At 65.1% G+C, this 86,367-nt stretch carries 72 protein-coding genes and 1 pseudogene (1 of these 73 running past the window's edge); 38 read left to right on the forward strand and 35 right to left on the reverse strand.

Annotated elements, in window-relative coordinates; all coding sequences use genetic code 11:
* Window positions 1-94 carry the 5' portion of a threonine synthase gene (locus E2I15_RS32015; RefSeq protein WP_137483867.1) on the reverse strand. Its footprint begins 1,037 nt before the window's first position, so only the first 94 of its 1,131 coding nucleotides appear in the window; its start codon is at window positions 92-94; its stop codon lies off the left edge, out of view.
* A gap of 38 nt (window positions 95-132) precedes the next feature.
* Window positions 133-2,178 (reverse strand): acetoacetate--CoA ligase, encoded by a 2,046-nt coding sequence (locus E2I15_RS32020; RefSeq protein ID WP_137483866.1) that lies wholly within the window; start codon window positions 2,176-2,178, stop codon window positions 133-135.
* Window positions 2,179-2,341: 163 nt separating this feature from the next.
* Between E2I15_RS32020 and E2I15_RS32025 the strand changes: the two genes are divergently transcribed.
* Window positions 2,342-3,343: a glycoside hydrolase family 3 N-terminal domain-containing protein gene (locus E2I15_RS32025; RefSeq protein ID WP_137483865.1), complete on the forward strand. Its 1,002-nt coding sequence runs from the start codon at window positions 2,342-2,344 to the stop codon at window positions 3,341-3,343.
* A gap of 96 nt (window positions 3,344-3,439) precedes the next feature.
* A complete protein-coding gene (locus tag E2I15_RS32030) occupies window positions 3,440-3,622 on the forward strand; it encodes a hypothetical protein (protein ID WP_137483864.1) in 183 nt (60 codons plus the stop codon).
* 97 nt (window positions 3,623-3,719) lie between these two features.
* Here E2I15_RS32030 and E2I15_RS32035 read toward each other — a convergent pair whose 3' ends face one another.
* Window positions 3,720-4,115 (reverse strand): hypothetical protein, encoded by a 396-nt coding sequence (locus E2I15_RS32035; RefSeq protein ID WP_240536760.1) that lies wholly within the window; start codon window positions 4,113-4,115, stop codon window positions 3,720-3,722.
* 606 nt (window positions 4,116-4,721) lie between these two features.
* On the opposite strand from E2I15_RS32035, the gene E2I15_RS32040 reads away from it, so the two are divergent.
* Complete coding sequence (locus E2I15_RS32040) at window positions 4,722-5,339, forward strand: helix-turn-helix domain-containing protein (protein WP_137483863.1); 618 nt, start codon at window positions 4,722-4,724, stop codon at window positions 5,337-5,339.
* An 86-nt stretch (window positions 5,340-5,425) separates the two neighbouring features.
* Here E2I15_RS32040 and E2I15_RS32045 read toward each other — a convergent pair whose 3' ends face one another.
* From E2I15_RS32045 to E2I15_RS32055, 3 genes are all read right to left on the reverse strand, one after another.
* Window positions 5,426-5,674 carry a hypothetical protein gene (locus E2I15_RS32045; RefSeq protein ID WP_137483862.1) on the reverse strand — a complete coding sequence of 83 codons (249 nt, stop codon included), beginning with the start codon at window positions 5,672-5,674 and terminating at the stop codon, window positions 5,426-5,428.
* A 155-nt stretch (window positions 5,675-5,829) separates the two neighbouring features.
* On the reverse strand, window positions 5,830-6,549 hold the full coding sequence (locus E2I15_RS32050) for a Crp/Fnr family transcriptional regulator (protein WP_137483861.1): 720 nt from the start codon (window positions 6,547-6,549) through the stop codon (window positions 5,830-5,832).
* 189 nt (window positions 6,550-6,738) lie between these two features.
* A complete protein-coding gene (locus E2I15_RS32055; RefSeq protein WP_246668464.1) occupies window positions 6,739-7,449 on the reverse strand; it encodes a Crp/Fnr family transcriptional regulator in 711 nt (236 codons plus the stop codon).
* 551 nt (window positions 7,450-8,000) lie between these two features.
* Here E2I15_RS32055 and E2I15_RS32060 point away from each other — a divergent pair.
* The 6 genes from E2I15_RS32060 to E2I15_RS32085 all read left to right on the forward strand — a co-directional run bounded on the left by E2I15_RS32060 (window position 8,001) and on the right by E2I15_RS32085 (window position 14,795).
* Window positions 8,001-9,524: a flagellin N-terminal helical domain-containing protein gene (locus tag E2I15_RS32060; RefSeq protein WP_137483860.1), complete on the forward strand. Its 1,524-nt coding sequence runs from the start codon at window positions 8,001-8,003 to the stop codon at window positions 9,522-9,524.
* 389 nt (window positions 9,525-9,913) lie between these two features.
* Complete coding sequence (locus E2I15_RS32065; RefSeq protein ID WP_137484181.1) at window positions 9,914-12,649, forward strand: hybrid sensor histidine kinase/response regulator; 2,736 nt, start codon at window positions 9,914-9,916, stop codon at window positions 12,647-12,649.
* An 11-nt stretch (window positions 12,650-12,660) separates the two neighbouring features.
* Window positions 12,661-13,146, forward strand: coding sequence for a chemotaxis protein CheW (locus E2I15_RS32070; RefSeq protein WP_155262680.1), 486 nt, complete (start codon window positions 12,661-12,663; stop codon window positions 13,144-13,146).
* A 43-nt stretch (window positions 13,147-13,189) separates the two neighbouring features.
* Window positions 13,190-13,579, forward strand: coding sequence for a response regulator (locus tag E2I15_RS32075; protein WP_137484161.1), 390 nt, complete (start codon window positions 13,190-13,192; stop codon window positions 13,577-13,579).
* A 37-nt stretch (window positions 13,580-13,616) separates the two neighbouring features.
* Window positions 13,617-14,474: a CheR family methyltransferase gene (locus tag E2I15_RS32080; protein ID WP_137484163.1), complete on the forward strand. Its 858-nt coding sequence runs from the start codon at window positions 13,617-13,619 to the stop codon at window positions 14,472-14,474.
* Window positions 14,475-14,477: 3 nt separating this feature from the next.
* Complete coding sequence (locus E2I15_RS32085; protein ID WP_028343631.1) at window positions 14,478-14,795, forward strand: hypothetical protein; 318 nt, start codon at window positions 14,478-14,480, stop codon at window positions 14,793-14,795.
* A 132-nt stretch (window positions 14,796-14,927) separates the two neighbouring features.
* On the opposite strand, the gene E2I15_RS32090 is transcribed toward E2I15_RS32085, so the two are convergent.
* A complete protein-coding gene (locus tag E2I15_RS32090) occupies window positions 14,928-15,236 on the reverse strand; it encodes a hypothetical protein (RefSeq protein ID WP_137484165.1) in 309 nt (102 codons plus the stop codon).
* 154 nt (window positions 15,237-15,390) lie between these two features.
* Between E2I15_RS32090 and E2I15_RS32095 the strand changes: the two genes are divergently transcribed.
* The 3 genes from E2I15_RS32095 to E2I15_RS32105 all read left to right on the forward strand — a co-directional run bounded on the left by E2I15_RS32095 (window position 15,391) and on the right by E2I15_RS32105 (window position 18,780).
* Entirely contained in the window at window positions 15,391-16,023 is a 633-nt protein-coding gene (locus tag E2I15_RS32095; protein WP_018269422.1) for a response regulator transcription factor, read from the forward strand.
* A gap of 196 nt (window positions 16,024-16,219) precedes the next feature.
* On the forward strand, window positions 16,220-17,959 hold the full coding sequence (araD, locus tag E2I15_RS32100) for an L-arabinonate dehydratase (RefSeq protein WP_137484168.1): 1,740 nt from the start codon (window positions 16,220-16,222) through the stop codon (window positions 17,957-17,959).
* Between the two features lie 101 nt (window positions 17,960-18,060).
* A complete protein-coding gene (locus E2I15_RS32105; protein WP_137484170.1) occupies window positions 18,061-18,780 on the forward strand; it encodes a ribonuclease activity regulator RraA in 720 nt (239 codons plus the stop codon).
* Window positions 18,781-19,047: 267 nt separating this feature from the next.
* On the opposite strand, the gene E2I15_RS32110 is transcribed toward E2I15_RS32105, so the two are convergent.
* From E2I15_RS32110 to E2I15_RS32145, 8 genes are all read right to left on the reverse strand, one after another.
* Entirely contained in the window at window positions 19,048-21,156 is a 2,109-nt protein-coding gene (locus E2I15_RS32110) for a S9 family peptidase (RefSeq protein WP_137484173.1), read from the reverse strand.
* A 98-nt stretch (window positions 21,157-21,254) separates the two neighbouring features.
* Entirely contained in the window at window positions 21,255-22,976 is a 1,722-nt protein-coding gene (locus tag E2I15_RS32115) for an ABC transporter permease (protein WP_155262681.1), read from the reverse strand.
* 81 nt (window positions 22,977-23,057) lie between these two features.
* Window positions 23,058-24,122 (reverse strand): extracellular solute-binding protein, encoded by a 1,065-nt coding sequence (locus tag E2I15_RS32120; RefSeq protein ID WP_137483729.1) that lies wholly within the window; start codon window positions 24,120-24,122, stop codon window positions 23,058-23,060.
* Between the two features lie 23 nt (window positions 24,123-24,145).
* Window positions 24,146-25,198 carry an ABC transporter ATP-binding protein gene (locus E2I15_RS32125; protein WP_246668452.1) on the reverse strand — a complete coding sequence of 351 codons (1,053 nt, stop codon included), beginning with the start codon at window positions 25,196-25,198 and terminating at the stop codon, window positions 24,146-24,148.
* A gap of 307 nt (window positions 25,199-25,505) precedes the next feature.
* Window positions 25,506-26,690, reverse strand: coding sequence for a pyridoxal-phosphate-dependent aminotransferase family protein (locus E2I15_RS32130; RefSeq protein ID WP_137483731.1), 1,185 nt, complete (start codon window positions 26,688-26,690; stop codon window positions 25,506-25,508).
* 252 nt (window positions 26,691-26,942) lie between these two features.
* Window positions 26,943-27,776 carry an LssY C-terminal domain-containing protein gene (locus tag E2I15_RS32135; protein ID WP_137483732.1) on the reverse strand — a complete coding sequence of 278 codons (834 nt, stop codon included), beginning with the start codon at window positions 27,774-27,776 and terminating at the stop codon, window positions 26,943-26,945.
* A 184-nt stretch (window positions 27,777-27,960) separates the two neighbouring features.
* Window positions 27,961-28,686, reverse strand: coding sequence for a thermonuclease family protein (locus tag E2I15_RS32140; RefSeq protein ID WP_137483733.1), 726 nt, complete (start codon window positions 28,684-28,686; stop codon window positions 27,961-27,963).
* Window positions 28,687-28,849: 163 nt separating this feature from the next.
* A complete protein-coding gene (locus tag E2I15_RS32145) occupies window positions 28,850-30,577 on the reverse strand; it encodes a hypothetical protein (protein WP_137483763.1) in 1,728 nt (575 codons plus the stop codon).
* 372 nt (window positions 30,578-30,949) lie between these two features.
* Between E2I15_RS32145 and E2I15_RS32150 the strand changes: the two genes are divergently transcribed.
* Window positions 30,950-31,801 (forward strand): caspase family protein, encoded by an 852-nt coding sequence (locus E2I15_RS32150; RefSeq protein WP_137483734.1) that lies wholly within the window; start codon window positions 30,950-30,952, stop codon window positions 31,799-31,801.
* A 295-nt stretch (window positions 31,802-32,096) separates the two neighbouring features.
* Here E2I15_RS32150 and E2I15_RS32155 read toward each other — a convergent pair whose 3' ends face one another.
* Window positions 32,097-32,975 (reverse strand): efflux RND transporter periplasmic adaptor subunit, encoded by an 879-nt coding sequence (locus E2I15_RS32155; protein ID WP_137483735.1) that lies wholly within the window; start codon window positions 32,973-32,975, stop codon window positions 32,097-32,099.
* 70 nt (window positions 32,976-33,045) lie between these two features.
* Window positions 33,046-33,942: an alpha/beta fold hydrolase gene (locus E2I15_RS32160; protein ID WP_170991825.1), complete on the reverse strand. Its 897-nt coding sequence runs from the start codon at window positions 33,940-33,942 to the stop codon at window positions 33,046-33,048.
* A 391-nt stretch (window positions 33,943-34,333) separates the two neighbouring features.
* On the opposite strand from E2I15_RS32160, the gene E2I15_RS32165 reads away from it, so the two are divergent.
* Complete coding sequence (locus E2I15_RS32165) at window positions 34,334-34,597, forward strand: DNA cytosine methyltransferase (protein WP_137483737.1); 264 nt, start codon at window positions 34,334-34,336, stop codon at window positions 34,595-34,597.
* Between the two features lie 66 nt (window positions 34,598-34,663).
* Window positions 34,664-35,437 (forward strand): hypothetical protein, encoded by a 774-nt coding sequence (locus E2I15_RS32170; protein ID WP_137483738.1) that lies wholly within the window; start codon window positions 34,664-34,666, stop codon window positions 35,435-35,437.
* Window positions 35,438-35,502: 65 nt separating this feature from the next.
* Here the strand turns inward: E2I15_RS32170 and E2I15_RS32175 are convergent, their stop codons facing one another.
* A complete protein-coding gene (locus tag E2I15_RS32175) occupies window positions 35,503-37,938 on the reverse strand; it encodes an adenylate/guanylate cyclase domain-containing protein (RefSeq protein ID WP_137483739.1) in 2,436 nt (811 codons plus the stop codon).
* Window positions 37,939-38,073: 135 nt separating this feature from the next.
* Window positions 38,074-40,131 (reverse strand): AsmA family protein, encoded by a 2,058-nt coding sequence (locus tag E2I15_RS32180; RefSeq protein WP_155262682.1) that lies wholly within the window; start codon window positions 40,129-40,131, stop codon window positions 38,074-38,076.
* Window positions 40,132-40,345: 214 nt separating this feature from the next.
* On the opposite strand from E2I15_RS32180, the gene E2I15_RS32185 reads away from it, so the two are divergent.
* Window positions 40,346-41,020 carry a Crp/Fnr family transcriptional regulator gene (locus tag E2I15_RS32185; RefSeq protein ID WP_137483741.1) on the forward strand — a complete coding sequence of 225 codons (675 nt, stop codon included), beginning with the start codon at window positions 40,346-40,348 and terminating at the stop codon, window positions 41,018-41,020.
* A gap of 349 nt (window positions 41,021-41,369) precedes the next feature.
* Here E2I15_RS32185 and E2I15_RS32190 read toward each other — a convergent pair whose 3' ends face one another.
* Window positions 41,370-42,230, reverse strand: coding sequence for an AraC family transcriptional regulator (locus E2I15_RS32190; protein ID WP_016845952.1), 861 nt, complete (start codon window positions 42,228-42,230; stop codon window positions 41,370-41,372).
* A 185-nt stretch (window positions 42,231-42,415) separates the two neighbouring features.
* On the opposite strand from E2I15_RS32190, the gene E2I15_RS32195 reads away from it, so the two are divergent.
* The 6 genes from E2I15_RS32195 to E2I15_RS32220 are packed head-to-tail and all read left to right on the forward strand — an operon-like array spanning window position 42,416 to window position 49,464.
* Window positions 42,416-43,993 carry an ABC transporter substrate-binding protein gene (locus tag E2I15_RS32195; protein WP_137483742.1) on the forward strand — a complete coding sequence of 526 codons (1,578 nt, stop codon included), beginning with the start codon at window positions 42,416-42,418 and terminating at the stop codon, window positions 43,991-43,993.
* Complete coding sequence (locus E2I15_RS32200; protein ID WP_137483743.1) at window positions 43,990-44,991, forward strand: ABC transporter permease; 1,002 nt, start codon at window positions 43,990-43,992, stop codon at window positions 44,989-44,991. Before E2I15_RS32195 ends, E2I15_RS32200 begins: the two co-directional genes overlap by 4 nt.
* Entirely contained in the window at window positions 44,991-45,824 is an 834-nt protein-coding gene (locus E2I15_RS32205) for an ABC transporter permease (RefSeq protein WP_137483744.1), read from the forward strand. The genes E2I15_RS32200 and E2I15_RS32205 overlap by 1 nt, the downstream gene beginning before the upstream one ends.
* Window positions 45,821-47,509: a dipeptide ABC transporter ATP-binding protein gene (locus tag E2I15_RS32210; RefSeq protein ID WP_137483745.1), complete on the forward strand. Its 1,689-nt coding sequence runs from the start codon at window positions 45,821-45,823 to the stop codon at window positions 47,507-47,509. The genes E2I15_RS32205 and E2I15_RS32210 overlap by 4 nt, the downstream gene beginning before the upstream one ends.
* The gene (locus E2I15_RS32215; protein WP_137483746.1) at window positions 47,506-48,810 is read left to right on the forward strand and encodes an ArgE/DapE family deacylase; all 1,305 of its coding nucleotides are present in this window, start codon (window positions 47,506-47,508) and stop codon (window positions 48,808-48,810) included. The genes E2I15_RS32210 and E2I15_RS32215 overlap by 4 nt, the downstream gene beginning before the upstream one ends.
* 18 nt (window positions 48,811-48,828) lie before the next feature.
* Complete coding sequence (locus tag E2I15_RS32220; RefSeq protein ID WP_137483747.1) at window positions 48,829-49,464, forward strand: pyridoxamine 5'-phosphate oxidase family protein; 636 nt, start codon at window positions 48,829-48,831, stop codon at window positions 49,462-49,464.
* A gap of 331 nt (window positions 49,465-49,795) precedes the next feature.
* Here the strand turns inward: E2I15_RS32220 and E2I15_RS32225 are convergent, their stop codons facing one another.
* The 4 genes from E2I15_RS32225 to E2I15_RS32240 all read right to left on the reverse strand — a co-directional run bounded on the left by E2I15_RS32225 (window position 49,796) and on the right by E2I15_RS32240 (window position 56,463).
* Window positions 49,796-52,948 (reverse strand): efflux RND transporter permease subunit, encoded by a 3,153-nt coding sequence (locus tag E2I15_RS32225; RefSeq protein WP_137483748.1) that lies wholly within the window; start codon window positions 52,946-52,948, stop codon window positions 49,796-49,798.
* Window positions 52,949-52,961: 13 nt separating this feature from the next.
* Window positions 52,962-53,879 carry an efflux RND transporter periplasmic adaptor subunit gene (locus E2I15_RS32230; protein ID WP_137483749.1) on the reverse strand — a complete coding sequence of 306 codons (918 nt, stop codon included), beginning with the start codon at window positions 53,877-53,879 and terminating at the stop codon, window positions 52,962-52,964.
* A gap of 232 nt (window positions 53,880-54,111) precedes the next feature.
* Window positions 54,112-54,762: an OmpA family protein gene (locus E2I15_RS32235; RefSeq protein WP_137483750.1), complete on the reverse strand. Its 651-nt coding sequence runs from the start codon at window positions 54,760-54,762 to the stop codon at window positions 54,112-54,114.
* A gap of 141 nt (window positions 54,763-54,903) precedes the next feature.
* On the reverse strand, window positions 54,904-56,463 hold the full coding sequence (locus E2I15_RS32240) for a caspase family protein (protein WP_137483751.1): 1,560 nt from the start codon (window positions 56,461-56,463) through the stop codon (window positions 54,904-54,906).
* 389 nt (window positions 56,464-56,852) lie between these two features.
* On the opposite strand from E2I15_RS32240, the gene E2I15_RS32245 reads away from it, so the two are divergent.
* Both E2I15_RS32245 and E2I15_RS32250 read left to right on the forward strand, forming a co-directional pair.
* Window positions 56,853-57,659: an N-acyl homoserine lactonase family protein gene (locus tag E2I15_RS32245; RefSeq protein ID WP_028343658.1), complete on the forward strand. Its 807-nt coding sequence runs from the start codon at window positions 56,853-56,855 to the stop codon at window positions 57,657-57,659.
* Window positions 57,660-57,683: 24 nt separating this feature from the next.
* Window positions 57,684-58,601, forward strand: a complete 918-nt coding sequence (locus tag E2I15_RS32250) for an NAD(P)-dependent oxidoreductase (RefSeq protein WP_276487526.1) — start codon at window positions 57,684-57,686, stop codon at window positions 58,599-58,601.
* A 183-nt stretch (window positions 58,602-58,784) separates the two neighbouring features.
* Here E2I15_RS32250 and E2I15_RS32255 read toward each other — a convergent pair whose 3' ends face one another.
* Window positions 58,785-59,234, reverse strand: coding sequence for a MarR family winged helix-turn-helix transcriptional regulator (locus E2I15_RS32255; RefSeq protein ID WP_246668453.1), 450 nt, complete (start codon window positions 59,232-59,234; stop codon window positions 58,785-58,787).
* 280 nt (window positions 59,235-59,514) lie between these two features.
* Between E2I15_RS32255 and E2I15_RS32260 the strand changes: the two genes are divergently transcribed.
* The 5 genes from E2I15_RS32260 (at window position 59,515) to fahA (ending at window position 65,092) form a co-directional block, all read left to right on the forward strand.
* Window positions 59,515-61,143 carry an FAD-dependent oxidoreductase gene (locus tag E2I15_RS32260; protein ID WP_137483753.1) on the forward strand — a complete coding sequence of 543 codons (1,629 nt, stop codon included), beginning with the start codon at window positions 59,515-59,517 and terminating at the stop codon, window positions 61,141-61,143.
* A gap of 9 nt (window positions 61,144-61,152) precedes the next feature.
* A complete protein-coding gene (locus E2I15_RS32265) occupies window positions 61,153-61,380 on the forward strand; it encodes a DUF2783 domain-containing protein (protein ID WP_050401747.1) in 228 nt (75 codons plus the stop codon).
* 28 nt (window positions 61,381-61,408) lie between these two features.
* Window positions 61,409-62,362: an MBL fold metallo-hydrolase gene (locus tag E2I15_RS32270; RefSeq protein ID WP_137483754.1), complete on the forward strand. Its 954-nt coding sequence runs from the start codon at window positions 61,409-61,411 to the stop codon at window positions 62,360-62,362.
* A gap of 2 nt (window positions 62,363-62,364) precedes the next feature.
* On the forward strand, window positions 62,365-63,711 hold the full coding sequence (hmgA, locus tag E2I15_RS32275) for a homogentisate 1,2-dioxygenase (RefSeq protein WP_137483755.1): 1,347 nt from the start codon (window positions 62,365-62,367) through the stop codon (window positions 63,709-63,711).
* 109 nt (window positions 63,712-63,820) lie between these two features.
* Window positions 63,821-65,092: a fumarylacetoacetase gene (gene fahA / locus E2I15_RS32280; RefSeq protein ID WP_137483756.1), complete on the forward strand. Its 1,272-nt coding sequence runs from the start codon at window positions 63,821-63,823 to the stop codon at window positions 65,090-65,092.
* Between the two features lie 121 nt (window positions 65,093-65,213).
* On the opposite strand, the gene E2I15_RS32290 is transcribed toward fahA, so the two are convergent.
* Together E2I15_RS32290 and E2I15_RS32295 are read right to left on the reverse strand one after the other, a co-directional pair.
* Window positions 65,214-65,525, reverse strand: coding sequence for a DUF1272 domain-containing protein (locus E2I15_RS32290; protein ID WP_028335203.1), 312 nt, complete (start codon window positions 65,523-65,525; stop codon window positions 65,214-65,216).
* A gap of 81 nt (window positions 65,526-65,606) precedes the next feature.
* Window positions 65,607-66,083, reverse strand: a complete 477-nt coding sequence (locus E2I15_RS32295) for an Lrp/AsnC family transcriptional regulator (RefSeq protein WP_155262685.1) — start codon at window positions 66,081-66,083, stop codon at window positions 65,607-65,609.
* A 123-nt stretch (window positions 66,084-66,206) separates the two neighbouring features.
* Between E2I15_RS32295 and hppD the strand changes: the two genes are divergently transcribed.
* Window positions 66,207-67,325 (forward strand): 4-hydroxyphenylpyruvate dioxygenase, encoded by a 1,119-nt coding sequence (hppD, locus tag E2I15_RS32300; protein ID WP_137483758.1) that lies wholly within the window; start codon window positions 66,207-66,209, stop codon window positions 67,323-67,325.
* Window positions 67,326-67,435: 110 nt separating this feature from the next.
* Here the strand turns inward: hppD and E2I15_RS32310 are convergent, their stop codons facing one another.
* From E2I15_RS32310 to E2I15_RS32330, 5 genes are all read right to left on the reverse strand, one after another.
* Window positions 67,436-68,542 carry a CaiB/BaiF CoA transferase family protein gene (locus E2I15_RS32310; RefSeq protein ID WP_137483759.1) on the reverse strand — a complete coding sequence of 369 codons (1,107 nt, stop codon included), beginning with the start codon at window positions 68,540-68,542 and terminating at the stop codon, window positions 67,436-67,438.
* Window positions 68,543-68,867: 325 nt separating this feature from the next.
* Window positions 68,868-69,668, reverse strand: coding sequence for an FAD binding domain-containing protein (locus E2I15_RS32315; protein ID WP_137483760.1), 801 nt, complete (start codon window positions 69,666-69,668; stop codon window positions 68,868-68,870).
* 13 nt (window positions 69,669-69,681) lie between these two features.
* On the reverse strand, window positions 69,682-72,021 hold the full coding sequence (locus E2I15_RS32320) for a xanthine dehydrogenase family protein molybdopterin-binding subunit (protein WP_137483761.1): 2,340 nt from the start codon (window positions 72,019-72,021) through the stop codon (window positions 69,682-69,684).
* Between the two features lie 90 nt (window positions 72,022-72,111).
* Window positions 72,112-72,597, reverse strand: a complete 486-nt coding sequence (locus tag E2I15_RS32325) for a (2Fe-2S)-binding protein (RefSeq protein WP_024583646.1) — start codon at window positions 72,595-72,597, stop codon at window positions 72,112-72,114.
* Window positions 72,598-72,865: 268 nt separating this feature from the next.
* On the reverse strand, window positions 72,866-73,066 hold the full coding sequence (locus E2I15_RS32330; RefSeq protein ID WP_245288893.1) for a hypothetical protein: 201 nt from the start codon (window positions 73,064-73,066) through the stop codon (window positions 72,866-72,868).
* On the opposite strand from E2I15_RS32330, the gene E2I15_RS32335 reads away from it, so the two are divergent.
* The 4 genes from E2I15_RS32335 (at window position 73,050) to E2I15_RS32350 (ending at window position 77,524) form a co-directional block, all read left to right on the forward strand.
* A complete protein-coding gene (locus E2I15_RS32335; protein WP_170991826.1) occupies window positions 73,050-74,717 on the forward strand; it encodes a PQQ-dependent dehydrogenase, methanol/ethanol family in 1,668 nt (555 codons plus the stop codon). The two genes, E2I15_RS32330 and E2I15_RS32335, sit on opposite strands and share 17 nt — an antisense overlap.
* Before the next feature lie 27 nt (window positions 74,718-74,744).
* Window positions 74,745-75,947 carry a c-type cytochrome gene (locus E2I15_RS32340; protein WP_338134495.1) on the forward strand — a complete coding sequence of 401 codons (1,203 nt, stop codon included), beginning with the start codon at window positions 74,745-74,747 and terminating at the stop codon, window positions 75,945-75,947.
* A 36-nt stretch (window positions 75,948-75,983) separates the two neighbouring features.
* Entirely contained in the window at window positions 75,984-76,664 is a 681-nt protein-coding gene (locus E2I15_RS32345) for a response regulator (RefSeq protein ID WP_016843264.1), read from the forward strand.
* A gap of 119 nt (window positions 76,665-76,783) precedes the next feature.
* Window positions 76,784-77,524 carry a LuxR C-terminal-related transcriptional regulator gene (locus E2I15_RS32350; protein WP_069278684.1) on the forward strand — a complete coding sequence of 247 codons (741 nt, stop codon included), beginning with the start codon at window positions 76,784-76,786 and terminating at the stop codon, window positions 77,522-77,524.
* 103 nt (window positions 77,525-77,627) lie between these two features.
* Here the strand turns inward: E2I15_RS32350 and E2I15_RS32355 are convergent, their stop codons facing one another.
* Entirely contained in the window at window positions 77,628-79,001 is a 1,374-nt protein-coding gene (locus tag E2I15_RS32355) for an ATP-binding response regulator (RefSeq protein ID WP_137482566.1), read from the reverse strand.
* A complete protein-coding gene (locus E2I15_RS32360) occupies window positions 78,998-80,170 on the reverse strand; it encodes an FIST N-terminal domain-containing protein (RefSeq protein WP_137482565.1) in 1,173 nt (390 codons plus the stop codon). Before E2I15_RS32360 ends, E2I15_RS32355 begins: the two co-directional genes overlap by 4 nt.
* A gap of 463 nt (window positions 80,171-80,633) precedes the next feature.
* On the opposite strand from E2I15_RS32360, the gene E2I15_RS32365 reads away from it, so the two are divergent.
* Window positions 80,634-82,667 (forward strand): methyl-accepting chemotaxis protein, encoded by a 2,034-nt coding sequence (locus E2I15_RS32365; RefSeq protein WP_137482564.1) that lies wholly within the window; start codon window positions 80,634-80,636, stop codon window positions 82,665-82,667.
* A 252-nt stretch (window positions 82,668-82,919) separates the two neighbouring features.
* Here the strand turns inward: E2I15_RS32365 and E2I15_RS32370 are convergent, their stop codons facing one another.
* Window positions 82,920-83,288 carry a DUF3175 domain-containing protein gene (locus E2I15_RS32370; protein WP_137482563.1) on the reverse strand — a complete coding sequence of 123 codons (369 nt, stop codon included), beginning with the start codon at window positions 83,286-83,288 and terminating at the stop codon, window positions 82,920-82,922.
* A 184-nt stretch (window positions 83,289-83,472) separates the two neighbouring features.
* Here E2I15_RS32370 and E2I15_RS32375 point away from each other — a divergent pair, with 184 nt between their 5' ends.
* The 3 genes and pseudogenes from E2I15_RS32375 to E2I15_RS32385 form a co-directional block, all read left to right on the forward strand.
* Window positions 83,473-84,963 (forward strand): MFS transporter, encoded by a 1,491-nt coding sequence (locus tag E2I15_RS32375; protein WP_246668328.1) that lies wholly within the window; start codon window positions 83,473-83,475, stop codon window positions 84,961-84,963.
* Window positions 84,964-84,966: 3 nt separating this feature from the next.
* Complete coding sequence (otsB, locus tag E2I15_RS32380; protein WP_422109882.1) at window positions 84,967-85,800, forward strand: trehalose-phosphatase; 834 nt, start codon at window positions 84,967-84,969, stop codon at window positions 85,798-85,800.
* A 202-nt stretch (window positions 85,801-86,002) separates the two neighbouring features.
* A pseudogene (locus E2I15_RS32385) lies at window positions 86,003-86,367 on the forward strand (trehalose-6-phosphate synthase); the annotation flags it as partial.

Raw genomic sequence — 86,367 nt, forward strand, 5'->3', positions numbered from 1 at the left:
TCAGGAGCGGCTTGCCTTCGTCGGAGCACCAGCGCGGGATATCCAGTGGATAGAGCTTTCCGTTGAGCGGGTCGATGTAGCTGGGTGAAGACATGTCGTGAGATCCCAAACGCGAGGGGCATTCGGCGGCCGTTACGCCGCGCCGGCCTGCTTGCTCAGATAGCTCTTCGCAAAATCGAGATACCAGTCGAGGCAGCCGGGATTAGCCATCGCGTCGCGGTTGATGACCTTCTCGACGGGATGGCCGAGCAGCAGCTTCTTGACCGGCAGCTCCTGCTTCTTGCCGGACAGCGTGCGCGGAATCTCCGCTACGACGAAGATGTCGTTGGGCAGGAAGCGGCGCGACAGTCCCGCCTCGACCGCCTTGTTGATCTTGCCTTTCATCGCGGCATCGAGCGCAATGCCCTCGCGCAGCACCACGAACAGCGGCATGTAGCTGTCGCGGCCGAGATATTCGAGGTCGACGACCATCGAATCCAGCACCTCCGGCAGCGCCTCGATCGCGGAGTAGAGCTCGCTGGTGCCCATCCGCAAGCCATGGCGGTTGATGGTGGCGTCGCTGCGGCCATAGATCACGCAGGAGCCGTCGGGATTGATCTTGAGCCAGTCGCCATGCCGCCACACCGGGCCGCGGCCGGACCCGTCGAAATTGTCGGGATAGGTCTCGAAATAGCTGGAAAGGTAGCGCGCGTTGCCGGGATCGTTCCAGAAGCGCAGCGGCATCGAGGGCAGCGGCTCGGTGCAGACGAGCTCGCCGACCTCGTCGATCACCGCGCGGCCCTGCTCGTCGAACGCTTCGACCGCGCAGCCGAGCAGGCGGCACTGCATGATGCCCGGCGTCTGCGGCAATTCGCGATTGCCGCCGATGAAGGCGCCGGCGAAGTCGGTGCCGCCGGAAATATTGGCCCACCACATATCGGCCTGCGCGGCGTTGCCGTTCTGCTTCGCAAGCGCGGAGAAGCGCTCGTTGAACCAGGCCTGGGTGTCGGCGCTGAGCGGCGAGCCGGTCGAGCCGAGCGTGCGCAGGCCCGAGAGGTCGCCGACGGCGGCGAGATCGATCTCCGCCTTGGTGCAATTGGCAAAGAACGCCGCCCCTGCGCCGAAGAAGGTGGCCTTGGCGTCGGCGACGAAGCGCCAAAGCGTGGTCCAGTCCGGCTTGTCCTTGGTGCCGCCGGGACTGCCGTCGAAAATGCAGCAGGTCGTGCCGTTGAGCAGGCCGTTGGCCTGGCAATTCCACATGATCCAACCGGTCGAAGAGTACCAGTGAAAGCGTTCGCCGAACGAGTTTGGCTGATAGCTGCAGCCGATGTCGTTGTGTAGCGTCGAGAGCGGCAGCGCCACGACGATGATGCCGCCATGGCTGTGCAGGATCGGCTTCGGCAAGCCGGTGGTGCCCGAGGAATAGACGATCCAGAGCGGATGATCGAACGGCAGCCATTCCGGCTCGAAGGCGTCGATCTCCGCGCTCTGGCCCGCCAGGATCGATGACAATCGCGTCTCGGACGGCGCGGCGTCGCTGTGCAGGATGACATGCTCGACGGTCGGCAGCGCGCGCCGCAATTCCTCGATCACACCTTGCCGGTCGTGGCGCCGGCCGGCATAGGTCACGGCGTCGCAGGCGATCAGCACCTTCGGCTCGATCTGCTTGAAGCGATCGATCACCGCGGGCGCCGCCATGTCGGGCGCACAGACGCTCCAGACCGCGCCGAGGCTTGCGGTCGCGAGGAACGCGATGATCGTCTCGGGAATGTTCGGCAAGTAGGCGGCGACCCGGTCGCCGGCGCGCACGCCGTGAGCCCTCAAATGCAGCGCCAGCGCCGCCGATTTGCGCTGCAGCTCCGGCCAGCTCGTCTCGGAGAGCTTGCCGTCCTCGCCGCTGGAGATCAGGGCCGGCAGTCCCGCGGCATGCGCCGGCGCGACATGGCGAAAGACCTGGCGCGCGTAGTTCACCGAAGCGCCGGGAAACCACACCGCGCCCGGCATCTTGCGATCGGCCAGCACCGCCGAATGCGGCGTCGGCGAGCGCAGGTCGAAATAGTCCCACACGCTCTGCCAGAAGGCGTCGATTTCGGTGACCGACCAGCGCCGCATCGCTTCGAAATCCGCAAATTCAAGGCCGCGCGTCTGCTTCAGCCATTGGCGGTAAAGGGCCATTTGCGGGATGTAAGCTGCTGTCATGGGCGTTTCCGAAAGTCCTTGTGTCGTGGCAGGCGATCGAGGCCCGCCAGCGTGTCTTAACATAGTGATGCGAGCGCGGGGAACGCGGTCGAACTGTTGCCTGCGTCATATTCTTACCGCCGCCGCAGCGTGCTATTCCATGCGGCAACCGAATCGAGCGGCCATGTCCATCGGCGAACTTTTCATCCTCGGCTTCCACGGCAAGGTCATTCCGCCCTGGCTGAAGGAATTTGCCGCGCAATTCGGGCTCGGCGGGGTGATCCTGTTCGACTACTCCTGCCAGACCCGGCAATACGGCAACAACATCGCCTCGCCCGCGCAGGTGCAGTCGCTCTGCGCCGAGATCGCGGCGCTGCCGTCGCGGCCGCTGGTCTTCATCGACCAGGAGGGTGGGCTGGTGCGCCGGCTCAAGGAGACCTGCGGTTTTCAGCCACTGCCGAGCGCGAAGGAGTTCAATCTGCTCGCGCGTGCGGAAAAGCAGACGGTCCTCGCCGCAAGCTACGGCGAACTGCGCCGGCTCGGCATCCGCTACAATTTCGCGCCTGTCATCGATGTCGACTACAATTCCGACAATCCCAACATCGGCAGGATCAAGCGGTCCTATTCGCCCGATATCGGTGAGGTCGAGGCCAATGCCCGGCTGGTCGACGCTGCGGCACGGCAGGCGGGAGTAGGCCTCTGCCTGAAGCATTTTCCGGGCATCGGCGGTGCGAGCGTCGATTCGCACCTGGAGTTCATGGACATTTCCGATGCGCTGCGTCCCGAGCAGGAGGAGCTGTTCTACGCGCTGGCGCCGCGCACCTATGGCGATGCGGTGCTGGTCAGCCACGCCATTGTCCGGCAGTGGGACGCGCAGCATCCGATGACATTGTCATCGGCCGGGCTCGACCGGCTTCGCCGCCGCCTGCCCGAGACGCTGCTGATCACCGACGACATGCAGATGCAGGGGCTGCAGAGGGCGCTCAGCACAAGCGCGGCCAGCCTGCAGTCGATCGCCGCCGGCATGGACATGATCTGCATCGGCAACAATTTGTTCGATCAGGAGCAGGAGATGGCCGGCATCGCCGCGGCTGTCGCGGGTGCGGTGCAAGACGGGGCGCTGGATCGCGCCGCGGTTCAGCGATCCATTGCGCGGGTGCGAAAGCGCAAGGCGCTGCTCGCCTGACGGCATTGAACGAAATTCCGCGCCGAGCGACCACATGAGGTGGAACCAAATTTCATTGCCGCGATTTAACAATGACGCTCATCGGGGCTGACAACCATGAAGATGCTCAAGCGTCTCTTCCGATTGACCTGGCTACGCCGGGCCGCAAGCAAACCAGCCGATTTTCCGCCTGCCTCCATCGATCCTGACGAATTCAGCCGGCTGCTTTGCAGCGGGCGCGCCGAGGATTTGCGGACACTGGCAAAGAGATTGAGCCAGCGCTCGCGGGCCCACGCATAGGCGGTGGATCGGATTCAATCGCTAGCCCGGTCTTCGGTCAAAACCGGCAAGTCCGGCGCGCGGCCGTGACTCCCGGCATCGGTCTCGATGCGACCAGCTACTGCTTTGCTTTTTCATGATTGCCGATCCCGACCGCCTTGTAGTCATAGGTCGGGTAGAACTCGGTGTGGTAGGCGCCCCAGGCACTGTTCTCGATCACGCGGTTGACCTCGCGCAGCCGCGATGCCGGCAGCCGCAGCGTCACCACCTGGCCGATCCCCATCATCACGTACCAGCTGACGACCTCGACCCCCTCGGGCGGAAACGCCTTGTAGAAGCCCTGCCGCTCAAGTTGGGCATTGAGCTCACCGAGCGGGCGTGACTGATCATGCTTGAAGAAGATGGTGAGCATGACCGCGTTGTCGGGCGTCGGCGTTGCATCGCTGGTCGGCGGAGTCTGGGCCCGCGCGCCTGCGCCAAGCAGCAGTGCCGCGGCGAGCGCCGCAATCGTCATCCAGGATATCCAGGACCCGTTCCGCCCTCGCTTCATGGCCGCGCCCTTGCTGATCGAGAGGCGGCGATCATCGCGACGCCTGTCGGGTCTGTAAATTGACATTCGCCTGATCCGATCCCGGCCCAATGCGCACCCGATGCGGCTCGGTTGATGTGAACCGTCTCATAGGTGCGCGCGCCCGCATGCGGTATGCCGACCCTATCCCGATGCCGAGAGGGATGATCGATGACGACCCGACGAATGGCGTATTGGTGGTTCAGGTTCGTTCTTTCGGGGCGGTTCCTGCAGAAATTCCTTCGGCTCCGGCGCCCCTGAGGCGATGCCGGGCCGCGAATTCCGGCCCTTTTCAATCCGGAACCAGGGGGCCGGAAACGGCTGGCCTGTTGAAGGTCAACGCCAGGCCGAGAATCTCGCCGATGGCACCCGAGCCCACCCGTCCCGTAAGAATACTGTAATTCGACTCAAATATGCGAGATTCGTTGCCAAATCAGCGGTAATCTGCGCCTGCTTGGCAGGTCGGGGCCCGAGGTCACAGTTGCGTCACCCGTAGTTTTACGGAGTCCCGTGTTAACGCGGCCACAAGTTCACCATTGGTAAACCATACCTATGACGCAACATGACAATCGAGCCGAGGCGCGCCTTCCGGCATGGATGGGTGGAACCGCGACGCTCGAGCCGCAGCCGCCTGAGCCGCAGCCGCTCGAGACTCAGGGAACCGCAGCGCTGCGGCCGCAGGCCGACGCCGGTGCCGCGATTGTCCGGCAGTTCAATGGGCCGGTGACGGCGCTGTTGCTCTATATGAATGAGCTCAAACAGCACAGTCAGCAATTCGCGCACGCGCCCGGCAATGGCGTCTATCTGCGGCAGGTGATCGAGAACGCGCTCGAGCAGACCGAGCGCGTGTCCGCGATGCTGAAGCAGATTTCCGACCTCTATCCCAATGCCGTCCCGGCCGTCGATCTCAAGCCGCCGGGCGACGACAAGCCGGCAGGCTCCAGGTCGCCGGATGTCATGTTCGCGCCGGAAGCCGGCCGCAAGCCGTTGACCAAGCGCGAGCGGGAAGTGCTCAGCCTGATCAGCGACGGCTGTTCCAACAAGCAGGGCGCGCTGCGGATGAATATCAGCCCGCGCACGTTCGAGAGCCATCGCGCCGAGGCCATGCGCAAGCTCGGCGCGCGCAACACCGCCGATCTCGTCCGCAAGGCCTTGCTGCATTCCGCATAGAGCGTTTTCAAGCGGAGTGGTTCGCGTCAAGAAGACGCGCCAAAACTGCAATCCAGAACCCCGTTCGGTTCGTTAGAACCCGGTTCTCAGAAATCGTCTTCCGCGGCGAAGCACAGGCGCGGCGCGAGCCGCGCGGCCGGCGCGGCCGCCTTCGGCTCATCCGGAACGATCGTGACCACCCATGCCGCCGTCGCGCCAGACTTGCTTTCGACGATCGCGCGCACGCGTCCCGTGACGGTCGCGCCGGCCGACCGTATGGTCGCGGTCCGGCCGTTGAACTGAGCCATGCGGAAGCGCCGGGCTTCCTTCCGGTCGGTCGTCTGGTACGTGAACATCGGCTCCCCCGTGCGTCCACGCAACTGTGCGGATGCAGCGTTATCCGACGGTGAAAATCGCACGCCGTAGAAGTACGGCTTGCACGGCGGTCAGAGCGCTTTCGAGCGAAGCGGGTGCGGGGTCGCGCGAAGACAACGCGGCAAGATGACCAACTCTAGCGGCCGACTTCCTGACAATTCAGCAGTCTCGCATATTGCGCCTTGACCGCGGCGTAGCATTCGCACGCGGTCCTGATCAGCCCATCCGCGTTGGTGATCTCGATGTGCCCGCGGCTGTAGTGGATGAAATTGGCCTGTTGCAAGGTATGCGCGACCAGCGACACGCTGTTGCGGCGCGCACCGATCATCTGCGCCATCGCCTCCTGCGTCAGGACGATCTTGTTGCTGCCGGAGAGATCGCGCGTGTGCAGCAGGCATCGCGCCAGCCGTGACTCCACGGTGTGCACGGCGTTGCAGCCGGCGGTCTGCTGGATCTGGGCATAGACGGCGAGCCCATGCCGGATCAATCGCGCGCGAAGCGTCGGGCTCTGGCCGGCAGCTGCGCGCAACGGCTCGAGTTCCACGGTCGAGGCGATGCCGGGCACCAGCACTGTGGCGTTATTGAGGACGGGCCCTTCGACGAGCGGGGCGAACGCGCCATAAATGCTGTCGCGGCCGACCATCGCGACCTGCACGCGCTCGCCTCTTGCCAGCTTGACCACCAGCGAGATCACGCCCTTGTGCGGCATGTATGTCCGCTTGAGCATCTCGTCGGTCTCGACCAGGACCGAATCGGTCGCGAGGTCGACGGTCCGCAGATGCGGCCGAATCAATTCGAAATCGCTTGCCGAGAGCGACGCCAGGAATCCGTTGGGTGATCGAGGAACCGTTTCCAAAGCAACCTCCAGCCTACCGGCAAAGCTTGTCTCTGGGCCCAGGGCTGACGTGCGGCTGGACGTCGTTGCAACCTATTCTGGCACGCCAGGGTTCCAATGGAAACATGTCTTGGTTCCAATAGGAATAGACCTATCGCCGCACATTCGCGTTGTCCGGCCGGTCACAGTCGGGGCAGGGCGGTGCGCCGGTCAGTCTTCCGGCCCGATCAATCGTTCGGCGTGCGCCTTGACCGTCGTGTAGCATTCACACGCCGCCTTCCGCAGGCCGTCGATATCGGTGATCTCGATATGACCGCGGCTGTAACGCAGGATGCCGGCCTGCTGAAACCCATGTGCGACAATCGAAACCGCATTGCGCCGGACACCGATCATCTGCGCCAGCATCTCCTGGGTTAGCGGCAACGCCTCGCTGCCGCACAAATCGCGCGCGCGCAGCAGCCAACGCGACAGCCGTGCCTCCACCGGATGGGAAACATTGCAGGCGACGGATTGTTGCGTCTGCGCCATCAGCGCCTGCTCATAGAGCGCAACCAGGGTCCGGAAATCCGCGCTGCGATCTGCTGCCTCGCGGAAATCCTCCGCACGCACCATCGAGGCCGAGCCTGGCACCACAACAATTGCGTCGGCAAGCAGCGGCCGCTCGTGCAGGGCGGCAGACGCGCCCACGACGCCGTCACGACCAATGGTTGCAATTTCGACAGATTGCCCGTCGGACAGATTGATCATCATCGAGACCACGCCGCTATGCGGAAAATAAACCCGCTGCACCGGCGCGCCGGCATCGGCGAGCGCCGTTTCCCTGGTCAGGTCGACGGTTTCCAGAAGGGGATGAAGCTGCGCGTACTCCGTGGAGGGAAGTGCTTGCAACAGACGATTGGGCGGACGCGATACCGCGGACATTGGTGCTCCTGCCGAGGGCGGGAGCACTTACGGTCTCGCATCACCTACTCTTGGCGTGTGGAATGATTGCGAACATAGCTTGCCTGTCCAATTGCACAAGGGTTGTAGTGTTGAAACTATACCCTCTAGAGGGCAGACGACGTGGCCGTCGCCGGCACCGGTGATCGGCGTCGATTCGCGCGGCGCGAGACACGGGCGCGAATTTGTCTCTCATTTATTGATTTCCATTAACTCTGTTCCTCGCCGGACTTTGCATCGTGATGACTGGCAACGCCGGCTATCGACGCGAAGGGCCGGCCGCGCCGGGATGTCGCAAGTCCTGCACATGCGCACGAAATTCGCGGCCATGACGTCGGTCCGGCGCCGAACGTGCGCTGCCGCGGTCAACCGTCGCGCCGGCTGCCGGTCGAATCACAGGCAAGGCCGTTCTGGGTATTTGTACGGACCAGCCCTTTAACGAACGGGTAGCGCGGACGGACCAGTGTGGCGTGGGTCGCCGTGCGAAATTTACGGCGTCGCGTCAATCGTGTTCATCCAGAAGGGTATCCAGTATGTCCGGCATCGTTCTTTCGGCATCGGTCCGTCAAAACCTGCTTTCGCTGCAGTCGACCGCTGACCTGCTCGCCACCACGCAGAACCGCTTGTCCACCGGCAAGAAGGTCAACACTGCTCTCGACAATCCGACCAACTTCTTCACGGCGCAGTCGCTCGACAACCGCGCCAGTGACATCAACAACCTGCTGGACGGCATCGGCAACGGCGTGCAGGTGCTGCAGGCCGCCAACACCGGCATCACCTCGCTGCAGAAGCTCGTCGACAGCGCCAAGTCGGTCGCCAACCAGGCCCTGCAGGCTGCCGTCGGCTATTCCGCGAAGTCGTCGGTGACGACCGCCGCGATCCCCGGCGCGACCGCCGACAACCTGCTCGGCACCGCGACCCCGACCAATGCAACCCTCACCAGCACCGCGGCCTATACCGGCATCGACCTTACCGCGGCCGGCGCGAACCTGACGTTCCAGATCAACAGCCAGACTGTGACCTTGAACTCGGGCACGAACTACTCCGCCACCCAGGTTCGCGACGCCATCAACACGCAGGTCGGCGCCAGCGCCAAGGTCGCCGCCTCGATCGACGGCACCGGCAAGCTGGTCCTCACCAGCACCAACACCGCCGGCGCCGCGGACTCGCTCACCGTCGGTACGTTCAGCTCGGGCGACGCGACGCAGCTCGGTCTCCCGGCCGGTGCGACGGCGACCGCGAACGGCACGGCTGGCGCGAGTCCGCTGGACACCCTCACGCTGACCATCGGCGCGACCGGCAACGGCACTGCGACCAACATCACCTTCGGCACCGGCACGGGCAAGGTGAAGTCCCTCAACGACCTGAACGCCGCACTCGCGGCCAACAATCTGCAGGCCTCGCTCAGCGCGGCCGGTGCGCTCACCATCAGCACCACCAACGATGCCGCTTCGGCGACCATCGGCACGATCGGCGGCACGGCTGCCGGCGCCGGCAAGCTGTTCAACGGCCTCACGGGCAGCGCTCCGGTGCAGGACCCGACCGCGCTGGCGAACCGCGCCAACCTGGTCAACCAGTACAACAACATCCTGGACCAGATCACCACGACCGCCCAGGACGCGTCGTACAACGGCATCAACCTGCTCAATGGCGATCAGCTCAAGCTGACCTTCAACGAGACGGGCTCCTCGACGCTGAAGATCCAGGGCGTGACCTTCGACGCCACCGGCCTCAACCTCACCAAGCTGGTGGCCGGCACGGACTTCGTGGACAACGCTTCGGCCAACGCCACGCTGAAGACGCTGAACAACGCGAGCGGCCTGCTGCGCACCCAGGCTTCGACCCTCGGTTCGAACCTGTCGATCGTGCAGATCCGCCAGGACTTCTCGAAGAACCTGATCAACGTGCTGCAGACCGGCTCGTCCAACCTGACGCTGGCCGACACCAACGAGGAAGCGGCCAACAGCCAGGCGCTGTCGACCCGCCAGTCGATCGCGGTGTCCGCGCTGGCGCTGGCCAACCAGTCGCAGCAGAGCGTGCTGCAGCTGCTCCGCTAAGCGTAGCCGCGACAGACATCGACTATCGAGGCGGCGGAGGAAACTCCGCCGCCTTTTGCTTTGGCTGCGCTTAACCATCCCGCCGGGTTCAACCAATGGGCGATCGCGTTCGGATGCAGGCGGTCATCATGGCGCGAGCGTTTTGCGCGACTTAGCGGTCCTCAATTCCAATTAGTTCAAATTGCGATGACCGATGGAACGGCCTCTTTCCCGTCCGGGTGGTAAGGCCTGTCCTTGTGAGACCGGCCGTGATGTCGTGATGCGTCGTCGAACTGCTGAAGCGCTTCATCGTCCGTATTTGCACGGACGGCAAAATTAACGTCGCCGTGAAGCCGGCCAAGTTATCCATGCACGGCGAGCGTTCCGTAGCACCTTGAGGGGACCTATCCATGGACGATCTGTTGCGCGAGTTCCTGACGGAGAGCAGCGAGAGCCTGGATACGGTCGACAACCAGCTGGTGCAGTTCGAGCAGGATCCGAACAACGCGAAGATCCTGGATAACATTTTCCGCCTGGTGCACACCATCAAGGGCACCTGCGGCTTCCTCGGGCTGCCGCGGCTCGAGGCGCTGGCGCATGCCGGCGAGACCTTGATGGGCAAATTCCGCGACGGCATGCCGGTGAAGGCGGAAGCCGTGACGCTGATCCTGTCCTCGATCGACCGCATCAAGGAGATCCTTGCGGGGCTGGAGGCGACCGAGGCCGAGCCCGAGGGCAACGACCGCGACCTGATCGATCAGCTCGAGGCGATGGTCGAGCACGGCATGGCGGCGATGGCTGCTGGTGCGACCGTTGCTGAAGAAGATGTGCCGGTCGTTGAAGCTCCGTCCGTGCAAGCGGCGATGACCCAGGCGGCGACCGAAGGCACGCTGGTGGTGCAGACGCTGGAGCGTGCGCTGCGTCCGGGCGAGGTCTCGCTCGACGAGCTCGAGCGCGCCTTCCGCGAGACCGAGACCGAAGTCGCCGCGCCGGCGCCGGCCGCGAAGCCCGTCGCTGCGCCCGCCGCCGCTGAGCCCGCTGAGGCTGCGAAGAAGCCGGCCCGCAAGGCCGCGGGTGAGGACGTCCAGGAAGGCGACAAGATCGCCAACCAGTCGATCCGGGTCAATGTCGACACCCTCGAACACCTGATGACCATGGTCTCCGAGCTGGTGCTGACCCGCAACCAGCTGCTGGAGATCTCCCGCCGCAACGAGGACACCGAGTTCAAGGTGCCGTTGCAGCGGCTCTCCAACGTCACCGCCGAGCTGCAGGAAGGCGTCATGAAGACGCGCATGCAGCCGATCGGCAATGCCTGGCAGAAGCTGCCGCGCATCGTCCGCGACCTCTCCGGCGAACTCGGCAAGCAGATCGAGCTCGAGATGCACGGCGCCGACACCGAGCTCGACCGCCAGGTGCTCGACCTGATCAAGGATCCGCTGACGCACATGGTGCGCAACTCCGCCGATCATGGGCTGGAGACCACCGCCGAGCGGGTCGCGGCCGGCAAGCCGGAACAGGGCACCATTCGCCTCTCGGCCTATCACGAGGGCGGCCACATCATCATCTGCATCGCCGACAATGGCCGCGGGCTCAACACCGAGCGGATCAAGGCCAAGGCGCTCCAGAACGGTCTCGTCACCGAGGCCGAGCTCGAGAAGATGACCGAGGCCCAGATCCACAAGTTCATCTTCGCGCCGGGCTTCTCGACCGCCGCGCAGGTCACCTCGGTGTCCGGCCGCGGCGTCGGCATGGACGTGGTGCGCACCAATATCGACCAGATCGGCGGCACCATCGACATCAAGAGCGTGGCCGGCGAGGGCGCTTCCGTCACCATCAAGATCCCGCTGACCCTGGCGATCGTCTCCGCGCTGATCGTGGAAGCCGGCGGCGACCGCTTTGCGATTCCGCAATTGTCTGTGGTCGAGCTGGTGCGGGCCCGCGCCAACTCCGAGCACCGCATCGAGCGGATCAAGGACACCGCGGTCTTGCGGCTGCGCAACAAGCTGTTGCCGCTGATCCACCTCAAGAAGCTGCTCAAGATCGACGACGGCGCGACCTCCACGGATGCCGAGAACGGCTTCATCGTGGTCACGCAGGTGGGCAGCCAGACCTTCGGCATCGTGGTCGACGGCGTGTTCCACACCGAGGAGATCGTGGTCAAGCCGATGTCGACCAAGCTGCGGCACATCGACATGTTCTCCGGCAACACCATTCTGGGCGATGGCGCCGTGATCATGATCATCGACCCCAACGGGATTGCAAAAGCGCTCGGCGCGTCCGGCTCCTCGGCCCATGACCTTGCCGACGACAATGCCGCGGCGCATGCCGCAAGCGGCGAGCAGCTGACCTCGCTGCTGGTGTTCCGCGCCGGCTCCTCACAGCCCAAGGCGGTGCCGCTCGGCCTCGTCACCCGGCTGGAAGAGATCGCAACCGACAAGATCGAGCTCTCGAACGGCCGCTACATGGTGCAGTACCGCGAGCAGCTGATGCCGCTGGTGCAGATGGCCGGGGTCGAGGTGCAGAACCAGGGCTCGCAGCCGATCCTGGTGTTCGCCGACGACGGCCGCTCGATGGGGCTCGTGGTCGACGAGATCATCGACATCGTCGAGGAGCGGCTCAACATCGAGGTCGCGGGTTCGCAGGACGGCATCCTCGGCTCGGCGGTGATCAAGGGCCAGGCCACCGAGGTGATCGACGTCGGCCACTTCCTGCCGATGGCGTTCGCCGACTGGTTCTCGCGCAAGGAGATGCGCCCGTCGGCCTCGGCGCAGTCGGTGCTGCTGGTCGATGACTCGGCGTTCTTCCGCAACATGCTGGCGCCGGTGCTGAAGGCCGCCGGCTACAAGGTCCGGACCGCGGGCGGCGCGCAGGAAGGGCTCGCCGCGCTGCGTTCGGGGCAAAGCTTCGACGTCGTGCTGACCGACATCGAGATGCCCGAGATGAACGGCTTCGAGTTCGCCGAGAACATCCGCAGCGACCACAATCTGATCGGGCTGCCGATCATCGCGCTGTCGGCGATGGTGTCGCCGGCGGCGATCGAGCGCGGCCGGCAGGCCGGCTTCCACGACTATGTCGCCAAGTTTGACCGTCCCGGGCTGATCGCGGCGCTGAAAGAGCAGACCGCCGAGCTGCGCCGGGCCGCATAAGGAAAAGAGTGATGACCAGCAAGACCGAGACCAGCGAAGGCGCCATGGCCGAATACGTCACCGCCGTGATCGGCGGCCAGCTGTTCGGGCTGCCGATCTCGCGGGTGCAGGACGTGTTCATGCCGGAGCGGCTGACGCGGGTGCCGCTGGCCTCCAGCGAGATCGCCGGCGTGCTCAATCTGCGCGGCCGCATCGTCACCGTGGTCGACATGCGCGCCCGGCTCGGGCTGCCGAAGGCCGATGACGGCAAGCCTCCGATGGCGGTCGGCGTCGACCAGCGCGGCGAATCCTATGGCCTGTTGATCGACCAGATCGGCGAGGTGCTGCGGCTGCCCGACGACAGCCGCGAGGACAATCCGGTCAACCTCGATCCCCGCATGGCCAAGCTCGCCGGCGGCGTCCACCGCCTCGACGGCCAGCTCATGGTCGTCCTCGATGTCGATCGCGTGCTCGAACTGGTGCCCAAGACCGATCCAAGGACAGCTGCTGCAGCGTAACAGTCCACCGCGGAGACGGTGGATTCCACAAGGAGGCCAACACATGAAGACATGTCTCGTCGTCGACGATTCCGGCGTGGTGCGAAAGATCGCGCGCCGCATCCTCGAAGGAATGGAGTTCACCGTCATCGAGGCCGAGGACGGCGCGGTCGCGCTCGAAGCCTGCAAACGCGCGCTGCCGGAAGCCGTGCTGCTCGACTGGAACATGCCGGTCATGGACGGCTTCGAATTCCTCGTGCAGCTCCGCCGCATGCCCGGCGGCGATCAGCCCAAGGTCGTGTTCTGCACCACCGAGAACGGCATCGACCACATCTCGCGGGCGCTGCATGCCGGTGCCAACGAATACATCATGAAGCCGTTCGACAAGGACATCGTGATCGCGAAATTCCAGGAAGTGGGCCTGCTGGCGCTCGACGCGTCGGCCGAAGCCTGACACCCAGTTTCACCATTCAGTCCCTTGTGAGGCTCCCGTGACGCCCCCCGACTACGAGTATTTGCGTAAGCTCCTGAAGGACCAGTCCGGTCTCGATCTGTCCGCGGACAAGCAATATCTGATCGAGAGCCGCCTGCTGCCGCTGGCGCGCAAGAGCGGCCTGTCCAGCATCCCCGACTTGGTTGCCAAGATCAAGGCGGGCTCGTCCGCGCACACCGTCCAGGTGGTCGAGGCCATGACCACCAACGAGACGTTCTTCTTCCGCGACAAGGTGCCGTTCGAGCACTTCCGCGACACCATCATGCCGGAGGTGCTGAAGGCACGCGCCGCGCGCCGCAGCGTCCGGATCTGGTGCGCCGCCGGCTCCACCGGCCAGGAGCCCTATTCGCTGGCGATGTGCCTGAAGGAAATGGGCGCGGCGCTTGCCGGATGGCGCGTCGAGATCATCGCGACCGATCTGTCGCAGGAGGTGCTGGAGAAGTCGAAGGCCGGCATCTACAGCCAGTTCGAGGTGCAGCGCGGGCTGCCGATCCAGATGCTGGTCAAGTACTTCAAGCAGTCGGGTGAATTCTGGCAGGTCAATCCCGAGTTGCGCGCGATGGTGCAGCACCGCCAGCTCAATTTGCTGCACGATTTCTCCCAGCTCGGCACGTTCGACGTGATCTTCTGCCGCAACGTGCTGATCTATTTCGATCAGGACACCAAGATCAACATCTTCAACCGTCTCGCCCGGTTAATGGAGGCCGACGGCTTCCTGGTGCTGGGCGCCGCAGAAACCGTGGTCGGCCTGACCGACACGTTCAAGCCGCTTCCCGAGCGGCGTGGCCTGTACCGGCCGAGCGGGGTGCGGGGCGGGCTCGCCATGCCGAAGCCTGCCATGGCGGTCGGATATTGAGCGATGACCGAGGACGGCAAATCCATTGAGCGGGTCACCTTCAGCCGGGGCGTCGATGTCTGCATCATGGCCATCGACGGCACCTGGCGGCGCGACTGCCAGCTCAATGCCATCTCCGACACCGATGCGTCGCTGACCGTCGAAGGTTCCATTCAGGGGCTCAACCTGAAGGAGTTTTTCCTCCTGCTGTCCTCGACCGGACTTGCCTATCGCCGCTGCGAACTGGTCCGCGTCAACGGCACCGAAATGGACATCAGCTTCCTCAAGGGCAAGCCGAGCAAGCGGCGATCGTCCGCCGACGAAGAACGGGCCAGGGCCTGACGTCAAGACGGCCTGATCCGACCGGGCGCGCAAGGCCCGCGGCTAATTCGGACGATGCGTGGAACAGATCGCCGCCTGATGGGTTGGGCGTCGACAATCGAGGTGATTGGCCGAACCGTCGGTTGCGGTGGGTCAGTTCAGCAGGCGCGCCGGTGCCCAGGAATCGCGCAGCCGGTCGAGCGCCGCGCCGAGGCCGGCATCGCGGGCTTTCAAGGCGGTGGACGCTGTGAGGCAGCGCGGGGTAACGTCGTCGCGAACGACGATGCCGGTGTCGGCCTGACGCTCGGCCAGCACGGCCTCGCGCGTAATCGCCGCTTCGATCAGCCGCAGGCTCGTCTGAACATGGCCAATCAGCGCGACCAGGTCCGTCACGATCAGACCGTAGGGATCATTGCCCTCGTCCAAGCGCACTGCAATGCGGTCCGCCGCTGCATTTTCCATGCATGTTTCTCCACTGCCCCCCACTTTTAGGGAACGCGGTGCTACTTGTGCGTTAAGCGGACGTCCCGTACAAATACGGGTCCATTGATCGAGATGGTCTAGTTAGTTCTTGTGCGGTCAGGGCAGCACGCTTCACCACTGATGGACGATGCATATGGTTGAGAATGGCGCTCCGCGCGGGGAAATCTTTGTAGTCGACGACGATCCTGCCGTTCGCGAGACGCTTTCAGTGGTCCTGTCGACCGCTGGTTACAAGGTGATCTGCTTTGCGGACGGCGCGGCGTTGCTCGCGGTGGCGCGCAGCAGGACGCCGGCCTGCATCCTGCTCGACGTGCATATTCCCGGCAAATCCGGCCTCGATATCCTGAGAGAGCTGCATGGCGAGGATTATCCGGCGCCGATCTTCATGATCTCCGGTCAGGGCGACATCGCAATGGCGGTCAGCGCGATCAAGAACGGCGCGCTCGACTTCATCGAGAAGCCGTTCCGCGGCAATGAGATCGTGAGCCGTCTGAACGAGGCGATCGACGCCTACACCAGGCGCCAGGCCGAGACCTCGGCGTCGCGGATCGCCGCGCTCCACTTCCCGGGTCGCGAGCCGCTGACCCGCCGCGAGCGCGAGGTGCTCGAGCAGTTCACCGCGGGCGCCTCCAACAAGGAAGCCGGCCGCCACCTCGGCATCAGTCCGCGCACGATCGAGGATCACCGCGCCAACATCATGAAGAAGCTCGGCGCGCGCAACGCCGCCGATCTGGTCCGCATCGTGATGACGGCGCAGCAAAAATAAGCCAAGGCTGGTTGCCAAGCCCGGTTTACGTTCCGATTGCGCACATTGCGGAGCCCGTGCGGCGCACGTTCAGCGAACGGCACGTCTGCGCGGGGCGCGGGACGACATCTCTGAAAATCGAGTGTATGCCTGAGGCGGGCAAGCGTGCCGGGATTGCGCGCGTGCGAGCAATGTCGAGACATATGGCGCATCGAAGATGACGAAAAGGAACAAGACCCCGGATCAATTGCGCAGCGCGCGCTGGTTTGCGCCCGATGATCTGCGCGCCTTCGGCCACAGGTCGCGGGCGATGCAGATGGGTTACGCGCCGGAGGAGTGGCGCGACCGGCCGGTGATCGCGATCATCAACACCTGGTCGGATGCGCAGCCCTGCCACATGCATTTCAAGAGCCGGGTCGACGACGTCAAGCGCGGCGTGCTGATGGCCGGCGGCTTTCCGCTCGAGCTGCCGGCGCTGTCGCTGTCGGAATCGCTGTTGAAGCCGACCACAATGCTCTACCGCAACCTGCTGGCGATGGATGCCGAGGAGCTGCTGCGCGGTCATCCGGTCGACGGCGTGGTGCTGATGGGCGGCTGCGACAAGACCACGCCCGGCCTGCTGCTCGGGGCCACCAGCATGAACCTGCCGGCGATCTACCTGCCCGCCGGACCGATGCTGCGCGGCAACTGGAAGGGCCGCACGCTGGGCTCCGGCTCGGACGCCTGGAAATACTGGGACGAGCGCCGTGCCGGCAAGATCTCCGACAAGGACTGGGTCGACATGGAGGCCGGCATCGCCCGAAGCTATGGCACCTGCATGACCATGGGGACGGCCTCGACGATGACCGCGATCGCGGAAGCCATCGGCATGACGCTGCCGGGCGCCTCGTCGATCCCCGCGGCCGACGCCAACCACATCCGCATGAGCTCGGAGGCCGGCCGCCGCATCGTCGAGATGGTGTGGGAGGATCTCACGCCGCAGAAGATCCAGACCCGCAAGGCCTTCGAGAACGCGATCACGGTCGCGATGGCGATGGGCTGCTCGACCAACGCCATCATTCACCTCATCGCGCAGGCGCGCCGCGCCGGCCAGGACATAGGGCTCGACGACTTTGAAAAGGCGAGCCGCAAGGTGCCCGTGATCGCCAATGTGCGGCCGAGCGGCGACCTCTATCTGATGGAGGATTTCTTCTACGCCGGCGGGCTGCCCGGCCTGATGAACCGGATCAGGCAGCATTTGCATCTCGACTGCATCACCGTCACCGGCCAGACTCTCGGCGAGAACATCGCAGGCGCCGAAGTGCACAATGACGACGTCATCCGCACCGTCGACAACCCGATCTACAAGGAGGGCGCGCTCGCGGTGCTCAAGGGCAACCTCGCGCCCGACGGCTGCGTCATCAAGCCAAGCGCCTGCGATCCGCGTTTCCTCAAGCATACCGGACCCGCGCTGGTGTTCGACGACTATCCGTCGATGAAGAAGGCGGTCGATGATCCCGATCTCGACGTCACGGCCGATCACGTGCTGATCCTGCGCAATGCCGGTCCGCAGGGCGGGCCGGGCATGCCGGAATGGGGCATGCTGCCGATCCCGACCAAGCTGGTGAAGCAGGGCGTGCGCGACATGGTGCGGCTGTCGGACGCGCGGATGAGCGGCACCAGCTATGGCGCCTGCATCCTGCACGTCTCGCCGGAATCCTTTATCGGCGGCCCGCTGGCGCTGGTGCGGAACGGCGACCGCATCACGCTCGACGTCGCCGCGCGCACCATCAATCTCGATGTGTCGGAGGCCGAGCTGGCGACCCGCCGCGCCGAATGGAAGCAGCCCGAGCAGCGCTTCGAGCGCGGCTATGGCTGGATGTTCTCGAAGCACATCAAGCAGGCCAATGAGGGCTGCGACTTCGATTTCCTCGAGACTGGTTTTGGCAAGCCGGTCGGCGAGCCGTCGATATATTAGTTCATCACACCGTCGTTCCGGGGCGCGCAGCGAACCCGGGACCTCGAGATTCCGGGTTCACGCTTCGCGTACCCCGGAATGACAGCCGGGGACTAAGCATCATGTCAAAACTCAGCGACGCCACCCGCAACAAGCTGAAATCCGTCTCCACCGCGACGGTCGCGACCGCGCTGTTCAAGCGCGGCTTCCGCATCCAGATGATCCAGGATGTTCATCCGCTCGGTCCGGATCAGCCGACCATGGTCGGCGAGGCCTTCACGCTGCGCTACATGCCGGCGCGCGAGGACCTCAACAAGATCGAGGTGTTCCGCGATCGCGCGCATCCGCAGCGCAAGGCGATCGAGGATTGCCCCGTGGGCGCGGTGCTGGTGATGGACAGCCGCAAGGATGCGCGCGCGGCGTCGGCCGGCGCGATCCTGGTGACGCGGCTGATGAAGCGCGGCTGCGCCGGCGTTGTCACCGACGGCGGCTTCCGCGATTCGGCCGAGATTGCGCGGCTCGGCTTCCCGGCCTTCCACCATCGCCCGAGCGCGCCGACCAATCTGACGCTGCATCAGGCGATCGAGATCAACGTTCCGATCGGCTGCGGCGATGCGCCGGTGTTTCCCGGCGACGTCATCCTCGGCGACAGCGACGGCGTCATCGTGATCCCGGCGCATCTCGCCGACGAGATCGCCGACGAGACGTTCGAGATGACCGCGTTCGAGGATTTCGTCACCGAGCAGGTCCAGAACGGCCGCGGCATCTTCGGTCTCTATCCCGCGACCGACGAGCAGACGCTGAAGGATTTTGCAGCGTGGCGGAAGGCGAAGGGGCGGTAGTTGTCGCCGCGCTCTCCGCCGTCGTCCTGGCTTTTCGCCGGGACGACGATGGGAGGGAGTGCGGCGATCAACTGCACCCGTGGCCCGGATGGAGCGAAGCGCAATCCGGGGTTCCTGCTTACCTCGCCCCGCCTGCGGGGAGAGGTCGGGTCGCATCGCTGGATGCGATCCGGGTGAGGGGGAGTCTCCGCAAATTCATTGCATCGAGTTTGCGGAGGCGGCCCCTCACCCCAGCCCTCTCCCCGCAAGAGCGGGGCGAGGGAGAAGTTACGCCTCCGCCTTGTCCGCCATCCCGACCGCCCACAGCGCGAACGCATAGACGATCGCGACCTCGTCGAGGCGGTTGAAGCGGCCGGAGGCGCCGCCGTGGCCGGCGCCCATGTTGGTGCGCAGCAGCACCGGGCCGCCGCCGCGCATGGTAGCGCGCAGCCGCGCGATCCATTTCGCCGGCTCCCAATAGGTGACGCGCGGATCGGTGAGCCCGCCCATCGCCAGGATCGCTGGATAGTCCCTGGCGGCGACATTGTCGTAGGGCGAATAGGACAGGATGGTGCGGAAATCCTTCTCGCTCTCGATCGGATTGCCCCATTCCGGCCATTCCGGCGGCGTCAGCGGCAGCGTGTCGTCGAGCATGGTGTTGAGCACGTCGACGAACGGCACTTCGGCGACGATGCCGGCGAACAGCTCGCCGGCGCGGTTGGCGACCGCGCCCATCAGCATGCCGCCTGCCGAGCCGCCGTGGCCGACGATGCGTTCTTCACCGGTATATTTCGCCTCGATCAGCGCCCGCCCGGCGGCGGCGAAATCGTCGAACGTGTTGGTCTTCTTCTCGCGCTTGCCGTCGAGATACCAGCCCCAGCCTTTGTCGGCGCCGCCGCGGATATGCGCGATCGCATAGACAAAGCCACGGTCGACCAGCGACAGCCGGTTGGCGGCAAACGATGCCGGCATCGCCATGCCGTAGGAGCCGTAGCCATACAGCAGGAGCGGTGCCTTGCCGTCGCGAACGAAATCCTTGCGGTGCAGGATCGAGACCGGCACCTGCGCGCCGTCATGCGAGGTCGCCATGATCCGCGTGGTGACGTAATCGGCCGGGTTGTGGCCGGACGGAATCTCCTGCCGCTTGCGCAACACGCGTGTCCGCGTCGCCATGTCGTAGTCATAGACTTCCGACGGCGTCGTCATCGACGAATAGGCAAAACGCAAGTTGGTGGTGTCGAATTCGTAGCCGCCCATGGTGTCGAGCGAATAGGCCGCCTCGTCGAAGGCGATCGCGTGCTCCTCGCCGCTGTTGAGGTCGCGGATGACGATCGCCGGCAGCGCGTTGGCGCGCTCCAGCCGCACCATGTGGCCGGCATAGAGCTCGACGTCGAGCACATAGACGCCTTCGCGATACGGGATCAGGTCGCGCCAGTTGGCGCGTTCGGGCGCGGCCAGCGGCGCGGTGACGACCTTGAAGTCGATGGCGTCGTCGGCATTGGTCAGGATGAACAACTCGTCGCCGCGGTCGGCGATCGAATATTGCACGCCTTCCTCGCGTGCCGCGACGAGGCGCGGCGGCGCGTCGGGATTGGAAAGATCGATCAGCCGCTGTTCGGAGGTCTCATGGTCACCGCCCGCGATCACGCAGAAGCGGCCGCTCGCGCTCTCGTGCAGGTGGGTGAACCAGCCGGGATCCTGCTCCTCATAGATCAGGATGTCGTCGGCCTGTTGGGTGCCGAGCTTGTGCCGCCAGACCTGCATCGGGCGGTGATTGTCGTCGAGCTTGACGTAGAAGAAGCTCTTGGAATCCGCGGCCCAGACCACGCCGCCGTCGGTCTCCTCGACGAGGTCGTCGAGATCGTCGCCGGTTGCCCAGTCGCGCACCCGGATCGAGAAATATTCCGAGCCCTTGGTGTCGGCGCTCCAGGCGTGCAGCCGATGATCGTTGGAATGCCGGCTGCCGCCGAACTTGAAATAGTTGTGATCCTTCGCCAGCGCATCGCCGTCGAGCACGACATGGGCGTCGCCGCCGTCGCGCGGCGTACGACAATACAGTTCGTGCTGACCGCCCTCGCGAAACTTGCGGAAATAGGCGAACGGGCCGTCCGGCGACGGCACGCTGGAATCGTCCTCCTTGATCCGCCCGCGCATCTCCTTGACCAGCCGCTTCTGCAAGCCGTCGGTGTGGCCGAGCAGGCTGTCGGTGTAGCCGTTCTCGGCTTCGAGATAGCTCCGGATATCGGGATCGAGGATCGAGGGATCGCGCAGCACCTCCTGCCATTTCGGATCCTTGATCCACGCATAGTCGTCGGTCACCGTGATGCCGTGTGTGGTGAAGGAATGCGGCCGGCGCGGCGCGACCGGGGGCGATGTTGTGGTAGCGGGTTTGGTCACACGATCCTCATGGTGCGGGGTTCCGCTCTATATCGGGATGAATGTGGCGATTGCCAGATGGCGCACCTATTCGCGTGCCCGCACGCGATAGAGCGTCACTACCCGTTCCGTAGCCTCGCGCCCGCATTGCCGCCCGACATCGGGATCCGGTTCACCGCCAGCACCACGGCGAAGGTGATCACCAGCATCGCAATGCCGAGCACTGCGATCGCGGCGAGGTCGCCGCCTTCGTTGAGATCGTAGATCAGGACCGACAGCACCTTGGTCTGCGAGGTGAACAGCACGATCGCCGCCGACAGTTCCCGCATCACGCCGATGAAGATGAAGCACCAGGTCGCGATCACGCCGGTGCGCAGCAGCGGCGCGGTGATCTGGCGCAGCGCCTGCAACCGCGTCGCGCCGAGGATGCGGCTTGCCTCCTCGAGCTCGGGATGGATGGTCGAAAACGCCGCCTGCAATTGCTGATAGGCCGAGGGTAAATTGATGGTGAGGAACGCCAGCAGCAGGATCCACAGCGTGCCATAGAGCACGAAAGGCGGCCGCGTGTAGCTCAGGAACAGGCCGACGCCGAGCACGATGCCGGGGACGGCGACCGGCGCGGTGGCGAGGAAGCCGAGCACGCGGTGGCCCGCGATCACCTTCCGCGTCGTGACATAGGCGATGACGAGCGCGAGGATAGTGCCGATCGTCGCGGTCGCAGTACCGAGGATCACGGTGTTCTTGAGCGCGAGCTGGGTCGACGACAGCTCGGTGAACACGAAGACGATATTGTGCAGCGTTGCCGTCGACGGCGTCACCAGCGTGGTCGCGTTCGGCGAGAACGCGGCGTTGAGCAGCGCGAGGTAAGGCAGGAACACCGGGTTGAGCAGCACCAGGAGGCAGAAGCCGAGCGCGGCCCAGCGCCAGCCGCGCAATTCGACCCGGCGCGGCGCGCCATATTTGCCGCCGATCACCGAATAGCCGCGCCGCCCGAGCAGCGCCTTCTGGCCCTGCAGCAGCAGGATGGTCAGCACCAGCAGCGGCACCGCGGCGGCGGCCGCGAGCTCGAGCTTCGGCGGATACTGGAACAGGCTCCAGATCTTGGTCGTTATGGTGTGGAAGCCGGCCGGCAGCGCCAGGATCGCCGGTGAGCCGAACAGCGTCATCGCTTGCAGGAACGCGATCAGGGCGCCTGCGACCAGCGCGGGCAGGGCGAGCGGGATCGTCACCCGCCGCGCCGTGGTCCAGGCATTGCCGCCGAGAATCGCCGACGCATCTTCCAGCTCGCCCGGCATGGTGTCGAGCGCATTGGCCACCAGCACGAACACGAACGGGAACGTGTAGCAGGAGATCACGAAGATGATCCCGGTCATCGAATAGATGTTGAACAGCGCGTCGGCATCCTCGCCGGCGAACAGCCGGTAGAGCTGGTTGAGCAGCCCGGAATTCGGCGCCGCCAGCAGTTCCCAGGCGACCGCGCCGAGAAACGGCGGCGTCACGAACGAGGCCGTCACCAGTGCGCGAATGGTCTGCCGCCCCGGCATGTCGGTGCGCGACACCAGCCAGCTGATCGGCGCCGCGACGACGCAGCAGATCAGCGCCGACGTGGTCGCAATGATCGCGGTCGTCAGCAGCGGATCGAGGAAATCGGGGCTGCTGAACAGCGTGACGAAGTTCTGCAGCGTCGGATGCCGGCTCTTGTCCGTGAAGGCGAACACCGCGAGCCACGACAGCGGCAGCAGGATCAAGAGGATGAGCACCGCTGCGAAGAGCCACAGCACCGGGCGGGTCCAGTCGATGCGGGGGCGGGAGGCGGGGGAGGTCTCGATTGCTGCTGTCATTCTATCCCCAAATAGGCTGCATCTGCTCCCTCTCCCCGCAAGCGGGGCGAGGCAAGGAAGCGTGCGAGCGAACTCCATCGCTTACACCCGGAACAGCCGCGCATAGCGCGTCTTGATCTCTTCGGTCATCGCTTCCACTCCCGCCGGATCCTCCTTCATCAGCTTGATGTCGGAAAGCTTGCGCCGGCCGGCCTTCGGCTGCACCTGGGCGTGCAGCGAATATTGGCCGGTGAAGTCGACGAAGAATTGCTGGGTCTCGCGGGTGTGCAGCCAGGCCTGGAACAGCCTTGCGGCGTTCGGATGCGGCGCAGCGGCGAAGATGCCCGTGGGACCCGAGATCGTCGGCGTGCCTTCGGTCGGATAGACCGGCTCGACCGGTTGTCCGGCTTCCTTCAAGAGCACGATGCCATATTCATTGCCGTCGGCCATCACAGCCCGCTCGCCGAGCGAGAGCTTTTTCGGCGGATCGGTCGAGGACTGCACCTGCATCACGCGCTGTTTCGCAAGCTTCTCCAGATACGGCCAGCCGAGCTCGCGCACGATCTGGAACGTGGTGGTCATGATGGTGCCGCTATAGGCCGGATGGCCCTTCACCATCTTGCCCATCCACTTGGGATCGAGCAGGTCGGCAAAGCTCTTCGGCGCGTCTTCCGCCTTCACCAGGTTGGTGTTGTAGGCGATCGACGACAGCCACAGCCGCGTCGTCACGGCCATTCCGTCGGGGTCGCGGTAGTTGTCGGGAAAATGTTTCGCGACGTCTTCGGGCACGAACGGCATCAGCCAGCCGCTCTTCTTCCAGGGGATGAAATGCGAGGCATCGGCGCTGTTGACGACGTCGGCGGCATGGATGTTGGCATCGAATTCCTGCGCCACGCGCTGGAACAGCCGCTCCGAGCCGGAGCGCTCGATCTGCACGGTGATGCCGGGATAAGCGGCCTCGAACGCCTTGCCGAGCCTTTCGCCGACCGGCAGGTCCATCGACGAATAGAATACGAGCTTGCCTTCCTTCGTTGCGGCGGCGACGAGATCGGGCGTGATCGCGACCGGCTCGGGTGCGGCGGCGCGTGCCGGTGAAGCGAACACGGTGCCGACCGCAAGCGCCGCAGCGCCTTTCAGAGCATCGCGTCTGGAAATCGGCTTCCGCATCGCGTCGCTCCGTTTCTTGTTGCTTATCGGCTCAGTGCCCGGCAGCGCGCGGGCGGCAAGGTCAGCCAGACCTCGCTGCCCCTCTCGACCGCGGTTTCGGTCGGCGTGGTCACCCGCAGCGATGTGCCGTCCGCGGTCTCCACCATGTAGTCGCGGTTCATGCCGAGATAGACCTGCCGCGTCACGATGGCCTTGAGCGTGTTCTGCGCGGCGGCGGGCGGTTGTGTCGACAGCTGGATCTCATGCTGGCGGATCGCCACCGGCGCACTCTGGCCGGCCGTCAGCGCGGCGCCGACCACCTCGAGCGTTGCACCGGCGAACTCCACGTGGTTCGCATCGCGCGCGGTGCCCTTGATCACATTGGCGGCGCCGATAAAGCGCGCGACGAATTCGGAGTCCGGCCGCGCATAGATGTCCTCAGGGCTGCCGAGCTGGTCGATCTTGCCGGCATTCATCACCGCAATCAGGTCGGCTGTCGTCATTGCCTCGGACTGGTCGTGGGTGACGTAGACCGTGGTGTAGCGATATTCGTCGTGCAGGCGGCGGATCTCGAATCGCATCTCCTCGCGCAGATTGGCGTCGAGATTGGACAAGGGCTCGTCGAGCAGCAGCGTCTCGGGGCCGACGATCAGCGCGCGCGCCAGTGCGACGCGCTGCTGCTGGCCGCCGGAAAGTTCGCCCGGATAACGCTGTGCCAGTGGTTCCAGCTTGGTGGTCGCCAGGATCGCGGCGAGCTTCTTGGCGATGGTGTCGCGATCCATTTTGCGCAAGCGCAGGCCGTAGACGATGTTCTCGGCCACCGTCATGTGCGGCCACAGCGCGTAGCTCTGGAAGATCATCGACATGTTGCGCTGCTCGGGCGGCAGCGTGCGCGCCTTCGACGACACCACGCGGTCGCCGACGCGGATCTCGCCGTCGGATGGTTCGAGGAACCCGGCGATCAGCCGCAGCGTCGTGGTCTTGCCGCAGCCGGACGGTCCGAGCAGACAGACCAACTGGCCACGATCGATCGCGAGCGAAACATCATCAACCGCGACAAACGATCCAAACCGCTTGACCAGGCCGCGCAATTCCACCGATGCCAAGCGGTCCCTCCATTTTGTCGTGTCGCAGGGATCCGTGCCCGCTGTTGCCGGCAGTAAAGCGGAAAATGATGACGACGAAAAGTGTTCATGCCTTCGCAAAAAGTCGTGGCAGCTCTTCGTTGCGTTATCCCCGTCATCCTGAGGAGCGCGCCCTTGCGCGCGTCTCGAACGATGCACGGCCCGAATATCGCGGCGTGCTCCGATTCTCTCGCGGCGGGAGCGCGGCCGTCGATCCTTCGAGACGCCCGCCTTTGGCGGGCTCCTCAGGATGACAGGTCAAAGCCTCGGACCCCCTCAGCTACGCCTTCACGTTCTCGCCGAGCCATTGGATGGCGGCGTCGGCGCCGGCCTTGCCGTGCGGGATGTTCAGCGCTGTCAGCGCGACCTCGACGACGCCGAGGGTGCCGAGGATCATCGGGGCGTTGACGTGGCCCATATGCGCGATGCGGAAGGCCTGGCCCTGCAAATCGCCGATGCCGGTGCCGAGCACCACGCCGCATTTCTCCTTGGCGTAGCGCTGGATCGCGGCGGGATCGGCGCCCTTCACGGTCACCGTCGTCACCGTGTTGGAACGCTCGGCGGGCTCGGCGATGTTGAAGCCGAGCACCTGTCCTTCGCCCCAGACGGCGACCGCGCGGCGCACGGCTTCGCCGAGCAGCCGATGCCGCTCAAAGGCATTCTCCAGGCCTTCGGCGTGCAGCATGTTGATCGCCTCGCGCAGCGCGAACAGCAGATGCACCGGCGCGGTGCCGGCATATTTGCGGTAGTGCTCCGAGCCCTCGCGCTCGGTCCAGTCCCAATAGGGCGTGCGCAGATCGGCTTTCTTGTGGGCGTCCCAGGCGCGGTCATTGGCGGCGACGAAGCCGAGGCCGGGCGGCGTCATCAGGCCCTTCTGCGAGCCCGACATCGCGACGTCGACATACCATTTGTCCATCTCGAACGGCATGCAGCCGAGCGAGGCCACGGTGTCGACCATGTACAATGCAGGATGGCCGGCGGCCTTGATCGCCTTGCCGATCGCCTCGATGTCGTTATAGGCGCCGGACGCGGTGTCGACCTGCACCACCAGGATCGCCTTGATGGTGTGCTCCTTGTCGCGCCGCAGCCGCTCCTCGACCTCGGCCGGACGGATCGCGCGGCGCCAGTCGCCCTTCAGCACCTCGACCTCGGCGCCCATCGCGGCCGCGGCCTGGCCCCAACCGATCGCGAAGCGCCCGCTCTCCAGCACCAGCACCTTGTCGCCGCGCGACAGCACGTTGGAGAGCGTCGCCTCCCAGGCGCCGTGGCCGTTGGAGATGTAGATGTAGGACTTGCCCTGGGTGGCGAACAGCCTTGAGAGGTCGCGCAGCAGGCTGTCAGTCAGTTCGACCATCTCGTTGGAGTAGATGTCGAGCGCCGGGCGGTGCATTGCCTGCAGCACCTGATCGGGCATCGTGGTGGGCCCGGGGATGGCCAGAAATTCCCGGCCCGCGCGAACGGTCATCGTCCTGTTCCTTTTGGATAAAGCGCGCAAATCATGCGTGTGAGGGGTCAGGTGCGGAGACTATTCCATCGCGGCTTCGATTGCGAGCAGGACGAAGCAATCCAGCGTTTCCAAAACCGCGGGGCAGCATGATCCGGAAAAGTGCGAAGCGGTTTTCCCCCGCGACAAACGCATGGCGTTTGCGCGGAGATCATGCTCAACAATGAGCTCATGCGCGATGGTGACTCAACCCCGTCTCATCGCGATTTACCCCTATTTGCCGATCGCTTCGACGACCGCGCGCCAGACCTGGTCCTTGAACTCGGTCGCGGCGGGGCTCGGGAGTTGCTCGACGGTGCCCTGGTTCTTGCGGCAGGCCTCGACCAGCCGCAGCACCCAGATTTCGCCGTCGGTGTAATAGGGATCGCCGCCGCCATTGCGGCCGTTGAAGGTCGGGCCGATGCCGGTCACCTGATATTTCGCGGTGGCCATGCCGGCGGACTCGAGGTCCGTGGCGAGCAGCGCGCGTTCGGCGTCGAGGTCGGCCGCGATGTGATGGGTCACGGCGCCGGTGTAGTGGCTGATGCCGACGCTGCGGTCGAGCGTCGCAGCACCCAGCCACACCGGACGCTTCTCCTCGCCCTGATCGAGCACCCTCCAGAACCGGACATGGTTGCGGCGATCCGCGCTCGATCCCACCGGCCGCTCAAAGGCGAGATCCTCGCGGCGGTCGAGATAGAACAGGTTGCTCACCGGCGCATCCTTGTAGGGACGATCGAGCAGCACGCTGCCCACGATCTCGATCGAGGATTTCAGCGTCACCGGATCGGCCGGAAACCAGCCGGCCTCGTGCATCGCGCAGACCACGTCCCTCTTGTCGCCGATCAGCCCGACATTCATCGGATCGCCGGGAATGCCCTGCGCGGTGCGCGTCACCATCGGCAGATCGGCGAGGCCCTTCTGGTGCTCGTAATGCGTCCACAGCGCCGGCAGCAGCAGATAGGCCGCGATCAGGTAGATCGCCAGGACGACCAGCAACAGGATCTGCGCCTGCCGGAGGCGGCTGCGCCGGCGTGACTTCTGCTGATTGACCCCGGTATCGGTCATAGCGTTCCCTTCACCTCTCCCGCTTGCGGGGGAGGTCGGATCGCATCGAGGATGCGATCCGGGTGGGGGCTATCTCCGGAATATGATTCGTGGCGAGACCCCCACCCCAGCCCTTCCCCGCAAGCAAGCGGGAGAGGGAGCAGACCGCCGTCGCGGCTGCACGTCAATCTCATTCCATCAGGTGTCAGCGCCGCGTCTCGCGGCAGCCGGCGGCCTCGGCCTCCTCGACCGAGCAGAACCAGCGCGTGCCCTTGCTGATCTTCATCTCGATCTTGGCGTACCAGCGGCTGGTCCGCTGATGAAAGATGCATTCACCGGAGCGGTTGACGTTGCCCTTGATGGTGCAATCGGGCGAGGGCGCCACCGGGCCGGAGGCCGAGGCGAGCAGGATCGCGTTGGCGCCGTCCGGCGGCTTCACCGCGCCGAGCACGGTGGTCTTCTTGTTGCGCACCCGCCAGTCCCACGGCGCGATGAAGGCGCCCTGCCACATCCCGGCCTTTGCCTCACGCGCGGCCTTCTCGTCGGCTTCGTAGTCGTGCGAGATGCGGGTGTAGGCCAGCGCCCAGCCATTCGCGACCAGCCATTTCTGGATGTCCTCGCCGTCGACCTCGCAGCGTGCGATGGTGCGGCCGCGGCGATCGACCGAGCGGGCGTGGCAGGTCCAGCTCTTGTTGCCGGCATGCTTGATCAGCTCGTCGCGCGCGGCGACGCCGCAGGTCCAGCGCTCGCCCTTGGTGTTGAGGCAGAGCTGGTCGGTCGACGGCGCGTCGATGCCGCCGAGCCGGATGCGGACGCTGCCGATCATGAGCTGGTCGCCGTCGCGGATCTTCGGCACGCCGGTAATGTCGGCGGCGACAGCCAGCGTCGGCAGCGAGAGCAGCAGGCCCGCGGTGAGCAGCGTCTTGAACATCGGCGTTCCCGGCCAGGTTCTTATCGTTCAAAGGGCTTTTGGCGTGCAGTGGTCAGTGCCCAACGATTGTGCGGGCAATTGGGCAACCGTGCCAGTGCTGTTGCGTTTCCGCCAGTTTCAACTTCGCGTCATTCGCCGACGAATCAGCCATTCGGCTACGAAGCTACACCGCGGCCATTCGTCGCTTCGCCAGCGCCAGCGCCATCAGCACGAAGGCCGAGGTCACCTCCGGCCCGCCGACCAGGATGCGGGTCGGCGTCTTCATCTTATTCCACTCATAGGCCCGGTAGGGCCCCTTGCGGCCGCCCTCGCCGAGGCCCTGCACGATGCAGTGCAGCGGCGGCGTGAAGGTCGAGACCTCGGCGCCGAGATGCGCCAGCGCCATCAGCGCCAGCGCGGCGTCGAACGGGTTCATCTCGTGGGTGATCAGCTCGTGCGTGACATAGCCGAGCACGCGGGCGCGGATCAGCGCGAACACGTTGCCGGGATCGATGATGCGCTGCGCCGCCAGCGGCAGCGCGACGAAGGCGGCGTAGCAGCGGCCGAAATAGGCCGAATAGAGCTCGGGCAGATAGTAGATATGCGAGCGCGGATTTTTGAACGCGCCGCTTTCGACCAGATGTTTCTGGAAGGCGATGATGCGATGCACCGTCTCCAGCCGCTGCGGCGTCTCGATGATCTGCCAGCGGGCGAGGTTGCGGAACGAGACCTCGAGGATGTCGAGGTTCAGTGTCGGATCGAGGTCGTTGCCATAGGGCCGCTCGCCGGCGAGATTGTCGATCCAGGTGACGACGCCGCCCTCGTAATCAATGTTATCATTGAGCGGCACGGTGACGCGCGGCTCGTTGGCGCCTGATCGCACCTGGTAGCCGCGGTAGAAGTCGAGCAGCGGCTGCTGCAGGATCGGATCGTCGGAGCCGGCCTGGGTCGCGGCCGAGAACGAGCACGCCGTGGTGTCGCAGTCCGGCACATAGATGCCGAAGCCGAGATCCTGCTTGATCTGGGCGAAGAAGCGCGAGAAGCGCGGATGCCGGCCCGGCGCCAGCGCGGTGATCACCTTCACCGTCGAGCCGTCATGCGACGGCACCTCCTCGGCGCTGGTCTTCAGGCAGAAGTCCACCATGTCGGCGATCGCGCGCCGCGCGGTAACAGCTTCATCCGGCGCGGCGAGCCCGGTCTCGACGAAGCCGAGCAGCGCCTCGGTGAAGAAGGCGTCGTAATAGGCCGAGCGGTGGCGGATCTGCACCGGCTCCCACATCGGCTCGGCGATGCCGCGCCAGGCCGGGTTGATCAGCGTGCGCGCCGGCGAATGCGCGATGAAGATCCGCGCCAGATTGAACAGCAAGGTCGAGTTCTTGTAGCCGCGTGCGTTCAGCCCGGTCAGCGCCATCAGCAGCTCGCGCCCGCCGACGTCGGGGTCGCCGATCAAATTGAAGGCGGCATAGGTCGGGATGAAGCCGTTCCTGCCGAACGAGCGCAGGAGATGCGCGCCGGTCAGCCGGATCACGCGGTCGATCTCGGCGATCGCCGGCGGGCGGCCCGGTGCCGACGCGGCGGGCGGGGCCGGGTGGCGTACGCCAATACCGTCCATCAATGCTGCGACGGGCGTGCCGATCGCGGCCCAGTCCGGCGCCGCGACGTCGCGCGCCGCGGTGAGCGCCGCGCGCAGGCCGGCGAGGCGGTCGGGATCGTTGAGCGCGGGCAGGCCGGTGCGGCGGAGCAGCGCGCGCAGCGGCGGGTTGCCGAGCGCGGTCCGGTAGAATTTTCCGAGATGGGCATCGCCGCCGCGATAGGCCTGCAGCACGGGGTCGCAGACGTCGTACAGCGACGGGCCGTCCTTCCTGACGGTCAGCGACCGGCACACCGCGCCTGCGATCTCGTGAAGGCCCAAGAAGCTCAAAGAATCCCCTTTCCCGAGGAACCGGTTAACGCCGCCGCCCGACGGTGTTTCCAGTCGCTCTGCCCCAAACTCGCAAGCCTTTGGAAAGCTACATGAATCTCTACAAAACACAAATGTGACTGAGGTCACGTAACGGGATTTTAACGGCGTCAATGGCCTCTGCCGGGCGGCAGCATGCGGCAATTCGGGTTGCCCCGGGCGGCCGTCCGGGTTAAAGGAGCGTTTGTTGCGGCGCCGCAAATTGAGCTCAATTCAACGGCACACACACCTCAACCCCATTAAACCTGAACGTCTTTGACGCGACTAACTGGCGCGATCTTCGCTTGAGCGCCATCGGGATAAGAATTGGGACTTAGGAACGCTATGGACCTTAGGCAGCTTCGCATTTCCCGCCGCACCATCGCCGTCTGCGTGGCGGTGGCCGGCACGGTGTCGCTGGCGATTGGCGCCCATGCCGCGCTCAACAAGCGCACCCTCGATGTCGCCAAGGGTGGCGACAAGCTCGTCGCCACCGAGCTGACCGGCAGCATTCCGACCGGCACCTCCCGCCTCGCGCTGATCATCGGCAACGGCCATTACCCGGACGCCGCGGCGCCGCTGGCCCAGCCGATCAACGATGCCCGCACCCTGTCGACGGCGCTGCGCCGCGAGGGCTTTGACGTCGACGTGGTCGAGGATGCGACCAAGGACGACATGTTCCGCGCGGTCGAGCGCATGAAGGCGAAAATTCGCCCCGACACCGTCGTGATGCTGTTCTTCGGCGGCTACGGCGTGCAGGTCGGCCGCGAGAGCTACATGATTCCGGTCGACGCCACGATCTGGAAGGAAGCCGACGTCAAGCGCACCGGCGTCAGCGTCGAGTCCGTGCTCGATGCGATGAAGGAGCGCGGCGCCAAGGCCAAGCTCGTCGTGCTCGATGCCTCGCGCCGCAATCCCTATGAGCGCCGCTTCCGTGCGTTCTCGCACGGTCTCGCGCCGATCAGCCCGCCGGAGAACACCATCGTGCTCAGCTCGGCGACGCCGGGCAAGGTCGCCGACGACAGCAAGGCGCCGAACAGCGTGCTGGTCTCCGAGCTGCTCAACAACCTCAACGCCCAGGCCGGCGCCGAAAGCGCCTTCAACAAGACCCGGGTCGCCATCTCGCGCGCCAGCGAAGGCGAGCAGGTGCCGAGCGTGTCGTCCTCGCTGCTGGAAGACATCAAGCTCGGCGGCTGAGCTAGACTCTTCTGCGCGGGCGTGGGCCCGCGCATTTTGTTCCTAACATCACGAGCTTGCCGTGTGGAGAGAACCCCTCTCCCCCTCCCCCGCAAGGGGGGAGGGAGCCTGACATGCGTGCTCACCTCACACGCGTAGCAGCGCATTGCTTTCATCGCGGCTCACGTAAGGCAGCCACTGGCGGAAGGGTTCCCTCCCCCCTTGCGGGGGAGGGTTAGGGAGAGGGGTGCCGCTTGCTCCGCTGCAGGACGCATCGCGAAGGCGTCGCTGGTTTCCGCGCGCTCGGTCGCGCCACCTACTTCGCATCCGCACTGGCGCCGACCGGCCGCACCGGATCGCCTTCGCGCAGCAGCGCGCCGGCGCGGGCGACGACGATGTCGCCTTCCTGGATGCCGTCGCGGATCTCGACCTGTCCCGCCGACATCAATCCGGTCTCGACCCGCCGCGTCTCGACGCGGCCGCCGCGCACCACCTGCACCACGGTGCCCGCGGTGGAATAGAGGATCGCGGTGAGCGGCACCGCGACGCCGCAGCTCTGCCCGGTCTTGATCTGGGCGCGGCCGGACGAATTCACCAGCAGCCGCTTGTTCGCGCCGATGCCGATGAACACCTGGCCGAGCTGGCTGTTCGGCTCGACCGTCGGCGCGATCCGCCGCACCTTGCCGTCGAGATCGCCGGCGCCGAGGATCTTGAGCTGCGCCGTCTGCTCGGTCTTCAGCTTGGCGATGTCGCGGGTCGGCACCATCCCGACCAGATCGTACTCGCTCTTGGCGATGACCGAGAACAGCGCGTCCTTGCCCGATGCTGGCGCGCCCACGATCGCCGACGACGCCGAGATCGTGCCCGCCACCGGCGCCGTGACGTTGACCGAGTTGGCGCCGTCGGTCAGCTTCGCCAGCACCTGGCCGGCGGTGACGGTGTCGCCGGGATCGGCCAGCACCTCCGTCACCTTCAATCCGAACCGTTCGGGCCGGATCTGCTGCTCGTCGCGCGGCAGCACGATGCCCGAGACCTCGACGATATTGCCAAAGCAGAACTTTGCGGCCTTCAGCACCGTCACCGCCGCGCCCTTCGGCACGGCGTCGGCCTCGCCCGCGGCAAGCGCGGGAGAGGCCGCGAGCACGAGCAGCGCGGAGGCGGCGAGGGCTGAGGCACGCGTGCGAGGCAAAATCATCGGCAAACTATTCCCAAAATGCAGCGCGTTTTCGAGCGAAGTGGGTACCGGTTCGCGTAAAGAAAACGCGTCAACCAAGACTCCTCCTGAATACCAGATGCCGCCTGGCCGAGCCAGCCGGCCGCGCCGCGTCGGCCGGCCCCGCATCCGCCGCCAGCTCCAGCTTCGCCAGCTCCAAATTCGCCAGCTCCTCGGCGCGCCAGATGTGCCGCAGGATCTCCGGGTTGACCCGATCGGCATGCGTCACCGGCAGCATGTGGCCGGCACCCGGCAGATGCCGCAGCTCGGCGCCATCGATCAGCGCGGCGAGTTTGGCGACAATGCGCTGCGTCACATAGGGCGACAGCCCGCCCGACAGCAGCAGCGTCGGCACCTTCAACGCACGCGCGGCTTCCGCCACTCCGTCGAGGTCGAGCGCGGCGTTGAAATCGCAAGGCAGCTTGTCGGCCTGCTCGATCATCCGCAGCCGCCCGCTCGGCGAGAACTGTTCGCGCGGCCCGGAGCCGGCCCAGAACGCGGTGAACGCCTCGACCGCCTCCATCACGGCGCCGTCGAGAATATCCTTTGAGACGATCTGCGCGATCCGCGCGAAGCGGTCGTAGAGCCGCGCGTCGGCAGGCGTGTCGCGAAGCAACGTCGGAAGCACCGGCTCGATGAGCGTCAGGCTGCGAACGTGCTGCGCATAAGGCGAGGCGGTCGCCAGCCGAAACGCGATCGCCGCGCCATAGGAATGCCCGATCAGGTGGATCGGCCCGTCGGCCTTGGCGAGCCAGGGCTCGAGCCGCGCGATCTCGCCGTCCAGCGTCCGCGGCCAGTCGCGCCCGCAGGCGGCAACGCCATAGCCGGAAATATCCGGCGCCATGAACCGGTCGCCGCCGAGCGCGGCCGCAAGTTTGGTCCATTGCCGTCCCGACCCCAGCGAGCAATGCAGCGCCACCACCGACGCCGCCGCGTGCGTCCCATCCAAACCCGTCCTGCTTGTTCTTGGTCTCAGCAAGCGCGCCTGTCCCGCGCGCCCGTCATGACGCGAGCGACGCGGGGATGGGCTATTCCGGGGAAGGGCGCGGGAGGTCGTGATCGCGGAGGGGAGAGGATTCCACTGGATGGTGAGGTTTCTGGATAAACCTGTGCAATAGGAACAAATATAGAACATTTGGATTGTTCGGCGGGAAAGATTGTGTCACCGTGAGATTCGTTGACACAGAGATTCGGGGGGCAGCGTGGCAACCAAACGCACGCGATTTACTAGCTTGTGCCAACAGGCCGGCCTTTCCTTCGACGAAGCTATTGAATTAATTGAAGTATCTCGTAGTACTGGCTATCGATACCAATCGGGAAGAAGCGAGCTGAAGGGAGCTGTGCTCAAGCTCCTGGAGGAGGCGGCTGCCTACCGTGCCGACGACATCCCTAGCTGGTTCCGGTTTATCGACCTGTTCGCCGGGATCGGTGGCTTGCGCAAAGGCTTCGAGAGCATATCGCCTACGATCCGTCAGAGGATGATGAAGACGGTGAAGGCTGGAAAGCGGATTGGAAACGCTTTTGCAGCGAAGGGCTTGGGGTTGAGGATGAGCCGGAGGAATTGGAGGACGCCGAGGCCAGAGAATCGTGGGTGGACGATCTAGTTCGCCGTTATTGTGAGACTAGAGCTTTTGTTGAGAAAGCTAGACAGATGATCCCGGAGCCCACACATGGCTGATGACTTGCGTCGACTTAACGAAGCTGGAATTGCTCAATTCGCAGAATACCTGAGTCAGGGGGCGATCGGAGCGCCGCCGCATCATCTGCTCAACCATCCCGATACGTCGGAGGCACTCGCGCTTCCGGTGAAAATGACGCTTCGGACCTTTAAGAACCGATATGAATTTGGCCGTGAACTCGGGATGCGTCTCGCATCGCTCGATCAGGCCAGGATGTCTAACGACCGGGGCCTTTGGACGTGGCTCGCGCTTTACTTCTTCGACCAACTGTGTCCGCCGAGCGCCGGAGGGAAGCGCAAGCTGGATAAGCATTATCGGTATATTTTAAGCGGTCATTTTCGGCACTACTACCGCCATCTCGTCCGTTCACCTTGGCAACTATGCCGCGATCATGGTCCGAATTCTCGCTTCCTGCTTCTGGCAGCAAACGATGATGGCGAGGAGCCGCTTCGCCGTCACGGAGATGTTCTTGAACAGCTTGGTGGTACCCAAAGCATTATCCGCAGTCGCCCGATCATTGCCGAGGCTTCGCGCCTTTACTCGGACCCGATCTCAGGTCGACCTCGCAAAGGAGCGGCCGGGAAGGGCGGCGGGAGTGTCAGACGCTTCGCCAGAGTTTTGCGTCAATTGGATCTAACTTTTGATCCAGACTTCATGCCGGCCGGTGGCCTGAGTGCTGTCCTGCCCGTTGAATTTAATGCTTGGAAGAAGACTATGGCGAAACCCTCTCTTGAGCAGGGTACAAAGCCAACAGTTCACCCCTAGCACTCTCTCGAAAGAGGCTGAGCGGTAGCGTCTGTGCTAACGAAGGACCATACAGAGAGCGTGGCTTACTCCGCCGCCGCCTCCGCTGATGGCTCGCCCTTCCACCGCAAGATCTCCGCGGCGAGGATGGGATGATTGAATCCCTTCAGCACGAGGTCGTCGATGGCGCGGCCTTCGACGAAGGGCTCGACCATGCCGTAGACGCGGCGGCTCACCACGATCTGGCCGGCCTTGGCCTCGCCGCAGAGGCGCGAGGCGAGGTTGGTGACGCTGCCGATCGCGGCATATTCCAGCCGCTGCTCGAAGCCGACCTGGCCGAGCGTGGCATAGCCGAGCGCAATGCCGATGCCGAAGCCGAGACTGTGCCCGCGGTTGCGCCATTTCTCGGTCAGCGGGCCGACCGTGTCGCGCATCTCCACCGCCATCTTCACGGCGCGCGCGGTGTGGTCGGCGAGCTGGATCGGCGCGTTGAACAGGATCATCACGCCGTCGCCGGCATATTTGTCGAGCGTGCCTTCGTACTTGAAGATCAGCTTGCCGAGCGCGGCGTGATATTCGCGCAGCACGTTCATCGCCTCTTCCGGCTCGGTCGCCTCGGTGAAGGCGGTGAAGCCGCGCAGGTCGCAGAACACCACGGTGACCTCGCGGCGGTGGCTGTCGAGCAGGCCCTCGGGATTGTCGGACGAGGCGATCAGCTGCGCCACCTGCGGCGCCAGGAAGCGCTCGAGCCTTCGCACGCGCTCGAGCTCGCCGAGCTGGGTCTCGACCCGCTGCTCCAGCGACTTGTTCCAGTCCTTGAGCGCTTCGGTCTGCTCGCGCAGCTTGTCGGCCTGCTCGCGCACGGTGGCGTTGGCCTCCTCCAGCGCGCGGCTCTTCTGGTCCACCTCGGTGAACAGCCGCGCGTTGCGCATCGCCAGCACCGCCTGGTGTGCAAAGGTCTTCATCAGGCCGATCAGGCTCGCCGGGAAGTCGCCGGCCGCCTTGCGCAGCACCACCAGCGCGCCGAGCACGCCCTGCTGGTCGACCAGCGGCACCACCAGCACGGAGTGGAAGCCGGCGCCGACCACGACATCGCGCAGCGGATAATCGGCACTTGCCGCCAGATCGGGAAACGCCAGCGGCTCGCCCTTCGCGGCGGCCTCGCCGAGCGGGCTGTTGGGCGCGTCGATCGTGCGATGACGGCCTTCGGCCGCAGCGGCGATGCCGATCGATTGCGTCAGGTTGAACGTGCGCTGTGCGGCGTCATAGCCATAGATCAGCACGGCATCGGCTTGGGTGATCTCGAGCGCGCGGGCGCCGACCGTCGGCAGCACGGCGGCAAGGTCGAGCGAGGACGCCACCGCGCGGCCGACCTCCTCCAGCACCTTCAGCTCGTTGATCGATTGCGCGAGGTCGCGGGTGCGCTCCTTCACCTTGGCCTCAAGGTCGGAATAGGTCTCGGCAAGCTGGGTGGCCATGCTGTTGAATTGCCCGGCGAGCTCCTCCAGCTCATCCGATGTCTTCACCTCGATGCGATGGCCGAAGTCGCCGGCCCCTAACCGCCGCGCGCCGGTGCGCAGCGCGGTGATCGGCTCCAGCATGCGCCGCGCCAGGATCGTGCCGGCGATGATCGCGACCACGAGGCCGAGCGCGATCAAAAGCGCGATGCGCACCAGCTGGTCGCGGATCGGCGACAGCGCCTGCGCGGTCGGCTGCTCATAGAACACGTGCCAGCCGAGGTTCGGCGCGGCCGTTGCTGTGGTCAGCACCGCATTGCCGTCGACATCCTTGCCGGAAGCGATCGGCCTGCCGCCGGGCGACAGCACCGCGGCGACCTGCGGCAGCGCGGCGAGGTCCTTGCCGACCTCCGGCCCCTTCGACGAGCTCGCCAGCACGCGGCCCTTGCCGTCGACGACATAGGCATGCGCGAGGCGGCCGACCTGGGAATCGCCGAAATAGTCATTGAGGAAGCGCAGGTCGATCTCGGCCATGGTGACGCCGGCATTGAAGCCGGAATGCTGCTCGCCGATCGATATGAACGGCCGCCCGTCGCGAAAATACGCCGGCGCGTAGGCGGTGCCGCGGGCGATGGTCTCGATGAATCTGACATCGCGGGAAAAGTCGGCGTTGGAGTTGACCGTGGTGGTCTGGCGCGACAGCCGCAGCAACTCGCGGCCCTGGCCGCTGATCAGGGTGAGCTGGCTCACCGCCGGCACCTGGCCGAGCAATTGCGCGTAGTCGGCGCGGCGCAGCTCGATCGTGTTGGAGGAGGCGCGGGTCACCCAGGAGATCTGCCGCTCGAGATCGGAGATCGCCTGCTCGATCCGCTTGGCGGTGGCGTCCGCCTTCTCGCTCATCGCGTCCGTCAGCGTGCCTTTGATGCCGCGGTAGCTGATCCAGGTCTCGAGCGCGCCGTTGACCGCGAGCACGAACACGACGAGGCCGACCAGCGCGAGGACATATTTGGCGAACAGCCCGCCGCGCAGGAACCAGTTCTTGCCCTCGTCCGTAGCCGCGTTCATCCAGCCTCGTCCGCCCCCTCGCATCAACCGGGTGCGCCGCATGATCCGCCGCTGTTTAGCACGGATCGGCGAGGCGGGGCGGCCGCTCGGGCCGCATGGTTATCCCTTCATATCGGCGGGGGATGTCCGGGAATATCAGCGATTGAACAGCTGACGCAGCACGTCCTTCATCGCCGGACTATCGTGCTGCTCGGCGGTCTCGCCGGGCGGAGGGGGCGGCGGAGGAGCCGGATCGGCGGCCGGCGGCGCGTCCGCCTCGGGCTTGGCCAGGCTGCGGCTCGGCCGCGATGCGTTGCCCTGGTTGAGGGTGGAGAGGCCCTGCTGCAGCAGATTGCCGATGGTGTCGCCAAGCTGCCCGCCGAGCGGGTTGCTCTGGCCGGCGCCGCCGCCCGGGGGGTGGCCGGCGCCGGGCTGCGCGCCGCCCTGCACGCCGTTGAACAGATTGGTAAGCCCGTTGAGGCCTTCACTCAGCCCCTGGCCGTTCTGCCCGAACAGGCCCTTGCCCATCTCCTTGAGCTTGGCATAGGCGGCCTGCGGATTGTCGAGGATGCCCTGCATCTCCGGATAGATCCGCGGCGATACCCAGGGTCCCTCGAGCATCACGGGGATGCCGAGGCCGACCGGATCGCCGGCGCGGCCCTGGCCTTCGGTGGTCATCACGAGCTGCGGCTCGACGCGGAACCCGATCTGGCGGGTGTTGAGGTCGATGGTGCCGACCCCGGTCATTTTCACCAGCGGGCCGATCAGATTGAGATCGGTGGTGACGGCCTGGCCCTTGTCGACCTTGAACGAGGCCGAGAGCTGGCTGAGATCGGTCGACAATTCCTGGCTTGCCTGCCAGCCCGACAAGGTGCTGGTGGTGAGGCTCCGGATCATCTGCGCCACATTGAGGCCGAGGATCTTGCCGTCCTGGAACACGACGAAGGCGGTGCCGCCGAGATTGCCGACGATGGCGCGCTCGCTGCTGCCTTGCGAGGTCAGTGCGATCTTGGCCTGCATCTTGCCGTCGAGCTTGTCGAATTCGGCGAGGCTCTTCAGCACCGGCAGCGCGCGCACCCCGACGAGGTCGAGCCGCAGCGCGTAGGTTGGCGTGGCGCCTCGCGCATCGACGGTGACGTCGCCATTGGCGGTACCCTCATAGGCGCCGAGCTCGGCGAGCCGGCCCTTCAGCACGCCGCTGTCGATCGACGCGTCGATTGCCGCCTGCGCAAAGCGGCCGTCGCCGATCACGAGCTCCGCCGCCGAGATGCGCGCCTGCGCGTCGACATAGTTGAGCCCGGCAAGATCGATCGACGCGTTGCTCCAGGTATTGGTGCCGAGCGGCGGCGTGGAGCCGGACTGGCCCGGCGGCATCGCGATCGCAATGCGCTGGAAGTCGAGATCGAGCTTCACCAGCGGCTTGTTGCTGGCGAAATCGACCGAGGCCCAGCCGGTGAAGCCGCCATCGCCGAGCGTGCCGGACACGCCGTTGAACATCACCACCGTGCCGTTCAGCCGCGCGTCCGCATTCGCCTTGATCGGCGCGGGCAACAGGCCGGGCGCATCGATGCTGAATTCAGCCGGCACGCTCTGACGCTCCAGCGGCGCTTGCGGCGCGGTCGCGCGGATCTCGAACCTCAGCGGCTTGTCGCCGGCCTGTGCGTCACCCGTCACGACGATCTTGCGGTCGTCGCCGATCGTCGCGTCCGCGTTGAGCGTCTCGATCCGGTTCTCGACCCGGTCGCGCACATTGGAGAAGACGATGGTTCCGCCGGTGATGCTGACATGCCGGATCGCGATGCCGCCGCCATCGGACGCGGAGGATTTCGCCGGCGGATTGTGGTCGCGGGTGCGCTCGCGCTGCAGCGGCAGGTTGATCACCGGCTTGACGATTGCAAGGTCGGTGATGTCGGGCTGGCCCGACCACAGGCTCGACAGCGTCATCTCGGCCTCGACGCTGCTTGCCGCGAACCGGTTGTTGACGTCGCGCCCCCGCGGGTCCTGCAACACGACGTCGCTCAGCGTCAGATTGACCCTCGGCCAGAGGCCGATCTTGGCGCCGCCATTGATGGTGAGCTTGTAGCCGGTCTCGCGCTCGACCCGATCGGTGATGGCGGATGTGAGGAACGAGGACGGGATCCCGACCGCTGCGACCAGCGCGATGATCACGATCACGGCAGCGATGGCGGCCCCGGCGAATTTCAGTGCTCTCATGTCGTTGTTCCAGGCCGGGCAAGCGGAGTTCCGCCGCAGAAAAACACGGCCGATCACACGAGTTTATCCCGCAAGCGGGATCTGGCTCCAATGACCGGAAAAATAATCCGTTACCGCATGAACTTATGTGACCTCTCACACACTCTTATGAGGGTGATTTTTGCTAACCGGGCGTCAGGGGATCGCTCGGATGGATTTGGAAGGCAGCAGTACAATGAGCAAACAGGCCGAATTTGCGGTCATTCTGAAGATGAACCCGATGTTCGCCGATCTCGGTGCGGACGAATTGCAGCGGCTTTCCGGCCTCTGCCACACCCAGCAGCTGGCGACCGGCGAGGTGCTGTTCCAGAAAGGCGATCCCGGCGATGCCCTGTTTGGGGTCCGCCGTGGCCAGATCCGGATCGAGACCGGTGCCTCCGACGGCAGCCGGCTCACACTGAACTTCATGGGATCGGGCGACCTGTTCGGCGAGGTCGCCGTGCTCGACGGTCAGGACCGCACCGCGGATGCGACCGCGGGCGAGCCCAGCGAATTATTCGTGTTGCGGCGGCAGGATTTCCTCGGCTTCCTCGAGCGCGAGCCGAAGGTTGCGGTCAGGCTGATCGAATTGCTATGCCAGCGCATCCGATGGCAGAGCGAGCGCATGGAAGAATCCGTGCTGCAACCATTGCCGGTCCGCCTCGCACGGCGGCTGTGCGCGCTGGCCGAGGATTTCGGTTCCGAGGTGCACATCTCGCAGGAACAGCTCGGCATCTTCGTCGGCGCCGCGCGCGAAAGCGTCAACCGGCAGCTGCAGACCTGGCGCAGGGACGGCATCGTCGACCTGCAACGCGGCCGGATCATGCTGCACAACATGACCAAGCTGGCGGCGGTTGCCCGCAACGACTAGAACATTTTCGGTTCTGATTGAATCAGAACCGAACTCTAGCTTGTCCTTTGGAAGCGTTTTCTTTACGCGAACCGGCGGTCGCTTCGCTCGAAAACGCTATAAGGCGGACCGCATGCAACGCGCGCGCGAAGGTGAGATTTTCTCGCGCGCTTTGCTTGCGGATGTTGACGCACTCCTGCCTAAAAGACGTGCTTGCATGATGAGGCCGGTACCGCTTTCATCCGGCCGCCGGTCCTTGGGGTGACACCCAGCCTTTGCTGGCCTCACGCCATCCACCTGCAAACCCCTGCGGTCTCTCCCGTTGACCGCAGGGGTTTTGCGTTCCGGCAGATGCGTGACGCGAATTCGCCTACCGCATCACCACTTCGGGATCGGCCCAGCGCAGATACTGGCGCGGCGCGGCGCCGAGCTCGCGCTTGAACATCGCGGCGAAGGCGCTCGGGCTTTCATAGCCGACGTCGAGCGCAACGCAGGTGACGGCCTCGCCGGCGCCGAGCCGCGCCAGCGCTTCGAGCAGCCGCACCCGCTGGCGCCATGCCGCAAAACTCTGGCCGGTCTCGCGCCGGAACAGACGCGTCAACGTCCGCCGGCTGAGCTGGCAGCGATCGGCCCATTCGTCGAGCGTGAGATCGGAACTCGGATCGACCAGCACGGCCTCGCAGATCGCGGCGAGCCGCGGATCGGGCGGCACCTGCACATGCAGCGACACTTCCGGCATCCTGCCGATCTCGTCGAGCAGGAAATCGACCAGCCGGCCGTCGCGCCCTTCCGGATCGTATCGGGTCGGCATGTGCACCGCTTCTTCCATCAACGCTTCGACCAGCGCGGAGACCCTGATCAGGCGGCATGTCGCCGGAGCATTCCTGATGCGGTCAGGCGTGACATAGATGGTCTGGATCTCGACCTCGCCCCAGGCCCGCGACTGGTGCGCGACGCCGGCCGGAATCCACAGGCCGTGGCCGGGCGGCACGACGAAATGGCCGCGCTCGGTCATCATCGAGGTGACACCCGCGGTCTGCAGGATGAATTGATCGCGTCGGTGCGCGTGTCGCGCGCTGGTGCTTTCGTTCGGATAGGAGGCCGCCATCGCCGCGAGCGGCCGTTCGACCTGTTGCAGTTGTCCGGCATAGTGCGCGGCCGCTGCGGGACCCGATTGCTTGCGGCAGACGCGCAAGCCGGTGGTGTCATTTCGTCGCGCTGCGACTTTCAAGTGTCGTGAGCTCCTGATCGATCGTCGTTTTCGCAGGGTGCTCATGCATCTTCCGGGCCACTTGGCCCGATCGCGATGGTTGTTGTCCCTCTTCAGGTAGCGCGGGATATGGCGTTTGGCAACAATACCTCACCCCGCGGCATTCGCCGAAATCGAATGTGAGAGCGCGGAGACGGAGAGGTCCGATGAACAGACGCGAATTCACCAAGGCAATGCTGGCCTGCGGTGCAGCCATCCCGTTCGGCATCACGCGGGCGGCGGGCCAGACCCGCGGTGGGACGCTCAACACCATCATCCAGCCAGAGCCGCCGGTTCTGGTGACCGCGCTGAACCAGCAGCAGCCGACCTTGACGCTTGGCGGCAAGATTTACGAAGGCCTGCTGAAATACGGCGCCGATCTCAAGCCGATGCCCGGCATGGCACAATCGTGGGAGATCTCGCCCGACGGTCTGACCTATACGTTCAAGCTGTTTCCGGGCATCACCTTCCACGACGGCAAGCCGATGACCTCGGAGGACGTGGTCTTCAGCTGCATGAAGCTGCTGGTGGAGACGCACCCGCGCGCACGGCAAAACTTCGCCCGCGTGGCGTCGGCGGAGGCGCCCGATCCGCTCACCGTCGTGTTCAAATTGAAGCAGCCGTTCGCGCCCTTCATCGGCTGCTTCGATTGCACGTCGGCCCCGATCGTGCCCAAGCACATCTATGACGGCACCGACTACCGCAAGAACCCGGAGAACGACAAGGCGATCGGCACTGGCCCCTTCAAGCTGAAGGAGTGGGTGCGCGGTTCGCATGTTCATCTCGTCCGCCACGACGGCTACTATCAGAAGGACCAGCCCTATCTCGACGAGATCGTCTACCGCGTGATTCCGGATGCAGCCTCGCGCGCGCTGGCGCTCGAGAACGGCACGGTGCAGCTCGTGCAATGGTCCGACGTCGAATTCTATGACGTCCAGCGCTTCAAGGCGCAGAAGAACCTCGAATTCACCACCAAGGGCTACGAGTATTTCGCGCCGCATCAGTGGCTCGAAATGAACAACCGCATCGCGCCGATGAACGACAAGCGGTTCCGCCAGGCGGTGATGCACCTGATCGATCGCGAGGCGTTCAGCAAGCGGGTCTATTTCGGCAATGCCAAGGTGGCGACCGGACCGATCTCGTCGAAGACGCGGTTCTACGATCCGAACGTGAAGCGCTACGAGTTTTCGGTCGACAAGGCCAAGGCCCTGCTCGACGACATGGGATTGAAGCCTGGCGCCAACGGCAAGCGCGCCGAGATCAAGTATATCGTGCCGCCCTATGGCGAGTCCTATCAGCGGGCCGGCGAATTCTTTCGCCAGAGTTTTGCGCGGGTCGGCATCGATCTCGTGCTGGTCGGCACCGACATGGCCGGGTGGGCCGAGAAGGTCGGCAACTGGGATTATGAGATGACCCAGAATCTGCTCTACCAGCTCGGCGATCCCGCGCTGGGCGTCGCCCGCACCTATATTTCGTCGAACATCAAGAAGGGCATCCTGTTCTCCAACACGCAGGGCTATTCGAATCCCGAGGTCGACAAACTGTTCGACGAGGCCGCGGTGACGCTCGACGAGTCCAAGCGCCAGGAGCTCTACAGCAAGGTGCAGCAGATCCTGGTCGAGGACGTGCCGGTGGCCTGGACGCTCGAGATCGAATATCCCATCATCTACGACAAGGCGTTCAAGAACATCGTGACGACGGGCATCGGCTCGCACGAAACCTTCGGGTCGGTCTACAAATCGTGACCCGGCTCGGGAGCGCCGCCGCGATCGGACTTCAAGCGGTCAGCCGCATCGCCCAGCTCGTCGCCGTGATCCTCGTCATCGCGACGTTCAACTTCGTGCTGGTGCGGGCCGCCCCAGGCGATCCGGCCCAGGTCATGGCCGGGCAATCCGGCGCGTCCGATCCAAAACTGCTCGACGACCTGCGCAAGGAGTACGGGCTCGACAAGCCGTATTTCGTGCAGCTTGCGAGCCACCTCGGCCGAGTCGTCAGGCTCGACCTCGGCTATTCCTACCGCCAGCGCCGTCCGGTCGTCGATCTGATCCTCGAACGGCTTCCGGCGACGCTTCTCTTGACCGTAACGGCCTTTTGCCTCGCGCTCCTGATCGGCACCGCGCTCGGCGCGCTGGCCGGGCTCGCGGCGGGCAGCGTGCTCGATACGGTGTTCACCGTGCTCTCGCTCGTGCTCTACGCGACGCCGGTGTTCTGGCTCGGCCTGATGCTCGTGCTGGTGTTCTCGGTGACGCTCGGCTGGCTGCCGCCGTTCGGTTACGAGACCATCAACGTCCAGCTTTCGCCGGTCGAACATGCGCTCGACATCATGAAACACATGATCATGCCGGTCACGTCGCTGGCGGCGATCTATCTGGCGATCTATGCGCGGCTGATGCGATCCTCGATCATCGAGGTGGCGCAGCAGGATTTCATCAAGACCGCGCGCGCCAAGGGCCTGTCCGGAACGCGCATCGTGGTCGGCCACATGCTGCGCAATGCGCTGGTGCCGGTCGTCACCGTCGCCGGCATGCAGGCCGGCGCGCTGGTCGGCGGCGCCGTGGTGATCGAGACCGTGTTTGCCTGGCCGGGCCTCGGCCGCCTGACCTTCGAGGCACTGCTGCAGCGCGACTATCCGGTCCTGCTCGGCATCTTCCTGATCCTCTCGATCGTCGTGATCGCGCTCAACCTGCTCACCGACCTCGTCTACCGGCTGATCGATCCCCGCATGACCACGGGGGCGGCGTGATGTACACGGTGCGCGCCTTCCTGCGTCATCCGAGCGGAATGATCGGCCTTGTCCTGCTGCTCGTCGTCGTTGTCGTCGCGATCATCGCGCCGATCGCATTTCCGGTCTCGCCCTGGGAGATGGTCGGCGCGCCGTTCACGCCGCCCGGCGAGGACGGATTATGGCTCGGCGGCGATACGCTCGGCCGCGACGTCGCCGCCGGGGTCGCCTATGGCGCGCGCGTCTCGCTCCTGATCGGCATCGCCTCTGCGCTCGCGGCGATGGCGATCGGCGTCGTGATCGGTGCGATCTCAGGTTATTTCGGCGGCAAGATCGATCTGGTGCTGATGCGGATGACGGAATTGTTCCAGACCATTCCGGCCTTCGTGCTAGCCATCCTGCTGGTCGCGACCTTCAATCCGTCGCTGCTGACGATCATCCTGACCATCGGCGCGGTGAGCTGGCCGCCGCTGGCGCGGCTCACGCGCGCCGAATTCCTCCGTCTGCGGCACCGCGAATTCGTCGAGGCCGCGCTGTGCCAGGGTGAACGCACCTGGCGCATCGTGCTCGGCCATATCCTGCCGAACGCGATCTCGCCGATCCTTGTGGTGACGTCGCTGACGGTTGCCACGGCGATCCTGCTGGAAAGCGCGCTGTCCTTCATGGGGCTCGGCGATCCCAATCTGATGTCGTGGGGCTTCATGATCGGCGCGGGCCGCACCGTGATCCGGAATGCGTGGTGGATGAGCGTGTTTCCCGGCCTCGCCATCCTCGTCACCGTGCTGGCGATCAACCTGTTCGGCGAGGGACTGTCTGACGTCCTCAACCCGCGCGTCTCGAGGCGCCGGTCATGAGGGAAACCATGCAATCCGGCGCGTCTGTTCTTGCCGTCGAGGGCCTGTCGATCGCGCTCCCCAAGGGGGGCGACCGGCCCTTGGCGGTCGAGAATGTGTCGTTTGAAATCAGGCCAAACGAAGTGGTTTGCCTGGTCGGCGAATCCGGCTCCGGCAAGTCGATGATTGCGCATGCGGTGCTGTCGCTGTTGCCGCGGGGCGTCGACATCGCGTCCGGCGCCGTGACGGTCGCAGGGCAGGATCCGTCGAAGCTCGACGGCCGCGCCCTCCGCAAGTTGCGCGGCGGCAACACCGCGATGATCTTTCAGGAGCCGTTGTCCTCGCTCAATCCGCTGAAGCGCGTCGGCAGGCAGATCGAGGAGATGATCCTGGCGCACCAGCGGCCTGCGCCCTCGGTGACCGAAGTCCGCGAGCGGGTGCTGACGCTGCTGACCCAGGTCGGGCTGCCGAATCCGCAGCTGCTGGAAAAGAGCTACCCGTTCGAGCTTTCCGGCGGCCAGCGCCAGCGCGTGATGATCGCGATGGCGATGGCCAACCGCCCCGCGCTCCTGATCGCGGACGAGCCGACCACCGCGCTCGATGTCACGACCCAGCGCCAGATCCTGCGCCTGATCGACGATCTCCGGCGCGAGCGCGGCATGGGCGTGCTGCTGATCACCCATGATTTCGGCGTCGTTGCCGACGTTGCCGACCGCGTCGTGGTGCTGCGCCATGGCAAGGTGGTCGAGCAGGGCACGGCCAGCGAAGTGCTTCGCAATCCGCAGGCCGCCTACACGCGCGAATTGATCGACGCGGTGCCGAAGGCGCGCCTCGCCGACATCCACGAGGCCATCGTGCGTCCCGAGCCGTTGCTCGAGGTCATCGGCCTGCAAAAGACCTTTCGGGTCAAGCGCGGCTGGCTGCAGCCGCCACGCGAGGTGATCGCCGCTGATGGCCTCTCGCTGACGCTGCACGAGGGCGAGACGCTTGCGGTGGTCGGGGAATCCGGCTCCGGCAAGTCGACGCTCGGGCGCATGATCATGCGGCTAACCGAGCCTGATGCCGGCGCCATCCGCTTTGGCGGCGCGGATCTCCGGCAGCTGCGCGGCGAGGCGTTGCGCCAGGCGCGGCGCCAGCTCCAGATCGTGTTCCAGGATCCGTTTGCCAGTCTCGATCCGCGCCAGAAGGTCGGCGATGCCATCGCGCGTGGGCCGATGGCCTATGGCGCGTCGCGGGCCGAGGCGATGGCGCAGGCGAACAAGCTCCTGGTGCGGGTCGGCCTGTCGGAGACCGCCGCCGATCGCTACCCGCACGAATTCTCGGGCGGCCAGCGCCAGCGTATCTGCATCGCGCGGGCGCTGGCGCTGAAGCCGCGGGTCCTGATCGCCGACGAGGCGGTCTCGGCGCTGGACGTCTCGGTGCAGGCCCAGGTGCTGGCGCTGCTCGCCGAGTTGCGCCAGGAGATGCGGCTTGCGATGATCTTCATCACGCACGATTTGCGGATCGCCGCCGAGATCGCCGACCGCGTCATCGTCCTGCAGAAGGGGCGTATCGTGGAGGAAGGCACCACCGCCGACGTGTTCACCACGCCGCGCCAAGCCTACACCCGCGATCTGCTCGATGCGATTCCCGGGCGCGATTTCTTCGATCAGCCGGGCTTTGCGGCCGCGGCCGATGCACGCCCCACAGCAAGGATCAATTCATGACCGACAGCCGTTCAGTCCCCCTTCCGGCCGGCGCGCACGAGCGCATCGAGGCGGCTGTCGACGCCGCCTTCGAGCAGCAGATCGCGACCACGATCGCCTTCTCGTCGATTCCCAGCACGCGCGGTCAGGAAGGTCCCTGTCAGGACATGTTCGCCAAGCTGCTGCGCGAGCGCGGCTATGAGGTCGACGACTGGGTCATCAATCAGGACGAGCTGAAGACGCTGCCCGGCTACGGGCCGGTCGAGACCGATTTCTCCCGCGCGCGGACCGTCGTCGGCACCTATCGGCCGGCGCGCGAGGAGGGACGTTCGCTGATCCTTCAGGGGCATTGCGACGTGGTGCCGGTCGGGCCGCTCGACATGTGGGAGCGGCCGCCGTTCCAGCCGGTGGTCGAGGACGGCTGGCTCTATGGCCGCGGCACCGGCGACATGAAGTCGGGCACCATTGCCGCGCTCTACGCGCTCGATGCGGTGAAGGCCGCGGGCTTTGCGCCGAAGGGCCGCATCCATCTGCAATCCGTGATCGAGGAGGAGAGCACCGGTCTCGGCGCGCTCTCGACCTTGCAGCGCGGCTACCGTGCCGATGCCTGCCTGCTGCCGGAGCCGACCGAGGAACGGTTGATGCGCGCCCAGGTCGGCGTGATCTGGTTTCGCCTCAGGGTTCGCGGAATCCCGGTCCATGTCGCGCGCGCCGGCACCGGCTCCAATGCCATCCGCGCCGCCTATCATCTGATCGGCCATCTCGACGTGCTGGAGGCGGAGTGGAACGAGCGTGCCAAGTCGCATCGTTTCTTCGGCGCGGTGCATCACCCGCTCAACTTCAATCCCGGCATCATCAAGGGCGGCGATTGGGCCTCCAGCGTGCCGGCGTGGTGCGACGTCGATTGCCGGATCGGAATCCTGCCGGGATGGAAAATCGCCGACTGCCAGGCCGAGATCGTCGATTGCGTGACCAAGGCCGCCCGGGCCCATCCGTTCCTCGCCAACAATCCGCCGGAGATCGTCTGGTCCGGCTTCCTGTCGCCGGGCTATGAAGCGACCGAGGTGCAGGAGAGCGAGGCCGTTCTCGGCTCGGTCTACGAGCATGTATTCGGGCGCGAGCTGACGGATTTTCCCTCGACCGCGCTGACGGATGCGCGCTTCTATAGTCTGGACTACGGTGTTCCCGCCTTCTGCTTCGGCGCCAGGATGGAGAACGCGCACGGCTTCAATGAACGGGTCCAGCTCGATTCGCTGAAGAACGTCACCAAGGCCTACGCCCTCTTCGTCGCGAGCTGGTGCGGTATCGACGCATATAATTAACCAAACGGGAGGTTCGCTATGGGTGACCAGAATGCAGGCGGCAAGCCGCCGGTCAAATCGCAGGAGGATCTTCGTGCGCATTTCGGGCAATTGAGCCCGCTCGCCGAGAAAAAGGTGCTCTACCATCTCGACAAGTTCTGCCGCGACTTCATCGCGCTGTCGCCGTTCCTCGTCATCGCCTCCAGCGACGGCAAGGGGCATGCCGACGCCAGCCCGCGCGGCGATGCGCCGGGCTTCGTTTCCGTGCTCGACGACAAGACGCTGCTGATTCCGGATCGGCGCGGCAACAACCGGGTCGATACGTTCGGCAATATCATCGCCTCGCCCGGGATCGGCCTGATCTTCATGGTGCCCGGCATCAACGAGACGCTGCGCGTCAACGGGCGGGCCGAGATCTCGCAGGAGCCGGACCTGTTGACGCCGCTGACGGTGCAGAATGTCACGCCGATCATCGGCCTCAAGGTGCATGTCGACGAGACCTACTTCCACTGCGGCAAGGCGCTGATGCGCTCGAAGCTCTGGAACCCCGGTGCGCAAGTCGAACGCCAAAGCTTTCCGACGCTCGGCCGGATCATCGCCGAACAGACCGCCGCGATCGACGTCGAGGTCGCCGAGAAGGCGATGGAAGAGGCCTATCGGACGAGACTCTACTAGAGATTGATGAAGCCAGATTTAATGGCATGCGTGGGTGATGACACCGCGTGGTGGACCCCTGAATCGGGAACCATTCTCATCGTCGTCCCTGCTTTCGCAGCGACGACGTATCGGAGGGGGCCGCGGACTCAACCGCGCGCGAGCGATGCAGCAGGGCTTTCCCATATGCGACAGCCGCAGGGCTTCCATGATTTCGGAATAATGGAATAATGCCCCTGATTTGCCCGACGAGTCAAGTTGCCCGTGTCCGCCCCGGCAGCCGCCGGCTCCTTTGCATGGGGTTGTTTTCGATATTTTGGCGGCGCGCCCCCTGACGAGGCGCGGCCTCAGCTCATTCCGCGGCGGGCGAGATCATGTTCGGCGGACCGGGCGGCCGCTTGGTCTCGTCAGCCTGCTTCTCGTTCGGCGTCAGCTCGTGGTCGGCATGCGAGACCACGAACCGTTTGCCGAAGCGCCAGATCAGGCTGCCGATGTCGTCCATCACCATGAACATCGCCGGCACGAACACCAACGACAGCGCGGTCGAGAAGATCAGGCCGCCGATCACCGCGAGCGCCATCGGCGAGCGGAATTCGCCGCCGGCGCCGAACGCGAGCGCTGACGGCGTCATGCCGGCGGCCATCGCGATCGTGGTCATCACGATCGGGCGGGCGCGCTTCATGCCGGCATCGATCATGGCTTCCTCGCGCGCCTTGCCGTCGCGGATCGCCTCCACCGCGAACTCCACCAGCATGATGGCGTTCTTGGTGACGATGCCCATCAGCATCAGGATGCCGATCCATACCGGCGTGGTGAGCTGCTTGCCGGTCAGCAGCAGTGCGCCGATCGCGCCGCCGATCGAGAGCGGCAGCGAGAACAGGATGGTGATCGGCTGCAGGAAGGTGCCGAACAGCAGCACCAGCACCGCATAGACCATCATCAGGCCGGCGGTGATCGCGGTGGCGAAGCCGTCGGACAGCTCGGCGAGGCTCTCGGCGTCGCCGGACGGGCTGACCTTCACGCCTTTCGGCAGGCTCTTCATGACCGGCAGGTCGTAGATCAGCTTGGTGGCGTCGCCGAGCGCGGCATTGCCGACGAGGTCGGCGGCGACGGTGGCCTGCCGCTCGCGGTCGTAGCGGTTGATGCTGGTCGGGCCCTGGTCGAGCTGGATGTCGGCGACGACGGAGAGCGGCACGCCGCCGCGCTCGCCGCGCTGGCCGAGCGGCACCCGCAGCTGCTCCAGCATCTGCAGGTCGCTGCGCGCATTGTCCTCGAGCTGGACGCGGATCGGCACCTGGCGGTCGCCGGCGTCGAACTTCGCCAGCGCCGGACCGACGTCGCCGATGGTGGCGACGCGGATGGTCTGCGACAGGCTCTCGGTCGAGACGCCGAGCCGGGCCGCGAGCTCGGCGCGCGGGCGGATGCGCAGCTCGGGCCGGTCGAGCGCGGTCTCCGAGATCACGTTGGCGATGATCGGAATCCGCTTCATCTGCGTCGCGAGTTCGCTGGCGACGTTGTTGACGATGTTGCTGTCGGTACCGGTGACGACCAGCGAGATCGCGCGCAAGCCGTTCTCGTCGAGGAACCAGAACCTGATATCCGGGACGTTATCGAGCTCCTTGCCGATCGACAGTTCGAGCTCGCGCTGGGTGATCTTGCGGTCGGCCTTCGGCGTGTAATTGATGATCAGCGCGGCGCGGCGCACCTCCTGGAGGCCCGGCGGCACCCGGCCGCCATCGACGAACACGCTTCGTACCTCGGGCCGCTTGCGCAGCCGCGCCACGATCTCCTCGGTGACTTTCTCGGTGTAGGCGAGCTGCGAGCCGGGCGGCAGCTCCATCGCGAGCAGCGAGCGCGCGGTGTCCTGCGCCGGCAGGAAGCCCTGCGGCAGCAGCGTGATGCTCCAGATCGACGCGGCGAAGATCGCAAAGCCGATCAGCACGGTGACGAAGTAATGCTTCACCGACCAGGTGACGAGGCTGTGATAGCCGCGCAGGATCGGGCCGGGCGGCGGATCGTCGTGGTCGTGATGCTTGAGGAAATAGGCGGCCAGCATCGGCGTCACGAAGCGCGCGGCGAGCAGCGAGAAGAACACCTGCACCGACACGGTGATGCCGAACTGCTTGAAGAACTGCCCGGCAATGCCGGACATGAAGCTCGCCGGCGCGAAGATCGCGATGATGGTGAGCGAGATCGCGATCACCGCAAGGCCGATCTCGTCGGCGGCTTCGAGGGCGGCACGATAGGGCGTCTTGCCCATCCGCATGTGGCGGACAATGTTCTCGATCTCGACGATGGCATCGTCGACCAGGATGCCGGTCGACAGCGTGATGGCGAGGAAGGAGACGAGGTTGAGCGAGAAGCCGAGCAGGTCCATCGCCCAGAATGCCGGGAAAATCGACAGCGGCAGCGAGACCGCCGCGATGATCGTGGCGCGCATGTCGCGCAGGAACAGCAGCACGATGATCACGGCGAGGATCGCGCCCTCGAACAAGGTCGAGATCGCGGCCTCGTAATTGCCTTTGGTGAACTCGACCGAGGTGTCGATCAGCTTCAGGTCGACATCGGGATAGGCCACCTTCAGGGCGTCGATCCGCTTCTGCACCGCGGCCGCGACGACGACGTCGCTGGCGCCCTTGGAGCGCTTGATGCCGAGCGCGACCACCGGCTCGCCGTTGAAGCGGGCGAAGGTGCGGCGGTCGGCGATGGTGTCGGTGACGGTGCCGAGATCGTCGAGCCGGATCTCGCCGCCGCCGAACAGCGGGATCATGGTGCCGGCGAGCTCGTTCAGCGTCTTGGCGCCGGCCAGCGTCCGGATCGCCTGGTCGTTCTTGCCGATCTCGGCGCGGCCGCCGGCGACGTCGACATTGGTGCCGCGCAGGATCTGGCTGACATTGACCGCGGTGAGCCCCACCGCCTGCAGCTTGTCGGGATCGAGCGAGACCAGGATCTCGCGCTCGACACCACCGATGCGCTCGACCTGGGCGACGCCGCGGACGCCCTGCAGCGCGCGCTTGACCACGTCGTCGACAAAATAGGACAGCTGCTCCGGCGTCTTGCCCGGCGAGATCGCGGCATAGGTCACGATCGGCAGGCCGATCACGTCGACGCGCTGGATCAGCGGCTCGGTGACATTCTGCGGCAGATTGGCGCGCACGCGCGTCACCGCGTCCTTGACGTCGTTGAGCGCGCGGTCGGTGTTGGTCTCCAGCGCGAACTGGATCGTGGTCACCGACAGGCCGTCGGTGATCGAGGAGGAGATGTGGCGCACGCCCTCGACGCCGGAGACGCCGTCTTCGATGGTCTTGGTGACCTGCGATTCAAGTTCCGACGGCGCGGCGCCGAATTGCGAGACCGCGACCGAGATCACCGGAATGTCGGCGCTCGGCAGCCGCGTCACCGCGAGCTTGGTGAAGGAGACCCAGCCCAGCACGAGCAGGATGATCGAGAAGACGATCGAGGGAAGCGGGTTCCGGATCGACCATGCCGAGATGTTCAAAGCCATGAGCGTGCCCGAATTACCGTGATCGCGTGCGATCGAGTTCGTCGGCGAACATGGTCTTGATCTGGTCGCCGTCATGCAGCGAGGTGCCAGCGTCGGCCACGACGATTTCGCCGACGTCGAGGCCTTCAAGGATTTCGGTCGAGGTGTCGGAGGTCAGCCCGACGCGCACCCTGCGGGTCTCGACGGTGTTGCCCTTCACGACCTGCAGGGTCAGGCGGTCGATCGCGGTGCGCGGCACCGCGACGCCGCAGGAGCGCTTGGCGTCGATATTGGCGCGCGCGAACATGCCGACCTTCAGCGTCGGATTGTTGTTGATGGTGATGCGGACGTGCCCGAGTTGGGTGGTGCGGTCGATCTGCGGCGAGATCTGGCGGACCTTGCCGACCATGTCGGGCGCATCGTCGCGACTGATCCGCACATTGGCGCCGGGATTGAGCTTCAGGAGCTGGAAGCCCGGCACCTCGGCGTCGAGCTCGATCTCGTTGTTGATCGAGATCTTGAACATCGGGGGCGCCTGCGGCGAGGCCGGCGCGCCGGGCGCGGTGCGCACTTCGGTGACGAGGCCGGCCGCCGGCGCCCGCAGCGCAAGCGGCTTGGCATTGGCCTGGGCGGCCTGCTGCGGCGGCGGGGTCAGCCGCGCCAGTTCCTGGTTCTCGGTCACGGTGTCACCCTCGCGGACCAGCACGTCGGTGACCTTGGAGCCATCCTGGTCGACATTCACCTGCGCCTCGCGGCGCGGGACGATGAAGCCGGTGACGCGGACCATGTCGGAGAAGCAGGCATTGGTCGACTTCGTCACCACGACCAGTGCCTGGCCCGGCGTCTCCTTCTCCTCCGGATGGGAGCGGTGCTCGAACGCGTAATAGGCGATCGCGAGGGCGAGGAAAAACACCGTGCCGAGCGCAGGCTTGAGGTATTGGGAAAAATTCATCGCCTGATCAATCCGGAGCTTGGCGCATCATAGGTGTTGGTCGAAGTCTCATCACGCTCGCTACCGTACTGTTTGGGCATTCGGAAGGCCCGTGCCATTGTTCCGGATCATGCCCTGACGTCATGTGAGGCGGGTCAGCTGTGGGCCGCTTTGGGTCTCGGCCCAAAAGCAATGCGCCCCGCCGGAGTGCGGGGCGCATTGTATCCTCAAAAAGGGGCCACGCCACCGCCCATCACTTGGCTGCGGTGGCCTTGTTTTCCACGTTCACGACCTGCACGCGCCGGTTCACCTCCGCCATCGGGTGGCTCGGGTCCTTCAGCTTGCTCTTGCCATAGCCGACGGTGACGAGATCGGTGCCGTTGATGCCGTATTTGTCGACGAGATAGCGCTTGATGGCGTCGGCGCGGCGCTCCGAGAGGCCCTGATTGTAGTCCTCGCCGCCCGCGGCGTCGGTGTGGCCGGCGACCACGAAGGTCGAGCCCTTCAGGTCCTGATTGGTCAAGGCGCGGCCGAGCGCCTGCACCGACGGCAGCGACTTCGCGCTGATGTCGGCGGAGTTGTAGTCGAAGTTGATCTCGAGATCGATCTTGGGCTTGTCCTGGACGATGGTCGCGATTTCCTCGCGTTCCGCCGAGGACAGCGAGCGGGTGGCGCGGCCGCGGACGCTCTGCACGAATTTGGCCTGGTCGGCATTCGGCTCCGGCGAGGTGGCCTGCGGGCCGGCCGAAAGGCCGCGGGTCAGCGGCTGCTTCTCGGGCGTCAGCGCTTTGATGATCTGATCTTCGGTGACGTCGCCGGCGCGGGCGACGGCCATGCCGAACGACAGCGCAGCGCCAACGGTCATGATTGAAACGATCGCGGCCTTTGCCGACGGCTTGAACATTTCGGTCCCTCCTGCGCAAGCTGGCGCGGTTTCAGGCAACTATTCACATCGATCGCCGGCGTTGCTGCCCGGCACGCACCCTCTGATTAGTCGCGCAATTCCATCCGCGGTTCGAGCCGCGGGCAGGTCTTCGTCGATCTGTCACTGCACGCCGTAGTCGGCGAATTCCTTGACGATGTTCGGGTCCATCGCCTTGGCGTTGGCGATGTCGAGATCGCCCTCCGCGACCGCGCCGTTGCGCTGCTTGGCGAGCCCGCGCCCGTACAGCGACGAGGTCAGCCGCGGGTTGATCTTCAGCGCGGCGTCGAAATCGGCGATCGCGTTCTTGTTCTGCCCGCCCTTGAGGTTCATCAGCCCGCGGCTGTCGAGTGCATCGACGAAGTTCGGACGCAGCCGCAGCGCCTCGTTGCAGTCCTTCAGCGCCGCCTGCAGGTCGCCGATCACGGTGCGGACCCAGCAGCGGTTGTTATAGGCCTCGACATCCTTCGGGTTCAGCCGTAGCGAATTGGTGAAGTCCTTCACCGCGAGGTCGTAGGCCCCCTTGCTGGCATAGACCTGGCCGCGGCGATACAGCGCCGCTGCGTCGTCGGGATTCTTGTCCAGCTTTTCGCTCAGGCTCTTGATCGTCGGATCATCGGCGAGCACGGGCGAATTGCTCGGCGCCGGCGTGGGCTGGAGCACCACCGGCGGGGGAGCCGCGGGCGGCGGCAGGGCGATCTCGGGCGCCTTGGGCTGGGGTGGCGGTGCGGTCGGCGCTGCCGCAACCGGAGGCTTCGGCGGCGCCGGCGGTGGTGTCGGCGCAGTTGCCGCTGGCGGCGTCGGGGTTGCCGCGGGCGGTGTCGGCGTTGCTGCGGGCGGAGCCGGCGGGGGGGCGACCGGCGGTGCCGTTGCCACCTCGGGTGACGGCGACGCGGCGGGTGCCGACGTGGCGTTCGACGGCCCGGCCGTGCCGGCCGGAATGAACGAGAAATCCTCGGCCAGTGATGACGAGATCCACGGCACCTGTTCCTGCCGCGAGGCCCGGGTGACGCCGACGCGGGTGCGGTTCAGCGTTTCCTCGGCCATCAGGTCGGGGGTGCGGATCTCCTTCAGGAGTTCCCGCACGAACAGGCTGTGGTCGCTGCCATTGTCGGAGACGACGGACGACAGCGCGGCCGAATACATCACCAATGTGCCGTTCGGCGCGATCACCGGGGCGAGCCCTGCCGAAAAGCTGCGGAAGCGCCGCTCGAACGGGTTGCGCCGCGAGGCGTCGATCAAGGCGATCTTCACCCCGGCGCCACGGCTGTTGATTTCCCCGAGCACGGTCTCGAGGCTGAAGCCGTCGCGGCGAACGTCGGCCTCGGCCCAGATCTGCGCATCGATCGGGATCATGTAGCTCTGCCGGTTCGACTGGATGCCGTAACCGGAGAAGAAGATCAGGGCGACCGAGCCCGGCTTGATCTTGCCGTAGAGGCGGTCGAAGGCGCGGCGCATGCCGTCGCCGGTCAGGTTCTCCCCGACCTCGACGGTGAAGCCATCGCGCTTGAGCTCTTCGGCGACATCACGTGCGTCGTTGGCCGGCTCCTTCAGCGGTGCATCGGCGTCGGGATATTTGGCGTTGCCGATGACCAGCGCGAAACGGTCGCCGGCGGCGAGGGACAAAGTGGGCGCCGCGATTGAAAAAATCAGCGTGGCGAGCAAGGCAAGGCGGATTTTCATAATCGCAGCAAATCCAGATCGCGGCATTCCAATGAAACGGCGCCGCTTCCAGCCTGCGCCTCGGGAACCTTACTCTAGCGAAAATCCATTATCAAACCGCGGCCAAACCCCCGTCAACGGCTCGCGGTAGCATCGTCTATCGCGGTGATGCTGGTGAGACCGCAGTGCAACAGCATACGGTCATGGCGGCCATCGCTGTCACGGCATGGTGCCGGTTCCGGTGAGCCGATAATGTGCTTGCACTCACAACGGCTGTCGCCACCCTGTCATGCGCCCATCGCACGCCGCGCGGTTTGACCTTTGCGCGAGGCGATGGCTTTGTGTTCAGGACGACAGGCCATGCAAAGACAAGCCGTTCAAAACAGGCCTTGCAAACAAGAGCGAAACCGATGGGAAACGCCTACGAGATCTACGCCCTGCGCTATGCGACGATGTCGCCGCGCACGCCCCACCTCAACTTCCTGGTGCCCGATCCGCACGACACCACCGCGCAGGACCTGGATTATTTCGTCTGGCTGGTGCGTGGCCATGGCCGCGACATCCTGGTCGACACCGGCTTCAACGCCGAGGAGGCCAAGGCGCGCGCCCGCAAGCTGACGCTCAACCCGGTCGATGCGCTGGCCGGCTTCGGCGTCAGCGCGGACAGCATCAAGGACGTCATCGTCACCCATCTGCACTACGACCATGCCGGCAATCTGGATCGCTTCCCGAACGCCAAATTCCATCTGCAGGAACGCGAGATGAGCTACGCGACCGGCCGCTGCATGTGCAACGGCATGCTGCGCCATCCGTTCTCCATTGAACACGTCACGCAGATGGTGCGCCACGTCTATGGCGAGCGCGTCACCTTCCACTCCGGCGACGGCGAGATCGCACCCGGCGTCACCGTGCATCGCGTCGGCGGCCATTCCGACGGCCTGCAGGTGGTGCGCATCGAGACCGCGCGCGGCCCGGTCGTGCTGGCGTCCGATGCCGCGCATTATTATGCGAACCTGCACAAGCGCAGCCCGTTCCCGATCGTCTATAATGTCGGCGACATGGCGCAAGGCTGGGAGACCGTCGAGCGACTGGCCGGTCATCCCGATCGCTTCATTCCCGGTCACGACCCGATCGTCAGCGAGATCTATCCGCGCGCCAGCGACAAGGTCGATGCGTTCGCGCTGCATCTGGCGCCGTCGCGATCGTTCGCGAAATAGCCTCGCCGATTCGGCGAGGCGCGTCTGCAACACGTCAAGAAACGTCAAAGAAGAAGCGACATGACTGACAAAAAACCTCTCGGGTTCATCGGCCTCGGCGTGATGGGTGAGCCGATTTGCCGCAACCTGGTCAAGAAGAGCGGCAAGCGCGTTGTCGTGTTCGACCTCTCGGCCGAACCGCTGCAGCGGTTGCGCGCCGACGGTGCCGAGGTTGCGGCGTCGGTCGCCGACGTCATCAAGCAGAGCGACGTGCTGTTCCTCTGCTTGCCGAGCGCCAGGCACGTGCGCGCGGTGTTCGAAGGCGACGGCATCTTGAAGAACACGAGAAGCGGCCAGATCGTGGTCGATCTCGGCACGTCTTCAGTCAGCCAGACCCGCGATTTCGCGGCGCAGTTGCAGGCCAAGGGCGCGGCGTGGGTCGACGCGCCGATCGCGCGCACGCGGCAGGCGGCGCAGGACGGCACGCTCAGCGTGATGGTCGGCGCGGTGCCCGCGCTCTATGCCGCGATCGAGCCCTTGATCCGCTGCTTCGCCACCGATGTCACCAATTGCGGCGATGTCGGCGCCGGGCAGGTGACCAAGATCCTCAACAACATGGTGCTGTTCGAGACCGTGAATGCGCTGGCCGAGGCCGTCGCGGTGGCGAAGCACAACGGCGTCGATCCAAAACTGCTGCTGGAGACCTTGTCGAAGGGCTCGGCCGACAGCTTTGCGTTGCGCAACCACGGCATGAAGGCGATCGTGCCCGGCGTGTTTCCCGAGCGCGCATTCTCGACCGAATATGCGCTGAAGGATCTGTCCTACGCGCTGGAGCTCGCCGCCGATGCCGGCATCAAGATCCGCGGCGCGGAGCTGATCGGCACGGTGCTGCGGGAAGCGATCGACAAGGGATCGAAGGACAATTATTTCCCGGTTATCGCCAAGCATATCGATCGGGCGTAGGACGCACTCCACGTCATCCCGGCTTGGAGACTGCGCGACGCCCCGAATGGTCTTAAGTTGAGTTGGGCGCGAAACCAATCCCGGCGTCGTCCTGGCGGAAAGCCAGGACCTATGACCACAAATGTCCTTTGTCGGGTTTGCTGGCATGACGAGTTGCACGACAGCGGAGTGTATGGCCGTGGCCTAATACGCGTCCTTGGCGTCGGCCTCTTCGCTGGTCTGCACCAGTTCGAGGCTGCTCTCGACCTTGCCGAGCAGGCGGCCGAGGTCGCGGCGCTCCTGTGCGGAGAGACAGGACAAGATCTCCTGTTCCTTGCGCAGCAGGCGCGGGATCAGCTCCTCGTAGAGCGTCTGGCCCGTTTTGGTCAGTCGCAGACGGAATTCGCGGCGGTCGTCGGCGTTCTCGACGCGCTCGACGATCTCGCGCTCCATCAGCGCCGACACCGCGCGGCTGATGGTGGATTTATGGGTGCGGGTGCAGTGCGCGATGTATTGCGCGCTGCAGGGATCGCTCCGGAACCCGAGCGTTGCGAGCACGCGCCACTCCGGAATGTCGAGGCCGTAGCGCGCCTGATACTCGCTCGACAGCGCCGAGGACACCTCGGCCGCCAGCCGGTTCAGGCGGAACGGCATGAAATGGAAGAGATCGAGGCGCTTCTTCGTCGGCGCGATCGTGTCGTGCACCTCCGCTTCCACGGCACTGCGCGGGCGGGCTGGAGGCTGGCTTGCAGAGGTCCGTGCCAAAAATCCCTCCAATTTGAGTTGACGGCAGCCCCGACTGGGGGTTTAAGATAGTTGCAAGTGAGACTAATTTAGCAAGCTCGCGGCCGGCTCGCAAGGCCCCGGTCGCAAGCCGGTCACACAGAACCGCAGCCAGAGGCTGCGGCGCAAGGGAAACATTCAGGGTCACGCAATGGCACACGCCAATACGGCACAGGCCAAAACCCAGTTCGGCTATCGCCGTCATCCCGACCAGGAGCGCTCGGGCGCCAATGTCGCGGAGCATCCCGTCGTCGTGGTCGGCGCCGGGCCGGTGGGACTGTCGCTCGCGATCGATCTCGCGCAGCGCGGCCAGCGCGTGGTGTTGCTCGACGATGCCGACCGGATCGGCGAAGGCTCGCGCGCGATCTGCTTCTCGAAGCGCTCGCTCGAGTTCTGGGATCGCCTCGGCGTCGGCGACCGCATGGTCGAGAAAGGCGTGGTGTGGAGCGTCGGCAAGATCTTCCACGGCGCCTCGCAGCTCTATCAGTTCAATTTGCTTCCCGAGGAAGGCCACAAGCGACCTGCCTTCATCAACCTGCAGCAGTTCTACGCCGAGGCCTATCTGGTCGACCGGGTCGGGCAGCTGCCTGAGATCGACCTGCGCTGGCGCAACAAGGTGATCGCGCTGGAGAGCCGTAACGATGGCGTTGCGCTGACCATCGCAACTCCCGATGGCTCCTACCAGGTGCACGCGACTTTCGTGGTCGCATGCGATGGCGCCCGTTCCTCGCTGCGGCAGATGGTCGGCGCGGAGTTCGCAGGCCAGGTGTTCGAGGACCAGTTCCTGATCGCCGACGTCAAGATGACGGCGGCGTTCCCGACCGAGCGCTGGTTCTGGTTCGATCCGCCGTTCCATGCGGGGCGCTCGGCGCTGCTGCACAAGCAGCCGGACGACATCTGGCGGATCGATCTGCAGCTCAACCCGGATGCCGATCCAGTGGCCGAGAAGCAGCCGGAGAATGTCCGGCCGCGGATCGAGCGTATGCTCGGCCATGACAAGTTCGAGTTCGAATGGATCTCGCTCTACAAGTTCCAGTGCCGCCGGATGGCCAGGTTCATCCACGGCCGCGTGATCTTCGCCGGTGATTCCGCGCATCAGGTCTCGCCGTTCGGCGCGCGCGGTGCCAATTCCGGGCTTGAGGACGCCGAGAATCTGGCGTGGAAGCTCGACCGTGTGCTGCGTCGGCTGTCGCCGGAAGGCTTGCTGGAGAGCTATCACATCGAGCGCAGCGCGGCGGCGGATGAGAATATCCGCGAGTCGACCCGCTCAACCGACTTCATGGCGCCGGTGACCCGGCAGGAGGCGCGGCTGCGCCAGGCCGTGCTGTCGCTCGCAGAGGATACCGAGTTCGGCAAGCGCATGGTCAATGGCGGGCGGCTCTCGGTGCCGTCGGTCTACGACACGCCGCTGTCGAGCGAAGATCGCGACGACTGGCGCGGCGGCCCGCGGCCGGGCACCTCGATGCCGGATGCGCCGGTGACCGAGCAGGGCGGTGGTTCCAGCTATCTGACCGACGTTTTCATCCGGCAGGGAACGCGGTTCACGCTGCTGGAGTTTGGCAATGGCACAGCTCTCGATGTGCCCGACGGTGTCGGCAGCATCCGGGTCGGCGGTGACGGCGGGCTGGTCGACGCGCAGGGCCTTGCCGGCAAGCGCTACGACGGCGAGCCCGGCACCGCCTATCTGCTGCGGCCGGACGGTTATGTCGCGGCACGCTTCCGCAACGCGGCGCGGCCCGCACTCGATGCGGCGCTGGCGCGCGCAGCCGGCTTGAACTGAGGAGCAGTCATGGCGCTGTCGACCAGTTCGAACTTCGCAAAGCCCGATGACGCCTTTCGCGCCATCGTCGAGGCCCATCGCGGCCTCACCGAGGCGCAGAGCGCCGATCTCGATGCCGCGCTGGTTCTGGTGCTCGCCAATCATATCGGCGATCTCGACGTGCTGCGCGAGGCGATCGCGCTGGCGAAGCGGCGTATGCTGGACGCCAGCCAGCAGCAGCAACAGCAGCAACAATAGCCCTGAGCAAACGGACAGGATTGAACTGATGGCCAAAGGTTTCGCATCGACCACGGATCTCGCGGAGAAGAAGGTCACCTTCTCCGAGATCGGCACCGATCTCTACGCCTTCACCGCCGAGGGCGATCCCAACACCGCCGTGATCGTCGGCGACGACGGCTGCCTGGTGTTCGACGCGCAGGCGACGCCGGCGATGGCCAACAAGGTGATCGAGCGGGTCAAGACCGTCACCGACAAGCCGATCAAATATGTCGTGCTGTCGCATTATCATGCGGTGCGTGTGCTCGGCGCCTCCGCCTATCACGCGCAGGGCATCGTCGCCTCGCAGGAAACCTATCGCCTGATCGAGGAGCGCGGCCAGCAGGACTGGGATTCTGAATATGGCCGCTTCCCGCGCCTGTTCCAGGATGCGGCGAGCATCCCCGGCCTGACCTGGCCGACGCTGACCTTCGAAGGCGAGATGTCGATCTATCTCGGCAAGCGCGAGGTGCGGCTGATGCAGCTCGGCGCCGGCCATACCTCGGGCGACATCGTCGCCTGGGTGCCGGATGCTGAGGTGATGTTCTCCGGCGATCTGATCGAATATCACTCGGCCTGCTATTGCGGCGATGCGCATTTGCGCGAATGGCCGATGACCTTGAACGAGATCCGCGCCTTCAATCCGAAGGCGATCGCGCCGGGCCGCGGCGATGCGCTGAAGGGCCTCGCCACCGGGCGTGATGCGATCGCGATGACGCGCGATTTCGTCACCACGCTCTACGGCGCCGCCGAATCGTCCGTCGCCAAGGGCCGCAGCCTGAAGGAATCGATGGCGGCGACGCGCGAGGTGATGGATCCGAAGTTCTCGAGCTTTGCGATCTACGAACACTGCCTGCCGTTCAACGTTTCGCGCGCCTATGACGAGGCGTCCGGGATCGACGATCCCGTGATCTGGACCGACAAGCGCGACCAGGAAATGTGGGCCGCCCTGCAAGGAGGATAGCGATGAACATCAATACCTCGCCTGATCAGATCGTGCGCAGCTCAGGGCAAGTCGCCCCGGGCTACATGTCCGGCTTCGGCAACAGCTTCGAGACCGAGGCCTTGCCCGGCGCGCTGCCGATGGGGCGCAACTCGCCGCAGCGCTGCGCCTACGGGCTCTATGCCGAGCAATTGTCCGGCTCGCCGTTCACGGCGCCGCGCGGCACCAATGAGCGCTCCTGGCTGTACCGCATCCGCCCCTCGGTGCGGCACTCCGGCCGCTTCGCCAAGGCAGATAGCGGGCTGTGGCGCACCGCGCCGTGCCACGAATACGACATGCCGATCGCACAGCTGCGCTGGGACCCCGCGCCGATCCCGAAGCAGGACATGACCTTCCTGCAGGGCGTGCAGACCATGACCACGGCGGGTGATGCCAACACCCAGGCCGGCATGGCGGCACACGTCTATCTCATCACCAAATCGATGGTCGATCAGCATTTCTACAATGCCGATGGCGAGATGATGTTCGTGCTGCAGCAGGGCAATCTGCGCTTCGTCACCGAGTTCGGCCGCATCGACGCCGAGCCGGGCGAGATCGTCGTGATCCCGCGCGGCGTCAAATTCCGCGTCGAAATTCCCGGCGGCCCGGCGCGCGGCTATCTCTGCGAGAATTATGGTGGCGCTTTCACGCTGCCGGAGCGCGGCCCGATCGGCGCCAACTGCCTCGCCAATTCGCGCGACTTCCTGACGCCGGTGGCTGCTTACGAGGACCAGGACACGCCGACCGAGCTCTACGTCAAGTGGGGCGGCTCGCTGTTCAAGACCACGCTGCCGCACTCGCCGATCGACGTGGTCGCCTGGCACGGCAATTACGCGCCCTACAAATACGATTTGCGCACCTTCTCGCCGGTCGGCGCGATCGCCTTCGATCATCCCGATCCCTCGATCTTCACGGTGCTGACCTCGCCGTCGGAGACCGCGGGCACCGCGAATATCGACTTCGTGATCTTCCCGGAGCGCTGGATGGTGGCCGACAACACCTTCCGTCCGCCGTGGTATCACATGAACATCATGTCGGAGTTCATGGGTCTGATCTACGGCGTCTACGACGCCAAGCCGCAGGGCTTCGTGCCTGGCGGCATCAGCTTGCATAATTGCATGCTGCCGCACGGCCCCGACCGCGAAGCCTTCGAGCACGCCAGCAACAGCGAGCTGAAGCCGGTGAAGCTGACCGGCACGATGGCCTTCATGTTCGAGACCCGTTTCCCGCAGCGCGTGACGCAGCACGCCGCGACGTCATCGACGCTGCAGGATGGTTACTCGGACTGCTGGAAGGGACTCGAGAAGAAGTTCGACCCGACCAAGCCGTGAATTTGTGTCCCTCGTCATCGCCAGGCTTGACCCGGCGATCCATCGCACTTCGAAAGGATGGATGCCCGGGTCAAGCCCGGGCATGACGACTTTCTGATTGGAGGAATCAGTGCCCCATCCCAACGACCCAAAGCTCCGCTCCTTCATCGACGTCGCCCCGACCTCCGACTTCCCGATCCAGAACCTGCCTTATGGCGTGTTCTCGTCGAAGGATGGCCTTGCGCCGCGCGTCGGCGTGGCGATCGGCGACTACGTGTTCGACCTCTGGGAGCTCGAGCAGGACTCGCGGTTCGATGTCGGGCCGCTCGGCGTGTTCTCGCAGCCCTCGCTCAACGCCTTCATGGCGCTCGGGCCAAAGGTGTGGTCGGCGACGCGGGCACGGATCAGCGAGCTGTTGCGCTCCGATCATCCGGAGCTGCGCGACAACAGGGAATTGCGGGCGCGGGCGCTGGTGCCGATGGCTGACGTCAGGCTGCACATGCCGTTTGCGGTCTCGGGTTACACGGATTTCTATTCGTCGAAGGAGCACGCCACCAACGTCGGCGTCATGTTCCGCGGCAAGGACAATGCGCTGCAGCCGAATTGGCTGCATATGCCGATCGGCTATAACGGCCGCGCCTCGACTGTCGTCGTGTCGGGCACAAAGGTGCGGCGTCCGCGCGGCCAGCTGAAGCCGCCGACATCAGAGGTGCCGAGCTTCGGCCCGTGCAAGCGGCTCGACTTCGAGCTCGAGATGGGTGTGGTGGTCGGCCAGGCCTCGCCGATGGGCGAGATGCTGACCGAGAAGCAGGCCGAGGAGATGATCTTCGGCTTCGTGATCCTCAACGACTGGAGCGCGCGCGACATCCAGCAGTGGGAGTATGTGCCGCTCGGGCCGTTCCAGGCCAAGGCGTTCGCGACCTCGATCAGCCCGTGGGTGGTGACGCGCGAGGCGCTGGAGCCGTTCCGCATGCAGGGTCCGAAGCAAGAGCCGGAGCCGCTGGCGTACCTGAAGCAGACCCAGCCGAACAATTACGACATGCAGCTCGACGTCGCGCTGCGTGCCGGTGCGATGAACGAGGCGAAGACGATCTGCAGCACCAACTTCAAATACATGTACTGGTCGTCGGTGCAGCAGCTCGTGCACCACGCTTCAAGCGGCTGCGCGATGAATGTCGGCGATCTCCTAGGCAGCGGCACGATCTCCGGCCCCGAAGAACATCAGCGCGGCAGTCTCCTGGAAATCAGCTGGAACGGCACCGAGCCGGTCGAACTTGCCAGCGGCGTCACGCGGTCGTTCCTGGAAGACGGCGATTCGCTCGTCATGCGCGGCTGGTGCCGGGGCGACGGATATCGCGTCGGCTTCGGCGAGGTCGAAGGCACCATCGTCGCGGCGGAGTAGCTCGCGTTGTCATTCCGGAGCGATGCGTAGCATCGAGCCCGGAATCTCGAGATTCCCCGATGCGCAATTGCGCATCTGCGGTATGGTCCTTCGGCCCATCCCGGAATGACGGGTGGGCCAGCTACCGCTCCTCCGGCCTGACATCCCTGAGCCGCGCCGTATTCGCTGCGACGTCCTCGAGGCTGTATTTCAGATGCACCCGCTTGTCCGACGGCGGCTGGTTCACGGTGCAGACACCCGGCCGCCACGGCTTGGCGGGGCGGATCGGCCGCGGCGCAAAACCGCCGCCGCAGTTCGGGCAGACATTGCCGAGCCTGGTCTCCGCGCAGTCCGCACAGAACGTGCATTCATAGGAGCAGATCCGCGCGTCGGTTGCGCTGGGTGGCAGGTCCTTGTCGCAATATTCGCAGTTCGGTCGCAGCTGCAGCGCCATGGTTCGTCTCTCTCGCCGTTGTTGGAATGATCGCAAGCCAGGCCGCAAAAGCGAATGGCGGATTTCCCTCGATTTACGCCATCAGCTCTGCAACGCCTTCAGCGGCAGCTTCGTGCTCTCCTTCAGACGGTCGAGCACGATCGACGAGCGCACGTGGGCCACGCTCTGGTGCGGCATCAGCACGTTGTTGACGATGTCGGACAGGCTCTTGAGGTCGCGCAGCATCACCTTGAGCACATAGTCGGCATCCCCGGTCAGCGCGTAGGCCTCCTGGATATCGTCGACGCGGTCGACCAGCTCGCGAAACCGCTTGGCGTTGTCGGGCGAGTGGGTCGCAAGGGTGATGTGGATGAAGGCGATCAGGCCGAAGCCGAGCGCCTCGCCAGCGAGATCGGCGTGGTAGCCGGCGATGACCTTCTCCTCCTCCAGCCGCATCCGCCGCCGCGAGCATTGCGATGCCGACAGCCCGACGAGGTCGGCCAGCTGCTGATTGGTCAGCCGGCCGTCGTCCTGCAGCGCGGCAAGCATTTTCAGGTCGAAGGCATCGACGTCAGGCATGCGCGGAATGTCCATCTCATGCACGGATTGTGCGCGATGATAGCAAAAAGGAATCTATTTTGCACGCACGTTGCGCAGAAAGTGACGGAAACTGATCTGCAGACAAATCAGGGAGTTGCCGCCATGGGTCCGTTTCCGCACGATGCGCCGCCGGCCGAAATCAGCACCGAGAACCCGATGGGCACCGACGGCTTCGAATTCGTCGAATACGCCCATCCGAATCCCGGCGAGCTGCACGCCCTGTTCAAGCTTATGGGCTTTGTCGCGGTCGCCCGCCACCGCACCAAGGCCATCGCGGTCTATCGCCAGGGCGACATCAACTATCTCGTGAATGAGGAGCCGGGTAGTCACGGCTTCAACTTCGTCGCCGCGCACGGTCCCTGCGCGCCGTCGATGGCGTTCCGCGTCGTCGACGCGAAGCATGCCTATGAGCGTGCGATCGCGCTCGGTGCGGAGCCGGCGGATGTTTCGCCCGCGGCGAAGACGCTCGATGTGCCCGCGATCAAGGGCATCGGCGGCAGCCTGCTCTATTTCGTCGACCGCTACGGCGCCAAGGGTTCGGCCTATGATGCCGAGTTCGAATGGCTCGGCGCGGCCAACCCGCGTCCCGCGGGCTCGGGCCTGTATTACGTCGATCACCTCACCCATAACGTCCATCGCGGCCGGATGGATGTCTGGACCGGCTTCTATGCCAAGCTGTTCAACTTCCGCCAGATCCGCTTCTTCGACATCGAAGGCCGCGCCTCCGGCCTGTTCTCCCGGGCGCTGACCAGCCCGGACGGCAAGATCCGGATCCCGATCAACGAGGACGCCGGCGATTCCGGTCAGATCGAGGAATATCTCAACGTCTATCGCGGCGAGGGCATCCAGCACATCGCCTGCGGCGCGCGCGACATCCACGCGACGGTCGAGAGGTTGCGCGCCGATGGCCTGCCGTTCATGCCGTCGCCGCCCGACACCTATTTCGAGCGGATCGACGCCCGCCTGCCGAAGCATGGCGAGGACGTCGCGCGGCTCAAGACCAACGGCATCCTGATCGACGGCGAGGGCGTGGTCGACGGCGGTCAGACCAAGGTGCTGCTGCAGATCTTCTCGGCGAACGCGATCGGGCCGATCTTCTTCGAGTTCATCCAGCGCAAGGGCGACGACGGGTTCGGCGAAGGCAACTTCAAGGCGCTGTTCGAATCGATCGAGGAAGACCAGATCCGCCGCGGCGTGCTGAAGGTCGATCACGCGGCGTAGCTGCCGGCATTCCGGGATGGTCCGAAGGACCAGACGCAGGTGCGCAATTGCGCACCGGGGAATCTCGAGATTCCGGGTTCGCTCGTTTCACGAGCGCCCCGGAATGACGGTCATTTCTTCCACGCGCTGGTCACGTCGCCAATATTCGCGAGCTCCGGCTCGCGGATTGCCGACGGCGTACGCGAGAAGCGCGGCGCGGGGGCGGGCTGGGTGACGCCGTGGCGTTCGACGAACACCTGGCGCGCCGCCATATGCGGATGCTTGGGCGCTTCCTCCATGGTCAGGATCGGCGCGAAGCAGATGTCGGTGCCTTCCATGATCGCGCACCAGTCCGCGCGCGACTTGCTCTTGAACACCCGGGTCAGCTTCTCCTTCAGCGCCGGCCAGGCCTTGCGGTCCATCTGCGCGTCGAAATCGGCGTCGGTCAGGTCGGCATGCTTGCGCAGCAGCGCGTAGAACTGCGGCTCGATCGAGCCGATCGAGATGAAGTTGCCGCAGGAGCATTCGTAGACGCCGTAGAAATGCGCGCCGCCGTCCAGGAAATTCTGGTCGCGGCCGCCGCTCCAGCGGCCCTGCGCGGCCATGTCGTAGAACATCGACATCAGCGAGGCCGCGCCGTCGCACATCGCGGTATCGACCACCTGGCCCTTGCCGGACCTCTGCGCTTCCAGCAGCGCGGCGAGCACGCCGACCACGAGGTAGAGCGCGCCGCCGCCGAAATCGCCGACCAGGTTGAGCGGCGGCACCGGCTTCTCCTTGGTTCCGATCGCGGCGAGCGCGCCCGTGATCGAGATGTAGTTGATGTCATGGCCGGCGGCATTCGCCAGCGGGCCTTCCTGGCCCCAGCCGGTCATGCGGCCATAGACCAGTTTTGGATTGCGCGCGAGCACGACATCCGGGCCGAGGCCGAGGCGCTCCATCACGCCGGGACGAAAGCCCTCGATCAGCGCGTCGGCATGGCCGAGCAGGTCGAGCACTTCGGCAACCGCCGCCTTGTTCTTGAGATCGAGCTCGATGACCTTGCGGCCGCGGGTGGCAACCGCCTTCAAATTCTTGCCCGCGCCGATCCGGTCGAGGGTGACCACCTCGGCGCCCATGTCGGCGAGCAGCATGCAGGCGAACGGGCCGGGGCCGATGCCGGCGAATTCGACGATGCGGAAGCCGGCGAGCGGGCCCGAGGTGCGAGCGGCGGTCTGGGAGGCGGGTTTATCGAGCACGTTGTCATTCCGTTGGTTGCGGGGCGCGAGGCGGCTGAGATGTCACGGCTGGCTTGGTGCCGAACTTCATGCGTTCTCCCAAACGTCCGTGGGACGGTATTTTTAATTAGCTGATTAGCTAAATTGTCTCGCCTAATGCGGGATGTGGCAAGCGTCTTTTGTCCTGTGCCGCCGGTAAAAACGCAAACGGCGCGCATCGCTGCGCGCCGTCCTAGAGTTGTGTTTAGGCGCTAAAGCGCGATGAGAATCGTCATCACGCTTTAGCCCTTTGTTCGAGCATGATCTTTCCGGAAAACCGCTTCGCACTTTTCCGGATCATGCTTGATCAACCGGCCGCGGTCACCGCCCGCTGTCCCATCACCTTCACCAAATTGGCGCGGTAATCCGCCGAGCCGTGAATGTCGGCGAGCAGGCCGCTCGCCGGGATCGTGACGGCATCGAGCGCCGACGCCGCCCAGTTCGCCTTCAGCGCCTGCTCGATCGGCGCCACCCGCATGACGCCGCTCTGCGACGCACCGGTCGCGGCGACGCGGACGTCGCCCGACGTGGTCTTGGCGACGAACACGCCGGTCAGCGCGAAGCGCGAGGCCGGGTTCGGAAACTTCGCATAGCCCGCCCTGGCCGGAACGGGGAACGACACCGCGGTGATGATCTCGCCATCCTCGAGGGCCGTCGAGAACAGGCTCTTGAAGAAGTCCTCCGCCGCGATTGACCGCTTGTTGGTCTTGACCGTCGCGCCAAGCGCCAGCACCGCCGCCGGATAGTCCGCCGCCGGGTCGTTGTTGGCGAGTGAACCGCCGATCGTGCCGCGATAGCGCACGGCGGGATCGCCGATCTCCGACGCCAGATTGGCGAGCGCCGGGATCGCCTTCTGCACCGCGTCGCTTTGCGCCACGTCGTAATGCGGCGTAGCGGCCTTGATGGTGACAGTGTCGCCCGAAACCTCGATGCCGATCATCTCCTGCACCTTGGAGAGGTCGATCACGTCGGAAGGCGCGGCAAGACGCTGCTTCATCACCGGAAGCAGGGTTTGTCCGCCGGCGAGGAATTTTGATTCCGCGCCTTTGGCGAAGGTTGCGGCGGCGTCGGCGACCGAGGAAGCGCGATGATAATTGGTCTCGTACATGGCTCTTCCTCCCTCAACCGTGAATCGCGTGCCAGACGCGATCGGGCGTCGCCGGCATTTCCAGCTTGTTGTTGCCGATGGCGTCCGTGATCGCGTTGATCACGGCAGCAGAGGCGCCGATCGCGCCGGCTTCGCCGCAGCCCTTGACGCCGAGCGGGTTGCCCGGACACAGCGTCGTGGTGTGGGAGAGCTGGAACGAGGGCAGGTCGTCGGCGCGCGGCATGGTGTAATCCATGAAGGACGCGGTCACGAGCTGACCGGTGTCGTCATAGATCGCGCCTTCAAGCAGTGCCTGGCCGATGCCCTGCGCAAGACCGCCATGGACCTGGCCCTCAACGATCATCGGGTTGATCAGCCGCCCGAAATCGTCGGCTGCCACGAAGTTGACGAAGGAGGTCTTGCCGGTGCCGGGATCGACCTCGAGCTCGCAGATATAGGCGCCGGCCGGGAAGGTGAAGTTGGTCGGATCGTAGAACGCCGTCTCCTTCAAGCCGGGCTCCATGCCATCGGGCAGGTTATGCGCGGTGTAGGCGGCGAGCGCGACCATCGGCAGCGCGATCGACTTGTCGGTGCCGGTGACCTTGAACTCGCCGTTCTCTATTACGATGTCGCTCTCGGATGCCTCGAGCGCATGCGCGGCGATCTTCTTGGCCTTGGCCTCGACCTTCTCCATCGCCTTCACGATCGCCGTACCGCCGACCGCGAGCGAGCGCGAGCCGTAGGTGCCCATGCCGAACTGCACCTTGTCGGTGTCGCCATGGACGATCGAGACCTGGCTGATCGGCACGCCGAGCCGCTCTGCGATGATCTGGCAGAACGTCGTTTCGTGGCCCTGGCCGTGGCTGTGCGAACCGGTGAGCACCTCGATGGTGCCGACCGGGTTGACGCGGATCTCAGCCGACTCCCACAGGCCGACGCCGGCGCCGAGACTGCCAACCGCCTTCGACGGCGCGATGCCGCAGGCCTCGATGTAGCAGGAGATGCCGATGCCGCGCAGCTTGCCGTCGGCTTTCGCCTTGGCCTTGCGGGCCGGGAAGCCGGCATAGTCGATCGCCTTCATCGCGGCATCGATCGAGGCGTGGAAGTCGCCGATGTCGTAGGCCATGATCACAGGCGTCTGATACGGGAACTGGGTGATGAAGTTCTTCTTGCGCAGCTCGGTCGGATCGACCTTCAACTGCCGCGCCGCCGTCTCCATCATGCGCTCGATCAGGTAGCTCGCCTCGGGACGGCCGGCGCCGCGATAGGCGTCGACCGGCGTGGTGTTGGTGTAGACGCCGATCACCTCGGCATAGATCGCCGGGATCACGTACTGGCCCGACAGCAGCGTCGCGTAGAGATAGGTCGGCACCGCCGAGGAGAACAACGACATATAGGCGCCGAAATTGGCGTGGGTCTTCACCCGCAGGCCAAGGATCTTGTTGTCCTTGTCGAACGCCATCTCCGCCTTCGAGACATGGTCGCGGCCATGCGCATCGGTGAGGAAGGCTTCCGAGCGATCGCCGGTCCACTTCACCGGCCGACCCACCTTCTTCGAGGCCCACAGCGCCACCATCTCTTCGGGATAGATGTAGATCTTGGAGCCGAAGCCGCCGCCGACGTCGGGCGCGATCACGCGCAGCTTGTGCTCGGGGGCGATGTTATAGAACGCCGACAGCACGAGGCGGGCGACGTGCGGGTTCTGCGACGTCGTGTAGAGCGTGTAGTGCTCTTCGGCCTGGTCGTAATGCGCGACCGCCGCACGCGGCTCCATCGCGTTCGGCACCAGGCGGTTATTGGTGAGGTCGAGCGTCACCACATTGGCGGCCTTGCTGAAGGCATCCTTGACCGCGGCTTCGTCGCCGAGATGCCAGTCATACACGATGTTGCCAAGGGCTTCGGGATGAAGCTGCGGCGCGCCGGGCTTGATCGCGGCCTTGATGTCGGCCGCTGCGGGAAGCTCTTCGTAATCGACGACGACGGCTTCGGCGGCGTCTCTGGCCTGGTTCTTGGTCTCGGCGATCACGACCGCGACCGCCTGTCCGACAAAGCGCACGGTCTCCGGCGCCATCGCCGGCCACGCGCCCATTTTCATCGGTGAGCCGTCCTTCGAGGTGATGGCCCAGCCGCAAATCAAATTGCCGACCTTGTCGTCGACGATCTGCTGTCCCGTCAGCACCGCGATCACGCCGGGCATCTTCATGGCCTCGGCTGAATCGATGCCCTTGACCCTGGCATGGGCATGCGGGCTGCGGATGAAGTGGGCGTAGCTCATGCCGACCATTTTGACGTCGTCGACGTAACGTCCTTGTCCGGTGATGAACCGGCGATCTTCCTTGCGCACGACACGTGCGCCAATTCCTTCAACACCCATTGTCTAGTCCTCCCGACCGGAGATTCGATTTGCCGCCGTTTCCATCGAGACCGGCGGTGGTGAGCTTGATCGTGTGTGCTGCGCGAACTGCTATTCGGCGGCCTGCGCAACCTTCATGCGGCCGGCAGCGTCGAGCACCGCCTTGACGATGTTGTGGTAGCCGGTGCAGCGGCAGATGTTGCCTTCGAGCTCGTGACGAACCGTTTCCTCGTCGAGCTTGCCGCCATGGCGGTGCACGATGTCGACCGCGGACATGATCATGCCGGGGGTGCAATAGCCGCATTGCAGGCCGTGATTGTCGCGGAACGCCGCCTGCATCGGATGCAGTTCGTCGCCCTTGGCGAGGCCTTCGATCGTGGTGACGTTGGAGCCCGCGGCCTGGCCGGCCAGCATGGTGCAGGATTTGACTGCCCGTCCATCGACATGGACGACGCAGGCGCCGCACTGGCTGGTATCGCAGCCGACATGGGTGCCGGTGAGGTTAAGGTTTTCGCGCAACAGGTGCACGAGGAGGGTTCGGTCCTCAACGTCGACCGAGACCGCCTTGCCGTTTACCGTCAGTTTGACTGTAGACACGCGTTTCTCCCAATAGCTTCGTTATGGGCCCAGTAGACCACGCTTCATGTGGGTCGTAACCGCGATCAAAGTCGTAGTCGCGGCCCTGTCATGAAGGCGCCGGGCAGTGCCTCTGATCCTAGCAGGCAGCCGTTGAATGGGCAATTTGCAAGCTGCTGGCGGCGCACTTCGGCGCGACGAAAATGCCCGGCGGCACAAGCGGTTTTCGGCAATCCGCTGGAGCCTGCGGTGCGCAAAAATCGTCGCCGCGATCGCTACTACCTTCCGCCTATAACGACGCAAAGGCGTTGCTGTCATTTTCATCGCCGACGCAGCGGCAGAAGATCGCTGGTTCATGAAATTCGGTAGCGATCCGCGCGCGCGATGCATCCATCGCGGCAACAAAACCATATTGGAGGAAGCCAATGAAGCTGAGGAGCGGGATTTTCTTTGCCGGCGTGTCGCTGGTCGCCATGGTGCTGGCAGGCATTGGTGCGTCGAAAGCGAATGATTCCGTCGTGAAGGCGGCATCAGATCCGAATGGATGGGCGATCGCCGGTCACGACTACGGCAATACGCGCTTCAGCCCGTTGAAGCAGATCAACTCCGAGAACGCCGGCAAGCTGCAGCTGGTCTATTCGCTCTCGCTGGCTTCGCTGCGCTCCAACGAGTCGTCGCCGGTGGTGATCGGCAAGACGCTGTATGTGTCGACTTCGTGGGGGCCGAAATACGTCTATGCGATCGATGCCGCGACCGGCGCCCGGAAATGGACCTGGCAGCCCGATATTCCGGATGACGTGCTTCAATACGCCTGCTGCGACGTCAATAATCGCGGCGTGTCCTATGCCGACGGCAAGATCTTCGTCGGCCGGCTCGACGGCAAGCTGACCGCGCTCGACGCCGAAACCGGCAAGGAGCTCTGGACCTCGACGGTCGTCGACTACAAGCAGGGTTCCGTCATCACCTCGCCGCCGCTCGTCGTCCGCGACAAGGTCATCACCGGCTTCGGCGGCGGCGAATATGGCGTCCGCGGCGCGTTGCAGGCGTTCTCGCTCAAGGATGGCAAGCTGCTCTGGCAGAGCTACACGGTTCCGGCACCCGGCGAGCCCGGCAGCGACACCTGGAAGGGCGACACCGGGCTGCATGGCGGCGGCGCCGCCTGGCTGGTCGGCTCCTACGACGCCAAGTCCGACACGGTCTACTGGGGTACCAGCAATCCAGGGCCGTGGAATACCGCGGTGCGCTCCACCGGCGACGGCAATTTCGGCAAGCTGACCAACCTCTACACGGCCTCGACGCTGGCGATCGATCCCAACACCGGCAAGATCAAGTGGCACATCCAGGGCACGCCGGCCGACGCCTGGGACTATGACGGCGTCAACGAGCTGCTGCTCGCCGACCTCAAGATCAAGGGCACCGAGACGCCCGTGCTGATGAAGGCGGACCGCAACGGCTTCTTCTTCGTGGCCAACCGCGAGACCGGCAAGGTGATCTCCGCGGAGAAATACGTCTTCGCCAACTGGGCCAAGAAGTGGGACATCAACACGATGCGGGCGGAAGAGGATCCGGACAAGCGTCCGGGCCCGGGCCATCCCGCCAAGGACATCTGCCCGAACCTGATCGGCGGCAAGAACTGGCAGCCGATGTCGTTCAATCCGCAGACGGGCCTCGTCTACATCCCGAGCAACAATGTCTGCATGGACTGGTCGGTCTCTGACGTGAACTACAAGCGCGGCGTGTTCTATCTCGGCGCCGAATTCCCGACCAAGCCGGGCCCCGGCGGTTTCCTTGGCGAACTCGTGGCCTGGGATCCGATCGCCAACAAGAAGGTGTGGAGCATCAAGGAAGACCTGCCCTTCAACGGCGGCACGCTGACGACCGGCGGCAATCTGGTGTTCTCCGGCAATCTGCACGGCGACTTCCGCGCCATCGATGCGAAGAACGGCAAGGTGCTGTGGAGCAAGAACCTCGGCAGCGGCATCGGTGCAGGTCCCGTGACCTATTCGGTCGACGGCAAGCAGTATGTCGCGATCGTGGTCGGGCGCACCGCGGCGCTGCCGGCCTTCCTCGGTGACATCGGCAAGAAGATGGTCGCCGCGGCGCCCGAAGGCGGCTCGCTGTTCGTGTTCGCCCTGCAGTAAACGATCGTCCAGGAGGCAGCATTGTCCGTGTCTTGCATCGCCCGAAACGAACTGCGCACCCCCTCGCGCAACACGCGGTTGGAACATGCAATCCGGACCGTGCTGCTCTCCGCCCTGCTTCTGGTGCCGGCCCTGGCGGCCGGCGCCGACGAGACAAAACCGCCGCTGCGGCTCTGCGCCGACCCCACCAACCTGCCGTTCTCGAGCGACGACCCGGGCAAGCCCGGCCTCTATCTCGAGATCGGCCAGGCGGTGGCGCAAAAGCTCGGCCGGATGGTGAGCACCAATTGGTACAAGTCCTATTTCGGCAAGCGCACCGTGCGGGAGACGCTGCTCAGCAAGCAGTGCGACGCCATGGTCGGCCTGCCTTTGATCGACGATTTCATGGGCCCGGCGGTGATCTTCTCGAAGCCGATCGCCCATGAAGGCTATGCACTGGTCGGTGGCAAGGACCGCAAGCTTGCCGGCATCGACGACCTCAGGGGATTGCGGGTTGCGGTGCAGTATCAATCGACGCCGCAGAACCTGCTCGCGCTGCGTGACGACATCCGAAAGGTGACCGTGCTCAGCCCGGAGGAGGGCATGGCGGCGCTCGCGCAGGGCAAGGTCGACATCGCCTTCATCTGGGCGCCGGTGGCGGGCTGGCTCAACAAGACCAGCTACGGCGACAAATATCAGATCGTGCCGACCGAGGGCGACGGCCTGCTCTGGGCGACCGCGATCGGTTTCGCCAAGGCGTCCGGTGCGCTGCGCGATGAAGTCGACGGTGTGCTGCCGTCACTGCAGCCGGAGATTTCCGCCCTGTTTGCCAAATATGGCGTGCCGAACGGCGCACCGGTGAAATTCGGCGAGGCCGACCGGGCGACGACGTCGTCCGTCGGTGCCAGCGAGCCCGTCACGGTCGGGCAGGCGGCCGCGGCCGAGAAACCGGTTCAGACCGCCGCGACTGCAGGCGATGCCAAAGGGGATGCCACCGCCGGGCGGGAGGTTTTCAATGGAACCTGCGCGCATTGCCACGGCCCGGACGCGGTGCAGGCCGAGCGAAAGATCGATCTCAGGCTGCTCAAGAAGCGCTATGCTGACGACATGGAATCGACTTTCTGGAAGACGGTCCATGACGGGCGGCCGGCCAAGGGCATGCCGGCCTGGAAGGACGTCTTCAGCGACGACGAGCTCAGAAACGTATATGCCTATCTGCAGAGCGTGCAGGATACCGGCGGGTCGAACTAGCCGCGGCCGTCGACGAACATCAGTGCGAGGGTCCTCATGATGGGGTTCCTGATCATCGACGATCACCCCCTGTTCGGGGAGGCGCTTGGCAATGCCATTCGCATCTCGCATCCCGATGCCCGGATCTATGAGGCGACCTCGATCAAGGGCGCGCTTGGCATCCTCGCCAGCGAGCCGAATATCGACCTCGCGCTGCTCGACCTGCTGCTGCCCGACGTGGTCGGCTTCTCCGGCTTCCAGAAGATCAGGGATCGCTATCCGCGGCTGCCGATCGCGATCGTCTCGAGCGAAGAAGACAAGCACACCATCCGCGAGGCGCTCGAGATGGGCGCGGTCGGCTATCTGCCGAAGTCGACCTCGCTCGGCGAGCTTTCGCAGGCGATCGCGCGGGTGCTGAGCGGGTCGGTCTCGGCGCCGCGGGATTTCGTCGCGGTCGGCGCGCTGGAACAGTCCGAGACGGCGCGGACGCTGCGCGAACGCATTCAGAAGCTGACGCCGCAGCAAATTCGCGTACTTCATCTGATCATCCGCGGCCTGCAGAACCGCGAGATCGCCGCCGAGCTCAAGCTCGCGGAATCCACCGTGAAGGCACATGTGACCGAGATCCTGCGCAAGCTGAAGCTGTTCAGCCGCAACAAGGCGATCATCGAGCTCGGCAAGATTCCGCTTCCGGTCCCGGAGGCCTGTTCGGGCGCAAAGGCGGAGAAGGCGCCCTAGCCGTGCTGCACTGCGAGGCGGGCGCATTGGAAATCCTGCCTATAGGCTGCCACCCGGCTTTGAGATAACGTCGTGCGCACAATGGCTGTCATGAGCATCCGAGGGAGGACGGCGCAGCATTGACCACGACCGCGCCCTTGGCGGACGAGCCGCCGCCCGGCAAGGCGGGTGCGCCTCGACTGCTGATCGTCGAGGATCACCCGCTGTTCCGTGCCGCCCTGATCGGCGTGATCGGGGCCGAGTTTCCCGACGCCGAGGTACTGCAGGCGACGTCGATCGACGGTGCGCTGGACGTGATCGCCGCGCGCGACGGCCTCGATTTGATCCTGCTCGATCTGTCGATGCCCGGGACCACGGGCCTGCTCGGCGCCTACCGGGTGCGTGCCGCCGCGCCGCGCAGCGCGCTCGTGATCGTGTCGGCGCATGACGATCCCCGGATCGTCGGCGGCGCGATCTCGCTCGGCATTTCCGGCTACATCCCGAAGTCGACGCCGAAGCTCGAGCTGGCGCGGCTGTTGCGCGGCATCCTCGAAGGCGCGGTGTGCCTGCCGACGCGCTTCCGCGATACCGCCACCGCGCGGAAGGCCCAGGCCGAGACGCGCGAGCTGGTGCAGCAGCTCGGCCAGTTCACCGCGCAGCAGCTTCGCGTGCTCGACATGATCTGCCGCGGCCTGCAGAACAAGCACATCGCCTATGAGCTCGATATCTCGGTCACCACCGTGAAGGTGCATGTCTCGGAGATCCTGCGCAAGCTCGGCGTGCGCAGCCGAACCGAGGCCATCATCGCGCTGTCGAAGCTCGACTTCGGCAAGCATGACCACGCGCCGGTGACGGCCTCGCCGTCGTCGCATGGCGACTAGAGCCTTTTTCCGTTCCGATGGAATCGGAACGGCGGCTCCAGGTTCTTGTCTGACGCGTTTTCTTCACGCGAACCGGTATCCACTTCGCTCGAAAACGCTTTGATCATAACCGCGCGCCCGACTGCTCCGCCGCCAGCAGGAACGACAGCAGCGAGCGCATCTCGGCGGGCTTGATCGGCTTCTTCAACAGCTCATGGCCGAAGGCCGATACGTCGGAGGCGGCCTTGGCCGAGTAGTCGGCGGTCACGATGATCGCCGGCACCTTGGCGTTGATCGCACCGCGGATGACATCGACGGCCTGAATGCCGGTCTCGCCATTGTCGAGATGCAGATCGGCGATGATGGCGTCGGGAATGCCGTCCAGCGCGTGGATGCGCTCGAGCGCCTCGGTCTTGGAGATCGTCACCGCGACGTCGCAGCCCCATTTCTCCAGCAGATGGGCGAGCCCCTCGGCGCTCGAGAGGTCGTTCTCGATCAGCAGGATCTTGGCGCCCTCCATGCCGCCATAGCGATAGTCGACGCTGGCCTGTTCGCGCACCGGGATCGCAACCGGATCCTGGGTGCGGGGCACCGTGACCGAGAACACCGAGCCCTTGCCGGCGCGCGAGCTCAGCCTGATGTCATGGCCGAGCAGGTCGGCAAACCGGCGCACGATCGAAAGACCAAGCCCGATGCCGGCCTTGTCGCCGGCGCTGGTCTCGCCGCGCTGAAACTCGACGAAGATGGCCTCGCGCTGCGCTTCCGGAATGCCCGGCCCGGTGTCGTGCACCTCGATGCAGATGTCATCGCCCCTGGCCCGGCATCCCATCAGCACGCTGCCGCGCTGGGTGTAGCGCAGCGCATTGGCGACGAGGTTTTGCAGGATCCGCCGCAGCATCAGCGGATCGGAACGGACCACCGCGGACGACGGCATGATCCGGAAGCCGAGATTGCGCTTGGCGGCGGTCGCGACAAATTCCTGCTCCAGCGGCTCGAACAGCGAGGCGATCGCGACCGGTCCGAATTCCGGCCTGAGCACGCCCGCATCGAGCTTGGAGATGTCGAGCAGCGTCCGCAGCATGTCCTCGAGCGTCGCCAGCGAACGGTCGATCTGATCGGTCAGCGCGACGTTCTTGGATTCGGTTGCCATCTCGGTCAGCGCGGACAGCGTCAGCCGCGCCGCATTCAGCGGCTGCAACAGATCGTGCGTGACCGAGACCAGCACGGATGATTTCAGCGAGCTCGCCGCCTCGGCCTGCTGCTTGGCCTGCAGCAGGCGACCATTGGTTTTCTCCAGCGATTGCAGGGCCTGCTTGAGCTGCTGGGTGCGGTCGCGCACCTGCTGGTCCAGCGCAATGGCTGTTTCAAACAGAGAAAAGGCGTTGAGCTGCTGATCGGTCGAGCGTTCGACGCGCGACATCAGCGCCGCGTTGATCTTGCGCAGCTTCTCGGCCTCGCGTTCGAGCGCCGCAATTCGCGTGGTCCTGGTATCCGTCATTGCGGCGCGAGTGCCCGCTTGCCGATGGCGATGCCGGTCAGCGTCTGGTTGACATGCATGGAGCGATACTGCTCGCCATAGGTCTGAAAGCCAATCACTTTGTTGCGGCGGTAGAGCTCGGACATCTCCCGCGACAGCTGGCGCTGCTCGACGTCGAGCCGGCGTAGCACGCATTCGAAACCGATGAACATCGAGACCTCGCCGAGATCCTCGGTCAGCTCCTTGAGCAGGCGGCTCGTCACGTCGATCGGGTCGCGCTCGCGCGCCACCGTCAGCACCATGCCCTCGTCGATGGCGCAGAAGAATTGCAGCGATCCGTCCGGGTTGGTGCGCTGGATCGATCGCGCGTAATAGGCGCCGCCGACGCGAACCAGCACGGGGTGCGCGGCGAACGAGAACAATTCGAGCTTGCTGTCGCTGAGGCCGACGGCGCGGGAATATTCCAGCGCGGCCGGCTCGGCATTCAATTCCTTGACGATGCGGTGCTCGATGTCGGCCTCGGTCACTACCATCTTGGTCGAGGTCGGTTCGAAGTGGTCGCACTTGAACAGGCGGAACGGCAGCCGGGTCCGGATCAGAATCAGGACGGCGGCATCGGTAAAGGCCTCGCCGCCATGGAAGACCCAGGATTTCTCGAAGCGCAGGCCGTCGCCGGCGGAGCCGCCGACCACCGGGATATCGCCGAGCGATGCATAGATCGCCGACATGATGGTCTCCTCACGCTGGCACATGCCGTCGATGAAGAGCAGCCCGAAGGAATCGTGGGTGTGATCGCAATGCTCGGTGCGTTGCGCGAATTCGTTCTGCAATTCGGTGCACATCGAGCGGCCGTGGTCGACCCGGAATGTCGTAAGGTCGAACAGCGGACGGGCCGCGATGACGAAATCGGCCGCGTTGAAGCCCATCGCGACGACGCTGTCCTCGTCCCAACCGCTCGGCGACAATTCGCCGGCCGTGGTGCAGCCGAAGATCGGAACGTCGGGCATCCGGCTGGACAGTTCGGCAATGAATGTCTGCGGCTCATAGAACGGCGACACGAACACCACGAGCATCGCGAGATCGGCCGCCGCCAATTGGCGCGCGATCTCGTCGGCTGCCTCCCGCGGCCCGTCGGTCTTTGCCTGTACCACGACTATGCTGTCGGCGGCGCTACCGTTCTGCTTCGCCAAAGGCGCTCTCCCTGACCAGAATTTTTTGATTTTCTTGGCGCGGCCGGTTGAGCCCGCGCGGGTCGTGAGGGCATCCGGGCCATGCCGCGATGGCTCGCGTCCCGGCTCGCCCGTGTCCTTCAGGTCGCGAGGGGAAATGCCATTGGCCGGGCGACTGCGCCGGCAACTACGCTCGCCGCGAGCGCCGATGGCGCCGGTCGACGCGATGACATGGGACACCTCCCGATGTGTTCTCCTGGCCCGGGCAGGGCCAAGTTTGATCGGTTCTAAACTATCGGGCCGGACCCGCGCGTCAATCACCTTACCCACCCTGCTAGCCCGACCAAGGTAGTATCGCGCCGGACCGGGCGGCCGCTGCCCATTTACCGGGCCTTATCGATTCTGCCTTAGTTTTGCGCTCCGGGGTCTGGGGCGGGTTGCTGCCGGACCTCGCGTGGTTTTCAGAATGAAGACGGGGGTTGGAATGCCGGGGCTGAAGCGATCGTTGTCGATCAGGATCCCAACCCTCAGATTTCGCGCCAAGATCATGCTCGGCTTTGCCGTCACGCTGGCGCTGTCGGCAGCCACCATGGGCTTTGCCTATATGGGCTTCGAGCGGGTCTCCGCCGGCGTCGGCTCCTATCGCCAGAGCGTCGCGGAAGCCGATCTGGCCCGCAACATCGATCGCGAATTGATCTCCTACCGTTCGCTGGCGCGCTACTTCGTCGCGACCGGCAAGGAGGACGACGCCAAGGCCGCGCTCGCCGCCGAGGGCAGCCTGAAGGACGCTATCATGGCGTCGATGAAGGGCACCACCAATCCGGCCCGGCTCGAGCAGATCACCAAGCTGGAGCGCGAATTCCGCGCCTTCACCAAGATCTTCGCCGAGATCGTCCGCATCAAGGACGACAGCGCACAGACCGCGCAGAACAAGCTGACCCGCAGCGCGACCTCGATGCGCTACAAGCTCGACGATCTGCCGAGCAATGCCGATGATTCCGAGCTGCAGTCGATCCAGTTCGGCGCCAAGAAGGTGGCCGACCAGCTCCAGTCGATCACCGGGGCCGTCAATACCTTCGTCGTCAACGGTGACAAGACGGTTGCCTCCAGCGCGCTCGCCCGGCTGAAATTCGCCGACAATCTGGTGAAGGCGATTACCTCGAAAAACGAGCGGATCACCCAGAGCGTGAAGGACATCACGGCGCTGCTCGAAGAATACCGCGAGGCGCTCGCCAAGCTGATCGCGAATGCGAAGTCGATCGACGAACTGACCGTCGAGATGACGGAGTCCGCGGCCGCCATCAGCCAGGGCGCGGCGGCGATGAAGTCCGATCTGCTCGCCGACCAGAAGCGGCTTGAAAACGAATCGCACACCATGATCGGCGAGACCGAGCAGCTGATCCTGATGCTGGCCGCCGGCAGCTTCGTGCTCGGACTGGTCTGGGCGTTCCTGCTGGGCAAGGGCATCTCGCGACCGATCGCGGCGATGTGTGCGGCAATGCGCGAGCTTGCGGCGGGCAATTTCGACGTCGTGCTGCCGGGCCTCGGCCGCCGCGACGAACTCGGCGAGATGGCCGGCGCCGTGGAGGAGTTCAAGGTCCAGGCGATCGCCAAGGCCGAACGCGATGCCGCGACCCAGGAAGCGCAGAACAAGGCGAGTGCGACCGCGCGGCGCAACGAGCTGATTCGTTTCGCCGACGAATTCGAATCCGCCGTCGGCTCGATCGTCTCCAACGTGTCGGCCTCCGCCGTGCAGCTCGAATCGGCGGCCGGTACGCTGACCCGGACGGCCGAGACCACGCAGAACCTGTCGAGCCAAGTCGCCGGCGCCTCCGAGGAAGCCTCCAGCAACATGCAGTCGGTCGCTTCCGCGACCGAGGAACTGTCGGCTTCCGTCGACGAGATCGGCCGTCGTGCCAAGGAGTCGAGCCAGATTGCCGATTCCGCCGTGCGTCAGGCCGAGCAGACTGATGCCCGGATCGGCAAGCTCTCGCGCGCCGCGCAGGAGATCGGTGACGTCGTCAAGCTGATCACCGCGATCGCCGAGCAGACCAATCTGCTGGCGCTGAACGCCACCATCGAGGCCGCGCGCGCCGGCGACGCCGGCCGCGGCTTCGCGGTGGTTGCCGCCGAGGTGAAGTCGCTGGCGAGCCAGACCGCCAGGGCCACCGACGAGATCTCCACCCATATCTCGGGCATGCAGGCGGCGACGCAGGAATCGGTCGCCGCGATCAAGGAGATCGGCGGCACCATCGGGCAGATCTCCGGGATCGCGACCAACATCGCAAGCTCGGTCGAGCAGCAGAGCGCGGCAACGCAGGAGATCGCGCGCAGCGTGCAGAACGTCGCGCAGGGCACACAAGAAGCGGCGTCCAGCGTCACCCAGGTGAATCGCGGCGCCACCGAGACCGGGGCTGCCTCCGAAGAGGTACTGAACTCGGCCCGCTCGCTGTCGGTCGAGAGCTCGCGGCTGCGCGAAGAGCTCGACCGTTTCATGGCGAATATCCGCGCGGCCTAAGCGCGCGCTGGTCCGTCAATTGCTCAATTGCTAATCTATCAATTATCGTCGTCCCGGCGAAGGCCGGCCATAACCACCGCTGGTCATTGGTGTAAGCACAACTCGCTGCGTGCCCTTTTCGTGGGCCGCGGCGTATGGATCCTGGCTTTCTAGGCCGTGCAAAAACCACGCTTCGCCAGGACGAAAGAATTGATGACGACAGAATTGAGCGCCTGCGCCGGGACGACGGCGTTGGTCGCCAGGACGACAGCGTCAATCCCGCCCGAACTGGTGCTTCAACTCGACCTTGGCGCGCTCCAGCCGTGAGCGCTCGGTCTTCGGCAGCGTCTTGCCGGCGCGGTTGATGTAGAAAGTCAGCATCGACAGCGCGGAACGGTAGGCGCCGCTCTTGCGGCGCGCGCTGTGCTCGGCGGATCTCTTCAGCGATGATGCGATCTTCTTCGCGCTGGTCTGCTTGAACACGCCGTGCTTGAGGTCGAGCGCGTCGCTTTCCCTTGTCACCCGCTGCGACCAGCGCTTCGCCGTCGTCTTGCTTGCGCCACGCCTGCGACGCGTCGTGCTCGTGGACCGTGCCGGTGATTTCCTTGCCGTCTTGCGCGTTGCTTTCTTGTGTGCGGCCATCGATGCCTCCGTGTCTTTTGAGCCGAGAACAGCTCGCCGCGATCGTGGTTCCTATGCCGCATTGCGGGAACCCTTGCCGGCCTGCGGCGTTGACGTCGCGTGGCGGGCACTCCGTTTGCCGCAATTCCGGGTGAGCGAGCCTTGGAACAGATCGTTCCGGGGTTTTTCTCATTGGTCGATTCTGATGACACTGCAGCCGACACAATTGAGCTCCGCGACGACGCAACAGGCCGTGGCTCCGGTTACGCCGGACGATGACCGCATCATCGAGACCTCGATCCCGGTCCGGCTCGACAATCTCAGCTGGAGCCGCTTTCACACCCGCGTCGTGCTGGCGCTCGGCATCACCTGGATCCTCGACGGGCTGGAAGTGACGCTCGCGGGTGCATTGTCGGGCGCGCTGAAGGACAGTCCGGCGATGAGCTTCTCCAACGCCGATGTCGGTCTTGCCAGCAGCGCCTATCTCGCCGGCGCCGTGCTCGGCGCGCTGGGCTTCGGCTGGCTTACCGACCGGATCGGGCGCAAGAAGCTGTTCTTCATCACGCTCGCGCTCTATCTGTCGGCGACCGCCGCGACCGCGCTGTCGTGGAATGTCGCGAGCTACGCGCTGTTTCGCTTTCTCACCGGTGCCGGCATCGGCGGCGAATACACCGCGATCAACTCGACCATCCAGGAACTGGTGCCGGCGCGCTATCGCGGCTGGACCGATCTCGTCATCAACGGCAGCTTCTGGATCGGTGCGGCGATCGGCGCGCTGAGCGCCATCATCCTGCTCGACCCCGCGTTCCTTGCACCCGATCACGGCTGGCGGATCGCCTATTTCACCGGCGCGGTGCTCGGCCTCGTCGTGCTGCTGATGCGGATGTGGATTCCGGAGAGCCCGCGCTGGCTGATGATTCACGGGCGTCCCGAGGAGGCCCACAAGATCGTGGCCGACATCGAGACCTCCGTGCTTGGCCACGAGCAGGCGAGCGCAGACTTTGAGAAGATCAGGCTTCGGATGCGCGATCACACGCCGCTGCGCGAGGTCGCGGTGACGCTGTTCTCCACCTACCGGCAGCGCTCGCTGGTCGGGCTCACGCTGATGGCCGCGCAGGCGTTCTTCTACAACGCGATCTTCTTCACCTTCGCATTGATCCTGACCGATTTCTTCGGCGTCGCCGCCAGCAATGTCGGCTGGTACATCCTCCCCTTCGCCGCCGGCAACTTCCTCGGGCCGCTGCTGCTCGGCCGCCTGTTCGATACGCTCGGCCGCCGCACCATGATCGCGCTGACCTATGGCGTCTCGGGGGTGCTGCTGGCGCTGTCCGGCTATCTGTTCTCGATCGGCGTGCTCAGCGCGCAGACCCAGACCATCGCCTGGATGGTGATCTTCTTCTTCGCCTCGCCCGCCGCGAGCGCCGCCTATCTCACCGTCAGCGAGACGTTTCCGCTGGAGGTCCGCGCGCTCGCGATCGCCGCCTTCTATGCGATCGGCACCGGCATCGGCGGCGTGATCGGGCCGGCGTTGTTCGGCGTGCTGATCGACACCGGATCGCGCAACAGCGTCTTCGCCGGCTACCTCTTGGGGTCGGCACTCATGATGGTCGCCGCAGTGGTCGCATGGCGCTATGCCGTCGCGGCCGAGCGGAAATCGCTCGAATCTGTCGCGCGGCCACTGGCATTTGTGGAGTAGACTATGACGAAGCATGAATTGGCCGAAATGCCCCTGGATGATGACATCGCCCCTGACGCCAAGACGGACAGCGTGCCGAGGCCGGCGTCGCTGATTCCGCCGCTCCGCCAGGCCGCGGTGCTGCTTGACATCGACGGCACCCTGCTCGATTTCGCACCGACGCCGCGCGAGGTCTGGGTGCCGCCGGAACTGTCGACTACGCTGAGAGAGCTGCATGAGCGCACCCACGGCGCGCTGGCGCTGGTCAGCGGCCGCTCCCTCAACGACATCGACCTGATCTTCGCGCCGGAAGTGTTTCCTGCGATCGGCGGCCACGGCGCCGAGATGCGGCTGCAGCCGGACAGCGAGGCGGTCGCCGCACATGCGCCGCCGCTCGACAAGGAATTGAAGCGCCGTCTTGCGGCGATCGCAAAGCTCAGCCCCGGCATTCTGCTCGAGGACAAGGGCTATTCGCTGGCGCTGCACTATCGGCTGGCGCCGCAGGCGGAGAAGGCGATCTATGAAGCGGTGTCGCTGATCCGCGCCGAGCTGCCGAATGCGCCGATCGAGGTGCTGCCGGGCAAGAGCGTCTGCGAGATCAAGCATTCCGGCTTCACCAAGGCGACCGGCGTGCTCGAGTTGATGACGCATGAGCCGTTCAGGGGACGGCGTCCGTTCTTCATTGGCGACGACGTCACCGACGAGACCGTGTTCGCGATCATGCCTGATTTCGACGGTCTCGCGTTCTCCGTCGGCCGTCGCGCAACCGGCGTCGCCGGACATTTCGACGGACCGAGCGATGTGCGCGAATTCCTCGCGCAGCTGCTCGACGTTGATAGGGACGTCAGCCTGTCCTAACCGAAGCGCATTCATCGCAGCCGAATCGAATACGGTGCTTTTGCGTCGTGGCGTCAACCTCGCGCGCAATTTTCTTTTCGCGAGTTCCCGCGAGTTCCGTGCGTGTTCGCCAGAATTTGGTTTCAATTGGGAGATTCCTTGATCAGGAACCATCTTGATGAATGGTTGTTAATACGCGAGTTGACCAACAGGAGGGGACCTGGTGAACCTCGTCGTCGTATCGAACCGCGTCTCGCGCGGAAAACCCAATGAACCCATGACGGGGGGGCTGGCAGCGGCATTATTGCCGGTGGTGGAAAAGACAGGGGCAATATGGGTTGGTTCCAGTGGACGCGTCCGCGACGGGAACCTGAAGGAACCTTTCGCAGAGGTCGAAGCGCTCGGGGCGGGCGCATTGGCGATGCTCGATCTGCCGGCCGCGCACTATGGCGGCTATTACGAAGGCTTTGCCAATTCGGCGCTCTGGCCCGCGATGCATTCGCGCGCCGATCTGATTCGTGCGTCCCGCGAGGACTACGCGAGCTATCGCGAAGTCAACGCGTTCATGGCGCGCGCGTTGCTGCGCTT

It is taken from the genome of Bradyrhizobium sp. BR2003, assembly GCF_009720285.1.
Lineage (GTDB): Bacteria > Pseudomonadota > Alphaproteobacteria > Rhizobiales > Xanthobacteraceae > Bradyrhizobium > Bradyrhizobium elkanii.

What these genes read in the sequence shown, in the direction of transcription:
- E2I15_RS32235 (WP_137483750.1), bottom strand. Translation starts at nt 54,762, where the DNA reads ATGTTCAAGCCGTCGGCAAAGGCCGCGATCGTTTCAATCATGACCGTT.
- E2I15_RS32230 (WP_137483749.1), bottom strand. Translation starts at nt 53,879, where the DNA reads ATGAATTTTTCCCAATACCTCAAGCCTGCGCTCGGCACGGTGTTTTTC.
- E2I15_RS32115 (WP_155262681.1), bottom strand. Translation starts at nt 22,976, where the DNA reads ATGACAGCAGCAATCGAGACCTCCCCCGCCTCCCGCCCCCGCATCGAC.
- E2I15_RS32030 (WP_137483864.1), top strand. Translation starts at nt 3,440, where the DNA reads ATGAAGATGCTCAAGCGTCTCTTCCGATTGACCTGGCTACGCCGGGCC.
- E2I15_RS32265 (WP_050401747.1), top strand. Translation starts at nt 61,153, where the DNA reads ATGGCGCTGTCGACCAGTTCGAACTTCGCAAAGCCCGATGACGCCTTT.
- E2I15_RS32245 (WP_028343658.1), top strand. Translation starts at nt 56,853, where the DNA reads ATGGGAAACGCCTACGAGATCTACGCCCTGCGCTATGCGACGATGTCG.
- otsB (WP_422109882.1), top strand. Translation starts at nt 84,967, where the DNA reads ATGACGAAGCATGAATTGGCCGAAATGCCCCTGGATGATGACATCGCC.
- E2I15_RS32085 (WP_028343631.1), top strand. Translation starts at nt 14,478, where the DNA reads ATGACCGAGGACGGCAAATCCATTGAGCGGGTCACCTTCAGCCGGGGC.
- E2I15_RS32020 (WP_137483866.1), bottom strand. Translation starts at nt 2,178, where the DNA reads ATGACAGCAGCTTACATCCCGCAAATGGCCCTTTACCGCCAATGGCTG.
- E2I15_RS32345 (WP_016843264.1), top strand. Translation starts at nt 75,984, where the DNA reads ATGATGGGGTTCCTGATCATCGACGATCACCCCCTGTTCGGGGAGGCG.
- E2I15_RS32075 (WP_137484161.1), top strand. Translation starts at nt 13,190, where the DNA reads ATGAAGACATGTCTCGTCGTCGACGATTCCGGCGTGGTGCGAAAGATC.
- E2I15_RS32205 (WP_137483744.1), top strand. Translation starts at nt 44,991, where the DNA reads ATGTACACGGTGCGCGCCTTCCTGCGTCATCCGAGCGGAATGATCGGC.
- araD (WP_137484168.1), top strand. Translation starts at nt 16,220, where the DNA reads ATGACGAAAAGGAACAAGACCCCGGATCAATTGCGCAGCGCGCGCTGG.
- E2I15_RS32105 (WP_137484170.1), top strand. Translation starts at nt 18,061, where the DNA reads ATGTCAAAACTCAGCGACGCCACCCGCAACAAGCTGAAATCCGTCTCC.
- E2I15_RS32295 (WP_155262685.1), bottom strand. Translation starts at nt 66,083, where the DNA reads ATGCCTGACGTCGATGCCTTCGACCTGAAAATGCTTGCCGCGCTGCAG.
- E2I15_RS32090 (WP_137484165.1), bottom strand. Translation starts at nt 15,236, where the DNA reads ATGGAAAATGCAGCGGCGGACCGCATTGCAGTGCGCTTGGACGAGGGC.
- E2I15_RS32120 (WP_137483729.1), bottom strand. Translation starts at nt 24,122, where the DNA reads ATGCGGAAGCCGATTTCCAGACGCGATGCTCTGAAAGGCGCTGCGGCG.
- E2I15_RS32175 (WP_137483739.1), bottom strand. Translation starts at nt 37,938, where the DNA reads ATGAACGCGGCTACGGACGAGGGCAAGAACTGGTTCCTGCGCGGCGGG.
- E2I15_RS32220 (WP_137483747.1), top strand. Translation starts at nt 48,829, where the DNA reads ATGGGTGACCAGAATGCAGGCGGCAAGCCGCCGGTCAAATCGCAGGAG.
- E2I15_RS32130 (WP_137483731.1), bottom strand. Translation starts at nt 26,690, where the DNA reads ATGACCGTTCGCGCGGGCCGGGAATTTCTGGCCATCCCCGGGCCCACC.
- E2I15_RS32365 (WP_137482564.1), top strand. Translation starts at nt 80,634, where the DNA reads ATGCCGGGGCTGAAGCGATCGTTGTCGATCAGGATCCCAACCCTCAGA.
- E2I15_RS32215 (WP_137483746.1), top strand. Translation starts at nt 47,506, where the DNA reads ATGACCGACAGCCGTTCAGTCCCCCTTCCGGCCGGCGCGCACGAGCGC.
- E2I15_RS32155 (WP_137483735.1), bottom strand. Translation starts at nt 32,975, where the DNA reads ATGATTTTGCCTCGCACGCGTGCCTCAGCCCTCGCCGCCTCCGCGCTG.
- E2I15_RS32240 (WP_137483751.1), bottom strand. Translation starts at nt 56,463, where the DNA reads ATGAAAATCCGCCTTGCCTTGCTCGCCACGCTGATTTTTTCAATCGCG.
- E2I15_RS32045 (WP_137483862.1), bottom strand. Translation starts at nt 5,674, where the DNA reads ATGTTCACGTACCAGACGACCGACCGGAAGGAAGCCCGGCGCTTCCGC.
- E2I15_RS32150 (WP_137483734.1), top strand. Translation starts at nt 30,950, where the DNA reads ATGGACCTTAGGCAGCTTCGCATTTCCCGCCGCACCATCGCCGTCTGC.
- hppD (WP_137483758.1), top strand. Translation starts at nt 66,207, where the DNA reads ATGGGTCCGTTTCCGCACGATGCGCCGCCGGCCGAAATCAGCACCGAG.
- E2I15_RS32315 (WP_137483760.1), bottom strand. Translation starts at nt 69,668, where the DNA reads ATGTACGAGACCAATTATCATCGCGCTTCCTCGGTCGCCGACGCCGCC.
- E2I15_RS32180 (WP_155262682.1), bottom strand. Translation starts at nt 40,131, where the DNA reads ATGAGAGCACTGAAATTCGCCGGGGCCGCCATCGCTGCCGTGATCGTG.
- E2I15_RS32290 (WP_028335203.1), bottom strand. Translation starts at nt 65,525, where the DNA reads ATGGCGCTGCAGCTGCGACCGAACTGCGAATATTGCGACAAGGACCTG.
- E2I15_RS32140 (WP_137483733.1), bottom strand. Translation starts at nt 28,686, where the DNA reads ATGTTCAAGACGCTGCTCACCGCGGGCCTGCTGCTCTCGCTGCCGACG.
- E2I15_RS32040 (WP_137483863.1), top strand. Translation starts at nt 4,722, where the DNA reads ATGACGCAACATGACAATCGAGCCGAGGCGCGCCTTCCGGCATGGATG.
- E2I15_RS32025 (WP_137483865.1), top strand. Translation starts at nt 2,342, where the DNA reads ATGTCCATCGGCGAACTTTTCATCCTCGGCTTCCACGGCAAGGTCATT.
- E2I15_RS32055 (WP_246668464.1), bottom strand. Translation starts at nt 7,449, where the DNA reads ATGTCCGCGGTATCGCGTCCGCCCAATCGTCTGTTGCAAGCACTTCCC.
- hmgA (WP_137483755.1), top strand. Translation starts at nt 62,365, where the DNA reads ATGAACATCAATACCTCGCCTGATCAGATCGTGCGCAGCTCAGGGCAA.
- E2I15_RS32185 (WP_137483741.1), top strand. Translation starts at nt 40,346, where the DNA reads ATGAGCAAACAGGCCGAATTTGCGGTCATTCTGAAGATGAACCCGATG.
- E2I15_RS32195 (WP_137483742.1), top strand. Translation starts at nt 42,416, where the DNA reads ATGAACAGACGCGAATTCACCAAGGCAATGCTGGCCTGCGGTGCAGCC.
- E2I15_RS32225 (WP_137483748.1), bottom strand. Translation starts at nt 52,948, where the DNA reads ATGGCTTTGAACATCTCGGCATGGTCGATCCGGAACCCGCTTCCCTCG.
- E2I15_RS32255 (WP_246668453.1), bottom strand. Translation starts at nt 59,234, where the DNA reads ATGCCGTTCCGCCTGAACCGGCTGGCGGCCGAGGTGTCCTCGGCGCTG.
- E2I15_RS32330 (WP_245288893.1), bottom strand. Translation starts at nt 73,066, where the DNA reads ATGCCTGCCAGCACCATGGCGACCAGCGACACGCCGGCAAAGAAAATC.
- E2I15_RS32035 (WP_240536760.1), bottom strand. Translation starts at nt 4,115, where the DNA reads ATGACGATTGCGGCGCTCGCCGCGGCACTGCTGCTTGGCGCAGGCGCG.
- E2I15_RS32135 (WP_137483732.1), bottom strand. Translation starts at nt 27,776, where the DNA reads ATGACCGATACCGGGGTCAATCAGCAGAAGTCACGCCGGCGCAGCCGC.
- E2I15_RS32375 (WP_246668328.1), top strand. Translation starts at nt 83,473, where the DNA reads ATGACACTGCAGCCGACACAATTGAGCTCCGCGACGACGCAACAGGCC.
- E2I15_RS32060 (WP_137483860.1), top strand. Translation starts at nt 8,001, where the DNA reads ATGTCCGGCATCGTTCTTTCGGCATCGGTCCGTCAAAACCTGCTTTCG.
- E2I15_RS32260 (WP_137483753.1), top strand. Translation starts at nt 59,515, where the DNA reads ATGGCACACGCCAATACGGCACAGGCCAAAACCCAGTTCGGCTATCGC.
- E2I15_RS32370 (WP_137482563.1), bottom strand. Translation starts at nt 83,288, where the DNA reads ATGGCCGCACACAAGAAAGCAACGCGCAAGACGGCAAGGAAATCACCG.
- E2I15_RS32270 (WP_137483754.1), top strand. Translation starts at nt 61,409, where the DNA reads ATGGCCAAAGGTTTCGCATCGACCACGGATCTCGCGGAGAAGAAGGTC.
- E2I15_RS32070 (WP_155262680.1), top strand. Translation starts at nt 12,661, where the DNA reads ATGACCAGCAAGACCGAGACCAGCGAAGGCGCCATGGCCGAATACGTC.
- E2I15_RS32210 (WP_137483745.1), top strand. Translation starts at nt 45,821, where the DNA reads ATGAGGGAAACCATGCAATCCGGCGCGTCTGTTCTTGCCGTCGAGGGC.
- E2I15_RS32170 (WP_137483738.1), top strand. Translation starts at nt 34,664, where the DNA reads ATGGCTGATGACTTGCGTCGACTTAACGAAGCTGGAATTGCTCAATTC.
- E2I15_RS32335 (WP_170991826.1), top strand. Translation starts at nt 73,050, where the DNA reads ATGGTGCTGGCAGGCATTGGTGCGTCGAAAGCGAATGATTCCGTCGTG.
- E2I15_RS32320 (WP_137483761.1), bottom strand. Translation starts at nt 72,021, where the DNA reads ATGGGTGTTGAAGGAATTGGCGCACGTGTCGTGCGCAAGGAAGATCGC.
- E2I15_RS32355 (WP_137482566.1), bottom strand. Translation starts at nt 79,001, where the DNA reads ATGACGGATACCAGGACCACGCGAATTGCGGCGCTCGAACGCGAGGCC.
- E2I15_RS32065 (WP_137484181.1), top strand. Translation starts at nt 9,914, where the DNA reads ATGGACGATCTGTTGCGCGAGTTCCTGACGGAGAGCAGCGAGAGCCTG.
- E2I15_RS32095 (WP_018269422.1), top strand. Translation starts at nt 15,391, where the DNA reads ATGGTTGAGAATGGCGCTCCGCGCGGGGAAATCTTTGTAGTCGACGAC.